101 protein-coding genes, 3 tRNA genes and 1 pseudogene (2 of these 105 running past the window's edge) are annotated in these 115,343 nt (G+C 57.1%); 57 read left to right on the top strand and 48 right to left on the bottom strand.

Annotated elements, in window-relative coordinates; all coding sequences use genetic code 11:
• Window positions 1–252 carry the beginning of a DUF4917 family protein gene (locus ABRP31_RS16280; protein ID WP_372488814.1) on the bottom strand. Its footprint begins 756 nt before the window's first position, so the window shows 252 of its 1,008 coding nt (coding positions 1–252); the start codon lies at window positions 250–252; its stop codon lies off the left edge, out of view.
• Window positions 253–421: 169 nt separating this feature from the next.
• Between ABRP31_RS16280 and ABRP31_RS16275 the strand changes: the two genes are divergently transcribed.
• The 3 genes from ABRP31_RS16275 (at window position 422) to ABRP31_RS16265 (ending at window position 3,511) form a co-directional block, all read left to right on the top strand.
• Complete coding sequence (locus ABRP31_RS16275) at window positions 422–1,153, top strand: GntR family transcriptional regulator (RefSeq protein ID WP_167384290.1); 732 nt, start codon at window positions 422–424, stop codon at window positions 1,151–1,153.
• 146 nt (window positions 1,154–1,299) lie between these two features.
• A complete protein-coding gene (locus tag ABRP31_RS16270; RefSeq protein WP_087263816.1) occupies window positions 1,300–2,589 on the top strand; it encodes an MFS transporter in 1,290 nt (429 codons plus the stop codon).
• A gap of 82 nt (window positions 2,590–2,671) precedes the next feature.
• On the top strand, window positions 2,672–3,511 hold the full coding sequence (locus ABRP31_RS16265) for an amidohydrolase family protein (protein ID WP_349969325.1): 840 nt from the start codon (window positions 2,672–2,674) through the stop codon (window positions 3,509–3,511).
• A 428-nt stretch (window positions 3,512–3,939) separates the two neighbouring features.
• Here the strand turns inward: ABRP31_RS16265 and ABRP31_RS16260 are convergent, their stop codons facing one another.
• From ABRP31_RS16260 to ABRP31_RS16250, 3 genes are all read right to left on the bottom strand, one after another.
• On the bottom strand, window positions 3,940–5,331 hold the full coding sequence (locus ABRP31_RS16260; RefSeq protein ID WP_349969324.1) for a HAMP domain-containing sensor histidine kinase: 1,392 nt from the start codon (window positions 5,329–5,331) through the stop codon (window positions 3,940–3,942).
• Window positions 5,309–5,992, bottom strand: coding sequence for a response regulator transcription factor (locus ABRP31_RS16255; RefSeq protein WP_087263823.1), 684 nt, complete (start codon window positions 5,990–5,992; stop codon window positions 5,309–5,311). Before ABRP31_RS16255 ends, ABRP31_RS16260 begins: the two co-directional genes overlap by 23 nt.
• Before the next feature lie 258 nt (window positions 5,993–6,250).
• Complete coding sequence (locus tag ABRP31_RS16250) at window positions 6,251–7,171, bottom strand: formate/nitrite transporter family protein (RefSeq protein WP_349969322.1); 921 nt, start codon at window positions 7,169–7,171, stop codon at window positions 6,251–6,253.
• Window positions 7,172–7,311: 140 nt separating this feature from the next.
• On the opposite strand from ABRP31_RS16250, the gene ABRP31_RS16245 reads away from it, so the two are divergent.
• Both ABRP31_RS16245 and ABRP31_RS16240 read left to right on the top strand, forming a co-directional pair.
• The gene (locus ABRP31_RS16245; RefSeq protein WP_349969321.1) at window positions 7,312–7,797 is read left to right on the top strand and encodes a GNAT family N-acetyltransferase; all 486 of its coding nucleotides are present in this window, start codon (window positions 7,312–7,314) and stop codon (window positions 7,795–7,797) included.
• A 55-nt stretch (window positions 7,798–7,852) separates the two neighbouring features.
• The gene (locus tag ABRP31_RS16240; RefSeq protein ID WP_349969320.1) at window positions 7,853–9,622 is read left to right on the top strand and encodes a S8/S53 family peptidase; all 1,770 of its coding nucleotides are present in this window, start codon (window positions 7,853–7,855) and stop codon (window positions 9,620–9,622) included.
• A gap of 18 nt (window positions 9,623–9,640) precedes the next feature.
• Here ABRP31_RS16240 and pncA read toward each other — a convergent pair whose 3' ends face one another.
• From pncA to ABRP31_RS16215, 5 genes are all read right to left on the bottom strand, one after another.
• Window positions 9,641–10,279: a bifunctional nicotinamidase/pyrazinamidase gene (gene pncA / locus ABRP31_RS16235; protein WP_349969319.1), complete on the bottom strand. Its 639-nt coding sequence runs from the start codon at window positions 10,277–10,279 to the stop codon at window positions 9,641–9,643.
• Window positions 10,280–10,455: 176 nt separating this feature from the next.
• Window positions 10,456–11,412, bottom strand: coding sequence for a D-2-hydroxyacid dehydrogenase family protein (locus tag ABRP31_RS16230; protein WP_349969318.1), 957 nt, complete (start codon window positions 11,410–11,412; stop codon window positions 10,456–10,458).
• A 63-nt stretch (window positions 11,413–11,475) separates the two neighbouring features.
• A complete protein-coding gene (locus tag ABRP31_RS16225; RefSeq protein WP_349969317.1) occupies window positions 11,476–12,129 on the bottom strand; it encodes a DUF1345 domain-containing protein in 654 nt (217 codons plus the stop codon).
• Window positions 12,130–12,358: 229 nt separating this feature from the next.
• Window positions 12,359–13,699, bottom strand: coding sequence for a glucarate dehydratase (gene gudD / locus ABRP31_RS16220; protein WP_349969315.1), 1,341 nt, complete (start codon window positions 13,697–13,699; stop codon window positions 12,359–12,361).
• Between the two features lie 34 nt (window positions 13,700–13,733).
• On the bottom strand, window positions 13,734–15,083 hold the full coding sequence (locus ABRP31_RS16215; protein ID WP_349969314.1) for an MFS transporter: 1,350 nt from the start codon (window positions 15,081–15,083) through the stop codon (window positions 13,734–13,736).
• Window positions 15,084–15,513: 430 nt separating this feature from the next.
• Here ABRP31_RS16215 and ABRP31_RS16210 point away from each other — a divergent pair, with 430 nt between their 5' ends.
• A complete protein-coding gene (locus ABRP31_RS16210; protein ID WP_087263840.1) occupies window positions 15,514–16,227 on the top strand; it encodes a FadR/GntR family transcriptional regulator in 714 nt (237 codons plus the stop codon).
• Between the two features lie 70 nt (window positions 16,228–16,297).
• On the opposite strand, the gene ABRP31_RS16205 is transcribed toward ABRP31_RS16210, so the two are convergent.
• A complete protein-coding gene (locus tag ABRP31_RS16205; RefSeq protein WP_349969578.1) occupies window positions 16,298–17,428 on the bottom strand; it encodes an alpha/beta fold hydrolase in 1,131 nt (376 codons plus the stop codon).
• A gap of 393 nt (window positions 17,429–17,821) precedes the next feature.
• On the opposite strand from ABRP31_RS16205, the gene ABRP31_RS16200 reads away from it, so the two are divergent.
• A complete protein-coding gene (locus ABRP31_RS16200) occupies window positions 17,822–18,487 on the top strand; it encodes a hypothetical protein (RefSeq protein ID WP_349969313.1) in 666 nt (221 codons plus the stop codon).
• Between the two features lie 40 nt (window positions 18,488–18,527).
• Here the strand turns inward: ABRP31_RS16200 and ABRP31_RS16195 are convergent.
• Window positions 18,528–19,277 (bottom strand): annotated as a pseudogene (locus tag ABRP31_RS16195) (hypothetical protein).
• A 471-nt stretch (window positions 19,278–19,748) separates the two neighbouring features.
• On the opposite strand from ABRP31_RS16195, the gene ABRP31_RS16190 reads away from it, so the two are divergent.
• A complete protein-coding gene (locus tag ABRP31_RS16190; protein WP_087263845.1) occupies window positions 19,749–20,126 on the top strand; it encodes a VOC family protein in 378 nt (125 codons plus the stop codon).
• A 52-nt stretch (window positions 20,127–20,178) separates the two neighbouring features.
• On the opposite strand, the gene ABRP31_RS16185 is transcribed toward ABRP31_RS16190, so the two are convergent.
• Window positions 20,179–20,661, bottom strand: a complete 483-nt coding sequence (locus tag ABRP31_RS16185; protein WP_087263847.1) for a GFA family protein — start codon at window positions 20,659–20,661, stop codon at window positions 20,179–20,181.
• A gap of 262 nt (window positions 20,662–20,923) precedes the next feature.
• Between ABRP31_RS16185 and ABRP31_RS16180 the strand changes: the two genes are divergently transcribed.
• The gene (locus tag ABRP31_RS16180; RefSeq protein WP_349969309.1) at window positions 20,924–22,549 is read left to right on the top strand and encodes a methyl-accepting chemotaxis protein; all 1,626 of its coding nucleotides are present in this window, start codon (window positions 20,924–20,926) and stop codon (window positions 22,547–22,549) included.
• A gap of 72 nt (window positions 22,550–22,621) precedes the next feature.
• Entirely contained in the window at window positions 22,622–23,866 is a 1,245-nt protein-coding gene (locus ABRP31_RS16175) for an AGE family epimerase/isomerase (protein WP_349969308.1), read from the top strand.
• 203 nt (window positions 23,867–24,069) lie between these two features.
• Here the strand turns inward: ABRP31_RS16175 and xth are convergent, their stop codons facing one another.
• Complete coding sequence (gene xth / locus ABRP31_RS16170) at window positions 24,070–24,858, bottom strand: exodeoxyribonuclease III (RefSeq protein ID WP_349969307.1); 789 nt, start codon at window positions 24,856–24,858, stop codon at window positions 24,070–24,072.
• A gap of 74 nt (window positions 24,859–24,932) precedes the next feature.
• The gene (locus ABRP31_RS16165) at window positions 24,933–26,021 is read right to left on the bottom strand and encodes an AbrB family transcriptional regulator (RefSeq protein ID WP_349969306.1); all 1,089 of its coding nucleotides are present in this window, start codon (window positions 26,019–26,021) and stop codon (window positions 24,933–24,935) included.
• 118 nt (window positions 26,022–26,139) lie between these two features.
• On the opposite strand from ABRP31_RS16165, the gene ABRP31_RS16160 reads away from it, so the two are divergent.
• Entirely contained in the window at window positions 26,140–27,042 is a 903-nt protein-coding gene (locus tag ABRP31_RS16160; RefSeq protein WP_349969305.1) for a LysR family transcriptional regulator, read from the top strand.
• Between the two features lie 97 nt (window positions 27,043–27,139).
• Window positions 27,140–27,370 (top strand): hypothetical protein, encoded by a 231-nt coding sequence (locus ABRP31_RS16155; RefSeq protein ID WP_349969304.1) that lies wholly within the window; start codon window positions 27,140–27,142, stop codon window positions 27,368–27,370.
• Between the two features lie 92 nt (window positions 27,371–27,462).
• Here the strand turns inward: ABRP31_RS16155 and ABRP31_RS16150 are convergent, their stop codons facing one another.
• Window positions 27,463–27,981: a nucleoside 2-deoxyribosyltransferase gene (locus ABRP31_RS16150; RefSeq protein ID WP_349969303.1), complete on the bottom strand. Its 519-nt coding sequence runs from the start codon at window positions 27,979–27,981 to the stop codon at window positions 27,463–27,465.
• Window positions 27,982–28,138: 157 nt separating this feature from the next.
• Here ABRP31_RS16150 and ABRP31_RS16145 point away from each other — a divergent pair, with 157 nt between their 5' ends.
• Window positions 28,139–29,815, top strand: coding sequence for a VRR-NUC domain-containing protein (locus ABRP31_RS16145; protein ID WP_349969302.1), 1,677 nt, complete (start codon window positions 28,139–28,141; stop codon window positions 29,813–29,815).
• 85 nt (window positions 29,816–29,900) lie between these two features.
• On the opposite strand, the gene ABRP31_RS16140 is transcribed toward ABRP31_RS16145, so the two are convergent.
• A complete protein-coding gene (locus ABRP31_RS16140) occupies window positions 29,901–30,215 on the bottom strand; it encodes a hypothetical protein (protein ID WP_349969301.1) in 315 nt (104 codons plus the stop codon).
• A gap of 26 nt (window positions 30,216–30,241) precedes the next feature.
• Between ABRP31_RS16140 and ABRP31_RS16135 the strand changes: the two genes are divergently transcribed.
• The 5 genes from ABRP31_RS16135 (at window position 30,242) to pstB (ending at window position 34,299) form a co-directional block, all read left to right on the top strand.
• A complete protein-coding gene (locus ABRP31_RS16135; protein WP_349969300.1) occupies window positions 30,242–30,448 on the top strand; it encodes a hypothetical protein in 207 nt (68 codons plus the stop codon).
• Between the two features lie 99 nt (window positions 30,449–30,547).
• Window positions 30,548–31,573, top strand: a complete 1,026-nt coding sequence (gene pstS / locus ABRP31_RS16130) for a phosphate ABC transporter substrate-binding protein PstS (RefSeq protein WP_349969299.1) — start codon at window positions 30,548–30,550, stop codon at window positions 31,571–31,573.
• A 70-nt stretch (window positions 31,574–31,643) separates the two neighbouring features.
• Window positions 31,644–32,639, top strand: coding sequence for a phosphate ABC transporter permease subunit PstC (pstC, locus tag ABRP31_RS16125; protein WP_349969298.1), 996 nt, complete (start codon window positions 31,644–31,646; stop codon window positions 32,637–32,639).
• Window positions 32,636–33,520, top strand: a complete 885-nt coding sequence (pstA, locus tag ABRP31_RS16120; protein ID WP_027900519.1) for a phosphate ABC transporter permease PstA — start codon at window positions 32,636–32,638, stop codon at window positions 33,518–33,520. The genes pstC and pstA overlap by 4 nt, the downstream gene beginning before the upstream one ends.
• On the top strand, window positions 33,520–34,299 hold the full coding sequence (gene pstB / locus ABRP31_RS16115; RefSeq protein ID WP_087263883.1) for a phosphate ABC transporter ATP-binding protein PstB: 780 nt from the start codon (window positions 33,520–33,522) through the stop codon (window positions 34,297–34,299). The genes pstA and pstB overlap by 1 nt, the downstream gene beginning before the upstream one ends.
• Window positions 34,300–34,309: 10 nt before the next feature.
• Here pstB and ABRP31_RS16110 read toward each other — a convergent pair whose 3' ends face one another.
• Window positions 34,310–35,236 carry a LysR substrate-binding domain-containing protein gene (locus ABRP31_RS16110; RefSeq protein ID WP_087263884.1) on the bottom strand — a complete coding sequence of 309 codons (927 nt, stop codon included), beginning with the start codon at window positions 35,234–35,236 and terminating at the stop codon, window positions 34,310–34,312.
• A 341-nt stretch (window positions 35,237–35,577) separates the two neighbouring features.
• Between ABRP31_RS16110 and ABRP31_RS16105 the strand changes: the two genes are divergently transcribed.
• The 10 genes from ABRP31_RS16105 (at window position 35,578) to ABRP31_RS16060 (ending at window position 54,896) form a co-directional block, all read left to right on the top strand.
• A complete protein-coding gene (locus ABRP31_RS16105) occupies window positions 35,578–36,228 on the top strand; it encodes a GNAT family N-acetyltransferase (RefSeq protein WP_349969297.1) in 651 nt (216 codons plus the stop codon).
• Between the two features lie 66 nt (window positions 36,229–36,294).
• A complete protein-coding gene (locus ABRP31_RS16100) occupies window positions 36,295–38,028 on the top strand; it encodes an autotransporter assembly complex family protein (RefSeq protein WP_349969296.1) in 1,734 nt (577 codons plus the stop codon).
• Complete coding sequence (locus ABRP31_RS16095) at window positions 38,025–41,714, top strand: translocation/assembly module TamB domain-containing protein (protein WP_349969295.1); 3,690 nt, start codon at window positions 38,025–38,027, stop codon at window positions 41,712–41,714. Before ABRP31_RS16100 ends, ABRP31_RS16095 begins: the two co-directional genes overlap by 4 nt.
• Before the next feature lie 161 nt (window positions 41,715–41,875).
• A complete protein-coding gene (gene tpx, locus ABRP31_RS16090; protein ID WP_087263890.1) occupies window positions 41,876–42,376 on the top strand; it encodes a thiol peroxidase in 501 nt (166 codons plus the stop codon).
• A 159-nt stretch (window positions 42,377–42,535) separates the two neighbouring features.
• The gene (locus ABRP31_RS16085) at window positions 42,536–43,846 is read left to right on the top strand and encodes an MdtA/MuxA family multidrug efflux RND transporter periplasmic adaptor subunit (RefSeq protein ID WP_349969294.1); all 1,311 of its coding nucleotides are present in this window, start codon (window positions 42,536–42,538) and stop codon (window positions 43,844–43,846) included.
• Window positions 43,843–46,953: an MdtB/MuxB family multidrug efflux RND transporter permease subunit gene (locus ABRP31_RS16080; RefSeq protein WP_349969293.1), complete on the top strand. Its 3,111-nt coding sequence runs from the start codon at window positions 43,843–43,845 to the stop codon at window positions 46,951–46,953. The genes ABRP31_RS16085 and ABRP31_RS16080 overlap by 4 nt, the downstream gene beginning before the upstream one ends.
• Window positions 46,950–50,057, top strand: a complete 3,108-nt coding sequence (locus ABRP31_RS16075; protein WP_087263895.1) for an efflux RND transporter permease subunit — start codon at window positions 46,950–46,952, stop codon at window positions 50,055–50,057. Before ABRP31_RS16080 ends, ABRP31_RS16075 begins: the two co-directional genes overlap by 4 nt.
• On the top strand, window positions 50,054–51,532 hold the full coding sequence (locus ABRP31_RS16070) for an efflux transporter outer membrane subunit (RefSeq protein ID WP_087263897.1): 1,479 nt from the start codon (window positions 50,054–50,056) through the stop codon (window positions 51,530–51,532). The genes ABRP31_RS16075 and ABRP31_RS16070 overlap by 4 nt, the downstream gene beginning before the upstream one ends.
• 234 nt (window positions 51,533–51,766) lie before the next feature.
• Window positions 51,767–53,854, top strand: coding sequence for an EAL domain-containing protein (locus ABRP31_RS16065; RefSeq protein WP_349969292.1), 2,088 nt, complete (start codon window positions 51,767–51,769; stop codon window positions 53,852–53,854).
• Window positions 53,855–54,146: 292 nt separating this feature from the next.
• Window positions 54,147–54,896 carry an SDR family oxidoreductase gene (locus ABRP31_RS16060; RefSeq protein WP_349969291.1) on the top strand — a complete coding sequence of 250 codons (750 nt, stop codon included), beginning with the start codon at window positions 54,147–54,149 and terminating at the stop codon, window positions 54,894–54,896.
• Here the strand turns inward: ABRP31_RS16060 and mapR are convergent.
• Entirely contained in the window at window positions 54,893–56,323 is a 1,431-nt protein-coding gene (gene mapR, locus ABRP31_RS16055; RefSeq protein WP_349969290.1) for a GntR family transcriptional regulator MpaR, read from the bottom strand. The two genes, ABRP31_RS16060 and mapR, sit on opposite strands and share 4 nt — an antisense overlap.
• A gap of 153 nt (window positions 56,324–56,476) precedes the next feature.
• Window positions 56,477–56,725 carry a DUF3203 family protein gene (locus ABRP31_RS16050; protein WP_349969289.1) on the bottom strand — a complete coding sequence of 83 codons (249 nt, stop codon included), beginning with the start codon at window positions 56,723–56,725 and terminating at the stop codon, window positions 56,477–56,479.
• A 186-nt stretch (window positions 56,726–56,911) separates the two neighbouring features.
• On the opposite strand from ABRP31_RS16050, the gene ABRP31_RS16045 reads away from it, so the two are divergent.
• The gene (locus ABRP31_RS16045) at window positions 56,912–57,442 is read left to right on the top strand and encodes an MgtC/SapB family protein (RefSeq protein WP_087263904.1); all 531 of its coding nucleotides are present in this window, start codon (window positions 56,912–56,914) and stop codon (window positions 57,440–57,442) included.
• A 9-nt stretch (window positions 57,443–57,451) separates the two neighbouring features.
• On the opposite strand, the gene ABRP31_RS16040 is transcribed toward ABRP31_RS16045, so the two are convergent.
• Window positions 57,452–57,628, bottom strand: coding sequence for a hypothetical protein (locus ABRP31_RS16040; RefSeq protein WP_349969288.1), 177 nt, complete (start codon window positions 57,626–57,628; stop codon window positions 57,452–57,454).
• Between the two features lie 346 nt (window positions 57,629–57,974).
• Here ABRP31_RS16040 and ABRP31_RS16035 point away from each other — a divergent pair, with 346 nt between their 5' ends.
• Genes ABRP31_RS16035 through glgB form a run of 3 tightly spaced genes read left to right on the top strand, consistent with a single transcriptional unit; the run spans window position 57,975 to window position 65,570 of the window.
• Window positions 57,975–60,002, top strand: coding sequence for an alpha-1,4-glucan--maltose-1-phosphate maltosyltransferase (locus ABRP31_RS16035; RefSeq protein ID WP_087263906.1), 2,028 nt, complete (start codon window positions 57,975–57,977; stop codon window positions 60,000–60,002).
• A gap of 13 nt (window positions 60,003–60,015) precedes the next feature.
• Entirely contained in the window at window positions 60,016–63,339 is a 3,324-nt protein-coding gene (gene treS, locus ABRP31_RS16030) for a maltose alpha-D-glucosyltransferase (RefSeq protein ID WP_349969287.1), read from the top strand.
• On the top strand, window positions 63,339–65,570 hold the full coding sequence (glgB, locus tag ABRP31_RS16025) for a 1,4-alpha-glucan branching protein GlgB (protein ID WP_349969286.1): 2,232 nt from the start codon (window positions 63,339–63,341) through the stop codon (window positions 65,568–65,570). The genes treS and glgB overlap by 1 nt, the downstream gene beginning before the upstream one ends.
• A 96-nt stretch (window positions 65,571–65,666) precedes the next feature.
• Here glgB and ABRP31_RS16020 read toward each other — a convergent pair whose 3' ends face one another.
• The 3 genes from ABRP31_RS16020 to ABRP31_RS16010 all read right to left on the bottom strand — a co-directional run bounded on the left by ABRP31_RS16020 (window position 65,667) and on the right by ABRP31_RS16010 (window position 70,554).
• On the bottom strand, window positions 65,667–68,195 hold the full coding sequence (locus ABRP31_RS16020; protein ID WP_349969285.1) for an autotransporter outer membrane beta-barrel domain-containing protein: 2,529 nt from the start codon (window positions 68,193–68,195) through the stop codon (window positions 65,667–65,669).
• Window positions 68,196–68,475: 280 nt separating this feature from the next.
• The gene (locus ABRP31_RS16015; protein ID WP_349969576.1) at window positions 68,476–69,234 is read right to left on the bottom strand and encodes an endonuclease/exonuclease/phosphatase family protein; all 759 of its coding nucleotides are present in this window, start codon (window positions 69,232–69,234) and stop codon (window positions 68,476–68,478) included.
• A 105-nt stretch (window positions 69,235–69,339) separates the two neighbouring features.
• Complete coding sequence (locus tag ABRP31_RS16010; RefSeq protein ID WP_349969284.1) at window positions 69,340–70,554, bottom strand: MFS transporter; 1,215 nt, start codon at window positions 70,552–70,554, stop codon at window positions 69,340–69,342.
• 172 nt (window positions 70,555–70,726) lie between these two features.
• On the opposite strand from ABRP31_RS16010, the gene ABRP31_RS16005 reads away from it, so the two are divergent.
• Window positions 70,727–71,854, top strand: coding sequence for a lactonase family protein (locus tag ABRP31_RS16005; protein WP_349969283.1), 1,128 nt, complete (start codon window positions 70,727–70,729; stop codon window positions 71,852–71,854).
• A gap of 210 nt (window positions 71,855–72,064) precedes the next feature.
• Here the strand turns inward: ABRP31_RS16005 and ABRP31_RS16000 are convergent, their stop codons facing one another.
• Window positions 72,065–73,651 (bottom strand): ABC-F family ATPase, encoded by a 1,587-nt coding sequence (locus tag ABRP31_RS16000; RefSeq protein ID WP_087263914.1) that lies wholly within the window; start codon window positions 73,649–73,651, stop codon window positions 72,065–72,067.
• Between the two features lie 333 nt (window positions 73,652–73,984).
• Here ABRP31_RS16000 and ABRP31_RS15995 point away from each other — a divergent pair, with 333 nt between their 5' ends.
• A complete protein-coding gene (locus ABRP31_RS15995) occupies window positions 73,985–74,428 on the top strand; it encodes a hemerythrin domain-containing protein (RefSeq protein WP_087263915.1) in 444 nt (147 codons plus the stop codon).
• A gap of 82 nt (window positions 74,429–74,510) precedes the next feature.
• Window positions 74,511–74,855, top strand: a complete 345-nt coding sequence (locus ABRP31_RS15990; RefSeq protein WP_349969282.1) for a 2-oxoacid ferredoxin oxidoreductase — start codon at window positions 74,511–74,513, stop codon at window positions 74,853–74,855.
• Between the two features lie 75 nt (window positions 74,856–74,930).
• Here the strand turns inward: ABRP31_RS15990 and ABRP31_RS15985 are convergent, their stop codons facing one another.
• Together ABRP31_RS15985 and ABRP31_RS15980 are read right to left on the bottom strand one after the other, a co-directional pair.
• Complete coding sequence (locus tag ABRP31_RS15985; protein ID WP_087263919.1) at window positions 74,931–75,257, bottom strand: hypothetical protein; 327 nt, start codon at window positions 75,255–75,257, stop codon at window positions 74,931–74,933.
• Between the two features lie 100 nt (window positions 75,258–75,357).
• Window positions 75,358–75,687 (bottom strand): DUF6388 family protein, encoded by a 330-nt coding sequence (locus tag ABRP31_RS15980; RefSeq protein WP_087263921.1) that lies wholly within the window; start codon window positions 75,685–75,687, stop codon window positions 75,358–75,360.
• Between the two features lie 307 nt (window positions 75,688–75,994).
• On the opposite strand from ABRP31_RS15980, the gene ABRP31_RS15975 reads away from it, so the two are divergent.
• From ABRP31_RS15975 to ABRP31_RS15960, 4 genes are all read left to right on the top strand, one after another.
• On the top strand, window positions 75,995–76,384 hold the full coding sequence (locus ABRP31_RS15975) for a RidA family protein (RefSeq protein ID WP_349969281.1): 390 nt from the start codon (window positions 75,995–75,997) through the stop codon (window positions 76,382–76,384).
• Window positions 76,385–76,528: 144 nt separating this feature from the next.
• Window positions 76,529–77,293: an IclR family transcriptional regulator gene (locus ABRP31_RS15970; RefSeq protein ID WP_349969280.1), complete on the top strand. Its 765-nt coding sequence runs from the start codon at window positions 76,529–76,531 to the stop codon at window positions 77,291–77,293.
• A gap of 16 nt (window positions 77,294–77,309) precedes the next feature.
• Entirely contained in the window at window positions 77,310–78,515 is a 1,206-nt protein-coding gene (locus tag ABRP31_RS15965; RefSeq protein WP_349969279.1) for an amino acid deaminase, read from the top strand.
• An 18-nt stretch (window positions 78,516–78,533) separates the two neighbouring features.
• Complete coding sequence (locus ABRP31_RS15960; protein ID WP_087263928.1) at window positions 78,534–79,478, top strand: sugar kinase; 945 nt, start codon at window positions 78,534–78,536, stop codon at window positions 79,476–79,478.
• A gap of 163 nt (window positions 79,479–79,641) precedes the next feature.
• Here ABRP31_RS15960 and ABRP31_RS15955 read toward each other — a convergent pair whose 3' ends face one another.
• On the bottom strand, window positions 79,642–79,917 hold the full coding sequence (locus tag ABRP31_RS15955) for a peptidylprolyl isomerase (RefSeq protein ID WP_017133756.1): 276 nt from the start codon (window positions 79,915–79,917) through the stop codon (window positions 79,642–79,644).
• 189 nt (window positions 79,918–80,106) lie between these two features.
• On the opposite strand from ABRP31_RS15955, the gene ABRP31_RS15950 reads away from it, so the two are divergent.
• From ABRP31_RS15950 to ABRP31_RS15935, 4 genes are all read left to right on the top strand, one after another.
• The gene (locus ABRP31_RS15950) at window positions 80,107–81,810 is read left to right on the top strand and encodes a molecular chaperone HscC (RefSeq protein WP_087263931.1); all 1,704 of its coding nucleotides are present in this window, start codon (window positions 80,107–80,109) and stop codon (window positions 81,808–81,810) included.
• A complete protein-coding gene (locus ABRP31_RS15945; RefSeq protein ID WP_349969278.1) occupies window positions 81,807–83,471 on the top strand; it encodes a hypothetical protein in 1,665 nt (554 codons plus the stop codon). Before ABRP31_RS15950 ends, ABRP31_RS15945 begins: the two co-directional genes overlap by 4 nt.
• Window positions 83,468–84,475, top strand: a complete 1,008-nt coding sequence (locus ABRP31_RS15940) for a hypothetical protein (RefSeq protein ID WP_349969277.1) — start codon at window positions 83,468–83,470, stop codon at window positions 84,473–84,475. Before ABRP31_RS15945 ends, ABRP31_RS15940 begins: the two co-directional genes overlap by 4 nt.
• Window positions 84,476–84,660: 185 nt before the next feature.
• Complete coding sequence (locus tag ABRP31_RS15935) at window positions 84,661–85,833, top strand: PilT/PilU family type 4a pilus ATPase (protein ID WP_087263936.1); 1,173 nt, start codon at window positions 84,661–84,663, stop codon at window positions 85,831–85,833.
• 236 nt (window positions 85,834–86,069) lie between these two features.
• Here ABRP31_RS15935 and ABRP31_RS15930 read toward each other — a convergent pair whose 3' ends face one another.
• The 11 genes from ABRP31_RS15930 to ABRP31_RS15880 form a co-directional block, all read right to left on the bottom strand.
• Window positions 86,070–86,840 (bottom strand): 3-hydroxybutyrate dehydrogenase, encoded by a 771-nt coding sequence (locus tag ABRP31_RS15930; protein WP_349969276.1) that lies wholly within the window; start codon window positions 86,838–86,840, stop codon window positions 86,070–86,072.
• Between the two features lie 10 nt (window positions 86,841–86,850).
• Complete coding sequence (locus ABRP31_RS15925) at window positions 86,851–88,242, bottom strand: GntP family permease (RefSeq protein ID WP_349969274.1); 1,392 nt, start codon at window positions 88,240–88,242, stop codon at window positions 86,851–86,853.
• Between the two features lie 497 nt (window positions 88,243–88,739).
• A complete protein-coding gene (locus ABRP31_RS15920) occupies window positions 88,740–90,155 on the bottom strand; it encodes a sigma 54-interacting transcriptional regulator (protein ID WP_349969273.1) in 1,416 nt (471 codons plus the stop codon).
• 55 nt (window positions 90,156–90,210) lie between these two features.
• A complete protein-coding gene (locus tag ABRP31_RS15915; RefSeq protein WP_349969272.1) occupies window positions 90,211–91,794 on the bottom strand; it encodes an ABC transporter ATP-binding protein in 1,584 nt (527 codons plus the stop codon).
• A 1-nt stretch (window position 91,795) separates the two neighbouring features.
• Complete coding sequence (locus ABRP31_RS15910; RefSeq protein ID WP_349969271.1) at window positions 91,796–92,818, bottom strand: ABC transporter permease; 1,023 nt, start codon at window positions 92,816–92,818, stop codon at window positions 91,796–91,798.
• Window positions 92,818–93,888: a microcin C ABC transporter permease YejB gene (locus ABRP31_RS15905; RefSeq protein ID WP_349969270.1), complete on the bottom strand. Its 1,071-nt coding sequence runs from the start codon at window positions 93,886–93,888 to the stop codon at window positions 92,818–92,820. The genes ABRP31_RS15910 and ABRP31_RS15905 overlap by 1 nt, the downstream gene beginning before the upstream one ends.
• On the bottom strand, window positions 93,889–95,757 hold the full coding sequence (locus tag ABRP31_RS15900; RefSeq protein WP_349969269.1) for an extracellular solute-binding protein: 1,869 nt from the start codon (window positions 95,755–95,757) through the stop codon (window positions 93,889–93,891).
• 445 nt (window positions 95,758–96,202) lie between these two features.
• Window positions 96,203–96,484: a peptidylprolyl isomerase gene (locus tag ABRP31_RS15895; RefSeq protein WP_027898593.1), complete on the bottom strand. Its 282-nt coding sequence runs from the start codon at window positions 96,482–96,484 to the stop codon at window positions 96,203–96,205.
• Between the two features lie 125 nt (window positions 96,485–96,609).
• Window positions 96,610–97,692 carry a 3-deoxy-7-phosphoheptulonate synthase gene (locus ABRP31_RS15890; RefSeq protein WP_349969268.1) on the bottom strand — a complete coding sequence of 361 codons (1,083 nt, stop codon included), beginning with the start codon at window positions 97,690–97,692 and terminating at the stop codon, window positions 96,610–96,612.
• Between the two features lie 319 nt (window positions 97,693–98,011).
• On the bottom strand, window positions 98,012–98,155 hold the full coding sequence (locus ABRP31_RS15885) for a hypothetical protein (RefSeq protein ID WP_349969267.1): 144 nt from the start codon (window positions 98,153–98,155) through the stop codon (window positions 98,012–98,014).
• 231 nt (window positions 98,156–98,386) lie between these two features.
• Complete coding sequence (locus ABRP31_RS15880; RefSeq protein ID WP_349969266.1) at window positions 98,387–98,620, bottom strand: DNA-binding protein; 234 nt, start codon at window positions 98,618–98,620, stop codon at window positions 98,387–98,389.
• Window positions 98,621–98,712: 92 nt separating this feature from the next.
• Here ABRP31_RS15880 and ABRP31_RS15875 point away from each other — a divergent pair, with 92 nt between their 5' ends.
• From ABRP31_RS15875 to ABRP31_RS15835, 9 genes are all read left to right on the top strand, one after another.
• Window positions 98,713–99,081 carry a helix-turn-helix domain-containing protein gene (locus ABRP31_RS15875; RefSeq protein ID WP_087263958.1) on the top strand — a complete coding sequence of 123 codons (369 nt, stop codon included), beginning with the start codon at window positions 98,713–98,715 and terminating at the stop codon, window positions 99,079–99,081.
• Between the two features lie 184 nt (window positions 99,082–99,265).
• Complete coding sequence (gene uvrY, locus ABRP31_RS15870; RefSeq protein ID WP_162873805.1) at window positions 99,266–99,910, top strand: UvrY/SirA/GacA family response regulator transcription factor; 645 nt, start codon at window positions 99,266–99,268, stop codon at window positions 99,908–99,910.
• Between the two features lies 1 nt (window position 99,911).
• Window positions 99,912–101,735, top strand: a complete 1,824-nt coding sequence (gene uvrC / locus ABRP31_RS15865; protein ID WP_087264477.1) for an excinuclease ABC subunit UvrC — start codon at window positions 99,912–99,914, stop codon at window positions 101,733–101,735.
• Window positions 101,736–101,767: 32 nt separating this feature from the next.
• Window positions 101,768–102,328 carry a CDP-diacylglycerol--glycerol-3-phosphate 3-phosphatidyltransferase gene (pgsA, locus tag ABRP31_RS15860; protein WP_027898587.1) on the top strand — a complete coding sequence of 187 codons (561 nt, stop codon included), beginning with the start codon at window positions 101,768–101,770 and terminating at the stop codon, window positions 102,326–102,328.
• A 63-nt stretch (window positions 102,329–102,391) separates the two neighbouring features.
• Window positions 102,392–102,467, top strand: a tRNA-Gly gene (locus tag ABRP31_RS15855).
• Between the two features lie 46 nt (window positions 102,468–102,513).
• Window positions 102,514–102,587, top strand: a tRNA-Cys gene (locus ABRP31_RS15850).
• A 213-nt stretch (window positions 102,588–102,800) separates the two neighbouring features.
• Window positions 102,801–103,016 carry a hypothetical protein gene (locus tag ABRP31_RS15845; protein WP_087263962.1) on the top strand — a complete coding sequence of 72 codons (216 nt, stop codon included), beginning with the start codon at window positions 102,801–102,803 and terminating at the stop codon, window positions 103,014–103,016.
• A 266-nt stretch (window positions 103,017–103,282) separates the two neighbouring features.
• Window positions 103,283–103,540, top strand: coding sequence for a DUF1652 domain-containing protein (locus ABRP31_RS15840; protein ID WP_349969265.1), 258 nt, complete (start codon window positions 103,283–103,285; stop codon window positions 103,538–103,540).
• Window positions 103,541–103,743: 203 nt separating this feature from the next.
• Window positions 103,744–104,493 (top strand): hypothetical protein, encoded by a 750-nt coding sequence (locus tag ABRP31_RS15835; RefSeq protein WP_349969264.1) that lies wholly within the window; start codon window positions 103,744–103,746, stop codon window positions 104,491–104,493.
• A gap of 32 nt (window positions 104,494–104,525) precedes the next feature.
• Here the strand turns inward: ABRP31_RS15835 and ABRP31_RS15830 are convergent, their stop codons facing one another.
• Entirely contained in the window at window positions 104,526–104,960 is a 435-nt protein-coding gene (locus ABRP31_RS15830) for an Sbal_3080 family lipoprotein (RefSeq protein ID WP_349969263.1), read from the bottom strand.
• A gap of 237 nt (window positions 104,961–105,197) precedes the next feature.
• Between ABRP31_RS15830 and ABRP31_RS15825 the strand changes: the two genes are divergently transcribed.
• Complete coding sequence (locus tag ABRP31_RS15825) at window positions 105,198–105,362, top strand: hypothetical protein (protein ID WP_349969262.1); 165 nt, start codon at window positions 105,198–105,200, stop codon at window positions 105,360–105,362.
• Between the two features lie 250 nt (window positions 105,363–105,612).
• Here the strand turns inward: ABRP31_RS15825 and ABRP31_RS15820 are convergent, their stop codons facing one another.
• Both ABRP31_RS15820 and ABRP31_RS15815 read right to left on the bottom strand, forming a co-directional pair.
• The gene (locus tag ABRP31_RS15820) at window positions 105,613–105,855 is read right to left on the bottom strand and encodes a hypothetical protein (RefSeq protein WP_349969261.1); all 243 of its coding nucleotides are present in this window, start codon (window positions 105,853–105,855) and stop codon (window positions 105,613–105,615) included.
• Window positions 105,856–106,193: 338 nt separating this feature from the next.
• Window positions 106,194–106,463, bottom strand: a complete 270-nt coding sequence (locus ABRP31_RS15815; protein WP_372488800.1) for a DUF2388 domain-containing protein — start codon at window positions 106,461–106,463, stop codon at window positions 106,194–106,196.
• Window positions 106,464–106,766: 303 nt separating this feature from the next.
• On the opposite strand from ABRP31_RS15815, the gene ABRP31_RS15810 reads away from it, so the two are divergent.
• Entirely contained in the window at window positions 106,767–107,414 is a 648-nt protein-coding gene (locus tag ABRP31_RS15810; protein WP_349969259.1) for a hypothetical protein, read from the top strand.
• On the opposite strand, the gene ABRP31_RS15805 is transcribed toward ABRP31_RS15810, so the two are convergent.
• Window positions 107,320–107,529 (bottom strand): ALQxL family class IV lanthipeptide, encoded by a 210-nt coding sequence (locus ABRP31_RS15805; RefSeq protein WP_349969575.1) that lies wholly within the window; start codon window positions 107,527–107,529, stop codon window positions 107,320–107,322. The two genes, ABRP31_RS15810 and ABRP31_RS15805, sit on opposite strands and share 95 nt — an antisense overlap.
• 103 nt (window positions 107,530–107,632) lie before the next feature.
• Here ABRP31_RS15805 and ABRP31_RS15800 point away from each other — a divergent pair, with 103 nt between their 5' ends.
• Both ABRP31_RS15800 and ABRP31_RS15795 read left to right on the top strand, forming a co-directional pair.
• Window positions 107,633–108,202, top strand: coding sequence for a hypothetical protein (locus ABRP31_RS15800; protein ID WP_349969258.1), 570 nt, complete (start codon window positions 107,633–107,635; stop codon window positions 108,200–108,202).
• A gap of 249 nt (window positions 108,203–108,451) precedes the next feature.
• Window positions 108,452–108,628 (top strand): hypothetical protein, encoded by a 177-nt coding sequence (locus ABRP31_RS15795; RefSeq protein WP_349969257.1) that lies wholly within the window; start codon window positions 108,452–108,454, stop codon window positions 108,626–108,628.
• Window positions 108,629–108,803: 175 nt separating this feature from the next.
• Here ABRP31_RS15795 and ABRP31_RS15790 read toward each other — a convergent pair.
• The 3 genes from ABRP31_RS15790 to ABRP31_RS15780 form a co-directional block, all read right to left on the bottom strand.
• Window positions 108,804–108,889 (bottom strand) — tRNA-Leu (locus tag ABRP31_RS15790).
• A gap of 162 nt (window positions 108,890–109,051) precedes the next feature.
• Window positions 109,052–111,607, bottom strand: a complete 2,556-nt coding sequence (locus ABRP31_RS15785; RefSeq protein ID WP_349969256.1) for an excinuclease ABC subunit UvrA — start codon at window positions 111,605–111,607, stop codon at window positions 109,052–109,054.
• Window positions 111,608–111,668: 61 nt separating this feature from the next.
• The gene (locus tag ABRP31_RS15780) at window positions 111,669–111,863 is read right to left on the bottom strand and encodes a hypothetical protein (RefSeq protein ID WP_349969255.1); all 195 of its coding nucleotides are present in this window, start codon (window positions 111,861–111,863) and stop codon (window positions 111,669–111,671) included.
• Between the two features lie 306 nt (window positions 111,864–112,169).
• On the opposite strand from ABRP31_RS15780, the gene ABRP31_RS15775 reads away from it, so the two are divergent.
• A complete protein-coding gene (locus ABRP31_RS15775; RefSeq protein WP_349969254.1) occupies window positions 112,170–112,544 on the top strand; it encodes a helix-turn-helix transcriptional regulator in 375 nt (124 codons plus the stop codon).
• A gap of 48 nt (window positions 112,545–112,592) precedes the next feature.
• Here the strand turns inward: ABRP31_RS15775 and ABRP31_RS15770 are convergent, their stop codons facing one another.
• The 3 genes from ABRP31_RS15770 to modB all read right to left on the bottom strand — a co-directional run.
• Window positions 112,593–113,645, bottom strand: a complete 1,053-nt coding sequence (locus ABRP31_RS15770) for a DNA topoisomerase IB (protein ID WP_349969253.1) — start codon at window positions 113,643–113,645, stop codon at window positions 112,593–112,595.
• A gap of 68 nt (window positions 113,646–113,713) precedes the next feature.
• A complete protein-coding gene (gene modC / locus ABRP31_RS15765; protein WP_349969251.1) occupies window positions 113,714–114,802 on the bottom strand; it encodes a molybdenum ABC transporter ATP-binding protein in 1,089 nt (362 codons plus the stop codon).
• A gap of 3 nt (window positions 114,803–114,805) precedes the next feature.
• On the bottom strand, window positions 114,806–115,343 hold the 3' portion of the coding sequence (modB, locus tag ABRP31_RS15760; protein WP_349969250.1) for a molybdate ABC transporter permease subunit. Its footprint extends 143 nt past the window's final position; the window shows 538 of its 681 coding nt (coding positions 144–681); the start codon falls outside the window, past its right edge; the stop codon is at window positions 114,806–114,808.

Genomic DNA, 115,343 nt, shown 5'->3' with positions numbered 1-115,343 from the left:
TGCTGATTTCAGCGCAGCCAGCACGGGCTCGAAATTGTGTGTATCCATGGCGCTGAACACGGCCAGTTCAGTGCGGCTCATCGGGTTGCTGCGCGTGGTCTGGGACAGGTCGAACAGCGAGTCGTAAGCGAAGTTCTTCCAGACCGCCAGACTCGCACCGTTGCCCATCAATAACCCCCAGCTTTCGTCGTGGGCATTTCTCAGGTCGTTCCAGTCAGCCAGTCCGGCATCAATTTCCGTCAATTGCATCATCTCGCTTCGCTACACATTTAAAGATCACCCTCTGCAGAAGCAGCAAGGGCTAAAAGCTGATCATCTTATAGAACGGGACGAAAAAATGTCGTCTGGTTACCTTGACGACCCTGGATATCGCGACAATACTTCGCCTCGCATTCATATAGATGACTAGATAAATAAAAATATGAACAGATTATCCAGTGACGAACGTTTACCCCTCTATCAACGTCTGCGCGACCAGTTAGCCGAGCAGATTGCCAATAATCGCTGGCGTCCGGGCGAGGCGATTCCTACCGAAGCTGCACTGTCCAGCGAGTATTGCCTGTCCACCGGCACGGTGCGCAAAGCCATCGACATGCTGGTTGCCGACAATATTCTTGAGCGTCAGCAAGGCCGTGGCACGTTTATCCGTCGTCCGCAGTTTGAGTCTTCGTTGTTCCGCTTCTTCCGCTTCCAGACCGCTTCGGGTGCCCGGCAGGTGCCGGAAAGCCGGATTCTGTCGATTGAACCCATGATTGCACCGTCGGCGGTCAGTCAGGCACTTGGCCTGATTCCGGACGCGCCGGTGATTCGCATGGTGCGCCTGCGTTTGCTCGATGCGCAGCCGGTGCTGGCCGAGGAAATCTGGCTGCCTCGGGTTCAGTTTCAGGCCTTGCTCGACAACGACCTTCAGCGACAGGGGCCGTTGCTCTACCCGATCTATGAAGCGTTGTGCGGTCAAGTGGTCGCTTACGCCGAAGAAAGCCTGACGGCAGAAGCGGTCAGCGACGTGCATGCGCGTCTATTGCAGATTCCGGTCAACAGCCCGGTGGTGGTGATTGAACGTCTGGCGCGTAACTACGCCGGGGAACCTCTGGAGTGGCGCCGCTCGCGTGGGCACGCCAGTCATTTCCGTTACAGCGTGGAAATCCGCTGACGGTTCGTCCGCAGCTTTTATAAAACAACCGCAATTGCCTGGATTGAAACGGATGCACAGGTGGGAGCGAATTCATTCGCCAATGAATTCGCTCCCATATGACCCATGCAGCGTCGCCGGGTAACCCCTTTTAAGGACAAAAAACCATGTTCAGTTGGTATCGCCAAGTCACTCCTCGTGAGCGCAAAACGTTTTGGGCCTGCTTTGGTGGCTGGTCACTGGATGCGCTGGAAGTACAGATGTTCGGTCTGGCGATTCCCGCGCTGATTGCCGCGTTTGCCCTGACCAAGGGCGATGCCGGGTTAATCAGCGGCGTGACGCTGGTGACGTCGGCGCTGGGCGGCTGGGTTGGCGGTACGCTGTCGGATCGGTACGGTCGGGTACGCACTCTGCAGTGGATGATTCTCTGGTTCTCGTTTTTCACGTTTCTGTCGGCATTCGTCACCGGCTTTAACCAGCTGTTGATCGTCAAGGCGCTGCAAGGGTTCGGCATCGGCGGCGAGTGGGCGGCCGGTGCGGTGCTGATGGCAGAAACCATCCAGTCCAAATATCGCGGCAAGGTGATGGGCACTGTGCAGAGCGCCTGGGCAGTCGGTTGGGGCCTGGCTGTGCTGGTCTTCACCCTGATTTATTCGCTGGTACCACAGGATATTGCCTGGCGGGCGATGTTCCTCGTGGGTCTGCTGCCATCCCTGCTGATCATCTGGGTACGCCGTAACGTTGAAGAGCCGGACAGCTTCCAGCGTCAGCAAAAAGACAAGACCACGCCGAAAAGCTTCTTCAAGTCCATGGCCGGTATCTTCCGTCCTGAACTGCTGCGGGTAACCCTGCTTGGCGGCATCCTCGGTCTGGGGGCTCACGGTGGTTACCACGCGGTGATGACCTGGTTGCCGACGTTCCTGAAAACCGAGCGCAACCTGTCGGTGTTGAACTCCGGCGGTTATCTGGCGGTGATCATCGTTGCGTTCTGGTGTGGTTGCGTTGCCAGTGGCTTCCTGATTGACCGTATCGGTCGCCGCATGAACATCCTGCTGTTCGCCATCTGCTGCGTGGTCACGGTGCAGTGCTATGTGTTTATGCCGCTGACCAACACGCAAATGCTGTTCCTGGGCTTCCCGCTGGGCTTCTTTGCCGCCGGTATTCCGGCCAGTCTCGGTTCGTTCTTCAACGAGCTTTACCCGGCAGATGTGCGCGGTGCAGGGGTGGGCTTTTGCTACAACTTCGGCCGTGTCCTGTCGGCAGTGTTCCCGTTCATGGTCGGTCACATGAGCGAGTCCATGTCGTTGGGCACCGCCATCGGCATCGATGCCGGTATCGCCTACGGCGTGGCAGTGATCGCCGCGCTTTGCCTGCCCGAAACCCGTGGCCGCAGTCTGGAAGCGACCACGCCTGAAACTGATGCGACTCAAGGACGTGAAGCGCCACAGCAAGCCTGACCTGATGTCTGATTCAGCGTCTGGTTTGCAGTAGATCCACGCGCGGTGCGTATGCACCGCGCCTCCTTGATAGATGAGCTCCATGCCTGATTCCAGTACTTTCCCGATCATCGGTATCGATGGCCACGCCCATGTGTTCAGCCGTGATCTGAACCTGACGGCAGGTCGCCGTTATACGCCCGACTATGACGCCACCCTTGAGGCTTATCTGCAGCAACTCCGTGACAACGGTCTGAGCCACGGCGTGCTCGTGCAACCGAGCTTTCTCGGCACTGACAATCAATACCTGCTGGACGCGCTGGCCAGAGCTCCCGGGCAACTGCGTGGGGTGGCGGTGGTTGACAGTGACATCAGCCGCGAAGAGCTGCGGCAGATGGACGAGCAGGGCATCGTCGGGATTCGTCTGAATCTGATGGGCAAGCCTTTACCTGACTTCACCGAGCCGGCCTGGAAGCGTCTTCTTGATGAAGTCTCGGCGTTGGGTTGGCACGTGGAATTGCATCGCGGTGTAGAAGACATTCCTGCCCTGATTCGTGGCCTGATGCCGTTCGGCTGCAAGATTGTGGTCGATCACTTTGGCCGGCCTGACGCGCTGCTCGGAATTGATCATCCGGCATTTCAGGCCTTGCTGGAATGTGGTTTGAGCGGGCGGGTATGGGTCAAGGTTTCGGCTATTTACCGTCTGGGTGGCAGCGCTGAGCAAAACGCCGTTTTTGCCAGGGCGGCCATGCCTTTGCTGATCAAGTGCTTCGGTCTGAATCGTCTGGTATGGGGCAGTGACTGGCCGCATACGCAGCATGAGAGTGAGGTTGATTTCGCTCGGGTCATTGGTCAGTTGCAGGGGCTTGGATGTTCCGGCGCTGAACTTCGTGGCTTGATGGTCGATGCGCCGCGGGTGCTGTTTGGCTTTCAAGTGCCTTGAAATGAAATCGTAAATGACCCGCAGGAGCTGCCGAAGGCTGCGATAGCGTCCTGCCTGAAGCACCGCCATCGCGGCCTCGCGGTGCTCGTGCGCTCCTACAGGGTTCATTCATTATAGGAATCGCCCCGGTGTCCGTGATACCGCGCTGTCGCGCAGCAAACATGGGATCTGTAGGCGCTGCCGAAGGCTGCGATGCCTGACACACCGCCATCGCGGCCTCGCGGCTCGTGCGCTCCTACAGGGTTCATTCATTATAGGAATCGCCCCGGTGTCCGTGACACCACGCTGTCGCGCAGCAAACATGGGATCTGTAGGAGTGAGCTTGCTCGCGATGGCGTCAGGTCAGACGCTAATTCTCAACAGGTCTACCGTTATCGCGAGCAAGCTCACTCCTACAGTTCTAACTTAACTGTTGTTATTGCGTGCGATCACACCAACGCTACAGTCTGCCGACACTCCAGAGTCAACCTCGCACCACCCAGCGGGCTGGTCCCGATGTGCAGGGTGAAACCATGCAGGTTGACGATCGCCGCAACGATTGACAGTCCGAGGCCAAAGCCGTGTTTCTGGGTGCTGCCCTCGCTGCGATAAAACCGCTGGAACACTGCCTGCCGTTCGGCTTCCGGGATGCCGGGCCCGGAATCCTGAACTTCAAGACAGGTGCTGTCGCCATCCGCCCTTGCGCTGAGGATCACACTGCCATTGGGCGGGGTGAATTTGATCGAGTTGCTGAGCAGATTGGCCAACGCTTCGAAGAGCAGGGCGCGATCACCCAGAAGTGGGGGCAGTGGATCTTCCACACGCAGGTACAGGCTGACGCCACCTTCCTCGGCCAGCGGCAGGTAAAAATCGTGGACCTCTTGCAGCAACTCGCCAGGATCGACTTCGACAAACGCCGAGCGGCGCTGGTGGTCCTCTATTTCCGAGATGCGCAGCAAGCCGCGAAAGCGCGCCATTAGCGTATCTGCCTCGGCAATCACTTGACCCATTTGTGTCGCAACCAACGAGTCTTCCGGTGATTGTTGCTGGATGCGATACAACTGCGCCCGCAAGCGGGTCAGCGGTGTGCGCAGATCATGGGCGATGCTGTCGCAGACCCCTTTGACCTCGTTCATCAGTTTCTCGATGCGATCGAGCATGGCGTTGACGATGACCGCCAGCATGTCCAGTTCATCACGGCGCGCCGACACCGGAAGACGGCGACCCAGATCGCCAGCGACGATTGTCTCTGCACTGGCCTGAATATCGCGAATGCGTTGCAGCGGTCGGCGGCTTAGCAAATGCCAGCCAGCGATGCCGGGAATAATCGTCAGTGACAGTCCCCAGAGCAGGGCGCGCAAGATCAGGGTGGTCACAGCGAACAGCGAACCGTTGTCGCGCACCAGCACCAGCCAGTGCCCGTCGCGAGTCTGACTGGCCACCGCATCACAAGTGTCCTGCGGCATGTGCGGATCTTCGGAGTCGACGCAGTTGCTCAGCTGATGAATCTTGCCGTCCAGCGGCAGACTGGCCGGAACCGTTTTTATCGGACCATTGAGCGGGCGCAGTTCCGCGTCGAACAGGCCGTAGGCATCCACGGCGCGCATGTCGAAGGTCATGCTGGAGGTCAGCGCCTCGATCAACTGCTCACCTTCAAAGCGGGCAAACAGTTGCTGGCGTTGCATAAGGGAGTGGCGGGCGAGGTTTTCCAGGTAGCTGCTGACTTCCCAGTACACCACGCCGATCAGGGTGCAGCTCCAGGCCACGAACAGAAAACTGTACAGCGCCAGCAAGCGACTGGTGGAGGAACGCCAGCCTTTAGACGGGTTCAGCAATGACATAACCCGAGCCTCGCACGGTTCGAATCAATGGGGTCATGCCGGGTGGATCGATTTTTTTCCGCAAACGACCAATGTGTACGTCGATCAGGTTGGTGCCGGGATCGAAGTGATAACCCCAGACTTCCTCGAAAATCATCATGCGGGTGATGATCTGCCCGCTGTTGCGCATCAGGAATTCCAGCAGTTTGTATTCGGTGGGCAGCAGACTCAGTGGCTGTTGACCGCGGCTGGCTTCGCGCTTGATCAGGTTCAGCTCCAGATCGGCGACCCGCAGAATGGTTTCCGCAGCGGCCACCGGGTTGCGGCGGCGTAACAGGACTTCAACGCGGGCCGCCATCTCGTCGGAGGCAAAGGGCTTGGCCAGATAGTCATCGCCACCGGCACGCAGACCACGTACGCGTTCGTCGACATCGGACAAGGCGCTGATCATCAGGATTGGCGTGAAAATACCCTGAGCCCGCAGAGTGGTGACGATGGCCAGGCCGTCCACCTCGGGCAGCATGCGGTCCAGGGTGATCAGGTCGTAGTCACCGCTTACCGCACGGGCAAGGCCTTCACGGCCGTTATCGACCCAGTCCACCTCCAGGCCATGGTTGCTCAATTCCGCGACGATTTCCTGGGCGGTCACTGCATCGTCTTCGATGGTCAAAATTCGGGTCATCTTGCCTGCCTGAAGGGATTACAGCCAAAAACCTATTCTCGCTGATGTGACCTGAACAGTTTCTGAAAGAAATTTCATCTGGTGCAGGTTTTCAACTTGAATGTGATCTCCAGTTGGAGCAAGGCTTGTGTGGGAGCGGTGCTTGCCCGCGATAAACGATAACGCGGTATGTCTCTTAATCGCGTCTCATGTATCGCGGGCAAGCACCGCTCCCACAGGAGATAGCATTCCATTACAGGGGCAGCATTCCTGTTCAGATTACTTGGAGGTAGCAGCAGCCTGCTCTTCTTCTTTCAGTCGCTTCTTTTCTTCAATTCGTTTCAAGCGGTCCCGCTCCAGCTTGGCCGTTGTGTCTTTCTCGCTGCGGATCTGCGCATGGCTGAGAATGGCGAAGATGAAGCTGCCACCAATGATGTTGCCGCCCAGTGTCGGTGCGGCGAATACCAGCCAGAAGTCACTCCAGGACAACTCGCCGGCAAACACCAGATACGAGGCCTCGGCCGAACCGACCACGATATGGGTGAAATCGCCGAGGGCCATCAGGTAAGTGATCAGCACGATGATCCAGATCTTCGCGGCTTCCATGGAAGCAATCATCCAGACCATGGTGGCGATCATCCATCCGGACACGATGCCTTTGGAAAACATGTGAATGACGTCGTTTTCCATCACCTTGCGGCCGATTTCCAGAAACGCCTTGTCAGTCTGGCTATCGAAAATAGGCAAATTCAACATCACATAAGCCACCAGCAGCGTGCCGCACAGGTTGCCGAACAGCACCACGCCCCATAAACGCAATAACCGACCTACGTTACTCAAGGTCGGCTTGCTCATGATCGGCAGCACCGCAGTCAACGTATTTTCGGTGAACAATTGCTGTCGAGCCAGGATGACCGCGAGAAAACCAGCCGAGTAACCGAGACTGGCGATGACATGGCTGGACTCGACGTCCGGCAGGCGGGACTTGAACAATCCCATGGCCATCAGCGACAAGCCCATGGTCAAACCTGCGGCCAACGCCGACCACCAGAGCGCTGCAACGCTGCGCTCCAGTTCATGATCGCCCTGAATGCGGATGGTCTCGTGCAGCACCGCCGCACGGGGAGGCTGGTTCTCGTCGACTTCGCGTTCTTCTTCTGCGGATAACCCGGGGGTTCTGCCTTCTGTTTTGTCTTCCATACAACATCCTTAAATGCGAGTGAAGGCGTAGATGTTTTAATGCTGCGCCGGGCTGATGGTTGAGACACAATCCACCGCCGGTCGTTCGCTGGTGAACACCCGGTTCAATCATAAAAAGCCATCATTAAAAGGAGAGATTCGTGACGTTGCAGATTCGTGAAGCTACCAGAGCTGATGCCAAGGTCATTCTGGGCTTCATTACCGAGCTGGCTATCTATGAAAAGGCCGAGCATGAAGTACTGGCAGACGTCTCTGATATCGAGCGTAGCCTGTTTGACGAAGCGTCTCCGGCAAAGGCATTGATCTGCCTGCTGGATGATCAACCGATCGGTTTTGCCGTGTACTTCTTGAGTTATTCCACCTGGCTGGGTCGCAAAGGCCTGTACCTGGAAGACTTGTTCGTTTCACTCGAACATCGCGGTATCGGTGCAGGTAAACACCTGTTGCGCCACCTGGCTAAAATTGCCCACGACACAGGCTGCGGTCGTTTCGAATGGAGCGTGCTGGACTGGAATCAGCCTGCTATCGACTTCTATAAGTCCATCGGTGCCGAGCCGCAGGAGGAGTGGGTGCGCTATCGAATGGAAGGGGAAAATCTCAAACGCTTCGCGCTGGGTGACGCCTGAACCCTGACGTGGCGCGGCAGTCAGACTGCTAACGTCACGTCCTCAGGAATGTTCAATGCTCAGCCGTACGTTGTTCCCCGTGTTAATGGCCGCTCTGGCGGGTGTTTCAACCGTTCAGGCCAATGAGGCTCTTCGTATCGAACGGCTGCAGCGCTGTGGCGATCTGTTGGGTCGTGAACAGCAAACCTTCTGCATCGGCGTGCGCGGCCTTGAAGCCGGAGATGTACAGCTCAAACTGGACGGCAAGGCAGTACCGGTTCAGTTGCTTGAGCGTGACGGTGAGCGACTCAAATTGCGCCTGAGCTCCGCCAACTGGCGCAGCGGACCGTTATGGCTGGAGCAGGCCGGGCAGAGCAGCAATGCTGTGTGGCTGAGCATGGCGGGCAGTCATGTATTGGCAGCCACGCCACAACAAGTCGCCAAGAACATGGATGGTCTGACCAGTTACGTCGATCTGGTCAGCGTGATCATCGAAGAAAAATTCCAGGGTGCAGAAGAGGCGGAGCGCATTGCGAAAAAGTACGGCGCCACGGTCGTCGGTTCCATCGCGCCGCTCAACACTTATCAATTGCGCCTGCCGGTGACTGATCTGGTGCAGCGCGACGCCATGGTGCTGCGTATGGGCAGTGAGGTCAGTGTCGACGCGGTCGTGGTCGAGGAGTCAGCCGCCGAATCCCCCGAAGGCGAAGCAGCCCCCAGCGATGGCAAGCAAGCCAAGCCGACTCAGGATCAGTGGGCGGCCAACCGTTTCATGGACGCGGTCAATTACTACCAGCGCAGGATTCCCGCGGTCACGTCGCCGATCAAGCCGGTGCCGATTCGCATCGGGATCATCGAGCGCGAAGTGGATTTTGATGCCCCTGATTTCTCCGATTACCTGGGCGACTGCAAATCAGGCAAGCCGCGCACCTGCCTGTACGCCCGTGACGCGAAGAAGCCCGACGGGCATGGCTCCACTGTGGCCGGGATTCTGGCGGCGGATACGGCGAAAGGCGGCAACACCGGCTTCCTTCGGGCGCTTGACGGCGTGAGCGATGGCTTCGAGGTGATTGTCGAGCGCAACTCGGATGCGGGCATCACGGCGAATGTCGCGGCCTCGGTCAATCTGGTGGAAGACGGCGCGCGGGTGCTCAACTGGAGCTGGGGATTGCATCGGGTCGGCGCGAAAAACGTGCAGGGCGATGAGGTGGATTCGTTACTTAGATCTGGCATCGCCATGTCGGGCTACGAGGAATTGCTGGAAGAGTTTTTTCTCTGGTTGCGGCGTAAACACCCCGACGTAGTGGTGATCAACTCGGCGGGCAACGGCTCGTCGTTCTCCGGGACGGATGAGTACCGCTTGCCGTCTTCGTTCATTACGGATCAGTTGCTGGTGGTGGGCGGTCATCAGCGCAGCAAGGATGACGATCTGCCCATTGATGATCCGGCTTACGTCGAGAAGCGCGAGTCATCCAACGTTGATAGTCGTGTCGACATCATGGCCGCAGCCTGCACACGGGCATCGACCCTTACAGCGGGTGAGCAAGGCGCGGTGCATTGCGGTACGTCTTACGCCACGCCGATGGTTACCGGGATTGTCGCGGCCATGCTGTCGATCAACCCGCAGCTGACCCCGGAGCAACTGCGCATGCTGTTGCGCCGCAGTGCCATGCCTATCGGTGGCAACTTCGATTTCGAAGCCATGGACGCCGATGACCTGACAGCGCCGATTCTGCCGTCTGAACGCAATTATCAGATGAACGACAAGAACATCGGCCGCTCGGCACGTCTGGACATGCAGAAGGCGCTGGATCTGTCGGTACAGAGCCTCAAACGAGAGCGCTGATCGGCTATCTTTGAACGGTTATTTGAGCAGTTCACTGCTTTCGATGCGTGTCACGCCTGCCGCCGTCATGTCTTGCCAGGCCTTGTCCAGCGAGCCGTTCATGTCGATGGCCCGACACGCATCGGCGATGACCAGGGTGGTGAACCCGGCGGCTCTTGCATCCAGTGCTGACCATGCGACACAGAAGTCCAGCGCCAGACCGACCACAAACACGTTCTGAACGCCGCGCTCCTTCAGGTAGCTGGCCAGGCCTGTGGGTGTCTGGCGGTCAGCTTCGAGGAACGCGGAATAGCTGTCGATGTGCGAGTTACAGCCTTTGCGCAAGATCAGCTGCGCGTGGGGCAGGTCCAGATCCGCATGCAGTTGTGCGCCACGGCTGCCTTGAATGCAGTGGTCCGGCCAAAGGGTTTGCGTGCCATAGGGCAGGGTGGTGATTTCGAATGGCACACGACCTGAGTGGCTGGAGGCAAAGGAAATATGCCCAGCCGGATGCCAGTCCTGTGTAATGACCACGCCCTGAAACTGCTGGCCAAGCCGGTTGATCAGCGGCACCAACGCATCGCCCTCGGCCACTGCCAGCGCGCCTCCGGGCATGAAATCGTATTGCATGTCGATGACCAGCAAAACGCTGTCGAGACCGAATGCGTTTGGGTTCATGGTGTAACTCCTGAATTCTGAAATGGAACGCCTTCCCTGTAGGAGCTGCCGAAGGCTGCGATGGCGCTGTATCAGAATGAACGCTTCGCAGCCTTCGGCGGCTGCTACAGGACTTTGGTCGAGCCAGAAAATATAGGTTTTCTGTCAGCCGCACGACAGCGGGTGTCAGGGATGACTCAACCAAACACCCGAATCGGCGCTCCAGCATCCCACGCCTGAATATCTTCAATCATCTGACTGAAGAACATCCGGTAGTTGTTCTCCGTTACGTAACCCACGTGAGGCGTTGCGAGCAGGTTATCCAGTGTGCGAAACGGATGCTCGACAGGCAGTGGCTCAACGGCAAACACATCCAGCGCCGCACCGGCGATGCGCCGCTGCTGTAGGGTTTCAATCAGCGCGGCTTCATCGACGATTGGCCCGCGTGAGGTGTTGATCAGGTAAGACGTCGGCTTCATCCAGGCCAGCGCCTGAGCATCTACCAGCCCACGGCTGCGGTCACTGAGCACCAGATGGATCGACAGAATATCCGCCTGCTCGAACAACTCCTGCTTGCTGACATACGTCACGCCCGATTCTGCAGCGGCTTCAGGCGTGAGATTTTCACTCCAGGCGATGACTTTCATGCCAAACGCCAGGCCGTAGCGGGCGATCCATTTGCCGATGCTGCCGAGCCCGAGAATGCCCAGTGTCTTGCCATGCAGGTCGCTGCCGATGCCGATTTGCCATTGACCGCTGCGTAATGAATTGGCTTCGTCCACCAGATTGCGGGTCACGCCCATGATCAGCGCCCAGGTCAATTCCGGCGCCGCGTGTTTGTAGCTTTCAGTGCCGCACACCTGAATGCCCAAGCGCCCGGCAGCTTTGACGTCGATGGCCGCGTTGCGCATGCCGCCAGTCACCAGCAGCTTGAGATTGGGCAATTGGCTGAGCAAGGCTTCGTCGAAAGTCGTCCGCTCGCGCATCACGCAAATCACATCGAAGGCTTGCAGGCGCGCCGCCATGGTGCCTGTTTCGGCGGGGTAGTCGTGAAGAAAACTGACCTCACCGATGCTGTCCAATACTGACCAGTCCACGACATTACTGGCCACGGATTGCCAGTCATCCAGCACTGCAATTTTCGTCTGCGTCATCTCGGATTCGCCTTTTGCCACGTTTTTTGAGGTTGTGCCGTCACATTAGCGCCAGACAGTCGCTTAGCCAAACAGCCCGGCAGCCAGATTGATCGAAAATCCGAGGATCGCCGTGTTGAAGATAAAGCCGATCAGGCTCTGGGCCAGGACAATCTTGCGCAGTCCCGGCGTCGCGACGCCAACATCCGAGGTCTGCACGGCAACGCTGAGGGTGAAGGAGAAATACAGGAAGTCCCAGTAATCCGGATGTTTCTCGCCGTCGGCGAAGCGCAGAGCGGGTTCTTTGCCCTTCCATGTATAGAAGAGGCGGGCGTAATGCAGGCTGAAAATCACCCCGGTGACCAGCCACGAGCCGACCACGGTGAGTGCAGTGAAGGCATAGTGCAGCGCCCGGTCATTAGTAGTCATTTCCTTGCTGCCAGCCAGTTCCAGGGTAATTGCCGCAAGACTGGCAAGTGCGGCGATACACACGGTGACCAGCACCAGCCCGGCGTTTTCGTCCTCGACCATGGAGATGCGTTCCGCATCGGCCGCGTTGGTGCGAAACGTGCGGATCAGGATCAATACCAGATACACCCAGACGGCAACGTTCCAGGCAATCAGGCACTTGCTGGTGATGGATATCTGCGGAGCGATGATTGCTGCGGCAAGCCCACTGGCGAGACCCAGCGCGGTGGCGATGCTCAAACGTGGGTGGGTGTGAGCGATATGTGACATGGGCCGGACTTCATGACGGATGATTCACGAACATTAGCACGGGCTTTTGTGGCGCAATAAAAAACGACGCGCAAGGGGGTTACGCGTCGTATGCCAGCTAGGCAAGGGTTTACGTTCTTCGGTAGGGGCGAACTTGTTCGCGAGACGCCAGGCCTGCTTACATAGCAGCGACGACTCGCCAACAAGTTGGCTCCTACCGGAACGGCGTTCATTCATGGGGTGCTGGAAATCAACGCACCAGACACGGCTGCTTGTTATTGAACTTCCAGTCCGGCACCAGGAACTGCATGGCGACGCCATCGTCGCGGGCACCCAGGCCCATACCTTTGTAAAGCTCGTGTGCCTTGTGCACTTGATCCATGTCCAGCTCGACGCCCAGTCCAGGTTTTTTCGGGACTTGCACGGTGCCACCGACGATCTGCAGCGGTTGGCGGGTCAGGCGCTGGCCGTCCTGCCAGATCCAGTGAGTGTCGATGGCCGTGATATCGCCCGGTGCAGCGGCGGCCACGTGGGTGAACATCGCCAAAGAAATATCGAAGTGGTTGTTGGAGTGCGAACCCCAGGTCAGGCCCCATTCGTTGCACATTTGCGCTACCCGTACCGAACCCTGCATGGTCCAGAAGTGTGGGTCGGCGAGTGGAATGTCTACCGACTGCAACTGAATCGCATGGCCCATTTCACGCCAGTCGGTGGCGATCATGTTGGTGGCTGTTTTCAGGCCGGTTGCACGGCGGAATTCGGCCATGACTTCGCGACCGGAAAAACCGTTCTCCGCGCCACAGGGGTCTTCGGCGTAGGCCAGCACATGATGCTGATCGCGGCACAGACGAATGGCTTCTTTCAGTGACCAGGCGCCATTCGGGTCGAGTGTGATCCGAGCATCCGGGAAGCGTTCGGCGAGGGCGGTAACAGCCTCTATTTCCGCATCGCCGCTGAGCACGCCGCCTTTCAGTTTGAAATCCTGGAAACCGTAGCGCGCTTGAGCCGCCTCAGCCAGACGAACAACCGCCTCCGGCGTCAGAGCTTCTTCATGGCGAACGCGGAACCAGTCGTTATCGGCATCCGGTTCTTTGCGGTAATCCAGATTGGTTTTGCCCTGATCACCGACGTAGAACAGGTAGCCGAGCATTTTCACTTCGTCGCGTTGTTGGCCTTCGCCAAGCAGTGCAGCAACCGGCACGTCCAGGTGTTGACCCAGCAGGTCCAGCAGCGCCGCTTCCAGAGCCGTCACGGCGTGAATGGTGATGCGCAGGTCAAAGGTCTGCAAACCGCGCCCGGCGGAGTCACGTTCGGCAAAGGTTTTACGAACGTCGTTCAAAATCTTTTGATAGGTGCCAATCGAGCTGCCCACCACCAGTTGCCGCGCATCTTCCAGCGTCTGACGAATGCGTTCGCCGCCCGGTACTTCACCCACGCCGGTGTGTCCGGCGTTGTCCTGCAGAATGACGATGTTGCGAGTGAAGTAGGGGCCATGGGCGCCGCTGAGGTTTAGCAGCATGTCATCGTGACCGGCGACCGGGACGACCTGCATGCTGGTGATAACAGGTGCTTTGCTCAGGTTCTGACTCATTGTTATAGATCCTTTTAATAATCGTAGCGAGCGGTCAAGAGTGGGCGGCAGTCGGAGCCGTTGGCTCTGCCGGGATCTTGCCGGGCTTCGGAGTATTGCGTGCAGCGAAAACGATAATGGCGGAAATGATTGAGGTCGCAGTCAGGCCGTACAGGCCGCCCTGAATCGAGCCAGTGTGTTGTTCCAGTAGACCAAACGTGGTGGGCGCGACGAAACCGCCGAGGTTGCCTACCGAGTTGATCAGGGCGATCACCGCTGCGGCGATCCGGGCATCCAGATACGCCTGAGGGATGGGCCAGAACAGCGACGATGCAGATTTGAAGCCTAGCGCAGCAAAGCAGATCGCAACGAAGGCAAAGATTGGACTACCGGTGGTGGACATGAACATCCCGGCAGCAGCGATCAGCAACGCTGCGGCAACCCAGGCTTGCTGACGCTTCCACTTGGCAGACATGGCGGCGAAGGCGTACATGCCAACAATCGATAACAACCACGGGATGGAGTTGAACAGTCCGACCTGAATGTCACTGAGGTCGCCCATCTTCTTGATGATGCTCGGCAGCCAGAAGGTGGCGGCATAAATTGTCAGCTGGATGAAGAAGTAGATCAGGCAGAACAGGATGATCTGACGATCCTTGAGCAGCTTGCCGATGGAGGCTTTGATCGGACTGGCGGCTTCACGAGCGCGCTGCTCTTCATCAATCGCGTTGACCAGTGCGTCCTGCTCTTCGCGGGTCAGCCATTTGGCGTCATGGGGTTTTGAGTCGAGCCAGAACCAGACGAAGGCACACAGACACACCGAGAACATGCCCTCAATGAAATACATCCACTGCCAGCCTTTCATGCCGAACCCGCTGATCTGCAGGAGCAGGCCAGAGAGCGGACCAGAAATCAGCGAGGCAATGGCCGAGCCGCTGAGGAAAATCGCGATGGCTTTGCCGCGCTCGACACCCGGCAACCAGCGGGTGAAGTAGTAGATCACGCCCGGGAAGAAACCCGCTTCGGCTACACCCAGCAAGAAGCGCAGGATATAGAAGTGGGTTTCGTTCTGGATGAAGGCCATGCAGGTGGCGACGATGCCCCAGGTGAACATGATCCGTGTCAGCCAGATGCGGGCACCGACCTTTTGCAAAAGCATGTTGGAAGGGACTTCGAACAGTGCGTAACCGATGAAGAACAGGCCGGCACCAAAGCCATAGGCGGCTGCGCCGATGCCCAGATCGTGTTCCATGTGCGAGCGCACAAAGCCGATGTTCACGCGGTCAATGTAGTTGACGATAAACATGATGACGAACAGTGGCAGGATGTGGCGTTTGACCTTGGATACAGCTGAAGCCAAAGTCGAATCTGCCCCATCACCCGTCCGGGTATTGGATGCGTTCAAGGATGAATCTCCCACTCGTTATTTTTATGCGGGTCAGGACAAGCTGCGGGCTTGTTGATGGACATCATACAAGTAGATGTTCGTCGCGCAAGAGGGGGGTTGCAGATTTTGCAGGATTATTTGCCAAGTGATGTAGGCGGTTCAGCTGGGATGTGACGGATTGGACAACTGACGGTTTTGGTGATTTATTCTTTTAAAATCAATCGAATATGATTTATTTTCAGGCTTCATGTTGTGCCTGGGTGCTTGGCTGATTTTTCTCGGTATTTCAGCGAAGCCTTGAGTGATGGGGGGTTGAAGCCCGTGTCAGTGAAGAGCGATTTCTTGTGTTGTCATACAAGTCGGATGAGTTCATCCAGCCATGCTTGTATGACAAGTGCTCTATGACCGGTGCTATGATCGCGGCAAAATTGGTGTCAGGACAGTCTCCATGCAGCAGCCCACGCGTCAGGCACCCAAGCGCCGACCTCACAATCTTGCAACCGATCTGGTGACCGAGCTGAGTCAGCGGATTTTGCTCGGCAAAATTCCGCCGGGACAGAAGCTGCCTTCGGAAAATCAGATCGTTCGTGAGCACGGTGTCAGCCGCACAGTGGTTCGTGAGGCCATCTCCAAATTGCAGGCTTCCGGTCTGGTGGAAACCCATCATGGCGTCGGCACATTCGTGCTGGAGCGGGGCAACCAGACGGGTCTGCATCTGAAGGTCGAAACCGCCGCCAGCGTGCGAGACATCATCGAGTTGCGTATCGGTCTGGAAACTCAAGCGGTGGCACTTGCCGCATTGCGCCGCACTGACGAACATCTGGCCGCGATGCGTCAGGCGCTGGATGACTATCAGGACTTGTTGGCCAATGAAGACAGCTGTGTGGAGGCCGACTGGCGCTTTCACATGCTGATCGCCGAAGCCACCGGTAATTCGTACTACACGGAGATCATGCTGCACCTGGGCAACGCGATCATTCCTCGCAATCGCATCGCCTCAAGTGAAAGGGCAGGCGCCAACCTCGCTCATCACGGGTATCTGGCCAATCTGGAACACGAGGCGCTGCTCGCCGCGATCCGCCGCCAGGATCCGGACGCCGCACGTGCCGCGATGTGGACGCATTTGAGTAACAGCCGGGAACGCTTCGCGCCGTTGGATTGAACGCCGTGACCCTCTCAAATGGCAAAGAACTGCAGTTCCGGCGAGGACAGGGTTCGGCGCTAATGCTCAGTCATTCAGAATCCGCCTGCGCATCCCCCAGCACCTGCAGCATCACCCCCGACTGCCACTCGAAATAAGGATTGAAGGTCAGTCGCGCATGGACTTTGGCGGGCTCGCGGTAGCCCCAGTCCGAGTACCACACCTGATCACCGGCCAGACATTTCTGCATGTCCGGGGTTTCCTGGCCGTTCCAGCAGATACGCTGCTTGCCGTCCACGCCGTACAGTGGGTTGTCCGGAGAAAACAGCAGACCCATGTGCGAAAACTGGCTGATTCGGTAATCAGGCAGGTAATCCTTGCGAACCAGTACGCGAGGTGTGTTCGCAGCGTCTACCGGGCTGTCGCCGTACCAGATCAGGCGACTGGCCGGGTTGCTGAAGTGTTGATTGAAATTGTCCAGCACATAGTGGGTGTCCAGCACCGAGTCGTGTTGGGTGATGGCGATGAACACCGGCTTGTCGTAACGGCGCTCGCCCAGACGATCTTGCGCCAGCACGCTGCTGCGATAGAACTGGGCAAAGCCGTTAGTGGGCACGTTCAAGTAACGCACCGGGGTTTGCAAGGGCCGTAACGGATCCTTGGGGCTCGCCAGCCAAGGGCGCGCCCAGGCGATCCACTGCGTCGCCCAGGCATAAGGGCTGTCGGAGCGAAAGGCAGGAGAGAACAGCACAAGACCGGCGATTTCATCGTGATCGTAGGCGTAATCCAGCACCAGGTTGGCACCCGTGGAAAATCCGCCGAGATACACCTTGGGGACTTCACGGGCAAGAGTCCGGGCTTGCTCGCGAACCACGTCCTGCCACTGCTTCAGGGTGACATCGAGCATGTCGGATGGCTGCGTGCCGTGACCGGGCAGCAGCACGGTCCGCACCAGAAAGCCCTGAGCTGCAAGCTTTGCCCCGATGTCATGGAACGACCACGGCGAATCGCCTAGGCCATGAACCAGCAAGATACCGCCTTTGGGCTGACCCGACGGGCGCCACTCCTGCGGCGCATTCCATTGCAGCTCGGCAGCGTGATCGGTGGTCTGGAAGCTTCGGCGTTGCTTTATCCATTCCAGCGTTTGCTGACGATAGTCATCAAAACTCTGGGTTGTCTGATCGTTGCTGGTCGATGACGCACAGGCCTGAAGTGCAAACAGGGCGGGGAACAGGCATACGATTCGGTGCTTGGCCAAGGTCCGGGGTTCTCTTCAGCGTGTGATTACGAGATGAGCTGCACTTTGCCATGAGGGTCCCGTTTGCTGCCAGCTTCCGTCAGTGCTGTTAATGGCAGGCATTGAACTGTAGGAGCCGACGAAGGCTGCGACGGCAGTGTCAGGAAGATCGCTTTCGCAGCCTTCGGCATCTGCTACAGGAAATGCGCGCCTATTCGTAAAATATTCGTTTTATTGCCAGTTGAATACGCAATAGCGGTTGATGTTGAGAACATCATCACAACAGGACCCTCATCGGAAACTTCCTACTGCGTTATCAGGCCAAGTTTTTTCAGGGCTGGCCGTTATGAGAGATGACGCCAAATGGAGGGCAATGTCTTGAACATTAACGGTATATCAAACAGTCAGGTGGGTTTGCAGCAGCTCACATCAGTGCTCAATAAGCAGCCAGTAAAGACAAGCGAAAAAAACATGCTGGAAGAAACGGTTGAAACTACTTCCAGCGTGGCCAAAGACCCCCCGTTTTATGAGTATCAGAAAGAGCCCTGGCTGACGGAACCCGGCTACGAGCTCGCCTCAAATCTAAAAGAGTATGTGGCGTGGAAGAGTATGGAGGTAATGCTCGACCTTGGTTTGGCGAAGCTCGCGCACGATAGTTTCATGAAAAAACTCGCAGACACCCATCCGGAGATTGCGAGCAAGAGCTTTGGCTTTACCCTGGATGCGGACGCCTCCATAAAGATAATCGACTACAACAAAGTTCTCACCGATAGTGAACGGCGTTTCCTGATTGATTCTTTGAGTAATACTGACGGACTAAAGCTACATTCAAAATCCGCAGCCAAGGGCTTCATGGCGCTCGTTGATCATGATCATGAGACCTTTGGCGGGCGGCATAAATTGGGTATTGAAAGTTTTCAATTTGTAATCGATTTTGGCAGGATTTTGAGTGTGCCTGTTGAAAAGATGCAAAGTGAGTGGCTTGCGCAAATTCAGCAAAATGCTGAGCGGCGTGACTTTCCATACATCTCCTCGGAAGCATGAAAAAAATCAGTCTGGCAATGTTGCCAGACTGACGCCGGGGTTAGTTGCGTGGTCGTACCGTTTGTACAAGCCGTTGTGTGCAGATGTGCCCGAGATAAAAGGTATTAGGTGTCACGGTATGGGGGCTTGAGGCAAGATTCATTATTGCGTAATTTGCTACCTTGTAGTAGCTACGCCAAGTATTGAATCCCTTATTCTTGTCAACAAAGTCTTGGGCTTCCGTTCCGTCATAGCATCGGCCAAGTTCTATTTTTCGGGAAGCGAAACCGCTGGCGTCGCTAGTCAATAACAATTTGACGGCGGTATTTTCTTCACGGTACTTCAGTGCAAACAGTATCACGCCTCCCTCCAAAGGAGCACCCTTGGTATCTTCGAATTTCACCTCGAGTAGGGCTTCTTTATAAACCTGAGTCGCCAACCACCCCGGCTCGGTATAACCACTCGGGATCCTGATAACGCCAGGTTCGTCATGCAAATCATATTTTTTGAGAACCGGGTAAGACCCGAAATTGAGCGAGTAGGCGATGTTTGCCCCTTTCTCTGAATGACGAGGCATTACTCGGATAATGACTTCGGCTTCAGTTTTTAGACCGGTAAATACCTTGGTTTTCATATTTTCAGTATGCCATTCACCGTCTTGGTAATAATCGACTTTTCAGGCATTTTTGACGGGGTTGTCGCCATGAAAGCCCAGGATTATATCCTGGCCGCGTTTGGCCACAAATCCGTAGTAGTGAACCGGGTGCCTGCTGGTGAGCGAATCGTTAATCGAGTGAAGCTTGTCCTCCAATACAATGAACTTTGGTTCTGCAAACTCCAGGCTAGCTGCGGCTTGAGGTCTTACTGCGTCACCGCTGGGTGAAAGGGCGGCTGTCTGTTGGGTGTCTGTGCTGGCAGATGCGCCACAGGTTAAGCCTGCGGTCACTACTGCCAGAAGGAGCGCCGATTGAATGGGTGTCTTTTTAAATGTATTCATGGAAGTTCTCTAGTCAATTTATACAGGGCGGTATGCCACTGACGAAATCGACGTAATAGAGATTTTAATAACCAGTCAATCCAGGTTGTTTAAAACAAGACGTTTCCTACAAGTCTATTTGATGGAGAAAGTTCCTGCTAACTAATCGGAAGCAGATTTCAGAATCGGCAGGACGGGGAACTGCCTGGTGACGAACAGTAGCGCCGCGCAAGAAACATGACACTGGACTTTCGGCCGCCTACTGGCGTTTGATTCGTCTACGTTTTCCTGAAAAGAGCACCTGCAATGATCGATCACCTTGACCACTTGGTCTTGACGGCCGTAGATGGCGAAGCCACCAAGGACTTCTACGTCCGGGTGCTGGGCATGAAACTGGAAACCTTTGGCGCGGGACGCATGGCGTTCAAGTTCGGTGAGCAGAAGATCAATCTGCATATTCGTGGCGCGGAGTTCGAGCCCAAGGCACATGTGCCGGTGCCTGGCGCGCTGGATCTGTGTTTTATCGCATCGATACCGCTGGATCAGGTGATCCAGCGTTTACAGGAGGCCAACTGGCCGATCATTGAAGGGCCAGTCATGCGCACAGGGGCGACCGGCCCGATTCGTTCGGTTTATGTGCGCGACCCGGACCTGAACCTGATCGAGATTTCTGAGCGGATATAACAATTTTCAGGGGCAGTGGCGAAAACGGCGGGTCCGCCCAGGTCAGGGCGGCTCAGCGGACCAATCCCAGTCGCTCATGCCACTCGGCAATCGACTCCTGCGGGTAACCTTCGAACTGCTTGTCGCCCTCATGTACGTGAACCTCAACCCAGGAGGCTTTGGAGTCCAGCAGCAGGTGGGTGTTCTCCGGCGGCGATGGCAGTGGCGTATCGATGGCTGACGCAAAAGGGTGAATCAACTCCGGCCACTCGGGGCTGAACAGCCAGAGACCGCTGCCGCACAACTTACAGAAATGCCGCTCGGCGCTGCTGATACGGACCTTGTGGTCTTCGCGGATTTTTGCGTGGTAAATCGAAATGTTCTCGCGGCCTTTGACCTTCAGGCTTTGCGCGTCACCGCTCAGGTTGATCGAGTAACCACCTCCGCCTTGGGTCTTGCGGCAGATCGAGCAATAGCAGCGTTGATAAGGGTAGGGATGAGCACTGTTCAGGCTGAACTCGACTTCACCGCAATGGCAGGAACCTTCCAGATGCATGATTTGTTCTCCTTTCAGGTCTTCAGAACGCCTGGAATAGCCGGGCGTTTTTTTGGCTGAGTCTCAGGTCTAGACAAGGTTATGGGCACTTTGCACAAAGCGTTCGTCGGACACCCACGCTTGAAAGGTGAGCAACCGGAAATATTTGCTGAGTTAGCGGGTACCAGCCTCAAGAACCCGGTTCGGCAGTCGATAGTTGATGTTGTCCTACAACTTTTTGCTGTTCAGCTTGATCCTCCTGCCAATAAAAAGAGCTTTCCTCATGAACCTACGCAATTTGACTATCGCCCGCCGAGCCGGTCTTGGCTTTACGCTCATATCCCTACTGGTCGCCTTGCTGGGCTGGTTCGCCATGGTTCAGATGTCAGCGATTCGTGAGAGTGAAGTTGCGGTTGAAACGAACTGGCTGCCCAGCATGCGTGTGGTCGGCGACATCCGCGAAAACATGCTGCGTATCCGTACTATTTCGCTACGGATGGCCTTGGACCCTGATCCTAAAAACATCGCGACCTACCGCAGTCAGCTCGACGTCCGTAATCAGGACCTGAACAAAAAGCTCGAGCTCTTTGCTTCGTTCGTGGACACCCCTGAGGAGAAAGCACTCAGCGACCAGTTCCGGGCAACATTGGGTGAGTATCAGAAAGCGCTCGATAAATCATTCTTGATCGCCGCGCAGAACGATCGTGAGGCCCTGAACAAGTTATTGCTGGTGGACATGAAAACCATCGTTGATGGCTCCGGCAAGCAATTGGCTGATCTGGGTGAGTTCTATGCCCAGCGCGTTGACGCAGAAGGCAAGGCTGCCGAAGAGCAGTACGACAAGTCGCGCAACATCGTGTTCATTTTCGTGGTGCTTGCTGGCTTGGGCACCATCGCCCTGGCCTTGCTGCTGACTCGCAGTATCGTGCGCCCACTGGAAGTCGCCGTAACGGCTGCTGAACACGTGGCCAATGGCGATCTGACTCAACGCATCACGGTTGATGGCAGCGACGAAGTGACTCGTTTGCTGGTTGCACTGGACAAGATGCAGGTCAACTTGCGCTCGGCCATGCAACACATTGGCAGTTCCGCGACGCAACTGGCCTCGGCCGCCACCGAGCTGAACTCGGTGACTGAAGACAGCTATCGCGGCCTGCACCAACAGAACGCTGAAATCGATCAGGCCGCTACGGCCATCAACGAAATGACCTCGGCGGTGGAAGAAGTCGCGCGCAACGCCGTGTCCACTTCTGATGCGTCGAACCATTCCAATCGCTCGGCTCAGGCTGGGCAGGCACGAGTCGTCGAAACCGTACAATCGATCCAGACATTGACCACCAACGTCCAGGCCACTTCGGCGCTGGTGCAGAATCTTGCCGACCAGTCGCAGGACATTGGCAAGGTGCTCGACGTGATCCGCTCTATTGCCGAGCAAACCAACCTGCTGGCGCTCAATGCTGCCATTGAAGCTGCACGGGCCGGTGAGTCGGGTCGTGGTTTCGCTGTCGTGGCGGATGAGGTTCGCGCGCTGGCACATCGCACCCAACAGTCGACACTGGAAATCGACAAAATGGTCAGTGCCATGCGTAGCGGCTCTGCCCAGGCACTGGAATCCATGCTGACCAGCAGCGAGCGCGCCAGCGAAACCCTTACCCTGGCGCAGGGTGCGGGTGAGTCGCTGACCGACATCACCTCATCCATCAACCAGATTTCCGAACGCAACCTGGTGATTGCCAGCGCTGCCGAGGAGCAGGCGCAGGTCGCCCGGGAAGTGGATCGCAACATCGTCAATATTCGTGACCTGTCCATGCAGTCGACCCAAGGCGCCAACCAGATCAGTGCTTCAAGCAATGAGCTCTCGCGTCTGGCGGGTGATTTGAATCAGGTCGTGTCGCGCTTCAAGGTCTGATCCATGCTTGCCGCCGGCGGGTAGCGCCGGGCATGATTCGCCTCTGCTCAATGACAGAGGCGAAACAGCTTCATGGACAATAAGAACAATCTTTTCAGCAGTTGGCTTCGTGCCCCCGGTCACCATGAGTGGCTGGCCCGTGAAGGTAATCGACTGCTGACCTTCGCCAAGGCCTCACGGCTGCCCCAAGGGTTCGGCAATCTTGATGAGCGTGGCGTCCTGCCCGAAAACGCTCAAGCCGAAACCATGAACACTGCCCGCATGACCCACAGTTTCGCCATGGCTCACATCCGCGGCATACCCGGCTGCGCCGCATTGGTGGACCACGGTATCGCGTCGCTGGCAGGGCCGCTGCGGGATGCAGAGCATGGCGGCTGGTTCAGTGCGCCCCTCACTCACCAGAGTAAAACCGACAAACAGGCTTACTTGCATGCCTTCGTCGCGTTGGCGGCCAGCTCGGCTGTCGTTGCCGGGCGGCCCGGTGCGCAGGCTTTGTTGTCGGATGCCATCGAAGTGATCCAGCGTCGTTTCTGGAGTGAGGAGGAGGGGGCGATGCGAGAGTCCTTCGCTCGCGACTGGACGCATGAGGAAAGCTATCGCGGTGCCAACAGCAACATGCACAGCACCGAGGCCTTTCTTGCATTGGCCGATGTGACCGGCGATGCCCAGTGGCTGGATCGGGCTTTGCGGATTGTCGAGCGGGTAATTCACGGTCACGCGGCTGCCAATGAGCATCAGGTGATCGAGCACTTCAGCCTCTCGTGGCAGCCTCTGCCGGAGTACAACCACGACAATCGTGCCGATGGATTCCGTCCCTACGGCACCACCCCGGGGCATGCCTTCGAATGGGCGCGGCTGTTGTTGCATCTGGAGGCGTCGCGTCAGCGCTTGAAGTTGCCAACCCCGTCGTGGCTGCTCTCGGGCGCACGTCAGTTGTTCGCCAATGCATGTCGTGACGCCTGGAATGTCGACGGTCTGCCGGGCATTGTCTACACCCTGGACTGGCAGAAGCAGCCGGTGGTGCGTCATCGCTTGCATTGGGTCCATTGCGAGGCGGCCGCCGCTGCGGCCGCGTTGTTGCAGCGTACCGATGAAAAACAGTATGAGGACTGGTATCGCTGTTTCTGGGAGTTCAACGAGACATTGTTCATTGATCGCGAACTGGGCAGCTGGCATCACGAACTCAGCCCGCTCAACCAGCCAAGTGCGGATATATGGGGAGGCAAGCCGGACCTCTATCACGCCTATCAGGCGACGTTGCTGCCGGTATTGCCGCTGGCACCGAGTCTGGCGAGTGCGTTGGCGGGGATGGGTTGAGTCAATGCGGTCTCACGTAAGGCAATGATTCCCCGGGGGGACTCTATGTTCGGCCGCAAGCCGACGTGGGACCGGCTTTAGCCGGGAAAGCTTCATGACTGAGGACGGAAATGCAGCGACTGTACCGGACCATTCCCGGCTAAAGCCGGTCCCACGACAGTGAATCCTTCGGGAGTGCCGCTCGCCGCCTTCTCGATCCCACACTAATCCCCCATCTCCAATTCCACCCACGTCGGTGCATGGTCGCTGGGATGTGGTTCGTTGCGCGGCCAGTGATCCACCCCGGCGCGTTCAAGCCGGGCGCTGGTTTCTGCGTTAAGCAGCAGATGATCGATTCGCAGTCCGGAATTGTTTTCCCAGTGCTTGCGAAAGTAATCCCAGAACGTATAAATCGGCTCGTCCGGAAAGCAGGTGCGCAGGGCATCGGTCCAGCCCTGATCCAGCAGGCGCTGAAAGCACTCGCGACTCTCAGGTTGCAGCAATGCATCCTTGAGCCATGACCGGGTGTTGTAAATATCCTCGTCCGTTGGCACCACGTTGTAGTCGCCAGCCAATACCACCGGATGCCCGCTCGCATACAGTGACTCAGCGTGCTCGATGAGTTTTTCGAACCAGGCCAGTTTGTAATCGAACTTCGGCCCCGGCTGAGGATTGCCATTGGGCAAGTACAGACAGCCGACGATCACGCCATGGGCCGCTGCTTCGATGTAGCGACTCTGGCTGTCCTGTTCAAAGCCTGGCAGGCCGCGACGAACTTCCAGCGGCTCCATGCCCTTGGCCAGAATCGCCACACCGTTCCACGAAGGTTGTCCCTGCCAGATGGCGCCGTAGCCCGCGTCACGTATTTCATCGATGGGGAAGGCCAAGTCGGCAGCTTTCAATTCCTGCAGGCAAACCACGTCCGGACTTTCGCGGCGCAACCAGTCCAGCAGGATTGGCAGGCGGCTGCGAATGCCATTGATGTTAAACGTGGCAATTTTGATTGTGCTCACGGTGGTCCTCTCAAAGACGCGGTGATTAGCTGTTTGAGAGGTCGCAGCGCGATAGATTCAATGGGTAACGGCAGTCAGTGCGAAGTCGCGCCCTTATCGGTCAGCCGGATGATCTGTCGAGCGAAGAACGCGCCCGTAAGGATCACGCCGATCAGCCGCAAGGTCTGCATAGCCAGCACGAAGCCCACGTCTGAGTGGGTGTCGATGGCGATGATCGCCATGGCGTCCAGACCGCCAGGACTTGTGGCCAGGTAGACCGAGAGATAGTCCTTGTCCAGCATGACAGCAATCAACCAGGCTGAAAGCGCACAGAGCACAATCAGCAGCATTGAGCCAAGAATCATCGCCGGCATGCGACGCCAGACGTATTTGATAGTGGGACGGTCGAAGCGCAGACCCACGTAGCTGCCCATCGCGCCATAGGCCAGCGTCAGCATCCAGGAGGGCAGCGTAATCTGCATAAGGCCGCTTAGCTGTAGAGCGCCGCCGATCAGCAATGGCCCCATCAAGGCACCCGCAGGGATTTTGCTGGCGAGTATGATGCCGACTCCAATCACCGCAAGACTCAAGGCAAAGTTCAGCAGATTTGCGCCTTCCAGTTCGACGTCTGCGCTATGGGCTTCGGTGCCGCCGCCCTCCACGCCGATCAGACGACTGACCACTGCACCAACCATCACGACGCAAACTACCCGCACATACTGCATGGTGGCGACGACCCGCGAGTCGGCGCCGTAATCTTCCGACATGGCAACCATGGCCGATGCTGCACCCGGTGAAGTGCCCCAGGCGGCGGTGCTGCCCGCGATCCCGGCGTAACGCACCAGGCACAAACCGACTCCAGCGCTGAGCGTCACCGTGAGTGCCGTGGCAAACAGCATGACGTGCCAGGAATGCAGCGCCGTGACCAAAACCGCCATGGTCATCGAGTGGGCGATCAGCACGCCGACCGTGCCCTGGCTCAGGCGAAACAGATTTTTGTGCAGGCGAATATTCGCGCCCATTACCCCAAAGCAGATAGCGACCAGCATAGGGCCCAGGAACAGTGCGGCTGGCATTTGCCAGTATTTGAGAAGTTGGCCAGCAGCACCTGCGACCAGAATCAGGGCTGCCCATTGAGCGGGTTTAGGCAAGGTGTGCAGCGAAAAGCCAGAGGCGCGTGACAAGAGGGTGGGCTCCGCGAGGCGAGCGAGACAGGACGCTCGTACGGCAAGAGTATCGACACTTCAATCGATCAAGTCTATTTTCTAATAGTCATGAATTGATAACTTTGGTTGATGGATTATGGATCTTCGCGATCTTGCCTATTTCGAAACGATTGCCGAGTTGGGCCATTTGGGCCGGGCTGCGCAAAAACTCAATCGCAGCCAGCCTGCGCTGACCAAAAGCATCCAGCGGCTGGAGGAGTCATTTGGCACCCGGTTATTCCAGCGCGATGGCCGACGGATCAAGCTGACCCCGGTAGGCGAGTTGCTGCAGGCTCGGGGTAAGGTCCTGCAACAGAGCATCGCTCAGACTCAGCGCGAGGTACGGGATTTCGCCAGCGGTGCGGTGGGCAATATTCGTCTTGGATGTGCGGCGACCATGGCTGAATATCTGCTGCCTAAATTGACGTCCGCACTGTTGCAGCGTGCGCCTGATGTCACGTTGAAGATGGTCATCGGTCAGGACGACCTGTTGCGTGAATCCCTGCGTTCCGGGCAACTGGACATGATTATTTGTGCGCTGATCACCGATGACGAGCAGTTCGAGAGTTTTCCGATTCTCAAGGACGAAGCGGTGGTGATTGCCAGCAAGGATCATCCCATCTTCAAAAGCCGATACCACATGGCTGATCTTTGCGCCTATCGCTGGGTGCTACCGCCATCGGGTGTTTCATCCCGCAAATGGCTGGATCAGGCGTTCAGTGCCCAGCAGCTCCCATTGCCCGTGGTTCAGATCGAAGCCAATTCGATTCCTTTGTTGCCCGGTTTGATCGAACGCACCAGCCTGTTGAGTTTCACTGCCCGGGAGACCCTCGAGTTCGGCAACAACATGCAACACTTGCGTGAAGTGGTCGTAAAGGAAACGACGATGAAGCGCACGATTGGCTGCACGGTCCGTAAAGGCGGCTACCTGTCGCCTGCGGCGCAAGCCATGGTGCAGATGTTGAGGGACAGCAGCGGAGAATTTTTGAGCTGGAGCTGACGTCGGTAGCTCCATTTTCCTACGGGCTGGGTTAGCCTGTGGTCATGCAAACGTAATAGCAGCGTTGGCACAGGGAAATGTTCAGGAGAAACGATAGATGCAGACACTTTCACCGCTCGACGCGCAGGCAGCTCCATTGCACTTTTTTGCGTGTATTGACCACCATTTTGGTGGTGATCAGTCGCCGTTGAATGACGCCGATGCTGATGAGGACACTGATCCGGAAGGTTATCTCGATCTTGATGTACTGGGCCTGGACGAGTTCAGTGACTCGGACAAGCTTGATCCGATTTTCAGCAGCGATGTGGGTTCTTCATCGGTGAACTGAGTATTCCGGCGCACCTCGGTTTGCTGTAGGAGCTGCCGAAGGCTGCGAAGGCAATATATCAGGATCAAAGATTTCGCAGCCTTCGGCAGCTCCTACACATCTGGTTTCTGTCGGGTCAGGTACAGCGACAATGCCTCAACGGCCAGTTCCACTGTTGAGCTGGACCCCGCCCATGTGCAGGCCAGCATCAGATTCCTCGGCAGAGCAAAGTCCTCCACCAGAAATCCTTGCTGGTCGTAACCATTCAGGTCGTGGGGCACCAGATCACGAAGTGACTCCACCGGTTCGAAATAAACCCAGACCGGTTTGTTCAGCGCGATAGCCATACCGACTTCAAACGCCGTACCGGAATCCGGCTCAAGACCGCGAAACACATTGAGGTTGGCCAGCACTGCCGTGCTGCGCTGGATCATGGCGATATTCATCGAGCAGATCAGTTGGGCGGTTTCCTGAGTCGAGAGCCCGCCAGGCACTTCGTTGTCGAACGGATACAGGCCTTCAAGCCCATGGACGTTGCACAAGGCCTTGAGGTATTGGCCGTGCTCTATGGCATCTGCGCGAAATACATCAAAACCCGCCAGATAAACCTGCGGTGCTGTGTTGATCTGCATGATCGATCTCCGGCATGGCAGTTAACGTGTCCGGATTCTAGCGCTTCACACATTGCGATACGGCAGACCATTTATCAGGCGATCAATTCAGCGCTGGAATCTGTACGGATAAACAGTATCCTTGCAGGCGTGTCTGGCCTTGTCGCGTAGCTTTGTTGTGAATACTTCGCCCCTGGAAAACCCGTTCTACTACCTCGAAAACTTCCGCCAGGTGCTGCGCTGGATTGCCCTGCGTTACGCGGATTTACTCGATACGCAAGAACAGCAATTCATCGACCACTTTGCGCAACTGCCACAGGCGGCGCAAGGTTTGCTGGTGCGTATGGTCATGCGCAAGGGCGAGCTGTTTCGGGCCAGCAAGCTCAGTTATCCGGAACTGGGCGACACGCTGGAAGCGGTGCAGCCGTTGCTGGTACACGGCTGGGTTGATCCTCGTCCTGAACTGCACCTTGAGCAGTTGTTCACCCTGCTGCGCAAGGCCGAGCTAGCGGTGTGCTTCAAGGCGCACGGCATACGCGGGACCGAACGAAAGCACGAACTGCTGGAACTGCTGCAGCCTCTTCATCAGTGCGCACAGACACTGGACTGCTGGCATGCAGAGCTTGACGAAACGATCTTTGCCCTCAAGGTCATGCCGCTTTGTGACCGCCTGCGATTGCTGTACTTCGGCAATCTTTATCAGGAATGGTCCGAGTTCGTTCTGGCTGACCTGGGCGTATACCGCTATGAAACGGTTGAGTTCTCGCTGGACTCGCGGACCATCAATGATCGTGCGGACATCGACGCCTGCCTTGAGCTGCACGCTTGCCGTCAGGCCCTCGATGAGGGCGCGGTACTCGAGGCGCTGGCATTGCGCGCCCTGGCCATCGACACGCGTAACCCATGGCTGGAAATGCGGCGAAGCAAGACGCTGTATCAGATCGGTCAGCAAGCCGAACGTGCGCAGGACTGGTCGTTGGCGTTGAGTGTGTACGAGTGCAGCAACTATCCCGGCGCGCGATCCCGGCGCGTTAGAGTGCTGGAGCGTTGCGAGGACTATCAGGCTGCCCTGACGCTGCTTGAGCAGGTGCAGGCCACGCCACAAAGCGATGCCGAGGTGCAGCATGCGCGTCGAGTGTTGCCAAGACTGCAACGCAAACTTGGCCTTATCGACAAGGTCCGCCGGGTCACGCGCAAAGTCGAGCGACTGGATGTGAGCGTTCCGCTGCGTCCCGACCTGAGTGTCGAGCAGATGATCCAGCTGCATCTGGCGGAGGAGGGCAGTGAGCTGTATTACGTCGAAAATGCCCTGATCAATTCGCTGTTTGGGTTGCTCTGCTGGCCAGCGATTTTCGCGCCACTGCCAGGTGCGTTTTTCCATCCGTTTCACAGCGGCCCCAGCGATTTGCACAGTCCGGACTTTTACTCGCGCCGAGCCGTGTTGTTCGATGCATGTCTTGCGCAATTAGACTCGGATCTCTGGCAGCACACCATCCGTGAGCACTACCAGAGCAAATACGGTCTGCAATCGCCGTTCGTGTTCTGGGGCACATTAACCCCCGAGCTGCTTGAACAAGCGCTGCACTGTTTACCGGTCGATCACCTTCGGCACTGGTTCAGACGTCTGCTGCTGGATATCAAGGCCAACCGCACCGGTATGCCGGATCTGATCCAGTTCTTTCCGGCGCAGAAGCGTTACCGAATGATCGAAGTCAAAGGTCCCGGCGACCGCCTGCAGGATAACCAGCTGCGTTGGCTGGATTTCTGCGCCGAGCACGATATGCCGGTCGTGGTGTGTTATGTGCAGTGGGAAAGTACTGCCAGCTTTGCGGGGGCTGTAGAAGGGGACGATTGATAAGGGGCTCACCGCTACGCGCAACAAACCCATGACTGTAGGAGCCAACGTGTTGGCTCCTACAGGGGGCGCCTCTTAAATAAAATCAGCCACCACTACTCGACCCGCCAGCTCCGCCCGAACCGCCGGCCTTGCCACCACCGCCTTTGTTCTGATCATCAGACATCCCGTTCCCCGTACCGGTAGCGCCATCGATTTTGGGTTCCGGGTCCATGCCCTTGACGCCTGGGGAAGTCCCCGGTGTCCCGGTCGTGGTGCCATCGGTGTTTTTTTCCATACCGCTGGCCGGTGTTTTTGGGGCGGTGTCCACCGGATTGGTCGGTCCGGTTGAGCCTGCGAATGCCGAGCCTGCAGTCAGCATCCCGGCGAGCATCAATGCAGTCAGTTTTTTGTTGTTCATGAGATGGATCTCCATTGTGAGGGGCCATGCATGAGATTGGTGATATGAGCTGCGCGATAGGTGCCGCAAGTGCCGACCAATGGTCAAAACTGACTGTAACAATCTTGGTTGGTGGCGCAACGCTATTAACTGACAAGCCTTCCAGTGTTGTAGTCAAAACCCCTGAATCCATTGGTCAAAATGGCAATTTCAAAGTCAGTCCTTCATCGAAAAAAAACACCTTTATGACATAACTCGACTGATTGTCATGAAACCGCAACATTCCAAGGATTAAATCCGCATCGGGCCTTCCCATGGACGGGCCACCAAATTTCCCTTGTTGAGGTATCGCCGTGATTCTGCTGACTAAAAAACGCTTGTCGGTTCTGCTCGCTTCGATGTGCCTGAGTGGTATGGCTCATGCGGCTGACGTTACAGGCGCTGGTTCGAGTTTCGTTTTTCCGGTTATCTCTGCGTGGTCGCAGGACTACAGCAAGTCTGCTCCTAACCGCATCAACTATCAGTCGATCGGTTCTGGCGGTGGTATCGCTCAGATCAAGGCTGCAACTGTTGACTTCGGCGCATCCGACGCCCCGCTGTCTGCTGAAGACCTGGAAAAAGGCGGCCTGGGTCAGTTCCCAAGCGTCATCGGCGGTATCGTGCCAATCATCAACGTTGAAGGCATCGAGCCTGGTCAACTGAAGCTGGACGGCCCGACACTGGCCAAAATTTTCATGGGTGACATCAAGAAGTGGAACGATCCAGCCATCGTTGCCTTGAACCCAGAGCTCAAAGACAAACTGAAAGACCAGGCCATCACCGTTGTTCACCGTTCGGACGGTTCGGGTACTTCGTACAACTTCACCAACTACCTGAGCAAAGTCAGTCCGGAGTGGAACGAGAAGCTGAAGTTCGGTTCGACTGTTCAATGGCCGGCCGGTGTAGGTGGCAAGGGTAGCGAAGGCGTTTCGGCCTACGTGAAGCAGATCAAAGGTTCGATCGGCTATGTTGAGCACTCCTACGCCGAGACCAACAAACTGTCTTACACCCAGCTGAAGAACGCTGCTGGCAAGTTCATCAAGCCTGATGCCAAAGCGTTCGCCGCTGCAGCTGATACTGCTGACTGGAACAGCGTCAAAGACTTCAACCTGATCATGACCAACGCTCCGGGTGAAACCGCGTGGCCGATCACTGCCACTACCTGGATCATCATGTACAAGAAGGCCAAGAACGCAGAGCAAAGCGCTGCCGCTTTCGACTTCTTCAAGTGGTCGCTGGAAAACGGTCAGAAACAAGCTGAGAAACTGTCTTACGTAGCACTGCCAAAAGCCTTGGTCACCAAGGTTGAGGACTACTGGAAAACCGAGTTCACCAAGTAATTCGACGTTTCTCCGGCTCACCCCTGTCATCGCTGCCTGATGACAGGGTTTCTTTGCGAGTGGACCCAAGATGACTGAAAACACCCAATATTTGTCCGCTGCGATCCCTGCTTCCGTAACCGAGGGTGAGCGCCGAGCGGCTCGCGATCAGCGTCATGATCGCTGGTTCAAGCGCACCATGGGCGGTGCTGCGATGCTGGTTCTGGCGTTGCTCGGCTGTATCGCACTTTCGACTTTGTGGGGCGGCAGCCTTGCATTCCAGACCTTCGGTTTTGGCTTTTTGACCAGCACCGAGTGGAACGTGGTCGACGGCAAGTTTGGTGCACTGGTACCGATCTACGGTACGTTGGTGACCTCTTTTCTGGCGTTGCTGATCGCCGTTCCGGTGAGCTTCGGCATCGCGATTTTCCTGACTGAAGTAGCACCGCCATGGTTGCGACTGCCGATTTCTTCGGCTATCGAGCTGCTGGCAGGCATTCCTTCGATCATTTACGGCATGTGGGGGCTGTTCGTGTTCGGTCCTTACATGGCTGAACATATCGCACCGTGGATCAATGACAACCTTGGCGAGTTGCCCTTTATCGGCACGATGTTCCAGGGGCCGCCTTTGGGTATCGGCATGCTCACCGCCGGTATCGTGCTGGCGATCATGATCACGCCGTTCATTACCTCCGTGATGGTCGAAGTATTCAAAAGTGTACCCACCACCCTTAAAGAGTCTGCTTACGCGTTGGGCGGCACGACCTGGGAAGTGGTCTGGGACATCGTCCTGCCTTACACCCGCTCTGCGGTAGTGGGCGGCATTTTCCTCGGGCTGGGCCGCGCATTGGGTGAAACCATGGCGGTGACCTTCGTATTGGGTAACTCCCACCAGTTCTCGGCGTCGCTGATGATGCCAAGCAGTTCGATTGCTTCAGTAATCGCCAACGAGTTCAACGAGGCATACACCGACCTGCATCGCTCGTCGTTGATTGCCCTGGGCTTCCTGCTGTTCGTAGTGACCTTCATCGTGCTGGCTCTGGCCCGCATCATGCTGTCGCGTCTGTCCCGCAAGGAGGGGTTATGAGTAAGGATGTGACTGGCAATGAGAGCCTGTACCGGGTTCGCGACCTCAAGAACAAGGCTGCCATGGTCCTCAGTTGCGCCGCGACGGCGTTCGGCCTGTTGTGGCTGGTGTGGATTCTGCTGACCACCATTATCAATGGCGTGGATGCATTGAACCTGCGCCTGTTCAGCGGCATGACCCCACCACCGGGTGTTGAAGGCGGTTTGGCCAACGCCTTTTACGGCAGCGTGCTGATGTCGGGCATCGGCCTGTTGATCGGTACGCCGATTGGCCTGATGGCTGGCGTTTGGCTGGCAGAATTTGCCCGTTACTCGAAACTGGGCAACGCGGTGCGCTTCGTCAACGACATTCTGTTGTCTGCACCCTCCATTGTGCTTGGCCTGTTTGTGTACACCGCAGTGATCCTGCCACTCAATGAATGGACCGATCACAAGGTGGGCTTCTCGGCGATTGCCGGTGCGCTGGCGTTGGCACTGTTGGTGATTCCCGTGGTGGTGCGCACCACTGATGAAATGCTTCAACTGCAGCCTTCAACCATGCGCGAAGCTGCGCTGGCTTTGGGTGTGCCGCAATGGAAGCTGACCCTGCAGATCGTGCTGCGTGCCGCCAAGGCCGGCGTGGTAACAGGCGTCCTGCTGGCGCTGGCCCGTATCACCGGTGAAACCGCGCCGCTGTTGTTCACCGCGTTCGGCAACCAGTTCTGGAGCAGCGATCTGCTCAAGCCGATGGCCAGCGTACCGGTTGTGGTGTTCCAGTACGCCATGAGCCCGTTCGACGATTGGCACTCTCTGGCCTGGGCAGGCGCTCTGGTTATGACACTGTTCGTGCTGGTCCTCAGCCTCGCTTCCCGCTTAATTCTTTTGCGCAATAGGGCGTCTTGATGAATAACCTTTCCCTTGCCAATGAAAAAACCAAGATTCAAGTTCGTGGTCTGGAGTTTTTCTACAACGAACAGAAGTCACTGAAATCCATCGACATGATCATCCCGGAAAAGCGCATCACCGCGATCATCGGTCCTTCGGGTTGCGGCAAGTCGACACTGCTGCGCGTATTCAACCGCATTTATGCGATGTACCCCAAGCAGGAAGCGAAAGGTGAAGTGCTGCTCAATGGCGAGAACATCCTGGCGCCCGGCTACTCGATGAACCGCCTGCGCAGCCACGTGGGCATGGTGTTCCAGAAGCCTGTGCCGTTTCCGATGTCGATCTTTGACAATATCTCCTACGCCATCAAGCACCACGAAAAGCTGTCGCGTCGTGAGATGGAAGATCGCGTAGAAGAGGCCCTGCGTGGTGCTGCGTTGTGGGATGAAGTCAAAGACAAGCTCAACAAGAGCGCCACCGGTTTGTCCGGTGGTCAGCAGCAGCGTCTGTGCATTGCCCGCACCATCGCGCTGCGTCCACAAGTGTTGCTGCTCGATGAGCCGACTTCAGCCCTCGACCCGATTTCCACCGGCCGTATCGAGCAACTGATCACCGAGCTCAAAGAGCAGTTCACGGTGATCATCGTGACCCACAACATGCAACAGGCTGCACGTTGCTCGGACTACACCGCGTTCATGTTCATGGGTGAGCTGATCGAGCACGGCGATACAGACACCATCTTCACCAAACCATCAAAAAGCCAGACCGAAGATTACATCACCGGTCGTTTCGGCTGATTGTCCCTTCTCAGAGAATCGGGGAGACCCTGTCGCGGTCTCCCATGAATTCTTCCAGTCGTTTGCGCAGCCAGCGCTCAGCCGGGTCGGTGTCCATGATGCTCAGCCAGGTCATGGACAGCTCCAGATTGGGCGTGATGAAGGGCAGGGGTTCGCCATACAGCCTGCCGGTTTTGATCATTGCCTGAGTCAGGTGATCCGGCAAATTACACAGCAAATCAGTGCCTTCCATCAGCGCGGGCAGTGTGCTGTATTGCGGCACTGAAAGGACCGCCTTGCGTTTACGGCCAATGGCGTCCAGCCACTCATCTGCGAAGCTGCTGATATTGGCCACGTGTGACACCACCACATGCGGGCGTGAGCAGTATTCGTCCAGCGTCATCGGCGTTGCCGATTTGTCGGCGCGGACCACCATTGGCTGTATCGAGCGCAGTAATTTGCGTTTGGCGTTGGCGGGTAATTCTCGTGTCAGGCACACCCCCACGGTGACTTCGCCGGACATGAGCAGTTCCGAAATATTCCAGTAGTTGACCTGTTTGATGACCAGTACGACGCCCGGTGCTTCTTTGCGGATCGCCCGTAACAAGGCGGGCATCAGGCTGTACTCAACGTCATCCGAAAGGCCGATACGAAAGGTCATGTCGCTGCTTGCCGGGTCGAACTCCCGCGTCAGGCTCAAGGCGACTGACATGGCGTCCAGCGCTGGCGACAGGTGATGGATGATCTCCTGCGCCCTGGCCGTGGGCTCCATTCTATGACCGACGCGAATAAACAACGGATCATCGAACAGCGCTCGCAGGCGGTTGAGCGCGGCGCTTATCGTAGGCTGTCCAAGGAACAGTTTTTCTGCCGCGCGTGTGACGTTGCGCTCTTGCATCAAGGTTTCGAAAACCACCATCAGGTTGATGTCGGCCTTGCGCAATTCGTTTCGGTTCATTGGGCTGGCGATCCGTTAGGGCTTTTGGCGTTGTGGCGCCAAGCTATCAGTTACATGCGGTAACGCTCAAGCTGCAAACGGTTTGGTTCTGCCAGCTCAATCAATGCAGATCGCAATTTTTGTGCGCATATCCGTCGCTGCGGTCAGTGCATCGATTAGCAGTCCGTGCCTTAAAAAAACATATATGCACACAAAATCCACGGCATGCAGATGTGCAGGCACCTAAGCTCCAGGAGGCGCTCTCCAAGGATATTGGAACTGTGGCTGCGAGCCATGACTCGAACCTTTTGTAGCACTGGAGCGCTGCCGTCCGAGCTGCGCCGTTAATGAGAGGTTGCTCCATGACTGAATCGTCTGCCATTGCGGCTGAAGTCCGCCAACTCGACAGCGGTTATTCGAGGGAAACCCGCTCGCTGCTGTACCACGCTTATCGCCATGAACCGGGTTTTGCCTACCTGTTCAACGCCGAACGCAGCGGTTTTGATCAACGGGTACGTGCGACAGTCCGAGAACTGGTCAAGCAACATTTTCTGCAGGATTTACCGGCCATCGGCCTGTTTATCGACGACCGTCTAGTTGGTGCAGCGCTGATTGCCCCCCCACAACGACGGCTGGGCATCACTGAAAGCTGGGCCTGGCGTTTGCGCATGGTGCTCAGCACCGGCTTCAACTGTACGCGCCGTTATCTGGAGTACCACAACGCAGTTCTGGCGTATCTGCCCTCAGAGTCCGTTCACGTGCTGCCGCTGCTCGGGATTCATCCGGAATATCAAGGTGTACACCTTAGCGAGCAACTTTTGCAGGCGGTTCACAATTGGTGTGCCGAGGATGAAAACTCTCAAGGCGTCGTCCTCAATACGGGGAATGCCCGTTATCTGGAGTTCTATAAGCAACAGGGGTATGAGGAAATTGGCGAAGTTGCTGTAGGACCCATCCGCGAGCACGTATTTTTTCGACCAAATCCGCAGGTTTCGCTGCAAGCAATGGCGTAAAGGCATGAAATTTCAACCGCTTGGCGTCTTCCAGTGAAAGCCGTTGCTCGTGTTAGCATTCGCGCCATGAAGCTTCTTGCAATGTTCACCAGCGGTTTGATTCTCAGTGTTTCCAGTCTCGCGGCGCTCGCCGATGCGCAGCTGGATGTAAGGGTCACTCCTGCCAATTCCGCGCTCAAAGCCAATATCGAAGGCTATGTGGGCAGCCCCGGCGATCGTGATGCCGACAGTCTGCTGCACTTCAGTATCGGAGCCGAAGAACAGGCGCAACGCGCTGCACAGGCACTGGGTTACTACCAGGCAAAAATTGCCAGTGAAGTGAATGCCGGGCGAGATAACCAGCTTCAGCTGGTTATCAAAGTTCAGGCGGGTGAGCCTATCCGTCTGCGTACTGTCAATGTGCGTATCGAAGGTGAGGCCGCCTCGCTCAAGGCATTTCGGGTTCCTAAAAGCGATGCGCTGAAAAGTGGCGCGGTGCTTAATCATGGTCACTACGAAGACGCCAAGCGCCTGATCCAGAACCAGGCGTCTCGTTATGGCTTCTTTTCCGGGCGATTCGTCCAGCAGCGCCTTTCTGTAGACCCGGCAGCAGGCGTCGCTGATATTGATCTGGTGTATGACAGCGGGCCGCGCTATTCGCTGGGCAAGGTCAGCTTTAGTGGCGATGCCCCTTTTGATGACGACCTTCTGCGGCGCATGGTGCCGTTCAAGGAAAACACCCCGTACGATTCCGAGCTGATCGCTGAGCTGAACCAGGCGATGCAGACCAGTGGTTATTTCGACGGCGTGCGTGTCGATGCCACGCCAACCGCTGCAGTGCGGCAGGAAATTCCGGTAACCGTTCAGCTCGAAACGCGCAAACCTCGCACCATGGGCCTCGGACTTGGCTATTCCACAGACGTCGGGCCGCGAGGCAAGGCCAACTGGACTCGCCATTGGGTTAACCCCCAAGGCCACAGTTACGGCATTGAAAGTGAATTGTCTGCACCGCGCCAGAACGTTGGTCTCTGGTACGACATTCCGCTGGACCCACCACTGACTGACAAGCTGCGCTTCGCCGGTGGCTATCAGTACGAAGAGATCGCCGGGACTGACACCCTCAGCAAGTTGCTGACTGTTGGCCCGGAATGGCACAGCAAATTGCCGAGCGGCTGGGAGCGGGTCATTTCATTGAAGTGGCAGCGTGAGGAATATCGACTTGGGGATGATTCGGGTCTCAGCACGTTACTGATGCCGGGTGTCAGCTATTCCTATCTGCGCAGCGACAATCGCATCGATCCGCACAATGGTTATCGTCTGCAGTTCGATGCTCAAGTTGCCAAGGAAGGGCTGATGTCAGATTCGAATCTTTTGCATGGCAACGTTTTGCTCAAGGGCTTGACCACGCTCTGGGATAATCACCGCTTTCTTGCTCGCGTGCAGTTTGGCGGCAATGCCACCAACGGTTATAAATCGATACCGCCGTCGTTGCGCTTTTTCGCTGGCGGCGACCAGAGTGTTCGCGGCTATGACTATCAGACGCTTTCACCGGAAAACTCAGACGGCGATCGAATCGGCGGGCGATACATGGTTGCAGGCAGTCTTGAGTACCAATACTCCATCGCTGAAAAATGGCGAGTGGCGACCTTTGTCGATCAGGGCAACTCGTTCGACAAGCTGGAGTTACCGAGCCTCAAAACCGGTGTCGGTATAGGGGTGCGCTGGGTTTCACCTGTAGGGCCGTTGCGCCTGGACCTGGCTCACGCACTGGACGATGACGGCGGTATTCGGCTGCACTTTTCCATGGGGCCTGAGCTATGAGGCCGTTCAACTGGAAACGCTCGCTGAAAGTCCTGGGGTTGGCGCTGATTGTTATCGTCGGTCTGGTGCTCGCCAGTCTGTGGGCCCTGCTGGGTACCGAAGCCGGGAGCCGATGGGCGTTGTCCCAAGTCCCCGGTTTGCAGACGGAAAACTTCCACGGTCGTTTGGCCGGCGAGTGGCAAGCCGATCACCTGTTCTGGCAGCAAGATGGAACGCGCGTCGAAATCGACAAGCCAGCACTGGACTGGTCGCCGGGATGCTTGCTGAAAATGACCCTGTGCATCGACCGGTTAGACGCTGATCAGATTCGCCTGCAATTGGCTCCAGGTGCCGACACAGCGCATAGCGAGCCTTTGCAATTGCCTGATCTGAAGCTTCCGTTGGCAGTCCGTCTGGGCGATGTGCGTATCGGCAGCTTTCTTCTGGATGGCACTGAGCAGGCCGCCGACTTGCAACTGGCGGCGCACTGGACCGCTGAAGGCCTGCGCCTGGATAACGTGCATGTTCGTCGTGATGAAATGGCGCTTGATCTGGCGGGGCTGCTTCAGCCTTCCGGGGACTGGCCGATTTCTGCGACCGGGCTGGTGAAATTGCCGGACGTTGACGGTCGCGCCTGGACGCTCAATCTGGATATCCAGGGCAACCTGCTCAATACCTTGCAGCTCAAGGGCATTAGCAGTGGCTACCTGCAGGGCCTGTTGAGCGGCGAATTGCAGCCGCTGGCAGAGAATCTGCCCGCGCAGTTAAGGATCAGTGCGCAGCCGTTCAAAGCGAGCGATTCACTGCCCGATACTTTGCAGCTCAATCAGTTGCTGCTGGATGCAGCGGGCGACCTGCTGAGCGGTTATCGCTTGCAGGGTTCCGCCAGCCTGCCCGCCGAACAGGGCCCTGTGCTATTGGCGCTCAAGGGCCGCGTGGATGCAAAGGGCGCAGTGATTGAGGCGCTCGACCTGAATGCCAGCGCTGAACAGCGTTTGAGCCTGAACGGCACGCTGAACTGGGAACATGAATTACGTGCCGACGCGAAACTCGACTGGCTTGATTTCCCTTGGCACCGCTTGTACCCGCTGATCGAAGAACCCCAGGTGGCATTGCGCAAATTCACTGGCGAGGTCTCCTACACCGGCGGCAAGTACCTGGGGAATTTCAGCGCCAATCTGGATGGTCCGGCAGGCGCGTTCAGTCTTGTCAGTCCGTTTAGTGGTGACCTGACTCAGGTCTTTCTGCCGCAGTTGGAAATGGTTGCCGGGCAGGGTAAGGCCACAGGGCATTTAAACCTGGAATTTGCCGACGGCATTGGTTGGGATACTGCGCTGGATCTGAGCGCCATCGATCCTGCCTATTGGGTCGCGCAGATGCCCGGCACCCTGGCAGGACCGTTGCGCAGCAAAGGGCAGATCAGGAACGAACAGTTGAGCCTGAATGCGGACCTGGATCTCAAGGGGCGTTTACGCGGCCAGCCTGCGGCGTTGCAGGTCAAAGCCGATGGTACCGGTGACAAATGGAACGTCGGTGTTCTTGAAGTGCGTCTCGGTGATAACCGGATTCAGGGTAATGGCAGCCTGCAGCAGCGTCTGCTCGGTCAGCTGGAAATCAACCTGCCGCGACTTGGACAGCTATGGCCCGGGTTGCAAGGGCAGGTCAAAGGTCGTCTTGATGTGGCCGGAACACTACAAGCGCCGCAAGGCCAGTTGGGGCTGCAAGGCTCGCAGTTGGCTTTTCAGGACAACCAACTGAAAACCTTGAACGTCAGTGCCAGACTCGACAATGCCCAGCGGGCCAATATCGATATCAAAGGCACCGGTATTCAAGCAGGCGACACGCAATTGGGTACGCTGGTCGTCGACGCTCAGGGTGATATCAAACGCCAACAGATGAAACTCGACTTGCAGGGACCCTTACTCAAACTGGCGATGGGGCTGGATGGCAATCTGGACAAAGGCAACTGGCGCGGACGCCTGGTCAGTGGCGATGTACAGACAGGCGGCCAGCGCTGGCAATTGCAGCAACCGGCCAGGCTGGAGCGGTTAGCTGACGGCAAGGTGAACTTTGGTGCGCATTGCTGGTTATCAGGCGCGGCCAGCTTGTGTGGTGAAGATCAGCGTTTGATGCCCGAACCGCGCCTGCGTTACCACCTCAAGAACTTTCCTCTCGACAGTCTGGCCCAGTGGTTTCCCAAGGATTTTGCCTGGAAAGGCTCGCTCAATGCTGACGTGCAACTCGACGTCCCGGCTGCGGGCCCTAACGGGCAAATCACAGTCAATGCCAGCGGTGGAACGCTACGCGTGAAGGAGAAGGCTCAATGGCTGGACTTCCCCTATGAGAGTCTGATGCTGACCAGCAAGCTGACTCCAAAGCTCATCGACAGCCGTCTGGATTTTCGTGGTGAAAAGCTTGGCGCATTGCAGGTCAATGCCCGAATTGATCCTTTGGCAAAAAACAAAACGTTGAGCGGCGACTTTAGCCTGAACGGGCTGGATCTCTCCATTGCGCGGCCATTCGTGCCCATGGTGCAGAAGCTCAATGGGCGTCTGAATGGCAGCGGTCGGCTTTCTGGAGGCCTTTTGGCCCCGCAGGTGAACGGTAGCGTGACCCTCAGCGGTGGCGAGATTTCGGGGCCGGAGCTGCCGATGAGTTTGCAGGACCTGCAGATTCAGGCGCTAATCGCCGGAGAGAACGTTCAGCTCGATGGACGATGGAAAAGCGGCGACACCGGTGAGGGACGTCTGGCCGGGCAGATTGGCTGGAGTCAGGCGCTGGTGGTCGATCTGAGCCTCAAAGGTTCGCGCCTGCCAATCACGGTTGAACCCTACGCAAGACTCGAAGCGGCCCCCGATCTGAAAATCGCTATGCAGGACGGCCGTCTGGGTATCTCCGGCAAAGTACTGATTCCCAAAGGCACGATCACTGTCCGTGAACTGCCGCCATCCACGGTCAAGTTGTCAGGCGATACGGTGATCGTTGGGCAGCAAACGGAGGAGGGCGCGCCGCCTCTGGCGATGGCCATGGACATCGATGTTCAGGTAGGTCAGGAGAAGCTGAGTTTCACCGGCTTTGGCTTGACGGCGGACCTTGCAGGGCGGGTCCATATCGGCGACAACCTGGATACCCGTGGTGAGCTCAATCTGAACAATGGACGTTATCGCGCTTATGGGCAGCGTTTGACGATTCGCAAGGCGCGTCTGTTGTTTGCCGGACCTATTGATCAGCCGTATCTGGATGTTGAAGCCATTCGGCAAACGGATGAGGTTGTGGCGGGCATCCGCTTGTCCGGGAGCGCCGAGCAACCGACGACGACGGTGTTTTCCGAACCGGCGATGAGTCAGGAGCAAGCGTTGTCCTATCTGGTGCTGGGGCGGCCTTTGAACAACACAGGCGAAGACAGCAACGTGATGGCTCAGGCGGCGCTGGCATTAGGACTGGCGGGCAGTGAGTCGACCACTGGCAAGCTGGCCGGAGACCTGGGTATCCGGGATTTCGAGCTGGATACCTCAGGCTCAGGAGATAAAACCAACGTCGTTGCCAGCGGCAAAATCACCGATAAACTCAGCCTGCGTTATGGCGTCGGGGTGTTTGAACCCGCCAATACCATTGCCTTGCGCTATATGTTGAGCAAAAAGGTCTACCTGGAGGCCGCAAGCGGTCTGGCCAGTTCGCTGGATATTTTCTATAAGCGCGATTTTTGACCGAAGCAGGGACTGGGATGCGGCCTTAGGGGTGACGCTACGCTGTCATGGAGCAAGCCACTCCCAATGTTTGCTTCCTGATCACGCTGTACTCTAGGTCGATCAAGACTTTCATGGTTAACTTCCGGGTCTAACCAACCCGTGGAAAAAGGATTCAGTTCATGGCTCAAGTGACTCGCAGAGGCAACCCCGTTCAAATCAATGGCGAACTGCCGAAAGTCGGTGCTGCAGCCCCGGCCTTTTCGCTGGTCGGTAGTGATCTGGCTGACGTGACCCTGGCCGATTTCGCCGGCAAGCGCAAAGTACTGAACATCTTCCCAAGCGTTGACACCCCAACCTGCGCTACCTCGGTACGCAAGTTCAACGCCCAGGCCAATAACCTGACCAACACCGTGGTGCTGTGCATCTCCGCTGATCTGCCGTTCGCCCAGGCACGCTTCTGCGGTGCGGAAGGTCTGGAAAACGTGAAGAACCTGTCCACCCTGCGTGGCGGCAAGTTCAAGGAAGACTACGGTGTTGCCATCGCTGATGGCCCGATGGTCGGTCTGACCACTCGTGCTGTGGTCGTGCTCGATGAGAACGACAAAGTGCTCTACAGCGAACTGGTTCCGGAAATCGGCCAGGAGCCTGACTACGACGCAGCGTTGGCTGTATTGAAGTAACAGTTGGTAATACTTGGACGGCCTGAATATGTTCAGGCCGTTTTCGTTTACGCTTCAGGTGCTTAACAAATGTAATGACAAGGTAAATTGCCGGTAAAGGCGCTTTGCTTGTCACGCATCTGTGCTTATTGTTCAGCCTCCTGAAAAGCCCCATCCGCAATGGTTGATTTATTCATGCAATCGTCTGGCCCCCGTAGTTCTCGTCGCTGGCTCATCAGTCTTTTGGTCCTGCTGATAATCGTCGGTTTGTGCTGGTGGTTATGGCCGACATCTGCACCGAGCAAAGACGCCGCACACGGCAAAACCGGCGGTACGGCCTCAAGCGGCATGGCGCGCCCGGGCTTTGGCGGTTCGACCGTTGCCGTACCGGTACGGGTAGCCCCGGCGGTGCTGGGTGATTTTCCGATTTACTACAAAGCGCTTGGCACTGTGACGGCGATGAATACCATCAACGTGCGCAGTCGGGTGGCGGGCGAACTGGTCAAGATCAACTTTCAGGAAGGTCAGATGGTCAAGGCCGGGGATTTGCTGGCCGAGATCGACCCGCGCAGTTATCAGATTGCCTTGCAGCAGGCTGAAGGTACGTTGGCGACCAATCAGGCATTGCTGAAGAATGCTCAACTGGATGTGCAGCGCTACCGTGGTTTGTACGCCGAAGACAGTATCGCCAAACAGACCCTGGATACTGCCGAATCACTGGTCAATCAGTATCAGGGCACGATCAAGACCAATCAGGCGGCAGTGGGGGATGCCAGGCTCAATCTTGAGTTCACCCGGATTCGCGCGCCGATTTCTGGTCGCATTGGCCTCAAACAACTGGACGTCGGCAATCTGGTGGCGGCCAACGACACCACCGCGCTGGTAATCATCACCCAGACCAAGCCCATTACCGTTGCGTTCACACTGCCGGAGAAAGACCTGTCGGCAGTGATTTCCCGTTATCGCAGTGGCGACAAGCTGCCGGTGGAAGCGTGGGACCGTGGCGATGAGAAGCAGCAGGCCCAAGGCGTGCTGGCGAGTCTCGATAACCAGATCGATGTGGCCACCGGAACCTTGAAGTTCAAGGCCCGCTTCGATAACCAGAATGAAGTGCTGTTCCCTAACCAGTTCGTCAACGTTCATCTGCTGGCCGATACCCTCAAGCAAGCGGTACTGGTGCCGACGGCAGCAATTCAGTTCGGCACCAACGGTACCTTTGTGTACGCGATGGATGGCGACAACAAGGTCAAGATCCGGGTGCTCAAGACGGGTGCCAACAACGAACAATTAACGGTTGTCAGCGAAGGACTGGCGGCCGGGGATCGTGTTGTACTTGAAGGGACCGACCGCCTGCGCGATGGTGCTGCGGTAGAGGTGGTCAGCGATAGCAAAGACGTACCGACTACCCCGGGTCAGCAATTGCAGGGCAAACCGGGCAAGAGCAGCGATGAGTCGGCGTCGGCAGGCAAGGCGGAAAGCACGCGCGCATGAACATCTCCCGACTGTTCATCCTGCGTCCGGTCGCAACGACCCTGAGCATGCTGGCCATCGTGTTGGCCGGCTTGATCGCGTACAAATTGCTGCCGGTTTCGGCGCTGCCGCAAGTCGATTACCCGACGATTCGGGTGATGACGCTGTATCCAGGCGCCAGTCCGCAAGTCATGACCAGTGCGGTAACAGCACCGCTGGAGCGTCAATTCGGGCAAATGCCGGGCCTCAGCCAGATGGCGTCTACCAGCTCTGGTGGTGCGTCGGTGATCACCCTGCGATTCAGTCTTGATCTGAATATGGATGTGGCCGAGCAGTCGGTGCAGGCGGCGATCAACGCCGCGACCAATCTTTTGCCCACGGATTTGCCCGCGCCCCCGGTCTACAACAAAGTCAATCCGGCTGATACCCCGGTCCTGACCCTGGCGATTACGTCCAAGACCATGTTGTTGCCCAAACTCAACGATCTGGTCGATACGCGCATGGCGCAGAAAATTTCCCAGATCAGCGGCGTCGGCATGGTCAGCATTGCCGGTGGTCAACGTCAGGCGGTCAGGATCAAGGTCAACCCCGATGCGCTGGCAGCCAACGGCCTGAACCTGGCGGATGTACGCACGCTGATTGGTGCGTCCAACGTCAACCAGCCCAAGGGTAACTTCGACGGCCCGACCCGGGTGTCGATGCTCGATGCCAACGATCAGCTCAAATCTCCTGATGAGTACGCCAATCTGATTCTGGCCTACAGCAACGGCGCACCGCTGCGACTCAAGGATGTGGCGGAAATTGTTGATGGTGCCGAGAACGAGCGTCTCGCGGCCTGGGCCAACGAAAATCAGGCGGTGTTGCTCAACATCCAGCGCCAGCCGGGTGCGAACGTGATTGAGGTCGTGGATCGTATCAAGGCGCTACTGCCGAGCATCACCGACAATTTGCCTGCGGGCCTCGATGTGGCAGTACTGACGGATCGCACGCAGACGATCCGGGCCTCGGTCAAAGACGTGCAGCACGAACTGCTGATCGCCATCGTGCTGGTGGTCTTGGTGACGTTTCTGTTCTTGCGTCGCTTCAGTGCGACGATCATTCCGTCGATTGCCGTACCGCTGTCGCTGGTGGGTACCTTCGGGGTGATGTATCTGGCGGGTTTTTCGGTCAACAACCTGACGTTGATGGCCATGACCATCGCCACCGGCTTTGTGGTCGATGACGCCATCGTCATGCTGGAAAACATTTCGCGGCATATCGAAGAAGGCGAAACGCCGATGCAGGCGGCGCTCAAGGGCGCGAAGCAGATTGGCTTTACCCTTGTGTCGCTGACCATTTCGCTGATTGCCGTGTTGATTCCCCTGCTGTTCATGGCTGACGTCGTGGGGCGGTTGTTCCGTGAATTTGCGATCACCCTGGCAGTGGCGATCCTGATCTCGCTGGTGGTTTCGCTGACGCTGACGCCGATGATGTGTGCCCGGTTGCTCAAGCGTGAACCCAAGGAACAAGATCAAAGCCGCTTCTATCGTGCCAGCGGTGCCTGGCTGGACTGGCTGGTTGAGGCCTACGGCAACAAGTTGCGCTGGGTGCTCAAGCATCAACCGCTGACTTTACTGGTGGCGATTGGCACCCTGGCGTTGACCGTTTTTCTCTACATGGTCGTGCCCAAGGGGTTTTTTCCGGTGCAGGACACCGGCGTCATTCAGGGCATCTCCGAGGCGCCGCAATCGGTTTCCTTCGCCGCCATGAGCGAGCGCCAGCAATCTTTGGCGAAGATCATTCTGCAAGACCCTGACGTGGCCAGCCTTTCCTCCTACATCGGGGTTGATGGCGATAACGCAACGCTTAACAGCGGTCGTCTGCTGATTAACCTGAAGTCCCACGGTGAGCGGGATGTCACCGCAACGCAGATTATCCAGCGCTTGCAGCCGCAACTGGACAAGCTGTCCGGTATTCGACTGTTTCTACAGCCGGTACAGGACCTGACTATCGAAGACCGGGTCAGTCGTACCCAGTATCAATTCAGTATGTCGTCCCCGGACGCCGAGCTGCTGAGCTTGTGGAGCGGGCGGCTGGTGGATGCGTTGAGCAAGCGTGCGGAACTGACTGACGTCGCCAGTGACCTGCAGGACAAGGGTTTGCAGGTCTATCTGGCAATCGACCGGGATGCGGCGAGCCGGCTGGGCGTGACCGTAGCGAATATCACTGATGCGTTGTATGACGCTTTCGGCCAACGGCAGATTTCGACGATCTACACTCAGGCCAGCCAGTACCGGGTGGTATTGCAGGCCGCCACGGCTAGCGAGCTGGGGCCTGAGGCGCTTGATCAGATCCACGTGAAGACTACCGATGGTGCGCAGGTCAAGCTGTCGAGTCTGGCGCGAGTTGAACAGCGTCAGGCGCAACTGGCCATTGCGCATATGGGGCAATTCCCGGCCGTCATGATGTCTTTCAATCTGGCGCCTGATGTGGCGCTGGGCGCCGCCGTCGAGATTATTCAGCAGGTCGAAAAAGACATCGGTATGCCAATTGGCGTGCAGACCGAGTTCCAGGGTGCCGCTCAGGCCTTCCAGGCATCGTTGTCCAGCACCTTGCTGCTGATCCTCGCGGCGGTCGTGACCATGTACATCGTGCTGGGTGTGCTGTACGAGAGCTACATTCACCCAATCACCATTCTGTCGACCCTGCCGTCGGCAGCCGTCGGTGCTTTGTTGGCCTTGCTGATCAGTGGCAACGACTTGGGCATGATCGCGATTATCGGCATCATCCTGTTGATCGGTATCGTCAAGAAAAACGCCATCATGATGATCGACTTCGCCCTCGACGCCGAACGTAACCGGGGCGTGGATCCTGAAACGGCTATTTACGAAGCAGCGCTGCTACGTTTCCGGCCGATTCTCATGACCACCATGGCGGCTTTGTTTGGCGCTGTGCCGTTGATGCTGGCGAGCGGTTCCGGCGCAGAACTGCGTCAACCGTTGGGTCTGGTGATGGTCGGCGGCTTGATGTTGAGCCAAGTGTTGACCCTGTTCACGACGCCGGTGATTTACCTGTACTTCGATCGCATGGGACGTCGCTGGGGCCGTAAACCGGACGCTGATGCGCGTCTGGAGCAGGCTGACGCATGAACCTGTCCGGTCCCTTCATACGCAGGCCGGTAGCAACCATGCTGCTGAGCCTGGCGATCATGCTGCTCGGCGGTGTCAGCTTCGGCCTGCTGCCAGTGGCACCGCTGCCCAACATGGATTTCCCGGTCATCGTGGTGTCCGCGAGTTTGCCGGGGGCCAGCCCCGAGATCATGGCCTCCAGTGTCGCTACACCGCTGGAGCGTTCACTGGGTTCGATTGCCGGTATCAACACCATGAGCAGTCGTTCGAGCCAGGGTTCTACGCGGGTCATCCTGCAATTTGATCTGGATCGCGACATCAACGGCGCGGCGCGAGAAGTGCAGGCGGCGATCAATGCCTCGCGCAATCTGTTGCCCAGCGGCATGCGCAGCATGCCGACCTACAAGAAGGTCAATCCGTCCCAGGCGCCTATCATGGTCCTGTCGCTGACCTCCGAGGTGCTGGAAAAAGGCGAGCTTTACGATCTGGCGTCGACCATTCTTTCCCAAAGCCTGTCCCAGGTCAGCGGAGTGGGCGAGGTACAGATCGGCGGCAGCTCGTTGCCAGCGGTGCGCATCGAACTCGAGCCGCAATTGCTTGACCAGTACGGCGTGTCCCTAGATGAGGTGCGTACGGCAATCAACGCCGCCAACGTGCGTCGTCCGAAGGGCGCGGTGGAAAACTCCAAGTACAACTGGCAGGTGCAGGCCAACGACCAACTGGAAAAAGCCTCGGATTATGAGTCGCTGATCATTCGTTATCAGGATGGCGCAGCGTTGCGTCTCAAGGACGTCGCCAAGGTCAGCGATGGCGTCGAGAACCGCTACAACTCAGGTTTCTTCAACAAAAAAGCTGCGGTGCTGCTGGTGATCAACCGGCAGGCTGGGGCCAACATCATTGAGACCGTCGCGCAGATCAAGGCACAGTTGCCAGCGCTGGAAGCTGTATTGCCCGCCAGCGCCACACTGAATCTGGCACTGGATCGTTCGCCGGTCATCAAGGCGACGCTGCACGAAGCAGAGATGACGCTGCTGATTGCCGTCATTCTGGTAATCCTTGTGGTTTACCTGTTTCTTGGCAACTTCCGGGCCTCGCTGATTCCGACGCTGGCCGTGCCGGTGTCGCTGGTGGGCACCTTCGCGATTATGTACCTGTACGGGTTTTCCCTGAATAACCTGTCGCTGATGGCGCTGATTCTGGCCACCGGGCTGGTGGTCGATGACGCCATTGTGGTGTTGGAAAACATTTCCCGACACATCGACAAGGGGCTCGCCCCGATGCAGGCGGCGTACCTGGGAGCCAAAGAAGTTGGCTTCACCTTGCTGGCGATGAACGTGTCGCTGGTGGCGGTGTTCATCTCGATCCTGTTCATGGGCGGACTGGTGGAAAGCCTGTTTCGCGAGTTCTCGATCACGCTCTCGGCGTCGATCATTGTTTCGCTGTTGGTGTCCTTGACGTTGACGCCCATGCTCTGCGCGCGCTGGCTCAAGCCCCATGTGCCGGGCAGCGAGAACAAGTTGCAGCGCTGGAGCAGCCGGGTCAACGATCGCATGGTCGAGGGCTACGACCGGAGTCTGGGCTGGGTGATGCGCCATCGACGTCTGACGCTGTTCAGTCTGCTGGTGACGGTGGTGGTGAACGTCGCGTTGTATGTGGTGGTGCCCAAGACATTCTTGCCAACCCAGGACACCGGGCAACTGATGGGCTTCGTGCGGGGGGACGATGGGTTGTCGTTCACGGTCATGCAGCCAAAAATGGAAATATTCCGCGACGCGATTCTTGCCGACCCGGCCGTAGACACAGTGGCAGGCTTCATCGGCGGCACCAACGGCACCAACAACGCATTCATGCTGGTACGCCTCAAGCCCATCTCGGAGCGCAAGCTCACCGCCGAGCAGGTGGTGGAGCGCTTGCGCAAGGAAATGCCCAAAGTGCCAGGCGGGCGGGTATTCCTGTCCCCTGATCAGGATCTGCAGCTGGGGGGCGGCAGGGAGCAGACCACTTCGGCGTATCAGTACATCCTGCAAAGCGGCGATCTCAATGCACTGCGTCAGTGGTACCCCAAAGTGGTCGCTGCGCTCAAGTCACTGCCGGAGCTGACCGCCATCGACGCCCGCGAAGGACGCGGTGCCCAGCAAGTCACCCTGCAAGTCGATCGTGATGCCGCCAAACGTCTGGGCATCGATATGGACATGGTCACCGCTGTGCTCAACAACGCCTATAGCCAGCGTCAGGTGTCGACTATTTACGACAGTCTCAACCAGTACAAAGTGGTGATGGAGGTCAATCCAAAGTTTGCTCAGGATCCGGCCACTCTTGAACAGGTTCAGGTGATTACCGCGGACGGCAATCGTGTGCCGCTGTCGAGCATCGCTCGCTATGAACGCAGCCTCGCCGATGACACGGTTTCCCATGACGGGCAGTTCGCTTCGGAGAACATCTCGTTTGATCTGGCCGAAGGCTATAGCCTGGATCAGGCCACCGTCGCCATTGAGCGCGCCGTCGCTGAAGTCGGCTTGCCGTCGGACGTCATTGCCAAAATGGCCGGTACTGCCGACGCATTCGCCGCAACCCAGAAGAGCCAACCGTGGATGATCCTTGGGGCGTTACTGGCGGTCTATCTGGTGCTGGGTATCCTTTATGAAAGCTACATCCACCCACTCACGATCCTGTCCACGTTGCCGTCGGCCGGGGTAGGGGCCTTGCTCAGCATTTATGTGCTGGGTTCGCAGTTCAGCCTGATCTCGCTACTGGGGCTGTTTTTGCTGATCGGGGTGGTGAAGAAAAACGCGATCATGATGATCGACCTGGCGCTGCAACTGGAGCGCGACAGTGGCATGACACCGGAGGCATCGATTCGCGCTGCCTGCCTGCAACGTCTGCGGCCAATTCTGATGACAACCATGGCGGCCATTCTTGGTGCCTTGCCACTGTTGTTGAGCACAGCGGATGGCGCAGAGATGCGTCGTCCATTGGGCCTGTGCATCATTGGCGGTCTGGTCTTCAGCCAAATCCTGACCCTTTACACCACCCCGGTGGTTTACCTTTATCTCGACCGTTTACGTCATCGCTTCAACAAATGGCGTGGCGTGCGCACCGATGCCGCTCTGGAAACTCCGCTATGACTGCACAGCAGAAGATCAAACCCTTCAAGCACCGGCCTGGACGCACGCTGTGCCTGGCGTTGTGTGTTGCGCTATTGAGCGCCTGTGCGGTCGGCCCGGATTACCAAAAGCCTGAAATGGCGACGCCTGCTCAGTTCAAAGCAGCAGAAGGCTGGACCCAGGCCACGCCCAGTGACGCGATTGCCCGAGGAGCCTGGTGGGAAATTTACGGCGATGCGCAGCTCAACGGGCTGGTAGAAAAGCTCAACAGCTCCAATCAGACAGTCGCCCAGTACGAGGCGCAGTATCGCCAGGCCAAGGCGCTGGTGCGCAGTTCTCGCGGAGCGTTCTTCCCGACGCTGGATTTGTCCGCTGGCAAGACCCGTTCAAGCCAGGGCACGGGCAGCAGCAGTTCAAGCCTGAGCAGTTCCAGCAGTGGTATTCGTGACACCTACAACACCCAGTTGGGTGTCAGCTGGGAAGCGGATATCTGGGGCAAGTTGCGCCGCGGGCTGGAAGCCGATACCGCCAGTGCTCAGGCAAGTCTTGCCGACCTTGCTGCCATGCAGTTGAGCCTGCAATCGGAGCTGGTGCAGAACTACCTGCAGTTGCGGGTGATTGACGAACAAAAACGTCTGCTGGAGGCCACAGTCGAGGCGTACCAGCGTTCGTTGACGCTGACCCAGAATCAATACCGCGCCGGAATCTCCGGACGTGACTCAGTGGCCCAAGCGCAAACCCAACTGAAAAGCACCCAGGCCGATCTGATCGATCTGGTCTGGCAGCGGGCGCAATTCGAGAATGCGATTGCCGTGCTGATGGGCCAAGCACCGGCGGATTTCAATCTGGCGGCGACCACATCGATACCGGCGTTGCCGGCGATTCCTCTGGAGTTGCCCTCGCAGTTGCTTGAGCGTCGACCGGATATCGCGGCTGCCGAGCGCTCGGTGATGGCGGCAAATGCCAACATCGGTATCGCCAAGGCGGCGTATTACCCGGACCTGACCCTGAGCATGAGCGGCGGTTACAGCAGCAGCACGTTCTCCAACTGGATCACCTTGCCCAACCGTTTCTGGTCAGTGGGGCCGCAACTGGCGATGACGCTGTTCGACGGCGGTCAGCGTTCGGCCGAAGTCGACCGCACTGAAGCGGTCTACGATCAGACGGTGGCGCAGTATCGACAGACTGTTCTGACTGGTTTTCAGGAAGTGGAAAATTACCTGACCCAGCTCAAAGTCTATGAAGACGAAGCGAGCGTGCGCGCAGAGGCCCTGGATGCAGCCCGTGAGTCGCTGCGCCTCACCAACAATCAATACAAGGCAGGGCTGATCGGTTATCTGGACGTGGTCAACGTTCAGACCACCGCGCTGAGCAACGAGCGCAGCGTGCTGACCTTGCTGCAAAGCCGTCTGATTGCCAGTGTTCAACTGATCGCTGCGCTGGGCGGTGGCTGGAACGCGCAGAATGGTCTGGATATTCAGGCGGGTAAAGAGTAGGGACTGATTTCGCTGCGGTGATTCATGAAGAGCTTGAGTTGGAATCCGATCAAGCTCTGCTCCCACTGGAGCGGCAGCCTTCACGTTTGCTCGCACTTATCACATCGAATACTTCTGGTTGATGGCTATGCGCCATATTTTCGACGAGTGACCGCCACACGCTAATGAACAAACGGTAGAATCGTGTTTTTGACTGGGCATGGATACGCTCATTTATCCAGGTCGCGGTCATCCATGCTGATTGGCAGTTACTCCACCTCGTTGGTGCTGGTTTCAATTTTCGTCGCAATCCTCGCTTCCTACACCGCCCTTGATCTTGCCGGGCGGATTGCCTCGGCGAAAGGGCGGGCCGCGGCCATCTGGATGGCTGGTGGCGCTTGTTCCATGGGCGTTGGCATCTGGTCCATGCACTTTATCGGCATGCTGGCGTTCGATTTGCCTATCGAACTGGCCTTCGATGTTCCCATTACCTGCCTGTCCTTGATGATTGCCATTCTGTCCTCAGGGTTTGCCCTGTGGCTGGTCGGCCAGCCGCAAATGCCTGCGTCATTGCTGGGGTTGGGGGCAGTATTCATGGGCGCGGGCATTAGCGCTATGCACTACATCGGCATGGCGTCTCTTCGCATGTATCCGGGGATAACCTATGAGCCCGCCACCGTGCTGGCTTCACTGGGGATTGCCATTGCGGCTTCGGCTACCGGGCTCTGGATCGCCTTTCATCTGCGTCAACAGACCCCTCATGTGCTGCTCGCCCGTGGCGCTGCGGCAGTGGTAATGGGGATGGCGATCGTCGGCATGCATTACACCGGGATGGCTGCCGCCAGCTTTTCCGATGACAGTTTCTGCGGCGCGCTCGCTGACGGCATTCACTTCAGCGGGCTGTTCTCACTGGTGTTGGTGGCGACCCTGGCGGTATTGACGTTCACGTTGCTGACGTCAATTCTCGATGCAAGGCTTGAGGCCAGAACCGCAGAGCTGTCCCAATCCCTGATCAGCCTCAATCGCGAGCTGACGCATCAAGCGCTGCACGACACGCTGACGGGCTTGCCTAACCGGGTTTTGCTGGCCGAACGTATTGATCAGGCTATGCAACGCATTGATACCGGAGGCGGCTGCTTTGCCCTGATGTTCATGGACCTTGACGGCTTCAAACCGGTCAACGATGCCTTTGGGCATCATGTCGGGGACCAGTTGCTGCGCGATGTGGGGCTGCGTTTACGGGCCAATCTGCATCGCCGCGATACATTGGCGCGCATCGGCGGTGATGAGTTTGTACTGCTGGTGGAGGTGGAAGATATTCATGATGCGCCGAGCATCGCCGCACGACAGGTCAATCTGATTGCGCAGCCGTTCCATATCGCCGATCAACTGCTGCAAATCTCAGTCAGTATCGGCATCGCGCTTTATCCGGGGTGCGGGCAGAGTCAGGAAGAGCTGCTGATGAACGCCGATGCTGCGATGTACCACGCCAAGGCCGCCGGCAAAAACGGTTATAGCTTCTTCGACGCCAGCATGAACACCAACGCGCGCAATCAGCTGGAGTTGTTGCAGGAACTGCGTGTTGCCCTCAAATACAAACACTTCTGCCTGTTCTATCAGCCTAAGTTCGATGCCGTCAGCGGCAAACCTGTCGGTGCCGAGGCACTGTTACGCTGGAATCATCCGCAGAAAGGTCTGTTGTTGCCGGACGCCTTTATTGGCCTTGCAGAAAAGACCGGGCTGATTGTGAGTATCGGCGAGTGGGTCCTGGATGAAGCGTGCCGACAGATGCGTATCTGGGCAGACATGGGGTATGACGACTGGCGTATTGCGGTCAATCTTTCGACCCTGCAGTTCTGCCATTCCAGCCTGGTCGACACGGTTGCGAAAGCGCTGGAACGTCATCGTCTTCCCGCCAATAGCCTGACCCTGGAAATCACTGAAACCACCGCGATGAGTGACGCCGACGCGAGCGTTGCCGTCCTGCGCCAGCTATCGGAAATGGGCGTTGATCTGTCCATTGATGATTTCGGCACCGGGTATTCGAGCCTGATGTATCTCAAGCGGCTGCCTGCCAACGAGCTGAAAATCGATCGCGGGTTTGTCCGTGATCTGGAGCATGACAGCGATGATGCGGCGATCATTTCCGCTATTGTCGCGGTGGGGCAGGCGCTGAATCTGCGGATCGTCGCCGAAGGCATCGAGACCGATCGCCAGCAGCGTTTCCTGACCCGGCTGGGGTGCGATTCCCTGCAAGGCTATCTGCTTGGCCATCCGCTGCCGCCCGAGCGCTTCATGGCTGAAATCGACGCCGCCAGAGGCGTTACCGCTCTGGCGGTCTAGACTGGTAATCTTCGAACAGTTCTGACACCTCGTTGCTGTGCAGTGAAGGTTGGCTTCTATCAAACAAACACAGTTTTCCAGATTGGACGCATCCCAGTAGCTCACCGAGGTTACGAACCCAGCGATCACGGTATGTCTGACTCTCCGCCATCGCTGGCCTCGTGACCTCGGTGAGCACCTACAGATCGAATGGTTGCCTGGATTCAGCAAGGTGCCAGTTTTTGCAGGGGATGCAATTTCAATTCAGCGTTTCGTTTGATCAGCGTCATGCGTACTTCTACAGGAGACATTTATGGATAAAGTTCTCATCATCACGGGCGGTTCCCGTGGTATTGGCGCCGCCACTGCATTGCTTGCAGCAGCGCAAGGCTACCGGATCTGCATCAACTACCTTTCCGATCACCAGGCTGCCGAAAAGATCTGTGACCAGATCCGCGCATTGGGTGCATCAGTCATCGCCGTTCAGGCTGATGTCAGCAACGAAGATGAAATTGTCCGGCTTTTCGCCAGAGTTGATGCTGAGTTCGGGCCGGTGACCCATCTGGTCAACAATGCTGCAACCGTCGCTCATGCGTCCCGTGTCGAAGAACTGACCGAGTTCCGCCTGCTGAAAATGATGATGACCAACGTGGTCGGTCCGATCCTATGCAGCAAGCACGCGTTGCTGAGAATGTCGCCGCGCCATGGTGGCAAGGGCGGCAGCATCGTCAACGTGTCCTCGGTGGCGTCGCGTCTGGGCTCACCCGGCGAATACGTTGATTACGCAGCCTCCAAAGGCGCGCTCGACACCTTCACAACCGGTCTGGCCCGCGAAGTGGCAGGCGAGGGCATACGCGTCAATGCCGTACGGCCAGGCTATATATTTACCGACTTCCATGCCTTGAGCGGCGACCCGCAGCGTGTCAGCAAGCTGGAGCCCGGCATACCCATGGGCCGTGGCGGCGTTGCCGAAGAAGTTGCCGAAGCGATTGTCTGGTTGCTCTCCGAGAAGGCGTCGTATGCGACCGGCACATTTATCGATCTCGGCGGTGGCCGCTCCTAGTTCGTCACCATCGAGTGAATGATCCGTCCCAGGGTCTGCATGGCTTTATCCGATGCATCGTTCCAGATGCCGCCATAGTTGAGGCGAATGCAGTGACCAAAGCGTCGGGTCGGAGAAAAGATCGGTCCCGGTGCGATGCTGATTCCTTGGGCCAGCGCTGTTTTGAACACTTGCAGCGAGTCCACTTGCTCCGGCAGTTCCAGCCACAGGAAATAGCCGCCTTCTGGCTGACTGACTCTGGTCTGCGCCGGAAAGTATCGGGCAATGGCGCCCAGCATCGCCCGCTGCTGATCCTCGAGGGCGTAGCGCAATTTACGCAGGTGTCGGTCATAACCGCCGTGCTGTAGATAGTCGGCAATTGCCGCCTGAGCGGGCATTGACGCACACAGTGAGGTCATCAGCTTCAGGCGTTCGATTTTCTGTGCATAACGCCCGGCGGCTACCCAACCGATGCGGTAACCGGGGGCCAGGCTTTTGGCGAACGAACCGCAATGCAGCACCAGACCTTCGGTATCGAAAGCCTTTGCCGGTTTTGGCGCATGGGGACCGTAATACAGTTCTGCGTAGACGTCGTCTTCAATCAGCGGTACCTGATGTTCTCGAAGCAACTCCACCAACGCCCGCTTTCGCGCTTCAGGGACCAGCGCGCCAGTGGGGTTCTGGAAGCTGGTCATGCACCAGCACGCCTTGATCGGGTGGCGCTGGAGCGTCTGCGCCAGGATGTCCAGATCGATCCCGTCGCGTGGATGGACCGGGATTTCCACCGCTTTGAGTTTCAGGCGTTCCAGGACCTGCAAACAGGCATAAAACGCCGGAGCCTCGATGGCAACCAGATCGCCGGGCTGCGTGACGGCCTGCAGACAAAGATTGAGCGCTTCCAGTGCGCCATTGGTAATCAGCAGTTCCTCCATGGGCAGTATCAGCCCGCCGACCATGTAGCGCAGAGCAATCTGGCGCCGCAGTTGCGGGTGGCCCGGCGACATGTCGGTGACCACCATGCGCGGGTCCATGTCCCGACTCGCGCTGGCCAGTGAGCGTGACAAACGCTGCATCGGGAACAGCATCGGGCTGGGGAACGCAGAGCCAAAGGGGACGGTATTCGGGTCCTTGATGGAGCCCAGCACGGAGAACACCAACTCGCTGACATCCACCTCAGTGGACTCACCCACCTGAGGGGCTGTCAGCGGTTCGCTGAAGCTGCGACCGGATTGATCCAGCGCCTTGGCATTGACGAAATAGCCGGAGCGCGGCCGGGCACGAATCAGACCACGTCGTTCCAGCAGGTAATACGCCTGAAACACGGTCGATGGGCTGATGCCGTGGGTTTGACTCGCATAGCGTACCGAGGGCACGCGCTGCCCGGGAGCCAGCACGCCGGTTCTGATCAGTTCGGCGATATTATCGGCGTATTGTTCGTAGCGCTTCATGAGGTCTCGCGGGCTCTGCTCGATCATCCTGGGCGCTCATCTCTATCACTAAAACAGTCAGCGATAGGGTGAGCGTTCAGGTGTATTGAGAACAGAGCCAGCTTAACGATAAAAAACCGGATCAGATACCACCGGCTATGGGGTATTGCTGGGTCAGATTACTGTCAGCGTACCCGGTTCATCCCGGTCCACGGTGTGATGGCGCAAGTCTTTGGCGTTGTAGAGGGTGAGGGCGTCGGCTTCTGCTTCAGTGATGGGTACCTTGACGCCATCAATCTCCGCTTCAGACATATGGGTTTCATCGTTGGTGGTGATCAATACGTCAGCAGTAGCACTGCTGTAGCGCACCCCGTCGATTTCGGCTGAACAGTACTGGTTGGTCGAATCGAATTGCAAAGGCATGGTGATCTCCTTTTCACATGGACTACCTGATTTACGACCTTGCCGACGACTGAGTGTTAGTTCAGCACTCCTGCCGTTTGTCGCTGTCCATTTGCCTACATAAAGTCATACCGGGTGCAGGCGCTCTGCGAAGCTTTTGCAGGAGCTGCCGGGTTTGTCCCTCAAGATCCTCCCCAAGGAGCAACAATGAATGCATGGTGGCAAGAAGTCTGGGTAACGCTGCAATCCGAATTTTCCGATATCACTGATGCCTCACAACTAACCCGAATCACAGTGCGGCTCACGCTTGCGGCCGTGCTGGGCGGGATTCTGGGGTTTGAGCGGGAGCACAAGGGCAAGGCCGCAGGTGTACGCACGCATATGCTGGTGGCGATGGGCGCGGCCCTGTTTGTTCTCGCTCCAGACATGTCGGGTGCTGACGACGCTGCTCTGAGCCGGGTGATTCAAGGCATCGTCGCTGGTATTGGCTTTCTGGGGGCCGGGACGATCCTCAAGGATCGTGCGCAACATACCGATCAGGTCAAGGGCCTGACCACCTCCGCAGGGTTATGGATGACCGCCGCAATCGGAATTGCGGCGGGTATGGGACGTGAGGCCACGGCGGTATTAAGTACCGTTTTGGCCTTGGGAATCCTGAGTCTGATGCCAATAGTGGTCAATAAAATCGACCCCTCCGAAGAAAATCCGGACAAACAGGACGGCTCGGAAAAACCCTGACGGGCACCGTTACTCCGGAAAATCTTCACCCAGAATAGCGGGCGGCTCGTTGGGTGGCGGGTCGCCGATAGGCTCTGGGGTTACCTCCGGCGGGGTCGATGGCGGCTCCTTATCGGGGGTTGGTACCGGCAAGGCTGGATCGTCGATCATCGGATCAGGTGTTTCGGCTGGGACAGGAATGCTCATTGAGTCACCTCTACGTTTGGGAATGCATAGGGCAAATACGGTTGCAACATGACATTTTCTGGACACGCCTGGTTTTGGACCGCACGCATTCACGGATGGCTCAAGTGATTAGCGGGCGCGGCTCTGATCTGCGTCTAAGCTGACAGTCGTCATGCGTGACCGGACTGCAAACCTCTTTGAACTTTTCCCGTCGGGGACCGCTCGGAAACCAGTAGGCCGGATTCAGTCAATTGACTGTGGCCGCCAGAAAATTCTTGCTCAGGTAGCCGGCGGTAAGGCGGCCTGACCATCGTCAATGCATGGATTGCACAGGAGCGTCCCCCAGGGGCGTGAGGAGTGATGCTCGATGAATGTGACCGCTGATCAACCGTATGGCCCGGATTCCCTGGCCCGTGATGTTCCAAACCCGACTCGACCTTTACCTTTGACTCAAGCCCTGCAATTGCCGCGCATCGTGATTGAAGACACGACTCCGGTCATCGAGGGTGGCTTGTTTGCTGTCAAAGGCATTATCGGCCAGCCCGTCACAGTGACCAGCAAGGTGTTTGCTGACGGTCATGACAAGCTGGCCGTGCACATCCGCTGGCGTTCGGTGACTGAAGAAAACTGGCATAGCGCGCCTATGCAGGAGTTGGGAAATGACAGCTGGGTAGGCGAGTTCACCCCGACTGCTGTTAGCCGTTACATTTTCCGGCTGGAAGCATGGATCGATCAGTTCGCCAGCTATCGCTATGAGCTGGAGAAGAAGTTCGGCGCAGGCGTTTCGATCGAGCTGGAGTTGACTGAAGGCCGGATTCACCTCGAACACGCTGCTGAGCGCAGCTCGGGCGAACTCAAGGAACAGATTCTTGGCGTGTTGGCCGAGCTTGAAAAGGCTGAGCCCGAAGCCCGTGTGGCGATGCTGCTGAACAGCGAAACGTCGGGGCTGATGAGTCAGGCCGACAACCACGCGTTCCTGAGTCGCAGCATTGAGTTCCCCCTCGATGTAGAGCGTGAGTTGGCGCAATTTGCCAGTTGGTACGAACTGTTCCCGCGTTCGATCACTGATGATCCCGAGCGTCACGGCACCTTTAATGACGTGCACAGCCGGTTGCCGACGATTCGCGACATGGGCTTCGACGTGTTGTATTTCCCGCCGATTCATCCCATCGGCCGCGCCCATCGCAAAGGGCCTAACAACTCCCTGACGGCTGGCCCGGATGATCCTGGCAGCCCTTATGCCATCGGCAGTGAAGACGGCGGCCACGACGCGATTCATCCGCAGTTGGGTAGCCGTGAAGACTTCCGCAATCTGGTAGCCGCTGCCGCTGAGCATGGTCTTGAAATCGCCCTCGATTTCGCGATTCAGTGTTCGCAGGATCACCCTTGGCTCAAAGAACATCCGGGCTGGTTTACCTGGCGTCCGGACGGCACGATCCGTTATGCGGAAAATCCGCCGAAAAAGTATCAGGACATCGTTAACGTCGATTTTTATGCGCCAGACGCGATTCCGGGCCTGTGGCTGGAATTGCGCGACGTGGTACTGGGCTGGGTCGAGGAGGGCGTGAAGATTTTCCGGGTCGACAACCCGCACACCAAACCGTTGCCTTTCTGGCAGTGGATGATCGATGACGTTCGCAGTCAGCACCCGGACGTGATGTTCCTTGCGGAAGCCTTCACCAAACCAGCGATGATGGCGCGGCTGGGCAAGGTCGGTTACTCTCAGAGCTACACCTATTTCACCTGGCGCAACACCAAGGCCGAGCTGTCGCAGTACTTCACCGAGCTTAATCAGGCTCCGTGGCGTGATTGCTACCGGCCGAACTTCTTCGTCAACACACCCGATATCAATCCGCACTTCTTGCATGAGTCCGGGCGCGCCGGATTCCTCATTCGTGCTGCGCTGGCAACCATGGGTTCGGGGTTGTGGGGCATGTATTCCGGCTTCGAACTGTGTGAGTCAGCGCCAGTACCGGGCAAGGAAGAATATCTGGACTCCGAGAAGTACCAGTTGCGCCCTCGGGATTACACCGCGCCGGGCAATATCATTGCCGAGATTGCGCAGCTCAATCGCATTCGCCGCCAGAATCCGGCGTTGCACACCCATCTGGGCTTGAAGCTGTACACGGCCTGGAACGACAACATTCTGTATTTCGGCAAGCGCAGCGCCGATGGCAGCAACTTTGTTCTGGTTGCCGTCAACCTTGATCCATTCAATGCGCAGGAAGCGCATTTCGAATTGCCATTGTGGGAAATGGGTTTACCAGATGACGCGGCTACCTCCGGCGAGGATTTGATGACCGGACACCGCTGGACCTGGTACGGAAAGTCTCAGTTCATGCGTATTGATCCTGCGTATCAGCCTTTCGGCATCTGGCGTATCCAGTCCAATTAACAGGGAATGAATCATGGCAAAGAAACCCAAGAGCGCGGCCTTCATTAAAGACCCGCTCTGGTACAAGGATGCAGTGATTTATCAGGTCCACGTGAAATCGTTCTTCGATTCCAATAACGATGGCATCGGCGACTTCCCTGGTCTGATCTCCAAGCTGGATTACATTGCCGAACTGGGTGTAAACACCATCTGGTTGCTGCCGTTTTACCCGTCGCCACGTCGTGATGATGGTTATGACATTGCCGAATACAAAGGGGTGCACAGCGACTACGGCACCATGGCGGATGCAAAGAAGTTCATCGCCGAAGCGCACAAACGCGGTTTGCGGGTCATCACCGAACTGGTGATCAACCACACCTCGGATCAGCACCCGTGGTTCCAGAAGGCTCGTAAGGCCAAGAAGGGTTCCAAGGCGCGGGATTTCTACGTCTGGTCTGATACCGACGACAAGTACGACGGTACGCGGATTATTTTTCTCGACACCGAAAAGTCCAACTGGACTTGGGATCCGGTCGCTGAGCAGTATTTCTGGCACCGCTTCTATTCCCACCAGCCGGATCTGAATTTCGATAACCCGCTGGTAATGGAAGCTGTGCTGGACGTGATGCGTTACTGGTTGGACATGGGCATTGATGGCCTGCGTCTGGATGCGATCCCGTACCTGATCGAACGCGATGGCACCAACAACGAAAATCTGCCTGAAACCCACACGGTGCTTAAACAGATTCGTGCGGAAATCGACGCCAACTATCCTGATCGCATGCTCCTGGCGGAGGCCAACCAGTGGCCGGAAGACACCCAGCTGTACTTCGGTGACAAAAAGGGCGATGACGGTGATGAGTGCCATATGGCGTTCCACTTTCCGTTGATGCCACGCATGTACATGGCGCTGGCCCAGGAAGACCGCTTTCCGATCACTGATATCCTGCGGCAGACCCCGGAGATTCCGGCTAACTGTCAGTGGGCTATCTTCCTGCGCAACCACGATGAGCTGACCCTGGAAATGGTCACCGATCGCGAGCGCGATTATTTGTGGAACTACTACGCTGCTGACCGCCGCGCACGAATCAATCTGGGTATTCGTCGACGTCTGGCGCCATTAGTGCAACGCGATCGTCGCCGCGTCGAGCTGCTCAACAGCATGCTCTTGTCGATGCCGGGTACGCCGACGTTGTACTACGGCGACGAGATTGGCATGGGCGACAACATCTATCTCGGTGACCGGGATGGGGTGCGAACGCCGATGCAGTGGACCATCGACCGCAATGGCGGTTTCTCGCGCGCTGATCCGGCAAGTCTGGTGCTGCCGCCGATCATGGATCCGCTGTACGGCTTTCAGTCAGTCAACGTGGAAACCCAGAACAACGATCCGCATTCGCTGCTGAACTGGAATCGGCGCATGTTGGCCGTGCGCAAGCAGCAGAAGGCGTTCGGGCGCGGCGTGCTGAAAATGCTCTCGCCGAGCAACCGACGGATTCTTGCTTATACCCGGGAATACACCGGGCCTGACGGCAAGACCGAGATCATCCTGTGCGTTGCCAACATGTCCAGCGCCTCTCAGGCCGCCGAACTTGAGCTGTCAGCCTATGCGGGCACGGTGCCCGTGGAAATGCTTGGCGGCAGTGCATTCCCGCCCATTGGCCAGCTCAATTACCTGTTGACGCTGCCGCCTTATGGCTTCTATTGGTTCTTGCTTGCCGCAGAAAATCAGATGCCTAGCTGGCATGTGGAGCCTGCGCAAAGCATCCCGGATTTCCCGACTATGGTCCTGAAAAAACGCCTCGAAGAGTTGCTCGAAGAACCCCTGCGCACGGTGATGGAACAGAATTCGCTGGCGCTCTACCTGCCTAAACGTCGCTGGTTTGCGGCCAAGGACAAGGCCATCGACAAGGTCCACATCGCTTATGCGGTGCGCTTTGGCGATGCCGCACATCCGGTATTGCTGAGCGAAATCGAAGTCACGGCGGGCGATCATCATGCCCGTTACCAATTGCCGTTTGGCATGCTGGCCGAGGATGACATCAGCAGCGCCTTGCCTCAGCAACTGGCTCTGGCTCGTGTGCGTCGCGGTCGTCAGGTGGGTTTGGTCACCGACGCATTTACGCTGGAGACCTTCATCCGCGCAGTGGTACACGGTATGCAAGTGCAAAATGTGCTGCCTAGCAGCGAAGGGGAACTGCGTTTCGAGCACACGTCTCAATTGCCGCCGCTGGGCCTGGGCAATGAGTCGGAAGTTCGTTACCTGTCGGCCGAGCAGTCGAACAGCTCAGTGGTGGTGGGCAGCAGCCTGGTGCTGAAAATGATTCGCCGGGTCAATCCGGGCATCCATCCTGAACTGGAGATGGGCGCTTATCTGACTAATGCGGGTTACAAATACATCTCGCCGTTGTTGGGTTCCGTGGTACGTGTCGGTAATGATGGTCAGCATCACTTGCTGATGATTGCCCAAGGTTATCTGAGCAATCAGGGCGATGCGTGGGAATGGACCCAGAACAATCTGGAGCGGGCCGTTCGCGACGAGATGTCCCACAGTATTTCCGGACAGGAGCAGCATTACAACGCGCTGCTGGAACTGGAGGACTTCGCGGGCAATCTCGGCAAACGCCTGGGCGAAATGCATCAGGTCCTTGCCGCCGCTACCGACAATCCGGATTTTGCAGTGGAAGTCACCAGCGTCAAGGACAGCCAGGCCTTCGGTAAAAGCGTCACCGCCCAAATGGAACACGCGCTGCAGTTGCTGGAGCAGAACAAAGCAGCTTTGGAACCGGTAGATCAGCAACTGGTCAGTGATTTACTGGCCAACCGCAAGAAGGTTCTGGCCCACGTGCAAGGGTTGGCCAAACGTTCAGTAGGTGGGCTGCGGATCAGGGTTCATGGCGACCTGCACCTCGGTCAGGTATTGGTGGTCAAAGGCGATGCCTATCTGATTGACTTCGAAGGTGAGCCGGCGCGCTCCGTTCAGGAGCGACGCGCCAAGTACAGCCCGTTCAAGGACGTCAGTGGCGTACTGCGCTCGTTCGATTACGCGGCGGCGATGGCAGTGCGCAGCGCGCAAAGTGTCGATACGTCACCTGAGGCCAGTGAAGCGCGTCGCCGTGTGGCTGAAACTTATTTGAACCAGGCCCGTGAAGCGTTTATCGAAGGTTACCGGTCTGCGACTGCCGGGTTGGCCCACGCCTGGAAAGACACCAAGGGTGAAAAAGCGGCGCTTGAGCTGTTCACTCTGGAAAAAACCGCTTATGAAGTGGTCTACGAAGCTGAAAACCGCCCGACCTGGTTGTCCGTGCCGTTGCAAGGTTTACGTGGTCTGCTCAATCTGTCTGATGGAGAATCTTGATGAATGCGCCTGACAAAACCGGCGCGGGCTCGCGATTGATGCCCGCCGCTGTAGACATGGATGCATTGATCCGTGCCGAACACCGTGATCCGTTTTCGATACTGGGCCCCCATGGCGATGGCGCCAACGGGCAGATCATTCGTGCTTACCTGCCTGCGGCGTTAAGCGTGACAGTGCTTGCCCGTGAAGGCGGGCGTGAACTGGGTGCGCTGGAAATGAGCGAGGTCCCCGGTTTTTTTGTCGGGCGTTTTCCCGACGTTCAGCCTTACCTGCTGAAAATCAACTGGGCGGGCGGCGAGCAAATCACTGAAGACCCTTACAGCTTCGGCCCGTTACTGGGCGAGATGGACTTGTACCTGTTTGCCGAGGGTAATCACCGCGATTTGAGCAGTTGCCTCGGTGCACAAGTGACGACGGCCGAAGGCATTCAGGGCGTGCGCTTTTCCGTCTGGGCACCCAACGCGCGCCGGGTTTCAGTGGTCGGCAGCTTTAACAATTGGGACGGCCGCCGTCATCCGATGCGTTTGCGCCATCCTACCGGGGTCTGGGAAATTTTCGTTCCCCGGTTGCAGCCGGGCGAACTCTACAAGTTCGAGATTCTCGGCGCTCACGGGATTCTGCCGCTCAAGTCTGACCCGATGGCGTTGGCGACAACTCTGCCACCGGATACCGCTTCCAAGGTGTCGGCACCGCTGCATTTTGAATGGCACGACAACGACTGGCTGCAATCGCGAGGCGACCGCCACGCAACCAACGCGCCGTTGTCGATCTACGAACTGCACGCTGGTTCGTGGCAGATGGAACAGAACGACGAAGGCCAGTGGCGTCAGTACAACTGGCGTGAACTGGCTGACCGTTTGATTCCGTATGTGAAAGAGCTGGGTTTCACCCACATCGAATTGATGCCAATCATGGAGCACCCGTTTGGTGGTTCCTGGGGCTATCAACTGCTGGCGCAATTTGCTCCGACGTCGCGCTACGGCTCGCCCGAGGATTTTGCGGCATTCGTCGATGCCTGCCACCAGGCTGAGATCGGCGTGATTCTCGACTGGGTACCTGCGCACTTTCCGACCGATACTCACGGTCTGGCGCAGTTTGACGGTACGGCATTGTATGAATATGCCAACCCGCAGGAAGGCTTCCATCAGGACTGGGACACACTGATTTACAACCTGGGCCGCACCGAAGTGCACGGCTTTATGCTGGCCTCGGCGTTGCACTGGCTCAAGCATTACCACATTGACGGTCTGCGCGTGGATGCTGTGGCTTCGATGCTGTATCGCGACTATTCGCGTAAAGCCGGGGAGTGGGTACCGAACCGCTTTGGCGGTCGCGAAAACCTTGAGGCAATCGACTTCTTGCGCCATCTCAATGACGTGGTCGCGCTGGAAGCACCGGGCACGCTCGTCATCGCTGAAGAGTCGACGGCATGGCCAGGTGTCAGCCAGACCACGCAGCAAGGCGGGCTTGGTTTTGCCTACAAGTGGAACATGGGCTGGATGCACGACACACTGCACTACATGCAGCAGGACCCGATTCATCGTGCTCATCACCACAGCGAACTGAGTTTCGGCCTGATGTATGCCTGGTCGGAGAAATTCATCCTGCCGATCTCCCACGACGAAGTGGTTCACGGCAAGCATTCGCTGATCGATAAAATGCCGGGTGATCGCTGGCAGAAATTTGCCAACTTGCGGGCTTACCTGACGTTCATGTGGACCCATCCGGGCAAGAAGCTGTTGTTCATGGGCTGCGAGTTCGGCCAGTGGCGTGAATGGAATCATGACGAGCAACTGGATTGGTATTTGCTGCAATACGCAGAACATATCGGCGTGAAAAAATTGGTGAGCGACCTCAACCGGGTTTATCGCGAAGAGAAAGCGCTGCACGAGCGTGATACCGAGCCGATGGGCTTTCAGTGGCTGATCGGTGACGACGCCGCCAATAGCGTGTTTGCCTATATGCGCTGGAGCAAGGAGGGCGAACCTTTGCTGGTGATTGCTAACCTGACCCCGGTACCGCGCGAAGGATATCGCGTAGGCGTGCCGTTTGGCGGCAACTGGATCGAGTTGCTAAACAGCGACGCCGAGATGTACGCAGGTTCGAATCTGGGTAACGGCGGCGGTGTGCATGCCGATGAGGTCAAGAGCCATGGGCAGCCGTTGTCGCTGGCACTGAATCTGCCGCCGTTGGCTGTTTTGATTCTCAAGCCCAAGGCGAGTGAGGGTTAAGCCGGCCCACTGCATCTAGTCTCATCGTCGGAATGCCGCTCAGACCAAGCCCGGCATTCCGATGATAAGGCTGGACGCGATTTACTTTAGATCGCATCACCAACTCATCCGCACCCCCAGATTTCCTGCCATCCCACTCAAATCCTGATCATCCAGATTCCCGCTGTAGTCCGCGCTGAGATAGATGCTGACCCCCGGCGAAACCGTGGCCACGATGCCCGCACCTGCGTCGGCGTAGGTCGAGCGGTGCTCGGTCTTTATCTTGTCGGTGTGATTGAAAGTCACGGTGTCTGTGCCATCAAAGTTGTGCCACAGGTTGGTGCGCACATACGGCTCGATGGGCAAACCATTGACGCTGTACCGACCTTTGAGGCGCGCGCCTAGCCGTGCCGTATTCCGGGTCTGGGAGTCGAAGGACACATCGGATATGCCGTCGTTCTGGCTGTCGAGCTTGATGTGCTGATTGATTACCTGTGCTTGCGGTTCGATAACCCAATCAGCGGCTAGAGGAATCGGATACCCGGCTTCGACCGACAAGGTCAGCGCGTGACCTTCGGTGTCGATGCGAACGCCTCGATCAGAGCGGCTGTAGCCATCCAGACGGGTGCCCATGGCGACGGCATCGACGTACCAGCCTTTGGGGGCGGTCAGTGTCCAGTAAAGCCCGAGGCTGTCGCCTTCGAGTTTCAGCTTGCCGGTTTTACGGTCATGAAACCCGCCCGCGAAGCCCTCCACGTCCCCGTCGAGACGACTATGCCCGGCAAACAGGCCCGCGCGTTGTATCAGGTCGTTGTCGTGTTGCGCCGCATACAGGTCGTGGCCGACTTGATAGCCCTTGAGCGAGGCGTCAAGGCTCAGATCAACTGTACCGGACCAGCTCTGTTTGGCATTGCTGCCAAATACCCGCGCCCAGCCAGTTGGCGCCCAACCTGATTCTGTTAACAGACTCTGCTCACCCTGACGGTCGTGGAAAGTGCCCAGCGACATCAGCGTCAGCACCGCTGCTGCGGGAGGCACTACCGCATAGTTGGGGACTTCCAGGCGATAGAGGGGAATCGGTGCTGCACCGGCAATTGCTGACGGTAGCGGCGGGGTGCCGATGGCTGCGACTGGCGCAAGCGCCGCAGGTTGCGAAGGGGCTGTTGTCGGCGGTGTCGGGACGCCTGGACTGGCGGGCAAAGTCGTTGTTTCTGGGTCAGGGACAGCCAGTACGAGAGGAGGCGCCAGCACGGTCGAGCGCAGGAACCAGCTGTTTTCCGATCCCGCTGTAGCGCCGCCTTTGAACAGGTAATAGTCGTAAGCGCCGACCGATAGTGAGTTGCCCAGCGTAAACGCAGTGTTTTCACTGGTGGCGCCGTTATTGGCCTCCACGACCTGAATACCGTTCTGCCCAGTTGCAGCGCCTAGACCGCTCAGGTTAGTGACATTGATGTGTGTCGTGCCCGACAGTGTGCCCTGAGAGACCACCAGTTTGTCGCTTGGCGATGAGTCTTCACCCAGTATCGATTGCAGCAGCAGTCGTCCATTGTTAGCGGCGTAGTTGCCGTTGATCGTGAGGGTGTCAGTTGCGCTGCCATTGCGGCTCAAGTCCAGCGTACCCGCATTGTTCAGTGTTACTGATTGTCCCGCGGTGAACGGGCGGACACGACCGGATTCCGATGTCAGCGTACTGCTGGCGTCGACATTCATCGCGCCGGTACCGCTAGCGGTATCGCCGAGCACCATTTCGCCGTCAAGGTCCAAAAGGCTTCCGTTGCCCAGGTTCACCGTCTCCCAATTGGCGTAGCGAGCCGGGACCGATGTGCTGACCGCATCGAACGTGAGCAGGTCGGTGCCAGCGCCACCATCAAGCAGCGGGTTGGGTCCCAGTGATGATTCGCTAAGATTGGTCAGGAAGGCGCGGTCATTGCCGTCCGCCATCAACACCGTACCTGTGACAAAACCAGCGTTGCGCCAGTTGAAAGTATCGTTGCCGAAGCTGGCGCGTATCCCTCCTTTGACCTCGCCGCCGGAGACCGTAATGCTGTCGTCCCCACCGCTGACGCTGATAACCCCGCCAATGCTCCCTCCGGACAAGATGACCGTGTCCCGGCCAAAGCCAGCGACCAGATTATTGATGATCGTGCCGCCCGACATATCAAACAGGTTGTTATCCAGTTTCATATCGACCCGGCCGATGGTGCCGCCCGTCATGCGTGCAATATCACCGTCTTCGAATGCGTTGCTGATCGTGCCGCCAGTCATCAGGAAAGTGTCCAGGCCGTCGCCTTGAGTCAGCGAACGCATTGTCCCGCCACTCATGAAGAAATCATCGGGGTCAAAGCTCTGATTCACGTCACCGGTGATAGTCCCTGCCGTGATACGGAAGGTATCGACCCCGGCGCCCTGATTGAAGTCGCCAACGATGCTGCCGGAATTCATTTCGATACGGTCCTCACCGGCACCGAATGAAACGTTGCCGATAATTGAACCCGTGCCCCCAACAGGGAAAACAAGCGTGTTGTCGCCGCCAGGATTGGTCAGCGGGCCACTGCTGCCGCTGTCGCAAGTCTGGATGTCAGAGCCGATGGTGGAGTTGAGGTCACAAGCCGCTTGGGTCGATACGGGGAGGAGGGTGGTTGCCATTACCAAGGCTATACCGGTGCAGCAAACTGCACCGTTACGAAACGATATTTTTCTCACGACCGCGCTCCCTGCTGCGGGGTCAGGGAGGCTTTCACTGCTTCTTCAATGCCGGCAACCGCGCTGTAGCCGAGCGACCAAAGGCGGTCGCCCGGGATCCTGATCACTTTCAATAAGCAATCATTTCAAGCAGTAACAATAGAAGTTAAGGAGACAACCTGAGGTCCGTCAAGAAGTTGACCGACCGCAGGCAGATATCGAGGATTTTTATGCGCAACGGCTATTAAAGGTGAACTTCAACCGCTAAAGGCAGGTGGTCAGAGAGGTGTGTCCAAGGCTTGTTGCCCAGAATCCGCGGCTCATGACTGGTCGCGTTACGCAGATAAACCCGGTCCAGACGCAGCATCGGGAAGCGTGCCGGATAGGATTTGGCCAGCGCACCGTGATGACGCTCGAACGCTTCATGCAGGTATTCACAACGGGCCAGACGCTTGTTGCCGCGCAGTTGCCAGTCGTTGAAATCTCCCGCGATGATCACGGGTGCGTGGCTGGGCAAGGAGTCCAGCAATTTGCAGAGCAGGTCGAGCTGCAACTGTCGGTGACTTTCCAGCAGGCTCAGGTGCACGCAAATCGCGTGAACCTCATCGTGACCAGGCACTTGTAGCACGCAATGCAGCAAGCCACGACGCTCAGGGCCGGTGATGGAAATATCCAGATTGCGGTGCTGCAGGATCGGGTATTTGGAGAGAATTGCGTTGCCGTGGTGGCCATCGGGATACACCGCGTTACGGCCATAGGCGAAGTCGCTCCACATGCTGTCGGCGAGGAATTCATAGTGCGAAGTCTCTGGCCAGTCAGCGTGTCGCGAGGCGTGACGTTCATGACTGCCCAGCACTTCCTGAAGAAACACCAGGTCAGCGCTCGTGCTGCGCACGGCCTCGCGTAGCTCGGGGAGGATGAAACGTCGATTGAGCGCAGTGAAGCCTTTGTGGGTATTCACCGTCAGCACGCGCAAGCGATGGATATCGGGGATATCGGTCATGTCCACTACGTCGGCAGTTACGCCAGCTGGATCGGGTGGCACGCGGATGCTCCTATGAACGGGTATGTAGATCGGACTGGCGCATGGTGCGCCAGTTCATCTTTTTTATGCCCCGCTAACCTGAGCCTTCGCACGGCGAGACAGCAGTACCGTCAGGCCCAGGCCGCCAATTGACAGCAGCGAAGCAAAGAAGAAAATCCACGAATAGCCTAACCCCAGGGCAATCGCGCCCATGATCGGTCCGGCGATGGCCAGCGCCAGATCGAAGAAAACCGCGTAGGCACTCAGGCCTGCACTGCGGCTGCTGGACGGCACCTGCTTGATCGCTTCGACACCCAGCGCTGGATATACCAGCGACAGCCCCAGGCCGGTTAGCCCGGCGCCGGTCAACGCAACGGTGGTATTGGGAGCCACCCACAACAGGACCAGACCCAGCGTTTCTACCGCCATGCACAGAATCGCCGAGGTAAAGCCGCCAAGACGATTGATCGCGCCAATGAACAGCAGGCGCGCGGCAATAAAACATACACCGAAGACGCTCAGGCACCAGGCCGCACCTTCCCACCCACGGCTGACGTAGAACAGGGTAATGAACGTGGTCATCGTCCCGTAGCCGATTGACGCCAGTGTGAGGCTCAGACCAAAGGGCGCTATCCGGCCAAACACTGACCAGAACGGCAGACGTTCGCCCTTGATCACCGGTGGCGCCGTTTGTTTACGGATGACCAGCAGTGACAGGGAAGCCATCACCGTCAATGCGATACCGAGGGTGAAGAAACCAAATTCATGACTCATGAGGTAGCCCAATGGCGCGCCGATAGCGATGGCGCCATAGGAGGCAATACCGTTCCATGAAATCGCGCGGGCCGTATGCTCCGGGCCAACCTTGCCGATGCACCAACTGATGCTGCCCACGCCGATCAGTCCTTGGGATACGCCCAGGAACAGTCGCGAGACAATCAGAATGGTCAGGCTGACCTCGGGCAGGCGCTCGAGCATGGCGGCGGCGAAGGTCAATACGCCGCTGATTGCGATACCGGACATGCCATAAACCACCGCCAGCCGGGTGCCGATGGTGTCACAGATCTTCCCTGCAATCGGCCGACTGAGCAGGGTCGCCAGGTATTGCGAGCCGATGGTCAGACCTGCGATGACTGCACTGAAACCTAACTGGTCATGGACGTACCCTGGCAGCACTGCAATTGGCAGGCCGATGCAGAGGAAGGCAACGAAGGTGTAGAACACCACTGACACGATCTGCAGGGTGACCGTGATGGAGCTGGGCTGTGCAGCAGGCGGGGGCGGGGTAGCAACAGACATTGGGCTCTTTCGCTGGCAGGCGGTTGGGAGTGGCCACATCATGGCCTTGCTGGCTGACAAATGAAAGCATGCTAACGATGTAAGCATGCAACAATTTGTAAAACAGTATTTGCCGGAATTAAGAAGTGGTCATAGGATGACTGACCACAATCATAAAAACAAAGGATCTCCTGTGAGCAAACCTCTTCTCATGGCTGCGGCCGTTGTCTGCGGGTTAAGCATGAACGCCAATGCCTCCACTTTCGCTTATATTTCCAGCCCTGTTGACGGACTGATTTCCCAGTACAGCCTTGATGAAACGAACGGCAAGCTGAGCCTGGTAGAGCAGACAAAAGCGGGGGATATGGTCAACCCGATGGCTATCAGTCCGGACGGTAAAGTCCTGTATGCCGCTTTGCGGGTCAAACCTTTCCAGGTGCTGGGCTTCAGCATCGATCCCAAAAGTGGGCACTTGACTGAGCTGTCCCGAGGCCCGTTGGCCGAGAGCCTGGCTTACCTGTCCACGGATCGCAGTGGCCGCTTTTTGATGGGCGCTTCTTATGGCGCTGACGCCATTACGGTTCAGGCCATCGACGCTGCGAAGAAGCCCGAGGAAAAAATCCAGACCTACAAAACAGGCCCGCACGCACACTCGGTCCGCACCGATCCGAGCAACCGCTTTGCTTACGCGGGTAACCTCGGCGCCGACCACGTGCTGCAATACCGTCTGGACGAAAAAACGGGGGCACTGACGCCAATCGGCAGCGGTTTTGTCAGCGTACCGGCGAAAACCGGACCTCGGCATCTGGCGTTCTCCAATGACGGCAAGTTCCTGTTCGTCGATGGCGAAATGAGCGGCACCGTCACTGCGTTCTCGATTCACGACGAGACCGGGGCATTGACTCAAGTCGCACAAGTCAGCGGTATCCCTGAGCGCTTGAAGCTGGCCCATGGTGAAGTGCGGGATGCGAGCAATAACGACCTCAAGGACGACCCGACGCCCCGTATCTGGGCGGCTGACCTGCGCTTGTCGCCAGACGGCAAACTGCTGTTCATGACTGAACGTACCACCAGTTCCGTATCGGCATTTGCTGTGAATGGCGCAACCGGCGCGCTGACCTTTCTCGATAACTACCCGGTGGAAGAGAAACAGCCGCGCAACATTGCCTTCTCACCTAATGGCAAGTGGTTGCTGGTAACAGGTGAAAAAGCCGACAAAGTGGGTGTTTATAGCGTGGGCGATAAAGGTGCGCTCAAGCGCGTCAGTGACGCTGAGTCCGGCAAGGGCGCATTGTGGATCGAGGTGCTGCAGCTCAAGTAACGCGTAGCTGGAAATGAAAAAGCCCGGTCAGATGACCGGGCTTTTTGCGTTTTAGACTGTGTAGACTATTTCTGAGCAGGAGTGCGGCCTTGGTAGGAGCGAACTTGTTCGCGAGGGGGGCATTCAGTAACGGCATTACTGCCTTACACTCCGCCTCGCCAACAAGTTCGCTCCTACCGGTCTTGCGAGCTCAAAGATCGATCAGGCGTATCAGAACACCACACCCTGGCTACGCAGGTAGTCATCATAGGTGCCGCTGAAGTCGGTCACGCCGTTCGGGCTCAGCTCGATAATACGGGTGGCCAGCGAGGATACGAACTCACGGTCGTGGCTGACGAAGATCAACGTGCCCGGGTAGTTTTCCAACGCCAGGTTCAGCGCTTCGATGGACTCCATGTCCAGGTGGTTGGTCGGTTCGTCCATGATCAGCACGTTTGGCTTTTGCAGGATCAGCTTGCCGAACAGCATGCGACCTTGCTCACCACCGGAGATCACTTTGACCGATTTCTGGATCTCGTCGTTAGAGAACAGCATCCGGCCCAAAGTACCGCGAATCATTTGCTCGCCCTGAGTCCACTGGCCCATCCAGTCGAACAGCGTCACGTCGTTTTCGAAGTCGTGAGCGTGATCCTGAGCGTAGTAACCCAGCTCCGCGGCGTCGGTCCACTTGACACTACCGGCGTCCGGAGTCAGTTCGTTGACCAGCGTGCGCAGCAGGGTAGTCTTGCCGATACCGTTAGGGCCGATGATCGCGACGCGCTCGCCAGCTTCAACCTGGAAGCTGAAATCCTTGAACAGTGTCTTGCCGTCGAAGCCTTTGGCCATGCGCTCGACGATGACCGCCTGACGGTGCAGCTTTTTGGTCTGCTCGAAACGGATGAACGGGCTGACACGGCTCGATGGCTTGACTTCGGCCAGCTGGATCTTGTCGATCGCCTTGGCACGGGAAGTGGCCTGTTTGGCTTTCGAGGCGTTCGCAGAGAAGCGGCTGACGAAGGATTGCAGCTCTGAAATCTGTGCTTTCTTCTTGGCGTTGTCCGACAGCAATTGCTCGCGGGACTGGGTCGCCACGGTCATGTACTCGTCGTAGTTGCCCGGGAACAGACGCAACTCGCCGTAATCCAGGTCAGCCATGTGGGTGCACACGCTGTTCAGGAAGTGACGGTCGTGAGAGATGATGATCATCAGGCTGTTGCGCTGGGTCAGGATGTTTTCAAGCCAGCGGATGGTGTTGATGTCCAGGTGGTTGGTCGGTTCGTCGAGCAACAGCACTTCAGGATCGGAGAACAGTGCCTGAGCCAGAAGTACGCGCAGCTTCCAGCCTGGCGACACTTCACTCATCGGGCCGTTGTGCTGTTCGATGCCGATACCCAGGCCCAACAGCAACTCACCGGCACGCGATTCAGCGGTGTAGCCGTCCATTTCCGCGAATTCGGTTTCCAGTTCGGCCACGGCCATGCCGTCTTCTTCGGTCATTTCCGGCATCGAGTAGATGCGGTCACGCTCTGCCTTGACCTTCCACAGCTCTTCGTGACCCATGATCACTGTATCGATCACGGTAAATTCTTCGTAGGCGAACTGGTCCTGGCGCAGTTTACCCAGACGCACATTCGGCTCCAGCATCACTTGCCCACCAGAAGGCTCCAGATCGCCGCCCAGGATCTTCATGAAGGTGGATTTACCGCAGCCGTTGGCGCCGATCAGGCCGTAACGGTTACCGGCACCAAACTTGACCGAGACGTTCTCGAACAAGGGCTTGGCGCCGAACTGCATGGTGATATTCGCTGTGGAGATCAATTACCTTACCTTTCAATAACTTGGATTTGGCTGGATGCAGCCGGTACCGATTTGATGCCCGTTTCCGTCTTTGCCCTGGCGATTTTTATCACGGGCCGAGGCCATTCTTTGGGCCATATCTAGCCAGCATCTGCGACATAAAGAGTCGGATGACTGGAAATGAATGCGGGATTCATGCCGAATTTGGCGCGCATTGTCGCATAGAGTGAGTGGCAGTTGTATGGCAATCAGCAAGGATCCAGTTTGCTCCGCTCACGGACTGAACTGCTGCTTTCACGCAGATGTCTAGTAACCATCGCTTCCACATTCGGAAGCTGTCCAGGAGTACAGCCCGTGAATATTTTTGAAGCTTTGCGAGAAAGTCATGACCGTCAGCGCGGTTATGCCGACATTTTGGTCAAGACCAGTGGTGACAATGCCGAGCGTGTCGAGGCCTACAAACAGTTGAAAGCCGAATTGCAGGCTCACGAAACCGCCGAAGAGCGCTTCTTTTATATTCCGCTGATGGAACACGACAACGGTATCGACCTGAGCCGTCACGCGATCTCGGAACATCATGAGATGGACGAGATGATGGAAACGCTGGACGAGACCGAGATGTCCAGCCCGGCGTGGCTGGCCACGGCCAAAAAGCTGTCCGAGAAGGTCCACCACCACTTGAAGGAAGAAGAGCAGAAGTTTTTTCAGATGGCGGGCAAGTTGCTGGATGAGAAGCAGAAGCAGACTCTGGCCGGCAAGTACGTCAAGGAATACGAAGAGCAACTCACCGAAGCGTGAAAACTCAGGGCAGGGCGCATGTCTCGTTCATGCGCCTTCCCCGTCGGTGTAGACTCGGCTCTTTTCGCTCTCAAGGAATGTCATGAAGCTTCTGATCTCGGCAATCGCCCTGGCTGCTCTGGCGGGTTGCACCTCGCCGTCCAACCAGGCGAGAAATGATGGCCCGTACAAAACCTATTCGAGTCAGAAGACTGCAGCGGTGGTTGCGCAGTGCATCGAGTATTCCTGGCAGGACGAAGCTTTAATGGGGGCCGAAGCCGACGCGTTCATGCAGTCCAGCGAGAAGGGTTTCACCATTTACAACACGGGTGCAGAATTCTTCGTTGATGTGCAGCCCCAAGGTGGGGCGAGTTCTATCCAGTATTACGCGCCTTCCTCCAATCCTGCGACTGAGCGTCGCGGCGCCGCGCTGGCGACCTGCCTTTAAGTATCGATTTGACACGCATTAACACGTATTAAAAAGCCCGGCTCTAGAGCCGGGCTTTTTAATGTTCGCTGACGATCAATTGTCGTCGGAACCTGCAGCGCCGCCACCGGTACCGTTAGGACCGTTCTTGCCAGGGCCGCCAGCCTTGCCAACGGAGCTGCCTGTGGTGCCGCCGTCAACAGACTTGCCTGCACCTGAATCAGAGGCGCGGCCAGTAGCGTCAGCTTTGGTGCTGCCCGATGGTGGGGCTGGATGAGTGCCTGGTGGCACTGCCGAGCCGCTTTGAACGCCGCCAGTTTCAGGCTTTACCGGACCCGTGCTGGATGAAGCTGCGAACGCGGAACCAAACGAAAGTGAAAGCAGGCCTGCAAGCAAAAAGTTAGTCGTCTTTGACTTCATCATGGTACGTCTCCAATTTATGAGCGATACCTGATATTGGTCAGCCAACCCCTTGCAAGAGTGCCATGGGTGGCGACGAACGGTCATGCCGCACTTCGCCAGGTCATGGCACCAGTTTGTTCAGCTCGCAATATTCCACCCAGTCCATACCCGCCATCTGCGCCACTTCCTTGTGCACTTCACGCCGCTGACTTTCATATTCCTCAGGGCTCGCAGCGGTCAGTTGCAGTGTCAGCTCCCAGGCAAACAACCCTTGAAGCTCTGCCTGTGCCTCAAAGGCTTCATGCAAACGCTCTTCGCGATATTGCTCCTTGCTCAGTCCGGCAGCTTGAGCGGCTAGCGGGTTGAGTTTATCCAGTTCCTGCTGCAGTTCGGGGCGCTGGGCCAGGAAAGTCTCCAGTGCCAATTGATGCGGATGCTCTGCTGTAGCCATTGGATCTCCAAAGTGTATTTCCGGTCATGTCATAGGACAGACCATCACTGATGATACTCGTTGGTTTTTTTCCATCCAGTGCTGTGGCACACTCGGGCTGAATATTCCGCTATTTCAGATCATGTTCCGCTATAGTGGAATTGCGGGTGCTTACATCCAGCTGATGCGGTCCCTGCAGGAGCTCACCGAGGTTACGAGGCCAGCGATAGCAATTTGTCTGACACACCGCAATCGCTGGCCTCGTAACCTCGGTGAGCTCCTGCAGGGTTGGGTTTAATTCAGGTTGTATCTTTTACAGGAGCACTTTATGAGCATCACTCGTTATGGCGCAGGTAGCGTTGCCGGTGGCGGTCAGCCGCGTCCTTTCGCTCGCGCTGTTGAAGCCGACGGTTGGCTCCATGTGTCGGGTCAGGTGCCCGCAGAAAACGGCGAGATTATTGTGGGCGGCATCGTTGAGCAAACTCACAAGACCCTGCAAAACCTGGTCGCGATCCTTACTGAAGCTGGTTATGGCCTGGAGGACGTGGTCCGGGTTGGCGTCTGGCTGGAAGATCCACGGGATTTCTGGAGTTTCAATAAAGTGTTTGGCGAATACTTCAAGCCCGAACACGCTCCGGCTCGTGCCTGCGTGCAGGCCAGCATGATGGTTGACTGCAAGGTCGAGATCGATTGCGTGGCGTACAAGAAAAAAGTCTGACCGGGACGCGTTGTTTCACGGCAAGCAGTTGACCTGTAGGAGCGCACGAGCACTGCGAGGCCGCGATAGCGGTGTATCAGACGACCGCCATCGCTGCCTCGCGGTGCTCGTGAGCTCCTACAGTAGATATCGAAGGATGTGCACATGACCGAAGACACCATCAAACGCCGTGCCCGTGGGCTTGATCGAGCGTTCGATATCCTTGATTTCCTCAAGGAGCAGGGCACGCCCATGCGGCCCAATGAGATTGCCAGTGGCATCGGCAGTCCCAAATCGACGGTCTATGAACTGGTTGGCTCGCTGCTGGAGCGGCGCATTCTTGAGCCTGTGGGCAAAGACGGCCACGTTTACCTTGGCCGTCAGCTGTATTTTCTGGGTCAGGCACACTTGCGCCATTTCGACTTCACCCGTGAGGCAGAGGTCTGCCTGCGCGAGATCGTCAGCCAGACTCGCGAAACCGCGCAGATGTGTTTGCTCAATGGCCGCAAGTACACCGTCGCGCTGATGAAGGAGGGCGAACGGCACTTTCGGATTTCCTCCAATATCGGCGAGAACGCGCCGATTCCATGGACCGCATCCGGGCGCCTGCTGCTTTGCCATCTAAGCGATCAGGAAATCGTCGACCTGATTGATGCCGAGGATTTTGTCCTGCCAGATGGCCAGCGCCTGCCGCTTGAGACCTTTTTGGCCGAGATCCGCAAGGCGGGTGAGGAAGGCTTCTTTTCCTTTGATAGCGTTGCTGACACTTTCACCCATTGCTTCGCGGCGCCAGTCAAAGACGAACATGGCGTGTGCATTGCAACGCTGTGCATCGTTGCGCCACGGGCTGACGCCCAAACCCACTACGCCGATTACCGCAGGGTGCTGATTGACAGTGCCAACGGGCTGGCGCGTCGCATCAACGAATAATATCCGGGAGACCATCATGACTATTGCAGTTGTAGAAAAGGGCGCCGCCGCTCCAGGCGATCATCTCGTGCGTGACGTAAGCCTGCCTGCGCTGGTGATCCATCGTCAGGCGCTGGACCATAACATCCGTTGGATGCAGGCGTTCGTCACTAACAGCGGTGCAGAGTTGGCGCCTCACGGCAAAACCAGCATGGTTCCGGCGCTGTTCCGTCGGCAGCTGGAAGAAGGTGCCTGGGGCTTGACCCTGGCAACTGCGGTGCAGACTCGCGCTGCCTACGCACACGGGGTGCGTCGGGTGTTGATGGCCAACCAGTTGGTAGGCGCTGCGAACATGGCGTTGATCGCCGAGATGCTTGCTGACTCGATGTTCGATTTCCATTGCATGGTCGACCATCCGGATAACGTGGCGGCGTTGGGCGAGTTCTTCGCGGCCCGTGGCCTGCGTTTGAACGTGATGATCGAATACGGGGTGGTCGGCGGTCGCTGCGGTTGCCGGACCGAGCAGCAAGTGCTGGAACTGGCCGAGGCGATCGCGGCCCAGCCAGCTCTGGCGCTGACCGGTATCGAAGGTTACGAAGGGGTGATTCACGGTGATCAGGCGGAAAGCGGTATTCGCGCTTTCGCTGCCTCGCTGGTGCGTCTGGCGGTGGACCTGCAGGATCGCGGTGCGTTTGCGCTGGAACGGCCCATCGTCACTGCCTCAGGTTCGGCCTGGTATGACCTGATCGCCGAAGCGTTTGACGAGCGCCAGGTGCGCGAGCGATTCCTCGGTGTGTTGCGCCCTGGCAGCTATGTCGTGCATGACCACGGTATCTATAAAGATGCGCAATGCTGCGTGCTGGATCGCCGCAGTGATCTGCACGAAGGCCTGCGTCCGGCAATGGAAGTCTGGGCTCATGTGCAATCAATGCCTGAACCCGGCTTCGCCGTGATTGCCATGGGTAAGCGCGATGTTGCCTATGACGCAGGCTTGCCAAATCCATTGCTGAGCTACAAGCCCGGTGTTGTGCCGACGCAAGGTGTGGATGTCAGCGCCTGCAAGGTGACGGCCGTGATGGATCAGCACGCGTTCATGACTGTAGCTCCCGGTTGTGAGCTGAAAGTCGGAGACATCATTGCGTTCGGTGCTTCCCACCCGTGCCTGACGTTCGACAAGTGGCGCAGTGGCTGCCTGGTGGATGAAAACCTGCAAGTCATTGAAAGTTTCGACACGTATTTCTAGTCTCGGGAGTCGCACTCGATGAGTGAGCTGATCAGCCATAGTCGCCCACGAATCGCCCTGATCGGCGAATGCATGATTGAACTGCAGCAACATGCCAGCGGCACTCTGCAACAGAGTTTCGGTGGTGACACGCTCAATACGGCGGTCTACATGGCCCGCCAGTTGGGCAGCAGCGCTCAGGTGGATTATGTCACTGCGCTGGGTGATGACAGCTTCAGCGATGCCATGTGCCAAGGATGGGCGCAGGAGGGGATTGGCCTGAGCAAGGTGCAGCGGCTGTCGGGGCGTTTGCCGGGGCTGTATTGCATTCAGACTGATACCAGTGGCGAGCGTCGCTTCCTGTACTGGCGCAACGAAGCTGCTGTGCGCGACTGCTTCAATACTCCGGACGCTGACCTGATTCTGGGCTCATTGCCGGATTACGACCTGCTTTACCTGAGCGGGATCACCCTGGCGGTGTTGGGCGAACAGGGGCGGCGGCGTTTGTTTTCCGCTCTGGCTCAGGCTCGTGCGGCAGGCGTGCGGGTCGCGTTCGACAACAACTATCGGCCGCGTCTGTGGGCGTCAGTCGAACAGGCGCGTGAAGCGTATCGTGCGTGTCTGGCTCATGTTGATGTGGCGTTGCTTACCGAGGACGACGAGCAGGCATTGTTCGGTTACGCCGAGAGTGAGCAACTGCTGAGCGCCTACCGCGAGCTGGGCATCAGCGAAGTCGTGGTCAAGCGTGGCTCGCAGAGTTGTCTGGTGGAGTCGGGTGGTGAACGCTTCGAGATTCCTGCTCATCAAGTGGAGCGGGTCATCGACAGCACGGCGGCGGGGGATTCGTTCAGCGCGGCTTATCTATCAATGCGTTTGCGCGGAGGCAGCCCGGTGCAGGCCGCCGAAGCCGGGCATCGTCTTGCGAGCGTGGTGATTCAGCATCCAGGGGCGTTGATTCCCAGGAGTGTTATGCCGGGGTTGTAGGTGATGCGGCTGCGGCGTCTTGCGCAATCCGTGGGAGCCGAGCTTGCTCGCGATAAGGCTGGACGCGAATCTGTTTGATAAATGCGGCGCCCTTATCGCGAGCAAGCTCGGCTCCCACAGGAAAACATTTCAGTTCTGATGCTTAAGGGTATTTGAAGAGGGCTTAATCCCGATAAAACACTTGAACCAGGTGATAACCAAACTTGCTCTTGATCGGCCCGTGCACTGTGCGCAGCGGCTTTTTGAAGATCACCTGGTCAATCGCGCCGACCATTTGCCCGGGGCGGACTTCACCCAGATCGCCGCCGCGCTTGCCGGACGGGCAGGTCGAATGTTTCTTGGCGAGCACGTCGAACGCTTCGCCCTTGGCAATGCGCTGTTTGAGCTGTTCGGCCTCTTCGGCGGTTTTCACCAGAATGTGGCGGGCTTGGGCTTTCATGGGGCAGAGGCCTGAGGAAAAAACGGCGGCCATTATCACACAGCAATGAGCAGCTTGCGCGTCGTTGGCCTGGCATAGGAAGGGCCGCACCGGTACATACCGCCAAAATTAGAGTCGGGGCTGCCATCTCTGCCGCTCTGTCCGGTATCCTTGCGGCGGATTTCTTACTTGCATGGAGTTGCGCGCACGATGATCGTTGGAATCGACCTTGGCACCACCAACAGCTTGGTAGCAGTCTGGCATGAAGGTACGCCGCAATTGGTTCCCAATGCTCTCGAGCAACTCCTGACGCCCAGTGTCGTTGGCCTTGATGACGAGGGACGGGTACTGGTCGGACAGGCTGCCCGGGAGCGCTTGCAAACCCATCCCAAACTAACTGTTTCGTTGTTCAAGCGGCACATGGGAAGCGCCCATGAGGTGCGTCTGGGCAGCAAGCTTTTTCGTCCTGAAGAGTTGTCGTCGCTGGTCTTGCGCAGCCTCAAGGAAGATGTCGAGCGTCAGTTTGGCGTGACCGTCACAGAAGCGGTTATCAGTGTCCCGGCCTATTTCAATGACGCGCAGCGCAAAGCCACGAAAATTGCCGGAGAGCTGGCCGGCCTTAAAGTCGAGCGGTTGATCAACGAGCCCACTGCTGCGGCGCTTGCCTATGGTCTGCATCAACGTGAGAGCTCAAGTTCGTTTCTGGTATTCGACCTGGGCGGCGGTACGTTCGACGTGTCGATCCTTGAGCTGTTTGACGGTGTCATGGAAGTCCGTGCAAGCGCTGGCGACAATTTCCTCGGTGGTGAGGACTTCGATACGTTGCTGGTTCAGTCCTTTCTCTCCAGTCAGGCCAATCCACAGGTCCTGGCGGAGTTGAGTTCACCGGACCTTGCGCACCGTTTACGTCGTGAAGCCGAGCGCGTAAGACGTGTTCTGGGTAATCAGGACAGCGCAACGTTCACCATGCGTCATGGTGATTCAGAGGTCTCGCAGGTCTATACGCAGACTCAATTGGCGGACCTGTTTGCGCCGCTGCTCACGCGTTTGCGTACGCCGATAGAAACCGCATTGCGTGACGCACGCATTCGCCCATCGGAACTCGATGAAGTGCTGCTGGTGGGTGGCACAACGCGTATGCCGATGATTCGTCGGATGGTCGCTGGTTTGTTCGGTCGCTTCCCCTCCATACAACTGGACCCTGATCAATCGATTGCACTGGGCGCCGCTGTTCAGGCTGCATTGAAATCAAGGGACGCAGCCCTTGAGGAGGTGGTGTTGACGGACGTTTGTCCTTATACCCTTGGCATCGAAACGTCCATGAGTGTTGGAGGCGGCATCCAGAGCGGGCATTTTCTGCCAATCATCGAGCGCAATAACGTAGTACCGGTCAGTAAGGTCAAGACGGTATCCACTCTGCATGATCAACAGACACAGGTGCTGGTCAAGATCTATCAGGGCGAGAGTCGCTGGGTCAGGGAGAATGTATTTCTGGGCGAAATGGACATCGCTGTTCCGCCAGCCCCTCCAGGGCAAATCGAGCTGGACGTACGTTTCACCTATGACAACAACGGCTTGCTGGAAGCCGAAGTGCAGATTCCTATGACCGGAGAAAAGCGCCATCTGGTCATCGAAAACAACCCTGGTGTGCTCGAGCCACAGGAAATCAAGGCGCGGCTGGCTGCCTTGGCTGACCTGAAAATACACCCCCGCGAGCAGCAGGTGAACAGCTTGCTGATTGCTCGTCTGGAGCGTTTGTATCAGGAAAGTCTGGGCGAGTTGCGAATCAAACTGGACCAGATGGCCAGCCATTTTCAGTATGTACTGGAGGGGCAGGACGAGCGTCAGATTCGTGAAACCCGCGTGGAAATGACCCAGCATCTTGACGGTATTGAGCAGGGCCTCTGGCAATGAGTTGTTGGGATATTCTGGGGCTGTCAGCCGATTCCGACTCCCGCACCATCAAGCGCCAGTACGCGGTATTGCTCAAGCAGCACCGGCCCGATGAAGACCCGGTGGGTTTCCAGCGCTTGCGCGAGGCTTACGAGCAGGCAATCAGCTGGAGTCGTGACGAAGCCCCCGTTGCGTTCAACGAACCAGCGCAGTTGCCTGAAGAGCCTGCGGTTGCGCCGACAGGACCAAGCGTCGCTGAGAAACTGGCGATGCAGTTGCTCGATGGCGCAGAGCCCATCGGGCTGGCCGGTCGTTTTGAGACCGCCAGAAACAGCTATTGCGCAGTCGAGTTCGAGCAGCAGTTGCTGCACCTGTCCCTGTCGGACTCCCCGCGGGCCATGGCTTTGGCTGAGTGGGGTGTGCAGAATTTTCACTGGTTAAGCCCATGGCTTCGGGATGAAGGCGTGGTCCTACCTCAGCCGCAACTCCAGCAGTTGTTGTCGCGGATGTACCAGCATCATGAGGAAAAACTACGACGACTGCTCGAGTCGCGTGATGTGGGTGCCTTCAGCCAGGCATTTATCAAGCTTGGCAAAAGTGAATGGCTTGGACCGATCGAGCGCCATGGCTGGCTCAACGCAATCGTCGCGCAGTTGCTGGCCGAGAGTGAGTTCTGGTCCCAGGAGTTGTTCGAGACTGTCTGTGTCCAGCAAGGCTGGAAGGTGCCCGGCGCTTATGGCCGCTGCCCTGAACCGGAGTGGTCCCGCCTGCAGGCTCGCAGCCACGGTCATACTTTCGCCGTTGAGCAACGCCGCCTTGCAGGTCTCGATCAACCGACACCGCAATGCCGCGCTGCGCAGATGATGTTTGGCAACCTGACGCTGGAACAGCGCCAGGTCATGGCCCACCGCTTCAGTGAAGATGACTGGAACGCCTGCCGGCTGTTAACTGAAAAAATCCTCAATCTGCATCCGCAGCTGCGTTCTGAGATGCCTGACGGTGAGCCTTATTTCTGGCGCAATTGGGAGGGCGTCAGTAAGCCCTTGCCCATGTATTTACCGTTGCTGGGAATGGGGGCAGGGTGGGTCATCCATGATCAGCAGGTGCGGACGATTTCCCTCTCTGAAAGCGTGGGATCTGCATTCGTCTGGATGTTGGTGATGGCAATCCCGACGCTGCTCATGCTGTGGCTGTGTCGTATCGTTGCTGACCGCAGCCTGGAGCAGGACGATTGGCTGACCCGTAACATTTCTCCTCGCTTGAGTTTGCGTCGGCCCGCACCATCGCTCATTCGGGTGTTGCTGCCTTGCTGGGCGACGGGGCTGGTGGTCTGGGCTGCCTTAGGTGTGTATGCCTTCGCTGGATATGCGGCAGGATTAGTGGCCCTCGAGCTTTTGCCACGTCTGCCAGGCAAAGGGTTGATCAAGTCGTGGGTTGGCGCGATGCGCCGTCCGGTCGATGTTTCATCGCTGTTGATGAAAGTCATCATCGTCTCTGCGTTGCTGATAACACTGGGCGCCTTGACCTATATCGATAATCAGCGAGTCGGCCGGGATCAGGGCTTGCAACCCTTTGTCATGCGAGCGTGTACAGGTTTGAAAGATACCGCGCCCGGGTGCCGGTTCCCGGCGACCGAAGCTCAGTGGTACGGCAAAAAAATCAATGGGCAAGAAACGCTATGAACCGCAATACGCTGATTGGTATCTGTGTCGCCGGCGTCATTGTGTTCAGCGCCCTGAAACCTCGCGACGTCACCTTGCGCTCTATGGTCAATGGCTGGCTAGGGCTCGCCGGTTCGGTTGAGCAAAGTCAGGCCAGCGCGTTGCGGCCGTTGATCTCTTGTCTTAACTTCGTTGATGTCAGCTGGCGCCGTGCTTACGAAGACTATCGAGCACGGGACCCCGAGGTTGAAAGTCCCGGCAAGGCACTCGCTGATCGCTATCCTGAGCTTTTTCAGGCTGCGCAGAGGACTCAGCCCGGTTCCTCGGCAAGGGGGGCGGGACGCCCCGATCAGTGTGTGTTGGCGGCGGATCAAAAGCGTCGACTGGTAGAGAAATTTCCCGATCTGGGAGCGGTTTATGCGCGCTACGTAACCGCTTTGCTCAGGGTCGACGAATTCACTCGGCGATTTGATTTTTATCCGGTATTGGGCGCTCGTCCGGACAGCGCCGCCGACAGGGCCGCACGTGACGTCGAGTTTGTGCCAATGGCCGAGGCGTTTTTGCGGGTATCCAGCGAGCTACGCACGCAAGTCGATGCTGCGGATCGCCGGATTCGTGAAGCTCAGTTGAACTTGCTCAGGCAGCGTGATCATTCGCAAATGGCGTTTTTACCGGGCCTTATTCAGCAGACCCGCGAAGAAATGCATGCGCTGACCGTTGCTGCTGCCGCGCAAACCCTGACCCAGGCGCAACTCGCCGCAGCCATCGAGCGGCTGAAAACCAGTTGGGTCTGGGATACGACTGACCCACGCCCCGGCATAGGTGATGCTGACGATGAAGCGCGACGCAATTGGTTCAGGGTTCAGACGCCCGCCACCGAATACTTGCAAGCCTTGCACACACTGAACGATCACTGGCTCAACCACGCTGACCCTCAACGCTTGAGTGATGACTTTGCGCTGGCCGGCAAGCACTTTGACCGGTTGATAGACGCGTACAATACTGCGGTGCTTTTGCAGTTCTAGATCAGGGCGCGCTTGTCATGGGCGTGGTGTCGAGGGCTCCAGCAACACAACCGGCTTCATCTATCATTGCTTCACGATGTCTTCTGCCGCCAAGCTATGCGCATTCTTCCTGAGAACCGTCATCCGGGTTGAACGTCGCATGAGATGCGGCATCTTTCAGTTAAATCATTTGTGCGGTGTTGCTTATGGATTTCCCGGCGTTGTTGAAGATTCTGGCCAGCCAGGATGGATCGGACCTTTATCTTTCTACGGGAGCGCCGCCCTGCGCCAAGTTCAATGGCGTGCTCAAACCATTGGGTACAGAGTCCCTGAAGCCGGGCCAGGTCGCGCTGGTCGCCGACGGGCTGATGGATGCAGAGCAGAAACTGGAATTCCATCGCGAACTGGAAATGAACCTTGCGGTGTCCATGGCCGGGATCGGTCGTTTCCGGATCAACATCTTCATGCAGCGCAACGAGGTTTCTATCGTGGCGCGCAACATCAAGCTGGATATCCCGCGCTTCGAGGACCTGCACCTGCCGCCGGTGCTGCTCGACGTGATCATGGAAAAGCATGGCCTGGTGCTGTTTGTGGGCGCGACCGGTTCAGGTAAGTCCACTTCGCTGGCGGCGCTGATCGATCACCGTAACCGCAATGCCAGTGGGCACATCATCACCATTGAAGACCCTGTGGAATTCATTCACCGGCACAAGAAGTCGATCATCAACCAGCGTGAAGTCGGGGTTGATACCCGTAGCTTTCGCGCGGCGCTGAAAAACACCCTGCGTCAGGCACCGGATGTCATTCTGATCGGCGAAATCCGTGATCGGGAAACCATGGAGCACGCTTTGGCTTTCGCCGACACCGGGCACTTGTGCCTTTCGACCCTGCACGCCAACAACGCCAATCAGGCGCTGGACCGGATCATCAACTTTTTCCCGGAGGAGCGGCGTCAGCAGTTGCTGCAGGATCTGGGTAATAATCTTAAAGCGTTTGTTTCCCAGCGACTGGTCAAGACCGTTGACGGTAAGCGCAGGGCGGCAGTGGAAGTCATGATGGGCACGCCGACCATACGCGACCTTATCCAGCGCAACGAGTTGACTGAACTCAAAGGCATCATGGAAAAGTCCGGCAACCTGGGCATGCAGACCTTCGACGGCGCGCTGTTCGATTTGGCCGCCGCCGGTGTGATCAGCGAAGAAGAAGCGCTCAAATACGCCGACTCCCAGAACAACGTGCGCCTGCGCCTCAAGCTGCATGGTGAAGGCGTGACGGCCAACCCTACTGCTGCGCCAAGCGCTCCTGTCGGTACCTCCAGCGTGAACGTGTCGGACTGGGGATTGGTGGATGAGCACGATGAGGGTGGCGGGCAGAGTTGATTTTACACCGGGCAAGCCCAGCTCCCGTAGGGCTATGTGCTAGGAGCGTGATAGCTTCTCTGAAGTAAGCCGTCGCGGGCTAGCGTTGCTTTGACAGGCGAGCGCTTTCTCCTGTGGGAGCCGGGCTTGCCCGCGATGCAGACGCCGCGATTTTGCAGGGGAACCAAGTTGATTTTATCGCGGGCAAGCACCGCTCCCACAGGACTGCATTTCAAATTTCAAGTGGTCTGATTACCTCACTGCGCCAGCCACCCCCCATCCACATTCCACGCCGCACCGCGTACCTGGCTGCCAGCTTCACTGGACAGGAACAACACCAGCTCGCCGAGCTGTGAGGGTGTCACGAACTCCAGCGATGGCTGTTTCTCGGCCAGCAAATCATGTTTGGCCTGATCCGCATCACCACTGGTCGCTGCCCGGTCATCAATTTGCTGCTGCACTAATGGGGTGAGCACCCAACCGGGGCATATCGCGTTGCAGGTGACATTGGTCGTGGCGGTTTCCAGGCCGACGACTTTGGTCAGGCCAATCACACCGTGCTTGGCCGCCACGTAGGCCGCTTTGCCGGTTGAACCCACCAGACCGTGTACCGAAGCGATGTTAATGATCCGTCCCCAGTTTTTACTGCGCATACCCGGCAGGCACAGGCGGGTGCTGTGGAATACCGAAGACAGGTTGATCGCGATGATCGAGTCCCAGCGCTCGACGGGGAAATCCTCAACCGCGTCGACGTGCTGGATACCCGCGTTATTGACCAGAATGTCGACCCCGCCAAACTCGCGTTTGGCGTACTCGATCATCTCGGCGATCTGTTCGGGTTTGCTGACGTCAGCGGGATGATGACCGACCTTGCCGCCGAACTTCGCAACCTCGGCAATCACTGCAGAGGCATCGCCGAAACCGTTGAGGATCAAGTCAGCTCCAGCCTTGGCAAGCGACAGGGCAATGCCCAGCCCGATACCGCTGGTAGAACCGGTGACCAGTGCTGTTTTACCTTTAAGACTCATACTCTGTGCCTCACACAATGCCAGTCGCGTAGAAAGTACCGATCACCACGAACACCGCCAGTGTCTTGATGATGGTGATGCCGAAAATGTCTTTGTAAGCCTCGCGATGGGTCAGCCCCGTGACGGCCAGCAAGGTAATCACCGCGCCGTTATGCGGTAGCGTGTCCATGCCGCCGCTAGCCATGGCCGCCACGCGATGCAACACCTCTAGCGGGATGTTGGCGGCGTGAGCGGCGCTGATGAAGGTTTCTGACATGGCGGCCAGGGCGATACTCATACCGCCAGACGCTGAACCCGTGATGCCGGCCAGCAAAGTCACGGTAATGGCTTCGTTGACCAGTGGATCGGGGATGCCTTTGAGCCAGTCTGCAAGTACCAGAAAACCCGGCAGAGAGGCGATGACCGCGCCAAAGCCATATTCCGAGGCGGTATTCATCGCGGCCAGTAACGCGCCGTTGACCGCGCTTTTGCTGCCCTCGGCCAGACGGCTGCGAATGGCCGTGAAACCGAAGGCCAGCACCATCAGAATCCCGATCAGCAAAGCGGCCTCGACCGCCCATATCGCGGTGAGCTTGGCGATCTCGGTCTGTACCGGAGTGGCCATGCCAGGCAGCGCCAGGGTATGCGTCTTGCCATACCACTGGGGGATCCACCAGGTGAACAGCAGGTTCATAAGCCCAACCAGCAGCAAAGGCGAAATCGCGATCCACGGGTTTGGCAGCTTGATGTCTTCCGGGGTGTCCGGTTCGTTGCGTAACTCGGTGCCGTAACCTTCACCCGCACGCAGCGCCTTATTGCGTTGGCGCTGCAGGTAGAGCATGCCCGCACAAAACACGAAGATGGTGCCGATCACTCCCAGCCACGGTGCGGCCCAGGCGGTGGTATTGAAGAACGTGGTGGGGATGATGTTCTGAATTTGCGGGGTGCCGGGCAGGGCGTCCATGGTGAACGAAAACGCACCGAGGGCAATGGTCGCGGGGATCAGACGTTTAGGGATATCGCTCTGACGAAACATCTCTGCCGCGAACGGATACACCGCAAACACCACGACGAACAGCGAAACGCCACCGTAGGTGAGCAGGGCGCAGACCAGCACGATGACCAGCATGGCCTGACGAGTTCCCAGTACGCCAATGGCCGCCGCGACAATAGACCGGGAAAACCCGGACAACTCGATCAGCTTGCCAAAAACGGCGCCCAGCAGAAACACCGGAAAGTACAGCTTGATAAAGCCGACCATCTTGTCCATGAACACGCCGGTAAAGGCTGGAGCCACGGCGGACGGATCAGTCAGCAGCACTGCGCCGAGGGCGGCGATGGGGGCAAAGAGGATAACGCTGTAACCACGATAAGCAGCAAGCATCAACAGCGCGAGGGCTGCCAAGGCAATGATTACACTCATTGAGTGTCTCCTGGCCTGGGAATCCAGCGTGCTCAGAGGCCGCCGAAAGCGCTCTGCATGGTTCGCTGAATCCTGTCGGCATATTGTTATTGTTTTCGGCTGCGGGAGTGCCGCTTGAGGGCTTTAGCGGGAATCGTGCCAGTTTTCAACGCATTGATATTTAGGGGCTTTTTGCTAATTGGCCGAGTCTGGGATCAGGTTCCGTCTCCGAATCGAGACTGTTTATTTGCTTTGAAAACATTCGAACCCTGTAGGAGCTGCCGAAGGCTGCGAAATGGTCATTCCTGACACACCGCGATCGCAGCCTTCGGCAGCTCCTACAAAAGGCTTGGTAGATGGATCCGTAGGAGCGCGCTTGCCCGCGATTCAGGCACCTCGGTGTGTCTAATGGACCGCGGCGCTTCGATCGCGGGCAAGCACCGCTCCCACAAGAGAGCTCGAGTGCCTATGGAGATCGCATGCAATCATGCATTCTCCATTCAGAGACTAAAGTCTCTCTATTGAGACTCGGCAATCCCCAACGCGGCCATTTTCTTGTACAGCGTCGAGCGACCAAGTCCGAGTTGACTCGCGGCTTCCACAACATTCCCTGCGCACTGCACCAATGCCTGCTCGATCAATTGCCGATCAAAGCGTTGTCGGGCCTGGCTGAAAGTTTCGAAGCAGGCGGGCTGAGAGGCGTGGCCCGGCTGGTTGCTGACCGGAACCAGATTGCCAATCGACGCACGAATTTCTTTGGCGTTGAGGATCAAGTCATCACTGAGCAACGCTGCGCGCTCCAGCACGTTACGTAGCTCGCGAATATTTCCCGGCCACGCGTGCTGCGCCAGTAATGCCTGAGCGCCGGGGTCGAGCTCGTGCTGACTGCGTAACTCTTCGAGGATCGATTCGCTGAGCGCTGGCAAGTCATCCAGACGCTCACGCAGCGGCGGAACCTGGATGGGCAACACGCTCAGACGATAGTAGAGATCGGCGCGGAACTGGCCGCGCTTGATAGCGGCTTCAAGGTCGGTGGATGTCGCAGCAATCAGCCGGACATCGCTCTTGTGTACTTCGTTGGAGCCGACCGGTTCGTACTCCTTCTCCTGCAGCACCCGCAGCAGCTTGCTTTGTAATGGCAGCGGCATGTCGCCGATTTCATCCAGAAACAAGGTGCCGCCCTGAGCGATCTGCAGCTTGCCGGGGCGTCCCTTGCGATCGGCACCTGTAAATGCACCCGGCGCAGTGCCGAAAAACTCTGCCTCCAATAACGTTTCCGGAATGGCCGCGCTGTTGATGCTGACAAATGCTTTATGTGCCCGGGGAGATGCATTGTGAATCGCGTGAGCCAGCAATTCTTTGCCGGTGCCGGTTTCGCCCAGCAGCAGGACTGGTGAATCGGCACTGGCACTGCGTCGGGCCCGGCGTTTGACTTCCAGGCTGGCCGAGCTGGTCCCGATGAAATGCGCGAAGCTGTATTTTGCCTGACGAGCGCGCAGTAGCGAACGGGTTGAGGCCAGTTCCTCCTGCATGCTCAAGTAGCGCTTGAGCAGGGGAGATAGGGCCTGCAATTCATCAAAAAGAGCAAACCCGATAGCGCCGATCACGCCCCCTTTGTCGTCGTGAATCGGCAGACGCATGACCACCAGCGGGTCCTTGGCGGTGTCCATCATGTCCAGCAGGATCGGTCGCCCATTGGTCGCAACCTGGCGCAGCAGGCTGCCGGGGATGACCTTTTCACAGGGTTGGCCCAGCGCCAGACTGGAGTCCTGCAGCCCGAAGCGACGGGCGTAGCGTTCGTTGATCCAGACTATCCTGGCATCCTTGTCGACAATCACGGTGCCTTCACTCGACTGCTCGATGATTTCGAACAGCGAACGAATCGCCAGTTGGCGAACGCTGCGGTAATCGTTAAGGCTATGGCTCTCTTTCATAGGGTGTTCCGTTGTGCGTCACCGGCGTCTGGCCGTACAGAATGCCCGTTTTTTTTCAACTGAATCCAGGGTGCGCCGCCGCCAGCAATTCCTTGGTGTAAGGATGTTGGGGCGCGTCGAACAGATCGTGACTGGCGCCACGTTCGACAACCTTACCGTCTTTGACCACGATGACATCGTGAGCCAATGCCTTGACCACAGCCAGATCATGGCTGATGAACAGATAGGTCAGGCCGTGTTTCTCCTGTAACTGACGCAGCAAAGCTACGACTTGTTTCTGTACTGTCCGGTCAAGCGCCGAGGTCGGTTCATCCAGCAGGATCAGCGCCGGTTTGAGGACCAATGCCCTGGCAATGGCGATACGCTGACGCTGGCCACCGGAAAACTCATGGGGATAACGATGTCGACTTTGCGGGTCGATGCCGACTTCTTCCAGCACCCGAATGACTTCAACTTCGCATTGCACCGGGTCCAGCTCACTGTGGACTTCAAGCCCTTCACTGATGATTTGCGCCACTGACATGCGTGGGCTGAGACTGCCATAAGGGTCCTGAAAAACCACCTGCATCTGTTTGCGCCACGGGCGCATTTGCTTCTGGTTCAGGTCATTCAGGCTCTGCCCCTGAAAACGAATACTGCCACGCGATTCAAGAAGACGGAGGATTGCCTGACCAAGTGTCGATTTTCCCGACCCCGACTCACCCACGATGCCCAGGGTTTTACCGCGTTCGATGCTCAGGCTGATGTCATCTACGGCCTTCAGGTATTCCTTGTGCTGACGGAAAATGCCGCCACCCAGAGAGAACCAGACACGCAGATTATCAACCTCCAGCACTTTTTCCCGACTGTCGCGGGGCAAAGGTTCACCCGCAGGCTCGGCGTCCAGTAACAGTTTGCTGTAAGGGTGTTGTGGTTGCTTGAACAAAGAGTGGCAATTGGACTGCTCGACGATTTCCCCGGCGCGCATCACGCAGACGCGCTGGGCAATGCTGTGCACCAGATTCAAGTCGTGACTGATCAGCAGCAGGGACATGTTCAAGCGTTGCTGCAGTTCCTTGAGCAGCAGCAGGATCTTGCGCTGCACGGTGACATCAAGGGCCGTAGTGGGCTCGTCGGCGATCAGCAGTTCCGGTTCGCAAGCCAGCGCCATGGCGATCATCACCCGCTGTCGCTGACCGCCGGACAACTCATGCGGATAGGCTCTAAGGCGCTTCTCCGGTTGTTGAATGCCGACCAGTTCGAGCAGTTCAACGATGCGCTTTTGCGCAGCCCGGCCAGTCAGGCCTTTATGCAGCAGAAGCGTTTCGCCGATTTGTTTGGAGACCGTGTGCAACGGGTTCAGCGAGGTCATCGGCTCCTGGAAAATCATTCCGATCTGGTTGCCGCGCAGCCGGCGCAAGATACGGCCGTCGGCGCCGAGCAACTGCTGGTCTCGATACAGAATGCTACCGGTGCTTACCGTGCCGCTGCTGGGCAACAATTGCAGGATCGAGTGCGCGGTCACTGACTTGCCTGAGCCGGACTCACCCACCAACGCCAGGCATTCACCGGCGCGGATATCCAGACTCAGGTTCTTGACCACCGTTTGCCCGCTGAAGGCGACGCAGAGGTCACGGATTTCAATCAGGTTCTCCGACATATCAAGACCTCGGGTCGAAAGCGTCACGGAGCGCCTCGCCAATGAACACCAGCAGCGACAGAATCAACGCCAGAGTGAAGAAAGCGGTCAGCCCCAGCCAGGGCGCTTGCAGGTTCTGTTTGCCCTGGGCAATCAGCTCGCCCAGCGACGCACTACCAGCCGGCATACCGAAGCCCAGGAAATCCAGCGCTGTCAGGGTGGAAATCGCCCCGGTGAGGATGAACGGCAGGTAACTCAGGGTCGCGTTCATGGCGTTAGGCAGAATGTGTCGGGTGATGACTTTACGGTCGCCCATTCCCAATGCGCGAGCCGCCTTGACGTACTCAAGGTTGCGCCCGCGAAGAAACTCGGCGCGCACCACATCCACCAGCGCGAGCCATGAGAACAGCGCCATGATGCCCAGCAACCACCAGAAATTGGGTTCGACAAAGCCAGACAGGATGATCAGCAGATACAGCACCGGCAGCCCTGACCAGACCTCCAGCAGACGCTGACCGATCAGATCCACCCAGCCACCGTAGTAACCCTGCAGCGCACCCGCGGCGATACCGATCAGGGCACTTATCGTGGTCAATACCAGTGCAAACAGAATCGACACGCGCGCACCGAAGATCACTCGGGCCAACACGTCACGCGCCTGATCATCAGTGCCCAGCCAGTTTTGCGCGGTTGGCGGGCTGGGGGCAGGGCGATTGAGGTCATAATTGGGGGTGTTGTCGCTGAACGGGATGGGCGGAAACAGCATCCAGCCGTCACCCTTTTTGATCAGGTCCCGAACATAATCACTGCGATAGTCGGGCTGAAACGGCAGTTGGCCGCCAAACTCTTGCTCGGTGTAGCGCTTGAGCGCCGGGAAATACAGCGAGTTCTGATAACTGAGCACCAGTGGTTTGTCATTGGCGATCAACTCGCCCCCCAGTGTCAGCAGGAACAAGCCGCAGAACAGCCATAACGACCACCAGCCTCGGCGGTTACTGCGAAAGCGTTCCAGACGTCGTTGGGCCAGCGGAGAGAGTCTGCGCATCAGGCATTCCTCGCGCTGAAGTCGATTCGCGGATCGACCAGGGTGTAGCAGATATCGCCCACCAGTTTTATCAGCAAGCCGAACAGGGTGAAGATGAACAGAGAGCCGAATACCACGGGATAGTCCCGTGAAACCGCAGCTTCGTAGCTCATGCGGCCTAGACCATCAAGGGAAAAAATCACCTCGATGAGCAGCGAGCCGGCAAAAAACACGCTGATGAATGCCTGAGGGATGCCGGCCACCACCAGCAGCATGGCGTTGCGGAATACATGACCGTACAGCACCCGACGCTCGCTCAAGCCTTTGGCTCGGGCCGTGACGACGTACTGGCGGGTGATTTCATTGAGGAAGGAGTTCTTGGTCAGAATGGTCAAGGTCGCGAAACCGCCGATGACCAGTGATGAAACCGGCAATACCAGATGCCAGAAGTAGTCGGCGATCTTGCCCACGGTCGTCATCTGTTCGAAGTCTTCAGAAACCAGCCCGCGTACCGGGAACCAGTTCAGGGACGTACCCCCGGCGAAGAGCACCACCAGTAGCATTGCAAACAGAAACGCCGGCATTGCGTAGCCAATGATGATGGCGGTGCTGCTCCAGATGTCGAAATGACTGCCGTGTTTGACGGCCTTGCGAATCCCTAACGGTATCGAAACCAGATAGGTGATGAGCGTTGCCCAAAGCCCCAGCGAAATGGATACCGGCATCTTTTGCAGAATCAGATCGGTGACCGTCGCGCCCCGGAAGAAGCTTTTACCGAAATCCAGTTGCGCATAGCTTTTAAGCATCAACCACAAACGCTCGTGCAGAGGCTTGTCGAAACCATATTGATGTTCGATTTCCTTGATCAGCTTTGGATCAAGGCCGCGAGAAGCGCGGGACTGGTTAGCGTTGATCGACTCGGCCGGTGCGCCGCCCGCGCTGGAACTGGCACCGCCGATACCTTGCAGGCGCGCGATTGCTTGTTCCACGGGGCCGCCGGGCGCGGCCTGCACAATGAAGAAGTTAACCAGCAGAATGCACAGCAAGGTGGGAATGATCAGGAGCAGGCGCCGCAACAAATAGCCGAGCATTCACTTCATCTCCGAGGCAACGGCGGAAGCACCGCGTTTTTCTGCGAACTGCTCGTTGGTCAGCGGGGTAGGGCTGACCTCCCACCAGGTATCGATGGCCTCCGCATTACTGGCCTGGATTTTCGGAATGCCAAACCGATTCCACCACAACGTCGACGAACCTGGCGGGTAATAGTTAGGAATCCAGTAATAACCCCATTGCAGCACGCGATCCAGGCAACGGGCGTAATCGACCATGGTGGATTTCTGATCGGCGCTGACGAGCCCTGCGATCAGGCTGTCGACGGCTGGATTTTGCAGCACCATATAATTGTTGGAGCCGGGATCCCGGGCACCTTTGGAGCCGAAGTTGTTGTACAGCTCCATGCCGGGTGAGGTCGAGACCGAGTAGCCCGTCACGATCATGTCGTAATCACGAGCCATCACCCGGTTCAGGAATTGCGCCGCGTCAATACGGCGAATCTCGAAGTCGATACCGATCTGCGCGAGATTGCGCTTATACGGCAGCAGTATTTTTTCAAATCCTGCCTGGCCATTGAGGAAGGTAAAGGTAAACGGTTCGCCTTTGGCGTTGACCAGATGATCCCCCTTGGGTGTCCAGCCGGCGTCTTCCAGCAGCTTCAGCGCTTCCAGTTGCTTGTCGCGGATATAACCGGTGCCGTCGGTTTTTGGGGTTTTATAAACCTCGCTGAATACTTCTGGCGGAACAGTTGCGCGGAGCGGCTCGAGGATTTTCAGCTCGGCGGGTGTCGGCAGTTCGGTGGCTGCCAGGGACGAGTTGGAGAAGTAGCTGTTCTGGCGGATGTACATGTTGCGCATCATCTGCCGGTTGGTCCATTCGAAATCCCACAACATCGACAGTGCCTGACGCACCCGGCGGTCCTGAAAGATCGGTCGGTCCAGATTGAACACGAACCCTTGAGAACTCTGCACCGCGCCTTTGGCCAGATGGGCTTTTTGCAGGCGGCCGTCGCTCAGCGCCGGGCTGTCATAAAGAATCGAGTAAGCGGTAGCCGAGTATTCGCGGTTGTAGTCGTAAGCACCGCCCTTGAGCACTTGCCGGGCAACATCAGTGTCGCCGAAGTACTCGACGCTGAATGTATCGAAATTATAAAAACCTCGATTGACCGGCAAATCCCTGGCCCACCAGTCAGGATCACGGGCGAACGTGATGCTGCGTCCGGGATCAACCTTGGCGACTTTGTAGGGACCGCTGCCCACCGGGATCTCAAAGCCGCCACCGCCCGCGAAGTCACGGCTCTTCCACCAGTGCTCTGGAAAAACCGGCAGAGAAGCAAGGTCCAGCGGCAAGGTACGGCTTTCATTGGTTTTGAAGTCAAAGCGAATCTGGGTTGGCGATTCAACTTCAACGCCTTTGATGTCCTGAAATTGAGTCCGGTAAGAGAGGCTGCCTTGGGTCATCAGCAGGTCATAGGTGTAGCGCACATCTTCGGCGGTAATCGGCACGCCGTCTGCGAAGCGCGCTTTGGGATTGATAAAGAACCTGAGCGACAGGCCGTCGTTGCTGCGTTCGATACGCTCGGCGACCAGGCCATACACGGTGTAAGGCTCGTCAAGCGACCTCACGGCCAGCGGCGAATACAGCATGCCGTTGATTTGCGACACGCCGGTGCCTTTGTCGAGATAGGGCATCAGGTGATCGAACTGACCGATTTCCTGCGCGGAGCGGCGCATGCTCCCCCCTTTGGGCGCGTCAGGATTTACATAGTCGAAATGTTTGAAATCCGCCGGGTAGCGAGGTGCTTCGCCGTAGACAGTCAGGGCGTGTTGCGGTGCCGCGGACAGTAATTGAGGGCCAGAAAACAGGGCCAGTAGTGCCACGATCAGCGATGTAGAAACAAAACGCATTACTGGGATCCTGACTGACGTCGGCTGGCGAACATCAGGGTTAAGGGTGGCGGTGATTAAAGTCATACGACAGGCACGGCCAGACATTGTTCTTGACCGTGGAATACAGGCTTCAACAAAGTACCGGAACCCGGGCACGTTTGTAACCGGATGATGCGCAGTGCGCCAACGGGTTTTATGCCAAAACCAAGCAATTTGCTTGCCCGGGAAAGGGCATTGGGGATAAATGCCTTCCCTTTAGTGGATCCTGACGCCGCGCTGTCGGGCGGCAAACGGCAGACCTGTAGAGCGCACGAGCACCGCGAGGCCGCGATGGCGGTGCATCAGCCTGACCGCTTTCACCGCCTTCGGCAGCTCCTGCAAGGTTGACTATCGTAAGGTTCGCGCCACAAACAAAAACGGCCCGCCGTGAGGCGAGCCGTTTGTAAGCGTCAGCAGCGAGGAATCAATCCTGGCGGCTGGTCACTTCCAGCAGGTGATAACCGAACTGGGTTTTCACCGGGCCTTGAACGACGTTGACTGGCGCGCTGAACACGACAGTGTCGAATTCCTTGACCATCTGGCCAGGGCCGAACGAACCCAGATCACCGCCTTGACGGCTGGATGGGCAGCTGGAGTTGGATTTGGCGACTTCCGCGAAATCAGCACCGCCTTCGATCTGCGCTTTGAGTTCGTTGCATTTCTCTTCGCTGGATACAAGGATGTGGCGGGCAGTGGCTTTAGCCATGGGGAATTACTCCTGTCAAAAAAAAGAAAGAGCCTACCGGATTAAGGAAGGCATTTCTCGATAAAGTTCAGGCCGATAACCCAGGAGAGGAGCGAGCGGCGTTAGTGTGCCGCTCTTTTTAGCTATTACCTGTAACGCAACTTGCTCACGGCTTCGCGTAGCAAATGCTCGGTTGCGTCCCAGCCCAAGCAGCCGTCAGTCACCGAAACCCCGTACCGCATGGATGCACTGATCGGCTGGCAACCCTCAAACAGATGACTTTCGATCATCATGCCGACCAGCGATGAGTCACCTTGCAAGCGCTGTGCGAGCACGTCGTTGAACACCTCTGGCTGGCGCAGTGGGTCTTTACCACTGTTCGCGTGACTGCAATCGACCATGATGCGTTCGGCAATTCGCTGTTTCGCCAGACCCTCACGTACTTGCGCCACGCTTTGACGATCGTAGTTAGGTCCTTTATGTCCGCCGCGCAGCACGATGTGGGTGTCGGGGTTGCCCTGGGTTTCGATAATCGCCGGATGACCCTGGCGATCCATACCAAAATGACGATGCCCGTGCGCCGCTGAACGCATGGCGTCGCAGGCAACGGCGACACCGCCATCGGTACCGTTCTTGAAACCGACCGGCATTGGCAGACCGCTGGCCATTTCCCGGTGGATCTGGGATTCGGTCGTGCGTGCGCCAATCGCTACCCAACTGAGCAGGTCATCAAAGTAGCCAGCAGCCATGGGTTGCAGGATCTCCGTCGCAATCGGCAAGCCCAGGCGCAGCATCTCACGCATCAAATCGCGTGAGAGCGTCAGGCCTGCGGCCATGTCATCACTGCCATCGAGCTGCGGATCGTAGGCGAGGCCTTTCCAGCCAACCGTGGTGCGGGGCTTTTCTACGTAGGCGCGCATCACCAGCAGCATCTGGTCGCTGACTTCAGCGGCAAGCGCTGCCAGGCGTTCGGCGTATTCGAGGGCTGATTGCGGATCATGGATAGAGCAGGGGCCTACAACAACCAGCAGGCGGGAATCTTCGCCATTGAGGATGGCGCGAACAGCGCGGCGATGCGCGGCGACTTGATCGCTTAAAGCCAGATCCAGTGGCAGCTGGGATTTCAGTTGCAGGGTACTTGGCAGGCGCTGCGGGGCGGGGATGCTGTCGAGCACGGTCAGGTTACTGGTCGACAGGTCGGACGGTTTTACTGCGATAGACGAATTCATGGTTCTGCTTCCTGGGCTGGCGGGTCTGGCCCGCTCAAAGCCCTACTGGGGTGTTCGACAATTTGCCGGGTTGGCGTTCTGTAATGGGTTGCCACCTGTCAGTGACCGAACGGAGGCGGCTTGCTGTCCCGAACGGAGGCTGCTAAATCGCCAGGCAGTGCAGATGTCGGTGCGGTAATAAGTGCTGTAGGTCATGTCGTAATCCTCGATTCAATTCAATTTTCAGGAGCGCTAAAAAACAAAACCCCCGGTCGGGTAGCCGACCGGGGGTAGAGAGTTCTCTGGTTGGCGTCCCCTGAATATGGGCGCCGGATGGGTATCAGGCGCGCCAGTGGCTAAACCAATACCCATAATAAGAAGTGCTTTGCGAAGCAACGTTTGCTACCTGACCACGCACGGCCGCACGTGCTGCCAAGCGATCAACGCTGGTCTGCAACAGTGGCTGTGAAGTGGATGGCAACATGATACGTCTCCGTTAAGTTCAGTGAGCTTACTTCAGCCTTGCCGGCCAATTCAATCAGAAAAATCAATTGCGCTCATAGAGGTGTTGCAAGTGCAGGTGAAAGGCCGGTGCATTTCCAATTAACAAGTTCGAGACAAAATGTTTAAAGCAGAAAAAATATGGAGAAAAATCCTACAGCACAATGCTCTTGGCCCTGCATGCTGCATCTTGACCCGCTGACTTGCAAAAATCTCACTCAGCCGCTGCTTCAATTTGAAGTTTAGGCTCGGAAGGAATGATGCCGTCCTTCATGCCCAGCAAAACCGCCACTTTATGCGCTTCTCCGCGCCGACCTTTCTTGCGGCCAGCTAAAACCTGGTAAGTGGTTGCCGGATCAATACTGTTCTCTCGGGCAAACTCTTGAACAGATTTGCCTTGATGTTCAAGCCATGCCTTGGCTTGTGCGGCAGTACGTATTCCGGGCATAGTTCAAAACCGTTCAAAATAGTTCATGTCAGTTTAATTTCATTCAGATCTTACCATTCGTAAGGGTGGAGTCAATAGGAATACACATTCAAATGAGTGGAATAGGATCCCGGCTACGAAAAGAAAGAGAACGTTTGGGCTTGTCTCAGCGTGCCTTCGGCGAAATCGGTGGGGTAGAGGCGAATGCCCAGGGCAAGTATGAAAGTGGTGATCGTGCCCCGAAAGCCAATTACCTCGCTGCCATCGCCACTAAAGGCGTGGATGTATTGTTTGTGCTGACTGGCAGCCCTGCGCCAATCCGTGCAGATAATATTAGCCACGCAGAGGAGAAAGTATTGGGTAGCTACCGCACCCTCACCAAGGAAGATCAGGATGCCATCAAACGATTGACCATCACCATGGCCGAGCTTTCGGCTTCATATGCCATCCATGGAAGGGCCGCCAGCATCAAGGAGGAGTGAGGTTTTACTGAGGTTGGCGAGGTGTCGCCCGAAAATAATTTATTCTCTTGGTGCTTCGGTGATAGCGTGTGTCCAGTGCTATCTCAAAACTGATGTGGGTTGGACCCGGCATGATGCTAGGTCTGGCCCGCTGTTTTTGCTATGGTGACCAGTATTCGTTATGTCCGTTTTGCGAGGTGTCTGCTTGATTAAGGTGCTAGTTGTTGACGACCATGATCTTGTTCGGACAGGCATCACGCGCATGCTGGCTGACATTGACGGTCTGCAGGTCGTCGGTCAGGCCGACTCTGGTGAAGAGTCGCTGAAGAAGGCGCGCGAACTGAAACCGGATGTAGTCCTCATGGACGTCAAGATGCCCGGGATTGGTGGTCTTGAAGCGACTCGCAAATTATTGCGCAGCCATCCCGAGATCAAGGTAGTGGCCGTTACGGTTTGCGAAGAAGATCCCTTTCCAACCCGGTTGCTGCAAGCAGGTGCCGCTGGTTATATGACCAAGGGCGCAGGGCTTGCGGAAATGGTTCAGGCTATCCGCCTGGTGTTTGCGGGGCAGCGTTACATCAGTCCGCAGATTGCTCAGCAATTGGCTCTCAAGTCGTTTCAGCCACAAGTCAACAATTCACCTTTTGATCTGCTCTCTGAGCGTGAGATTCAAATCGCACTGATGATTGTCGGCTGCCAGAAAGTCCAGACGATTTCCGATAAGCTTTGCCTTTCCCCGAAAACAGTCAATACCTACCGTTACCGTATCTTTGAAAAGCTGTCGATCGGCAGCGATGTCGAGCTGGCTTTGCTGGCGGTACGTCACGGCATGGTCGATGCCAGCGCCTGAAATGAACCCACCGTTTGACCCAAGTGCCTTTCTTGCAACCTGTAGCGGTCGCCCCGGCGTGTATCGAATGTTCGATGCCGAGGCGCGCCTCCTTTATGTAGGCAAGGCCAAGAATCTGAAAAACCGGTTGGCGAGTTATTTTCGCAAGACCGGCCATGCGCCGAAAACCAGCGCACTGGTTTCGCGGATAGCCCAGATCGAAACAACGATCACCGCCAACGAGACGGAAGCGCTGCTCCTGGAGCAGACGCTCATCAAGGAATGGCGTCCGCCTTACAACATTCTGCTGCGCGACGATAAATCCTATCCCTATGTATATCTGTCAGACGGCAATTTTCCGCGCCTGAGCATTCATCGTGGCGCTAAAAAAGCCAAGGGTCGGTATTTCGGGCCTTACCCCAGTGCCGGAGCGGTGCGGGAAAGTCTGAGCTTGATGCAAAAGACATTTCTGGTGCGCCAGTGCGAGGACAGTTTCTACAAGAACCGCACACGTCCTTGTCTGCAATATCAGATCAAGCGCTGCAAGGGACCTTGCGTTGGTCTCGTGGAGCCTGAAGTCTATGCAGAAGATGTGCGCCACTCAGTGATGTTCCTCGAAGGTCGCAGCAACACGCTGACCGACGAGTTGAACGCGCTGATGGAAAAGGCCGCCATGAGTCTGGACTTTGAACAGGCCGCCGAATTACGCGACCAGATCGCGTTGCTGCGTCGCGTGCAGGATCAGCAGAGCATGGAAGGCGGCACCGGCGATGTCGACGTTGTTGCGGCGTTCGTCAATCCTGGCGGTGCCTGTGTGCACTTGATCAGCGTGCGCGGCGGCAGGGTGCTGGGTAGCAAGAACTTCTTCCCGCAGGTGGGTATCGAGGAAGAGGTGGGTGAGGTCATGTCAGCCTTCCTGTCGCAATATTTTCTGGGCGGTGTGGATCGTGAGCTGCCGGCGGAAGTCATCGTCAACGTCCTGCATGACGACTTCCCGACGCTGATCGACGCTATTGAAGAGTCCCGTGGTCGTGAGTTGGTAATCAGTCATCGGGTGCGCGGTACGCGTGCACGCTGGCAGCAGATGGCAGTGACCAATGCGGAGCAGGCGCTGTCGGCACGACTCGCCGATCGGCAGCACGTGGCGGCACGCTTCGATGCGCTGCAAAAGGTTCTGAAACTCGACGAGCCACCGCTGCGCCTCGAGTGCTATGACATCAGCCACTCCAGCGGCGAGGCTACGGTGGCGTCCTGCGTGGTGTTCGGCCCTGAAGGTCCGATCAAATCGGACTATCGTCGCTACAACATCGAAGGTGTCACGGCGGGCGACGACTATGCCGCCATGCATCAGGCGCTGACACGGCGCTTCAGCAAGCTCAAGGACGGCGAGGGTAAACTGCCCGATATCCTGTTGGTCGACGGCGGCAAGGGGCAGATGTCGATGGCCCGCGATGTACTGAATGAGCTGGCGGTGCCCGACCTGATTTTGCTGGGCGTCGCCAAGGGCACAACCCGTAAGGCGGGCTTTGAAACCCTGTATCTCAACGATTCCGCTCATGAGTTCACCTTGCCGGGGGATTCTCCGGCGCTGCACCTCATTCAGCAGATCCGCGACGAAGCTCACCGTTTTGCGATCACCGGCCACCGGGCGCGACGCGGCAAGACTCGGCGCACCTCAAGCCTTGAAGGTGTCGCTGGAGTAGGGCCTACACGGCGCCGCGACCTGCTCAAACACTTCGGTGGCCTGCAGGAATTGTCCCGTGCGAGCATCGAAGAAATCGCAAAAGCACCCGGAATCAGTAAAAAGCTTGCAGAGTCGATTTATGCAAACCTGCACAGCGAGTAGAATGCCCGCTCACCTCGTAGCAAGTTGTGCCGATGAATATCCCTAATCTGATCACCGTTCTACGTGTCCTCCTGATTCCGATCTTCATTCTGCTGTTTTACTTGCCGTACCATTGGAGCTACATGGCAGCCAGTAGCGTCTTCGCTTTCGCAGCAGCGACTGACTGGCTCGATGGATATCTGGCTCGCCGTCTGGAGCAGAGCACGCCGTTTGGCGCGTTCCTTGATCCGGTCGCGGACAAGCTGATGGTTGCAGTTGCACTGGTTTTGCTGGTTCAGGCCCACGCCAATCTTTGGCTGACACTGCCTGCGGCTGTGATTATCGGTCGTGAGATTGTCATCTCCGCATTGCGCGAATGGATGGCTGAACTGGGCGCCAGGGCTCAGGTAGCAGTGTCAAACCTGGGCAAGTGGAAGACTGCCGCGCAAATGCTGGCGCTGGTCATTTTGCTGGCCAATCCGCCCGCGTTCACATTTTGGGTTGTGTTGGGGTACGTGCTGCTGATTCTGGCTGCAGGCCTGACTTTGTGGTCGATGCTGCAATACTTGAGAGCCGCATGGCCGCACCTGAAAACCACGGCTGATAAAAAATAAGTTTTTAAAACAAAGGGTTGACGGCGCGGTTTGAATCTATAGAATAGCGCCCGTCACCAAGATGCGGGAATAGCTCAGTTGGTAGAGCACGACCTTGCCAAGGTCGGGGTCGCGAGTTCGAGTCTCGTTTCCCGCTCCAAGTTTGTACACATTGAGTGTTTGTAGTTTGAGCACTGGATGTTTGAGGCCGAGTAGCAAAATGGTTATGCCGCGGATTGCAAATCCGCTTACGCCGGTTCGATTCCGACCTCGGCCTCCACTATTAAAGAACCCGAAGATTAACGTCTTCGGGTTTTTTATTGCTTGCGAGAAAATCTGTAGGCGCTCCTGAAGGCTGCGATGGCGGTGTGTCAGGGAGTTTGTTTCTCCTTCAATGACGACGAATGGTAACCACTGGTCAGGCCTTATGTGGCGAATTGCAATTAAGCGCCAATTAAGAGGTCACAGTAGTCCCTTAGTAACGAGCAAAAATATGCTTGCCTCAGAGATGAATTCAGAAGACAGCGAGTACCTGCTGAATGAGCTCAACCTGGCTACCGAAGAGCTCATGTCGATCGACAAAGCCGCCTTCGGGGGTGAGCATTGGCAAGCAGCGCATCTTCGCCAGCAAGGTGCATTTGCAAACTGGCTCCGCTACATCAGAAAAGATCCTGTATTCCAAAGCAGATCAGCGAATTTGCATTCTTGATGCGCGGCAGCATGCATGCCCGACATCAGGGGTAGGCAGTTGATGATCTGACGCGAGACGAGAAATCGCAGGCAAAGAAAAGCCCGCGATGGGGAGAGCGGGCAAAGGCCTGATAGTGCCTGCAGTTAGAGTACGAGGCTGGTTGTGAAAATGATGTGAAGATCTGACTGGAAAAACTGTGCTGCGCGGAGCGGAGCGATGATCGGCAACAAACAGGCTCAGGATTGTCTACTCTTGGTGAAACCTGGGTCAGCAGAGGACGCACAATGTATTCGAAACCAGATATCCAGCGAGTTCTTGAAACAGCGTTTTTGCCCTCAAGGTGCGAATGCGTTATCGGTGTAAACGACAACTTTTCGCTGAAGCTCATCGACCCCGAATCAGGCGATATCGAGCTGTATGTAACAGGGATAGCTTTTTCTGAGCTTTCTACCAGCAGATCCATCGCCAGGCTGGTGCTCTCGCTGAAAGAGCAGAGAGACCTCATGGGTAAGATGGAATTGTCCATGAAGCGACTGGGGTAGGGCAGATACGACGAAAAAGGCGGAAGTTTTCGAACCGGACATCGGTTCGGAGCAATTACAACCTGCTCGGGGTTAAAGTCGGGCTAACTGACTGCCATCCCGACAATCTCGTCCCCCATATCGCACTTTTTTGCATTTTCCCGATCTATGTCTGTCCCGGCCGCGCTGATTTCCTGCGCGGACAGTGAATCAGACTGGTGCCGATGGATCGCACGTTACCTTCATGTACTACTCGATGGATGCGCCAGCCGCTGGTGTTGGCGATGGTTTTTCTGCTTGGCGTCAGTGGTTGTAGTCAGCAACAGGGCCGCGATATCGCCACTCAATTCAGTAAAGGCAAGCCTGACGAGCTATTCCAGACCAGCGTTGATCGCATGGCCACGCTTGGGATGCATGACAATCTGCAAAGCCTGTATTTATTGATGAACAAGCTTTATCTGCGTAATCCCAATCAGTGGCGTCTATCGGGTTACACGGATGCTGTGAGCGCGGCTCGGGCGATCCGCCAGGCCATAGAACTACGCCAGCCTCTGCCTGCTCTCGGAGAGCGTCGTGACCTGGCGGCGCTGAGTTATTCCTTGAGTCCGGAGTTTCGCGGCGACCGTGTAGGGGCTTTTATCTACGCGATTGGCAGCATGCTGGTAACTGCTCATGGTGGCCGCACCGAGTTTTATGTGACGGACTCCATCAATCCACAGTTCGTCAGCAACGCTGCGCGCAATATCGAAAAAGCCACATGGCTGCTCAGTCAGCGTCAGGATGCCAATGGTGTGCTGTTGCTGTTTTCCAATGAAATATCGGATCAGTCCAGTAACCTGAGTTTCGCCGTGGAGTTCGGCAAGATCGTCGCGCGGCTCGACTTGCTGGCGCAGATTCTGGATGAGCGTTATCGGCGTATCGGGCTTAATTACGCGCAGAGTCTGTTGCTGTTGAATTTCCTGCCGGTGCAGTAGTGAACCGGGCCATTAGTCAGGCCCGGGATTACTTACTTCGCGGGCATGTCCTTCAGTAACTGATCCAGCACGGGCGCCATCTTGGTCTCTGTGCCCTGAAACTTCATCATGGATAACCCACCCTTGCCACGCAGATAATAATGCGCGGCTCCCAAACGACGTTTCTCGCTATCCCATATCTCCAGGTCTGCGCTGGAGAGGTACGGCACGATATCCCATGTTCGATACGCTACGTACGTCAGTCGATAGTTGCAGCTAGCGGGCACTTGGGCATAGACCTCGGAGCTAATACCGCGGTCCAAAAGCCCACGCTGCACCACCGAGACAAAATCCGTGACCAGCACTTTAGGATTTTGCTCAATGCAGATATTCGCCGGGCGTACCGTGAGCGGCTCGACCTCAATGGATGTGCAGCCGCCTAACATTCCCAGCCCTGCGAGAACCAGACCACTTGCCAATGCTTTCATCAAAACCCGTTCCTTCCTGGATTGCGACCTCGTGTTTATGAGGAGGCTTTTAAAGTGTTTGGCCGCACGTGTTCGGCCGGATGGCATAGTGCCACATGTTCGCATCGGTTGGTACGAGAGGTCGGCCGGGCTATAGCGCTCGGTCTAAAGCTAGTCGGATGCTGACAGACGGAGCTGCTCAAAAGTGCTGATGACCTAAGCTCCAAGCGTCGTTATCGACTTGCTAAGGAGGTTTCCATGTCGAAGGTCGCAGGCAGCAAAAATTCTGGCGGTTCGAGCAAATCACCGGCCAGTGGATCAAAAGGGCGGTCCAGTCATCCAGGCCCTGGAGGAAACTGGCCAAGCACCACCGGTAACGATTCGGGTGGCAAGCGTGGTAATGCGCCTCCCAAGAATGGTTGAGTGGATAGGCGATTTGAACTGCTGCTACCTCAAGATGCCAAAACAGAACCTACCATGAGGACAGCGCAATGACTGACGAAAAGAAAGAACCACCCAAGGACGACACACCCGCTCACTCCACCAAGGAAGAGCGGGAACGTCTGAAGGACTTCAATAAGGGTGGTATTCCACCTGGGGCTTGCTGATTACCCGCCGATTAGTTGCTATTTGCGCCTCACATCGGGAGCGTAAGTAGCAACTTCCTAGCGATTTAAAGAGTTTCCTCAACGCTTGCCCGCACAATTCGCCCGGTCTTCACCTCGTTCGCGAAGTCGAGCAAGGCTGTTTCCGATGCCTGATAGTTGTTTACGATCTCCTGTATCACTTGCGCTTCTTTCTCGTTACCGGCGTCGGATAATTCGCGGGCTTTTTTATGCAGGTCCGCAGACGACCATTTGAGAAGGAATGCTGCTGATATGAGCGCTTCACCCAGTTCCTGATTTTCCTTCGTCATGCTTTCTCGCTCCTTTTTTATAATCGACACTGGTTCAGAGGTCCATTTGTGCCAAGCCATCGCTTTGGATGCTAGCACCGAAGCCATGTAAAGAATGCCACTGAAGCAGTGGGCGGCGTTTGTAAACTCCGTTAGAGCTTGGGGGTTGGCTGGACTTTCTGGCGTGTCCGAGCCGACAAGAATAGCGTGCTTGCTGATGATGTCGGTAGCTAACGTGCATGTCGGAATTTACATCCGGCAGGTCGCGCGTCTGTTCGTTGTCCGGTCCTGACGGCACCTGGTGCGCGTCATTATTAGGACGCAGAGCTCCAAGCTTCAACCAGCTCGCTGGTGCTGTATCAATAAGAGGTCACGATGGCGGCGGCGAGTTGTTTGTCAGTCATCAGAGGCGGGCTGAAAGTCTCACGATAGTGCCGCGATGCTTGTTCAAATTGCGCACCCCGGATCTCACCCTCCGAGCCTACGAAAGCAAGTGCATCAGTTTTAGCTGATGTGAAGATCTTTGGCGGCTCTGTTGTGAGTGAGGTCGTTCCCCCAATCAAAATGGTTGGCAGGAATGTCGTGATCATCATTCCCTGTTCGAAAGGGTTGGCATTTTCGGCTGCCATGGCTTGTGATCCAGATAGAACTGACAGGGCAATAGCGAGGGCTGTCCATAATCTCATTTAGTTGCTTCCGTAATGCCTTGTGTTGACGCGTCACGATAACAGATGACGTGAGGATTGTTGGCGTCAGTACGCCGGGAGTAGGGGTGGCCTATAAGAAAATCGGCGTAGCAGAATGCCATTGCATAACGTGAAAAATTAAGAATAAATGGCGCAATTCTATGGTTTCTCCCTCGGTTGAGAGTGATATCAACGCTCGGCCGTAGTCTCAGGTTTTTTAGTTTTCGACTTTATAAGGATAGGGTCATGCGGGTTGTCACTTTCGGAACTGCTATTGCTTTAGTACTTGCCGGATGTTCTGGAATACCTTCAGTCCCCTATCAAGAGCCTGCTCAATCAGAGGGGGTGGCGCGTATTCGCGTCATCACCAACTCCAGTGTATTTGGAGATAGCATCACTGGCAGTTGTGCCCCTGCCACCCGTCATAAGATGGCTGACGCCGGACGTTTCGGGCGGGACGGGACGGCGAACATCAACTATCCGCAATACCCCCTGAAGTCGGCGAGCATTGGCATGCCGAAAAGAGTTGCGCCTGCTCTGAGTGAATACGTCCCTGCAGTACGGATGGGCGAAGGAGTATATAAAGAGGTAGTCACCGAGTATCGCGTCAGGGCTGATCTGCCATTCCAGCTTGCAACCCTCGGCGCAACCATTGGTAGTTATGGAAGTACTTACTCGTCTTGCGGTGCCGAGGCCCTCGTTTACAAGCTGGAACCGGGGAAAGATTACGAAGCCTTGGTAGGCGTAGGTACCAGACCAAACCTGGACGGCGGGCAAGCGCTTATCTGCATGTTCGGGGTCATCGAACTTTTGCCTTTGCCTGGCACTTCGATTGTAATTCCCCAGAAACTGACGCCTTCCGAGCCCCCTCAGGTGGCGTGCAAAACGAAATAAGTAACGTCCGCCATCGAGTGGGTTCTGGGGCTGGCAGAGCCTGTAAAGCTTCGACATTGATCGTAATGCTGGTAGCGGTAAGAGCTAAGTGGATCAGCGAGAGGCAGAACGAAATATGCTCACTAAGTATCCTGGCTCACGCTTAGGAGGCACACGATAGTGATCCGATCCAGGTCGTTGTAAATGCTACAGTCCCACCAAACCAAGGAGGGAGCGACATGCGAATTTTGATTGGCGCGGTTGTGGTGGTGCTTTTGGCAGGGTGCAGCGCCTCAAGCGCTCAAAGATTTGATAAATACGCCACCATGCGAGCCTGGGAGCTCTACCGCACAGACATTAAGTACGGCTATTTTGACGAAAAGACCGGCGTCCGTCTGGCCGGTAATTATTCGCCGACAATGTTGCCGTTAAGGATTGCTGACAATAATGAATGGATGGACTTCACCGCTGAAAAGCGCGGCGGCTACATTATTTTTGGCAACCGTTTACATCGAGAGACATTCCCGGCTGGTTTAGAACCCATCGCAGAATTCATTGCGTGGGCTGATCTCCCGGCGATACAGCGGACGGCAAGCGCTAAAAAACTGAATGCGAGGGAAGAGTTCACCTCCATTAACGCCCGAGTTGTGGCTGAGAACGGTACAGGTGAGCCGCTACTGGTGTTCAAAAAGAACTCGCTTGCATTCACAAGTCCGTCGAACTATTCGATAGATCTCCCCAATGCCAAAGAGATGATCCGTAGGGCCTCGATCTGGAACAGCGCTCGTGAACCGAAAGTGTCTGACTGACGATGGAGCGTCATGATCACCAGACTTCTACCAGCCGCACTTGCTTTGTTTTCTGACTTGTCTCTCCAGCGGCACTCGCTTGGTACTAGGAGGCGGGAACGCCGTGTCTCAGCGCTAAAGACATAGACCGCTGCAAGTAATGGCTATCTCAGTACACGAGTGTAGAACAGGGAGGTTTTTCCTTGCCCACCGATCACCGATAGGCTTTATGGTTTAATGCGAAAAAGGTTCTTAAGGAGGATTGCAGTAATGGATAAAGCGTTTAAACAGCCGATGTTTATTGTGGGCATCCCGTTCACGGTATGTGGTTTTGTGTTCGGCCTGAACGGACTCATTTCCGAGCGAACCTTTGCCTACATGGCTCCAGGGCTACTGATCCCTGGTCTGGTTTTCATGCTGATTGGCTGGATGCAGCGGAATAAGTAACGTGCCGACGACTGGCAGACTTGAAGTGGCTGGAGGAAGAGAGGAGGGATTCAGTAAATCGGCGGGACACCGGAATGAGTTCGGAAAATCGAGAACTGCGGCAAGATTCTAGAATTGCGGTGCAGAAAACACCAAGGGCCTACGCCAGAAACCAGCGTAAGCCCTTGATCTGAAATGGTGCCCCGAGCCGGGGTCGAACCGGCACGTCCAAAGGACGAGGGATTTTAAGTCCCTTGCGTCTACCAATTTCGCCATCGGGGCGGTAGCGCTGAAGAGCAGGGAATATATACACCCAACTCCCCTGAAGCAAGCCCGCAAGATATTGAAATAAGACAAGATCTTGCTTTTAAGGCTGGAAAAAATACGCGGGCCTTGTCTGTCGGTGACCAAGGCCCTCGATCGGGCTCAACCCAAGCGACCGTATCACAGGTTCAGAACCTGCTTCAGAAACGGTGCGGTTTTGCTCGCAGCAACCTTCACAACCTGCTCTGGCGTCCCTGCAGCCACGATCTTCCCACCCTGATCCCCTGCGCCGGGGCCGATGTCGATGACCCAGTCGCTTTGGGCCACCACACGCATCTCATGCTCGACGACCACAACGCTGTTACCCGCGTCGACCAGAAGGTTGAGCTGTTTGAGCAAACGGTCGACGTCGGTAGGGTGCAGGCCGGTAGTCGGCTCATCCAGCACATACAAGGTTGCGCCGCGCTGTGTGCGTTGCAATTCGGTGGCGAGTTTGATGCGCTGTGCTTCGCCGCCCGACAGTTCTGTGGCCGGTTGGCCGAGACGCAGATAACCCAGGCCGATGTCGCGAAGCACAGTCAGCGGTCGCAGCACGGCGGGTTCGTCCTTGAACTGCACCACGGCGTCATCGACGGTCAGTCGAAGTACCTCGGCGATGTTCAGGCCCTGCCAGGTGATGGTCAGGGTTTGAGGGTTGTAACGTGCGCCATGGCAAGTAGAGCAGGGCGCGTAGACGCTGGGCATGAAGAGCAATTCAACGCTGACGAAGCCTTCGCCCTCGCAAACCGGGCATCGGCCTTTGGCGACGTTGAAGGAGAACTGCCCGGCGTCGTAGCCTTTCTTGCGTGACGCCGGGGTTGCAGCGAACAGTTTGCGTACCTGGTCGAAGAGGCCGGTATAGGTCGCGAGGTTTGAACGTGGGGTTCGACCGATAGGTTTTTGGTCGACCTTGACCAGCCGGCGAATGGCTTCCAGTCCGCTGACAACTTTGCCACTGGCGGATTGAGGCGCGTCGTCTTCCAGGCTTGGCGCATCAGCCTCGTTGTTCTCGGCGGTCTGGCCCAGATGCGAGCCCACCAGTTCCAACAGCGCATGGCTGACGAGGCTCGACTTGCCTGATCCGGAAATGCCCGTGACCGAGGTAAAGCAGCCCAGCGGGAACTCGGCGCTGAGGTTGTCCAGATTATTGCGGGTCACGCCTTCCAGCTTCAGCCAGTCCGTCGCTTTGCGTCGTTCAGGTTTGCTGGTTTCGTGTTCGGCAAACAGGTGCAACCGGGTTTGTGAAGCCTCGACGTTGGCAAGACCGGCAGGCGGACCACTGTAGAGGACGCGTCCACCGTGTTCTCCGGCGGCAGGGCCAACGTCAATCAGCCAATCGGCGCGGCGCATGGTCTCAAGGTCATGCTCAACCACGAACAACGAGTTGCCCGCAGCCTTCAGGCGTTGCAGCGCGCTGAACAGTGCTTCGCCGTCTGCGGGATGCAACCCGGCTGATGGCTCGTCCAGCACGTAGATAACGCCGAACAGTTGCGAGCCGAGCTGGGTTGCCAGCCGCAGACGCTGCAACTCGCCGGACGACAGCGTTGGCGTGCTGCGCTCCAGAGCCAGGTAGCCAAGGCCCAGATCGGTCAGGGTGCTGACTCTGGCCAATAGATCCTGCGCAATACGTTGCGCAGCGATACGTTTTTCGATGGATAGATCATCTTTGAGCGGCGCGTCGCTGGCGGCGACTGGACGCAACACTTCAGCCAATTGCAGAAGGGACATTTGCGCGAGCTCACCAATATCGAAACCGGCAAACTTCACCGACAGCGCGGCCTGCGTCAGGCGTTTGCCATCGCACAGTGAGCAGGGGCTGCCAATCATGTACTGCGCGACGCGCTTCTTCATCAATGCGCTTTGCGAATGGGTGAAGGTGTGCAGTACGTAGCGACGGGCTCCGGTAAAGGTGCCTTGATAACTCGGTTCGAGCTTTTGTTTGAGGGCTCTGCGGGTTTCTGCAGGTGTCAGGCCTGCATACACCGGTACGGTGGGTTGTTCGTCAGTGAACAGAATCCAGTCGCGTTGTTTTTTAGGCAGATCGCGCCACGGAATGTCCACGTCATAACCCAGGGTGACCAGAATGTCGCGCAGGTTTTGGCCTTGCCAGGCCGTGGGCCATGAGGCAATGGCACGCTGGCGAATGGTCAGTGAGTCGTCAGGGACCATCGATTGTTCGGTGACTTCATACACCCGACCCAAGCCATGACACTGTGGGCATGCGCCTTGAGGGGTATTGGGCGAAAAGTCCTCGGCATAGAGCATGGGCTGCCCGGCGGGATAATTACCCGCTCGAGAGTAGAGCATGCGGATAAGGCTCGACAGGGTCGTGACGCTGCCCACCGACGAGCGTGTGCTCGGTGTGCCACGTTGTTGCTGGAGTGCCACTGCGGGTGGCAGCCCTTCGATAGAGTCCACATCGGGTACGCCGACCTGGTCGATCAGGCGTCTTGCGTAGGGGGCGACCGACTCAAAGTAGCGGCGTTGAGCTTCGGCATACAGCGTCGAGAATGCCAGCGAGGATTTCCCCGAGCCGGACACGCCCGTGAAAACCACTAGCGCGTCGCGGGGAACATCGACATCAACATTTTTCAGATTGTGCTCACGTGCGCCGCGCACTTGTACATAGCCAGTGTGCTGTTGAGGCGCAGTGGCTGAGAGGGTCTTTTCGTCAGGGGTATTGTGCTGCGAAGTCATCGTCCAGCCTTGTTATTCAAAGGCGACGGCACAGCGCACGCCTGCTGCTTGAATTCACAGATCAATGTTTGACCGGTGTATTGGAGTTCGCGCCCGGGACTTTGGGGGCATGCCCCTCGTTATCCTGCCGACCGCCAGTCTGGTCCTGCTCTTCCAGGGTTTCTTCAGTACGTTGTTGATGATCAGCGATGTCGGCCGGATGTTGCTCAGGATCATTGAGATTGTTGCCTTGGTTGTTGCGTTTGTCATGAGGCATTTGCGTCATCCAGAAGTTTAAGAGCTAATTGGTCACAGGATTACGATCAGGCAGCGCGGCTGATCGTTCAATCCAATACTGTTTAGTCAGCGATAGCGGTACGTCAGGCAAATGCTTCGTAGCTTCGGCAGCTTCTACAGAAAATGCATTCCAGTGCCAGGAGTACGTTTGTTTGATAGGACGTTTCAGTGATTTACGTAGGAATGGTCTTACAGTGTCTCAGGCTGTTGTGCGATGCCTGAGGTTGGCTGTTTAATCCGTTTTTTCCTGACCCACTAATAGACTTGATGTGGAGCGAGCAGATCCATGATCGGTATCGGTAGAAGACTACGGCAGGAGCGTAAGCGTCTGGGGCTGTCCCAAAAAGAAATGGGGGGGCTCGGTGGCGTTGCCGCTAACGCACAGGGCAAGTATGAAAGCGGCGAGCGTGCGCCCAGGGCCGATTATCTCGCGGCTTTGGCACGGGAAGGCGTCGATGTGTTGTTCGTGCTTACCGACCGGCGAGCGACACGCGGCCAGACAGGCAGTATATTCAGTGAAGTTGACAGTGCGCCCGTCAACCCGGAACTGTTACTTAGCGAAGTTCAGCAGGCCGTCCGCCATTTTGTGTCCACCATAGAGGAGCTTTCCAGCAACTATGAAGTGGACAGCATCCGCCGCGACCATGATGAGCATCAGTAGAGTGTTACCGGGCTATCGACTCATGAACGTGTCGGGAGTACCGGCTTGTCAGGCGCTGCCTGAAGGTTTCTCCAGTACTTTTTGCGCCAGACTCTGAAGGTAATTCGCCAGCGCCACTTCTTCCAGACGTAAGCCTTTGCGTTGTCTGGATCGAGGAATCAAAGCAAGCTCTCCCAATAGAAAACCCTCTAGTACTGCTGGATGGATGTAGCACTTGCGGCAGACCGCCGGGGTATTGCCGAGCTGTTTCGCCACCGCTTTCACCATATCGACAATGTGTTTTTTGGCATCGGCCTCAGGCTCCCAGTGCAGTTTGCGCAGGGTTGCCAACGCCAACGCACTGCCTGCCCAGGTTCGGTAGTCCTTGGCAGTGAAATCCGAGCCTGTGAGCTGTTGCAGGTAGGCGTTGATATCTGAAGAACTCACGGTATGGCGCTCGCCATTGTCGTCCAGATACTGAAACAGATTCTGGCCGGGCAACTCCATGCAGCGTTTGACGACTTTCGCCAAGCGTCGGTCAGTCACGTTGATCTGGTGCTCGACGCCGCTTTTGCCGCGAAACTCGAACAGGATGTCGTTGCCGTGCACTTCGACGTGTTTGTTGCGCAGCGTGGTTAACCCGTAAGAACGGTTGTCTCGCGCGTACTGGCTGTTGCCGATACGGATCAGCGTCGCGTCGAGTAATGAAACAACCGTGGCCATGACCTTGTCGCGACCGATACCAGGCTCGGCAAGCTGGGCTTCAATCTTTTTGCGGACCTTGGGCAAGGCCAGACCAAACTCGATCATGCGTGAGTATTTGTTCTGATCGCGAACTTCTCGCCAGCGCGCATGATAGCGATATTGCTTACGCCCTCGGGCGTCGCGGCCTGTAGCCTGCAGATGCCCGCGCGGATCCGGACAAATCCAGACGTCGGTATAGGCGGGCGGGATAACCAGTGCGTTGATTCGTTTGATTTCTGTTTCATCACGAATCCGTTGACCTTCCTGGTCGAAGTAAACGAACTTGCCTCGCAGGATCTTGCGGCTGAAACCCGCTTGAGTGTCCTCAACGTAATGCAGGTCCGGGGGCAGTTGGTCGATAACGGTCGAGTCAGGCATGGTTGCAATCCACAGGGCAGTTATGTGGATTGACCGCGGCGGTTCTCAAGGGTGCCCAGTATTTACGATCAGGCCAGCACCGCTACCGATTTGATCTGCGCCCAGAGCGGTTGCCCCGGCACGAGCTGCAACTGGTCACGGGAGTAGCGAGTGATACGCGCTAACAAGGGCGTACCGGCTGCGTCCAGACGGACCAGCACATGAGCCGCGTTGTCTGCCGGTATCTCACTGACTACCGTCACCGGAAGGCGATTGAGGATACTGCTCTGATTGTCTGGCTGCAGGCTCAGGCTGACGTCACGGGCCTGAATCTTGAAGCGCAACGCTTTGCCTGACGGCAGCGGCGTGTGGGCAAGGCGCATTTGCAAGTCGCTGTGGGGCAGGGCGACATGGAGTAACTGGTACTCGGCGTCGTGGGCAACCACGCAGCCTTCAATCACCACGCCCGCGTCGTCACCCATGGCCATGGGTAAATCCAGCCGCGCCAGGGTTTCGCCAATCGGACCACTGGCCAGCGCCTTGCCTTCACTCATCAACACCAGATGATCGGCCAGGCGCGCCACTTCGTCCTGGGAGTGGCTGACATAGAGCATGGGAATGTCCAGCTCGTCGTGCAGCCGCTCCAGATACGGCAGGATTTCGCTTTTGCGTTTTGTATCCAGCGCTGCCAGCGGCTCATCGAGCAGCAGCAGTCTAGGGCTGGTCAGTAGGGCGCGCGCTATACCGACCCGTTGCCGCTCACCGCCGGACAGCTTATCCGGGCGTCGCTCAAGCAGGTGCTCAATACCGAGTAATTGCGCCGCGTGCTGCAGATCGACATGACGCTGATCGGCTGGGATTCGTCGCAGGCCAAACTCCAGATTGCCGCGTACCGACAGATGCGGGAACAGACTCGCTTCCTGAAAGACGTAGCCCAGAGCACGTTTGTGTGGGGGGACGAACAGACCTTTGGCGGTGTCTTGCCAGACTTCATCGTTGATCTGGATAAACCCTCGCTCGGGCTTTTCCAGGCCAGCGATGCAACGCAGGCAGGTGGTTTTGCCGGAGCCTGAATGCCCGTACAACGCGGTCACACCGCGTCCGGGCAGTACCAGGTCGACATCCACGCTGAATTCCGGGTAGTTGACCTGTAAACGAATCTGGATATCTGCACTCATCGATCAGCTCCAGGCCGCTTTGGTCTTGCCGCTGGAATAGAGCGCCAGTAGAACAAGGAATGAGAACACCACCATTGAGCCCGCCAGCCAATGGGCCTGCAGATACTCCATGGACTCAACGTGATCGAAAATCTGCACTGAGACCACGCGGGTTTTCTCGGGAATATTGCCGCCTATCATCAGTACCACGCCAAACTCGCCCACGGTATGCGCAAAGCCGAGAATGGCCCCGGTGATGAAGCCGGGTTTGGCCAAGGGCAACACCACGCTGAAGAAGGTATCCCAAGGGCTGGCGCGCAAGGTTGCTGCCACTTCAAGCGGGCGCGTGCCAATGGCCACGAACGCGTTTTGCAGTGGCTGAACCACGAAGGGCATGGAGTACAGCACCGAGCCGATGACCAGACCGGGAAAGCTGAACGTCAACGTTCCCAGGCCCAGGCTTTGAGTCAATTGACCGACAGTACCGTTGGGGCCGAGCAGCAACAGCAGGTAAAACCCGATCACCGTCGGAGGCAGCACCAGCGGCAGGGCGACAATGGCG

The organism is Pseudomonas caspiana (assembly GCF_040224095.2).
Lineage (GTDB): Bacteria > Pseudomonadota > Gammaproteobacteria > Pseudomonadales > Pseudomonadaceae > Aquipseudomonas > Aquipseudomonas caspiana.
This window is presented reverse-complemented; position numbering and strand designations above follow the sequence as displayed.

Excerpts from the sequence above, each read along its gene's own strand:
- ABRP31_RS16275 (WP_167384290.1), top strand. The coding sequence starts at position 422 with ATGAACAGATTATCCAGTGACGAACGTTTACCCCTCTATCAACGTCTG.
- ABRP31_RS16270 (WP_087263816.1), top strand. The coding sequence starts at position 1,300 with ATGTTCAGTTGGTATCGCCAAGTCACTCCTCGTGAGCGCAAAACGTTT.
- ABRP31_RS16265 (WP_349969325.1), top strand. The coding sequence starts at position 2,672 with ATGCCTGATTCCAGTACTTTCCCGATCATCGGTATCGATGGCCACGCC.
- ABRP31_RS16260 (WP_349969324.1), bottom strand. The coding sequence starts at position 5,331 with ATGTCATTGCTGAACCCGTCTAAAGGCTGGCGTTCCTCCACCAGTCGC.
- ABRP31_RS16255 (WP_087263823.1), bottom strand. The coding sequence starts at position 5,992 with ATGACCCGAATTTTGACCATCGAAGACGATGCAGTGACCGCCCAGGAA.
- ABRP31_RS16250 (WP_349969322.1), bottom strand. The coding sequence starts at position 7,171 with ATGGAAGACAAAACAGAAGGCAGAACCCCCGGGTTATCCGCAGAAGAA.
- ABRP31_RS16240 (WP_349969320.1), top strand. The coding sequence starts at position 7,853 with ATGCTCAGCCGTACGTTGTTCCCCGTGTTAATGGCCGCTCTGGCGGGT.
- pncA (WP_349969319.1), bottom strand. The coding sequence starts at position 10,279 with ATGAACCCAAACGCATTCGGTCTCGACAGCGTTTTGCTGGTCATCGAC.
- ABRP31_RS16230 (WP_349969318.1), bottom strand. The coding sequence starts at position 11,412 with ATGACGCAGACGAAAATTGCAGTGCTGGATGACTGGCAATCCGTGGCC.
- ABRP31_RS16225 (WP_349969317.1), bottom strand. The coding sequence starts at position 12,129 with ATGTCACATATCGCTCACACCCACCCACGTTTGAGCATCGCCACCGCG.
- gudD (WP_349969315.1), bottom strand. The coding sequence starts at position 13,699 with ATGAGTCAGAACCTGAGCAAAGCACCTGTTATCACCAGCATGCAGGTC.
- ABRP31_RS16210 (WP_087263840.1), top strand. The coding sequence starts at position 15,514 with ATGCAGCAGCCCACGCGTCAGGCACCCAAGCGCCGACCTCACAATCTT.
- ABRP31_RS16190 (WP_087263845.1), top strand. The coding sequence starts at position 19,749 with ATGATCGATCACCTTGACCACTTGGTCTTGACGGCCGTAGATGGCGAA.
- ABRP31_RS16185 (WP_087263847.1), bottom strand. The coding sequence starts at position 20,661 with ATGCATCTGGAAGGTTCCTGCCATTGCGGTGAAGTCGAGTTCAGCCTG.
- ABRP31_RS16180 (WP_349969309.1), top strand. The coding sequence starts at position 20,924 with ATGAACCTACGCAATTTGACTATCGCCCGCCGAGCCGGTCTTGGCTTT.
- ABRP31_RS16175 (WP_349969308.1), top strand. The coding sequence starts at position 22,622 with ATGGACAATAAGAACAATCTTTTCAGCAGTTGGCTTCGTGCCCCCGGT.
- ABRP31_RS16160 (WP_349969305.1), top strand. The coding sequence starts at position 26,140 with ATGGATCTTCGCGATCTTGCCTATTTCGAAACGATTGCCGAGTTGGGC.
- ABRP31_RS16155 (WP_349969304.1), top strand. The coding sequence starts at position 27,140 with ATGCAGACACTTTCACCGCTCGACGCGCAGGCAGCTCCATTGCACTTT.
- ABRP31_RS16150 (WP_349969303.1), bottom strand. The coding sequence starts at position 27,981 with ATGCAGATCAACACAGCACCGCAGGTTTATCTGGCGGGTTTTGATGTA.
- ABRP31_RS16140 (WP_349969301.1), bottom strand. The coding sequence starts at position 30,215 with ATGAACAACAAAAAACTGACTGCATTGATGCTCGCCGGGATGCTGACT.
- ABRP31_RS16135 (WP_349969300.1), top strand. The coding sequence starts at position 30,242 with ATGCATGAGATTGGTGATATGAGCTGCGCGATAGGTGCCGCAAGTGCC.
- pstC (WP_349969298.1), top strand. The coding sequence starts at position 31,644 with ATGACTGAAAACACCCAATATTTGTCCGCTGCGATCCCTGCTTCCGTA.
- pstA (WP_027900519.1), top strand. The coding sequence starts at position 32,636 with ATGAGTAAGGATGTGACTGGCAATGAGAGCCTGTACCGGGTTCGCGAC.
- pstB (WP_087263883.1), top strand. The coding sequence starts at position 33,520 with ATGAATAACCTTTCCCTTGCCAATGAAAAAACCAAGATTCAAGTTCGT.
- ABRP31_RS16110 (WP_087263884.1), bottom strand. The coding sequence starts at position 35,236 with ATGAACCGAAACGAATTGCGCAAGGCCGACATCAACCTGATGGTGGTT.
- ABRP31_RS16105 (WP_349969297.1), top strand. The coding sequence starts at position 35,578 with ATGACTGAATCGTCTGCCATTGCGGCTGAAGTCCGCCAACTCGACAGC.
- ABRP31_RS16100 (WP_349969296.1), top strand. The coding sequence starts at position 36,295 with ATGAAGCTTCTTGCAATGTTCACCAGCGGTTTGATTCTCAGTGTTTCC.
- ABRP31_RS16095 (WP_349969295.1), top strand. The coding sequence starts at position 38,025 with ATGAGGCCGTTCAACTGGAAACGCTCGCTGAAAGTCCTGGGGTTGGCG.
- tpx (WP_087263890.1), top strand. The coding sequence starts at position 41,876 with ATGGCTCAAGTGACTCGCAGAGGCAACCCCGTTCAAATCAATGGCGAA.
- ABRP31_RS16085 (WP_349969294.1), top strand. The coding sequence starts at position 42,536 with ATGGTTGATTTATTCATGCAATCGTCTGGCCCCCGTAGTTCTCGTCGC.
- ABRP31_RS16080 (WP_349969293.1), top strand. The coding sequence starts at position 43,843 with ATGAACATCTCCCGACTGTTCATCCTGCGTCCGGTCGCAACGACCCTG.
- ABRP31_RS16075 (WP_087263895.1), top strand. The coding sequence starts at position 46,950 with ATGAACCTGTCCGGTCCCTTCATACGCAGGCCGGTAGCAACCATGCTG.
- ABRP31_RS16070 (WP_087263897.1), top strand. The coding sequence starts at position 50,054 with ATGACTGCACAGCAGAAGATCAAACCCTTCAAGCACCGGCCTGGACGC.
- ABRP31_RS16065 (WP_349969292.1), top strand. The coding sequence starts at position 51,767 with ATGCTGATTGGCAGTTACTCCACCTCGTTGGTGCTGGTTTCAATTTTC.
- ABRP31_RS16060 (WP_349969291.1), top strand. The coding sequence starts at position 54,147 with ATGGATAAAGTTCTCATCATCACGGGCGGTTCCCGTGGTATTGGCGCC.
- mapR (WP_349969290.1), bottom strand. The coding sequence starts at position 56,323 with ATGAAGCGCTACGAACAATACGCCGATAATATCGCCGAACTGATCAGA.
- ABRP31_RS16050 (WP_349969289.1), bottom strand. The coding sequence starts at position 56,725 with ATGCCTTTGCAATTCGATTCGACCAACCAGTACTGTTCAGCCGAAATC.
- ABRP31_RS16045 (WP_087263904.1), top strand. The coding sequence starts at position 56,912 with ATGAATGCATGGTGGCAAGAAGTCTGGGTAACGCTGCAATCCGAATTT.
- ABRP31_RS16040 (WP_349969288.1), bottom strand. The coding sequence starts at position 57,628 with ATGAGCATTCCTGTCCCAGCCGAAACACCTGATCCGATGATCGACGAT.
- ABRP31_RS16035 (WP_087263906.1), top strand. The coding sequence starts at position 57,975 with ATGAATGTGACCGCTGATCAACCGTATGGCCCGGATTCCCTGGCCCGT.
- treS (WP_349969287.1), top strand. The coding sequence starts at position 60,016 with ATGGCAAAGAAACCCAAGAGCGCGGCCTTCATTAAAGACCCGCTCTGG.
- glgB (WP_349969286.1), top strand. The coding sequence starts at position 63,339 with ATGAATGCGCCTGACAAAACCGGCGCGGGCTCGCGATTGATGCCCGCC.
- ABRP31_RS16020 (WP_349969285.1), bottom strand. The coding sequence starts at position 68,195 with ATGGCAACCACCCTCCTCCCCGTATCGACCCAAGCGGCTTGTGACCTC.
- ABRP31_RS16015 (WP_349969576.1), bottom strand. The coding sequence starts at position 69,234 with ATGACCGATATCCCCGATATCCATCGCTTGCGCGTGCTGACGGTGAAT.
- ABRP31_RS16010 (WP_349969284.1), bottom strand. The coding sequence starts at position 70,554 with ATGTCTGTTGCTACCCCGCCCCCGCCTGCTGCACAGCCCAGCTCCATC.
- ABRP31_RS15990 (WP_349969282.1), top strand. The coding sequence starts at position 74,511 with ATGAAGCTTCTGATCTCGGCAATCGCCCTGGCTGCTCTGGCGGGTTGC.
- ABRP31_RS15985 (WP_087263919.1), bottom strand. The coding sequence starts at position 75,257 with ATGATGAAGTCAAAGACGACTAACTTTTTGCTTGCAGGCCTGCTTTCA.
- ABRP31_RS15980 (WP_087263921.1), bottom strand. The coding sequence starts at position 75,687 with ATGGCTACAGCAGAGCATCCGCATCAATTGGCACTGGAGACTTTCCTG.
- ABRP31_RS15975 (WP_349969281.1), top strand. The coding sequence starts at position 75,995 with ATGAGCATCACTCGTTATGGCGCAGGTAGCGTTGCCGGTGGCGGTCAG.
- ABRP31_RS15970 (WP_349969280.1), top strand. The coding sequence starts at position 76,529 with ATGACCGAAGACACCATCAAACGCCGTGCCCGTGGGCTTGATCGAGCG.
- ABRP31_RS15965 (WP_349969279.1), top strand. The coding sequence starts at position 77,310 with ATGACTATTGCAGTTGTAGAAAAGGGCGCCGCCGCTCCAGGCGATCAT.
- ABRP31_RS15960 (WP_087263928.1), top strand. The coding sequence starts at position 78,534 with ATGAGTGAGCTGATCAGCCATAGTCGCCCACGAATCGCCCTGATCGGC.
- ABRP31_RS15955 (WP_017133756.1), bottom strand. The coding sequence starts at position 79,917 with ATGAAAGCCCAAGCCCGCCACATTCTGGTGAAAACCGCCGAAGAGGCC.
- ABRP31_RS15950 (WP_087263931.1), top strand. The coding sequence starts at position 80,107 with ATGATCGTTGGAATCGACCTTGGCACCACCAACAGCTTGGTAGCAGTC.
- ABRP31_RS15945 (WP_349969278.1), top strand. The coding sequence starts at position 81,807 with ATGAGTTGTTGGGATATTCTGGGGCTGTCAGCCGATTCCGACTCCCGC.
- ABRP31_RS15940 (WP_349969277.1), top strand. The coding sequence starts at position 83,468 with ATGAACCGCAATACGCTGATTGGTATCTGTGTCGCCGGCGTCATTGTG.
- ABRP31_RS15935 (WP_087263936.1), top strand. The coding sequence starts at position 84,661 with ATGGATTTCCCGGCGTTGTTGAAGATTCTGGCCAGCCAGGATGGATCG.
- ABRP31_RS15930 (WP_349969276.1), bottom strand. The coding sequence starts at position 86,840 with ATGAGTCTTAAAGGTAAAACAGCACTGGTCACCGGTTCTACCAGCGGT.
- ABRP31_RS15925 (WP_349969274.1), bottom strand. The coding sequence starts at position 88,242 with ATGAGTGTAATCATTGCCTTGGCAGCCCTCGCGCTGTTGATGCTTGCT.
- ABRP31_RS15920 (WP_349969273.1), bottom strand. The coding sequence starts at position 90,155 with ATGAAAGAGAGCCATAGCCTTAACGATTACCGCAGCGTTCGCCAACTG.
- ABRP31_RS15915 (WP_349969272.1), bottom strand. The coding sequence starts at position 91,794 with ATGTCGGAGAACCTGATTGAAATCCGTGACCTCTGCGTCGCCTTCAGC.
- ABRP31_RS15910 (WP_349969271.1), bottom strand. The coding sequence starts at position 92,818 with ATGCGCAGACTCTCTCCGCTGGCCCAACGACGTCTGGAACGCTTTCGC.
- ABRP31_RS15905 (WP_349969270.1), bottom strand. The coding sequence starts at position 93,888 with ATGCTCGGCTATTTGTTGCGGCGCCTGCTCCTGATCATTCCCACCTTG.
- ABRP31_RS15900 (WP_349969269.1), bottom strand. The coding sequence starts at position 95,757 with ATGCGTTTTGTTTCTACATCGCTGATCGTGGCACTACTGGCCCTGTTT.
- ABRP31_RS15895 (WP_027898593.1), bottom strand. The coding sequence starts at position 96,484 with ATGGCTAAAGCCACTGCCCGCCACATCCTTGTATCCAGCGAAGAGAAA.
- ABRP31_RS15890 (WP_349969268.1), bottom strand. The coding sequence starts at position 97,692 with ATGAATTCGTCTATCGCAGTAAAACCGTCCGACCTGTCGACCAGTAAC.
- ABRP31_RS15885 (WP_349969267.1), bottom strand. The coding sequence starts at position 98,155 with ATGTTGCCATCCACTTCACAGCCACTGTTGCAGACCAGCGTTGATCGC.
- ABRP31_RS15880 (WP_349969266.1), bottom strand. The coding sequence starts at position 98,620 with ATGCCCGGAATACGTACTGCCGCACAAGCCAAGGCATGGCTTGAACAT.
- ABRP31_RS15875 (WP_087263958.1), top strand. The coding sequence starts at position 98,713 with ATGAGTGGAATAGGATCCCGGCTACGAAAAGAAAGAGAACGTTTGGGC.
- uvrC (WP_087264477.1), top strand. The coding sequence starts at position 99,912 with ATGAACCCACCGTTTGACCCAAGTGCCTTTCTTGCAACCTGTAGCGGT.
- pgsA (WP_027898587.1), top strand. The coding sequence starts at position 101,768 with ATGAATATCCCTAATCTGATCACCGTTCTACGTGTCCTCCTGATTCCG.
- ABRP31_RS15845 (WP_087263962.1), top strand. The coding sequence starts at position 102,801 with ATGCTTGCCTCAGAGATGAATTCAGAAGACAGCGAGTACCTGCTGAAT.
- ABRP31_RS15840 (WP_349969265.1), top strand. The coding sequence starts at position 103,283 with ATGTATTCGAAACCAGATATCCAGCGAGTTCTTGAAACAGCGTTTTTG.
- ABRP31_RS15835 (WP_349969264.1), top strand. The coding sequence starts at position 103,744 with ATGGATCGCACGTTACCTTCATGTACTACTCGATGGATGCGCCAGCCG.
- ABRP31_RS15830 (WP_349969263.1), bottom strand. The coding sequence starts at position 104,960 with ATGAAAGCATTGGCAAGTGGTCTGGTTCTCGCAGGGCTGGGAATGTTA.
- ABRP31_RS15825 (WP_349969262.1), top strand. The coding sequence starts at position 105,198 with ATGTCGAAGGTCGCAGGCAGCAAAAATTCTGGCGGTTCGAGCAAATCA.
- ABRP31_RS15820 (WP_349969261.1), bottom strand. The coding sequence starts at position 105,855 with ATGACGAAGGAAAATCAGGAACTGGGTGAAGCGCTCATATCAGCAGCA.
- ABRP31_RS15815 (WP_372488800.1), bottom strand. The coding sequence starts at position 106,463 with ATGGCAGCCGAAAATGCCAACCCTTTCGAACAGGGAATGATGATCACG.
- ABRP31_RS15810 (WP_349969259.1), top strand. The coding sequence starts at position 106,767 with ATGCGGGTTGTCACTTTCGGAACTGCTATTGCTTTAGTACTTGCCGGA.
- ABRP31_RS15800 (WP_349969258.1), top strand. The coding sequence starts at position 107,633 with ATGCGAATTTTGATTGGCGCGGTTGTGGTGGTGCTTTTGGCAGGGTGC.
- ABRP31_RS15795 (WP_349969257.1), top strand. The coding sequence starts at position 108,452 with ATGGATAAAGCGTTTAAACAGCCGATGTTTATTGTGGGCATCCCGTTC.
- ABRP31_RS15785 (WP_349969256.1), bottom strand. The coding sequence starts at position 111,607 with ATGACTTCGCAGCACAATACCCCTGACGAAAAGACCCTCTCAGCCACT.
- ABRP31_RS15780 (WP_349969255.1), bottom strand. The coding sequence starts at position 111,863 with ATGCCTCATGACAAACGCAACAACCAAGGCAACAATCTCAATGATCCT.
- ABRP31_RS15775 (WP_349969254.1), top strand. The coding sequence starts at position 112,170 with ATGATCGGTATCGGTAGAAGACTACGGCAGGAGCGTAAGCGTCTGGGG.
- ABRP31_RS15770 (WP_349969253.1), bottom strand. The coding sequence starts at position 113,645 with ATGCCTGACTCGACCGTTATCGACCAACTGCCCCCGGACCTGCATTAC.
- modC (WP_349969251.1), bottom strand. The coding sequence starts at position 114,802 with ATGAGTGCAGATATCCAGATTCGTTTACAGGTCAACTACCCGGAATTC.